Source organism: Oryzicola mucosus, assembly GCF_014534685.1.
Lineage (GTDB): Bacteria > Pseudomonadota > Alphaproteobacteria > Rhizobiales > Rhizobiaceae > Oryzicola > Oryzicola mucosus.
Map to the genome: position 1 here is coordinate 1 of NZ_JACVVX010000008.1, position 113198 is coordinate 113198.

Below are 113198 nucleotides of genomic sequence, written 5' to 3' on the forward strand. Positions count from 1 at the left end.
TCGCGAACCTTCTCGTAGCGCGCATCGAGGATGAGATAGGGAAAGGGCTCCTGAAGCGGTCGTTCGGCAAATGCCTTCAGGCTCTCGTCCAGGCGCTTGTTGATGGCCGAGATCGACGAGGCCAAGAAGGCGTGGCCGCACAGTTCTTCCGTGATCGCCTTGACCTTGCGGGTCGAGACGCCCTGAACATACATCTCCGCCAGTGTCGCGACCAAGGCCCTCTCTGATCGCTGGTAGCGCTCGAACAGCTCGGTCGAGAAGCGGCCCGCCCGGTCCTGAGGAACCCTGAGCTCCAGCTTGCCGACGCGGGTGACCAGCGTGCGGCCGTAATAGCCCGACCGATAGCCGAGCCGTTCCGGCGTGCGCTCACCCTTCGACGCACCCAGCGCCTCATCCATCTCGGCCTCCAGAACCTCCTGCATCACCGCGTGGATCACATCGCGAAGCCCATCCGGGTTCTGGAGCAGAATGTCTTTGACGGCGGTGCTGGCGGTCATACCTTCAGTCTTGGTCATGGTGGCGTTCCTTCGCGGGAATCAGGTGACGTTGAACATCACCAGCCTGCCATGACCGCCCCTCTCAGCGAATTTGCAGAACTCTCAACACACTACCATAGCAGCAACCTGCCTCTAGGATGGAACCTACTAATTCCGATTGAGATGTGAATCACGGCCTCATCAACAGAGACCGTGATTCACATCCCAATCCAAATTAATAGATTCTGAGCCTAGCGACATATTGCGGTCAATAGCTTTGAGCCTACGAGTTCAGTGGCGATGATCGGAACTCCGAAACCAGGCATACGGCGTTAACATAGCACTTCGCGGTACACAGTCGAATGTCCGCTTTTGAGCGACCGATACAACCGTCTGAACGGCAGGCATGGAGGCGCAAAGTTGACGTTGCGCATATCCGGATGTTCCTGTCGAAGATCAAAAATAGCAACGTTCGCGTGTACATGTCGATTTCCCGAATAGGAATACCGCCATCTTCCAACTTGTGGACTGCATTTCGCGCCGCAGTCCGCGTCATTCTGGTCACTTCATTACGCTGTTTTCCCTTTCACGAAGTCCGGCTCCAGCGTACGGTCTGTAAAAGTCCTATTCGATCAAGCGTCAACGCGAGGATGCTGATCTGCCGCTAGCACGCCATAATCGGAGATGAAATGTTTACCCATGTCATGATCGGGAGCAATGATTTGGACCGGTCGCGAAAGTTCTATGATGCCACGTTCAAAGCGTTGGGAGGAAATGCTGGTGAGGCCGACGCAAGGGGCAGATTGATCTATGTCCACGAGGGCAGTCGGCTCATGATCACGAAGCCCATCGATGGCAAGCCCGCGACTGCGGCCAACGGTGGGACAATCGGCATTCTTGCTACAAGTCCCGAAAAGGTCTCAGCGTGGCACGTCGCTGGTACTGAAAATGGCGGCACGCCTATTGAGACGCCACCCTCGCAGCGTCCGAATGGTTCGTTCGTCGCTTATCTTCGGGATCCCGATGGAAACAAGCTGTCTGCCAGAACTCGCCCCTCCCAGTAGCGAAGGGGCTATAAACTCCCTCTTCCAAAGATGCGATGCTCTCAGAAACAAAGCTGCAAACGGCAGACAAGCAATTTGTGTCCGTACGCATTGCGATGGCTGCAACATGAGCCATGCGTGCTAGGTTAGCGTCCTGGGAAGATACACCACGCACCACAGCAGGCTCCACGTTAGGAGGATCCAGATTGTATACGTGATACTGCTTTCCGAGGCACAGCCCCCTAAGCCATCAACGTCTGGGTAGAGAGCGATCGTGACGCCTGTGAAGAGAGCCGGAAGGAACGACGTGTTCTTCAACCTCCAATCACCACCATCTCTCTGGAACCCCGCGAGAGCCTGACAGGCTCCGGCCCGATTGCCGCCGGCGACACCGCAGAAAGCGAATGATCGAGGACGCCAGCGCGTATATTGGTCATTCGGCGGGTCCAGCAAGCGCGTTGCGCCCTGCCTGTCTACCTTTCCCGCCATCGCTCTCACCCGCATCGAATTCGGCCGCAACTCCAAGCCATTGCCACAGGAAAGCTGCATGTCCTCTGTCGACGTGGAGCCGTAGGGCATCTTCGAACCTGTACAGAATCGCATTCACACCCGCGAACACCAAAGCGGCGGAAGGGCTGCCACCATCGACGGGTAAGTCCGTACCTCGCTTTATAACTTCGTTCGCCGAAGTCCCTCGGATCTCGAACACTGCAAGTGCAGCGCTCATTTCAGTCAGCGCATAGCCGCCGTCACGCCAACCTTGTTCCGGCAGGACGCGATCCCCGGTTACAATCAACATCCTGTCCCGCGCGAGCCGTACGGAATATCGCCCACCGAACGCAAGCCCTCCCGTGCCCACGCCACGGGCATCCACGCCGAATTTCATCGTCGCCAATGCCAAATCACCGCTTATCATGGACTGGGAAAGGCCGATAATGCTGCGGATTGCGAGGCCGGGTGTAGCGAGACGAAGCTCACCTCCAGGCAATCGAGACCATTTCCGTTCCTCATCATGCATTGAGACGCTCTCCTTCCGGATCGAAAGCGCACGGCGGAGCGATACGGGCCTGCCTCATCTCGCCGAGATGTTGCACATCGATGACCTCGCCATGCCTCGCCGCCCCTCTTTCAATGAGGCCAAGGGCGATCGGCCTTCCGAGGGTCGGGCTATGGTAGCTGGACGTGACATAGCCGAGGCTTCGCTTGCCGCTCCCCGTCTTTAGCACGCCATGTGCGCCGGTCGGAAAGCGACCTCCGCCATCGATGACTTCGAGGCCGACCAACTGAGTTCGGTCCGGACGCTGGGCTTCTTCAGTGAACAGTGATCTCTTTCCCAGGTAGTCTACCTTTTTCTTGGACAATGGGGCTGACGAACCTAAATCCATGGGTAGGGTCATGCCATCGCTGTCCTTGCCGGTGACGATAAATCCTTTCTCCGCACGGAGGGTCATAAGCGCCTCGAGGCCCATCAGAACCGCGTTATGACTTTGACCAATATGCTTGAGACGTGACCACAGAGCTTCCGCCCGGTCTGCTCTGATCGACAGCTCGTAGGACCTGTCTCCCGTGAAGCTCACCCTGGTGACGCGGACCTGAGTCCCATCGAATGATCCCCAGCCAGTCGCCATGTGCGGTAGGGACGCGTCATCGAACGAAATACCAAGGCCAACCGCGTCGAGCAGAACCTTTGAGCGTGGCCCGGAAACGGTGAGAGTCGCCGTCTGCGCAGTGGCGTTGTGGATGTAGAGACGCCGGCGGTCGAAACGGTCCTGCCGCCACTCTTCGAGCATCGCATACACGCCGGGCACGTGAGAAGATGAACACGACACGATGAATCGGTTCTCTTCGAGGCGGACGAGTACGCCGTCGTCATAGACGATCCCCGACTCTCTCAAGATGAAGCCATATCGGCAGCGGCCCGGCTTGAGTGTGGACATCGTATTGTAGTAGATGAAGTCCATGAACTCTGCCGCCTGAGGACCCATCACTTCGATCTTCCCAAGCGGGGAGCCGTCGAAAAGAGCGACGGATTTGCGCGCCTGCATCGCCTCCCGTTGAACCGCCCTCTCCTCGGCTTCGTCGCCGTACCAGGCTGGACGAAGCCATCCGCCATATTCGCGCAAATGAGCACCATCGTCCCGGTGTAGGTTCTCCAGCACAAGGCGCCGAGGAGGATTAAGAAGAACGCCGCCGCGCGCGCCGGCAAACGAACCGAACGGCACCGGCGTGAACGGCGGGCGATAGGTTGTCGTTCCTACTTCCGGCACCGTCCTTCCCGTCAGTTCTGCCATCAACGCCAAGCCGGCCAAGTTGGAGGTCTTGCCCTGATCGGTGGCCATACCCAGGGTCGTATAGCGCTTTAGATGCTCCACGGACACGAAATTCTCCCGCGCCGCCAGCTCGATGTCCTTGGTCGTGACATCGTGCTGCAAGTCGATCCAGACCCGCCCCTCCATCTTCGGCTTGGGCCAAGTCTCGACAATTTCAAAGCTCGAAGAATGTCCTTCAAGCCGCGGCATCGCAGGAGCTTCGCAACCAATCTTTCTCAGCGCATTTCCGGCGCTCTCAAATACTTCGCCGAGCCCAAAGTTGGCATCTGCAGCACCGATGATCGAAACGTTCGGCACGTCTTCTCCCGCGCGGAAGACGAGCAATTTATCATCCCATTTTAGCTTTCCGCGTGCCTGACAAAAGAGATGGATGGTCGGCGTGAAGCCCCCTGACACAAGTACGGCGTCTGCCTGGATCACCGAGCCATTTGAAAGTTCTACGGCATCAACCCTGGACCCACCATGCGCCCCGACAATGCGGACACCTCTGCGGTAGTCCACCTCTCGAACGTCTGCGATCGGCGCAAAAGCTTCCGCTACCTCCTTTGTCATGCTGTTGTTCGTTGCCACGACGATGCGTTTTCCAGCCGCGGCCCCGAAGCGGCGCAGATAGGCCAGCCCGGCCTCTGCCGACATGATCCCCGGAAGATCGTTATTCGCAAAAGGAAGCGGTCTTTCGATGGCACCTGTCGCGAGGAAGACTGCCGAAGGACGCACGCGCCATAGGCGGTCAGCCCCGACGGGCCTTCGTTCATTAAGGCCGACCAGATTGTGGTCATAGATGCCAAAAGCGGTCGTGCGGGTCAGAACCTTTGCTCCGAGCGTGTGCAGCTCCTGTCTGCACCGTCGGACCCACTCGAATCCATCAACTCCATCGATCATGGCCCGGTGATGCAGCAAAGAGCCGCCAAGCTCTAGACCATCGTCACAGAGGACTACGGATCTGCCCGACCTGGCAGCGATCAGTGCCGATAAAAGGCCCGCCGGGCCTCCCCCCACGACCAGCAAATCGCATGTCTCGTTGATCTGATCAGCTGGCTGCGGATAGGTTGCAATGGGGTCAATCACACCCAGTCCGGCCATTTTGCGAATGTGCGGCTCAAACAGGTGCCAGTTCGGCCACATGAAAGTCTTATAGTAGAAGGCGGATGGAATGAAGCGTGCAAACCGATCGACGAAGGAATGGCGATCGCGGGCAGCTGACGGGCTGGCGTTCACGCTCCGAACGTCCATGCCGTCGACCAGCATCTCCGTCGTTGCCCGAGCGTTCACGAGGGAGCGGGTCCCGGAGACGTCAACAAAGGCGTTGGGCTCTTCTACGCCGACACCCCAAAGCCCTCTTGGACGGTGGTATTTGAAACTGCGGCCAACGATCGAAACGTCTGAGGCCAGCAGCGCAGAGGCGATCGTGTCGCCTTCAAGGCCTTCCAGACGCTGACCATCGAAGGTGAACCGGACGACCTTCTCAGTGAGTGAATTTGCGGGCTGCAGTGTACGGAAGGAGGTCAACGGTGGCCTCCTTCCGTGAGCGCCTTCGACCCGGCAACGGAATGCGTGAGCGTATCCCGGTCAAGTTGGAATAATTCTCCGCAGGTCATATGCATCCAGATACTAGGTGACATACCCTTCTGATTGTGACGCATGTAGAGATACGAGGACCACCGGTCCGCGCTCACCTCATCTTCGTCCGGGCGGACGTTTCCGGCATCTCCCCCGAAGTGGAATTCGGCTTCGCTCCGAGGGCCACAAAACGGACATGGGAAAAGTTGCATGGCCTTCACCTCAGTGTGTGATGCCGGAACCGGCGGCTTCATCGATTAGACGGCCACTTGAAAAGCGGTCCAGGCCAAACGGACGGCTGATGTCGTGATGCCTTCCGGTGGCCAGAAGATGGGCCAGCAGTGTTCCTCCGGCCGGAATCGCCTTGAAGCCGCCCGTTCCCCACCCGCAATTGATGAACAGGCCCGGAAGAGGCGTCTCGTCCAGGATCGGTGAGCTGTCAGGAACGACATCTACGATGCCGGACCACTGGCGCATGAGCTTAAGCTGCCGGAAGCTGGGGAACATCTCCAGAAGGCCTGCAATCGCCGTCTCTAGGACAGGCAAGTTTCCCCGCTGGCTGTATGATGGAATCCTGTCGAGACCTCCGCCGACGACCATCTCACCCTTGTCCGACTGGCTCACATAGGTTCCCGTCGCGGGGGAAAGGACAACGGTGTCGAGGGCCGGCTTGACAGGTTCGCTGACGCATGCCTGAAGCGCGTAGGAGACAACGGGTAGCCGGAATCCGGCCCTCTCCGCCATCTGTGAGGAGTGACCGGCCACCGCTACTCCGACCCGATCCGCCAGGATTTCTCCCTTGGTGGTCCGCACGCCGCAGCAGATACCGCCGTTCTGAATGAAATCCTGCACCTCGCAGTTCTGGATGATGTCGACGCCAAAGCGGTCAGCCGCCCGAGCGTATCCCCAGGCTACGGCATCGTGGCGAGCTGTTCCCGCACGGCGCTGGATCACCGCTCCGTGCACCGGATAACGTGACTCCTTAGAGAAGTTGTACAGCGGCAGGAGCTCCCGCACTTGATCCCGGGACAGAAGCTCCGCGTCGACGCCATTAATTTGCATCGCGTTAGCGCTACGGGCAGCCATCTCCATCTCAGGCATCGAGTGGGCGAGACTCAGCATGCCCCGCTGCGAAAGCATGATGTTGTAGTTGAGCTCACTCGAGAGCTTTTCAAAGAGTTTCAAGGAGAGGTCATAGAGCGCAACGCTTTGCGGGAAGAAGTAGTTCGAACGGACCACAGTGGTGTTGCGCCCGGTATTGCCGCCGCCGATCCATCCGCGTTCGATCACTGCGACGTTTCGGATGCCATGGTTCTTCGCGAGATAATATGCCGTTGCCAGTCCATGGCCGCCACCCCCGACGACAATTACGTCGTAGCGCTTCTTCGGCTCAGGGGATCGCCAGGCCTTCTGCCAACCCTTCTGGCTGTTCAGGCCTTCCTTGAACACGGACAGGGCCGAGTAATGTCTCGTCATCGTGGGCGGCCTTTGTTCTTAGGAGAACGGGATGGTTTTATGGCCGCTGGGCAAGTAGCGAGCGAGAACCACGAGCTCGTATCGGTCTCACCTATCAGTTTCAGCATCAGGCTGAGCCTGAGTGTCTTCTGGACCATGGGAGTCCTATCCGCTCCAAATTCCATCCGCACGTATGGAGCACGTTCGGCCGAGGATGCTCCTCCGACCCGCCCGCACTTCCTATGTGGTTGAGCAGCCGATTTGTCGGCGACCCATCCGTTCGAACTGCGACTTAGCCGCAGGTCAAGTACAGTAACAGGCTTAGCTTTTATGGACACATATGTCTACAGCGATATTCTAAGATGGTTCCGGCTACAAGATTCGTCAGACGGGGCGACAAGCCTGCTGAGGCCACCGGCGATGATGCGGCATCGGCCGTTGCTGGGCAGCAAGTTCGGTGAGGTGGGCAAACAGCGCAAGACCGTCGCGCGTTTCGGCTACCCCATTTCGTCCGTTATCAACGCTACTCGGTCCGCGTTGGGCCACGACCGAGAAATCCGGCGTTCGATAGGAAGCTCCAGCATCGCCAGAGTCCAAGAGGTCTCGATCTCGATAAGCCGCTACACGAGTGCCCAGCTCTCGCTACCGACAAGCCATGGTCGAACACCAACATCGTGGTCCGGCCATTGGTACCCTGGCAGAAAGCCGTTCGCACGAAGGCCCTTCCGCCTTCGACGGACGAATAACACAAACTGTTAGGATCGAACCGCGAGGGATCGACTGGTCACGCGGTCTCGCTAAGGTATGGCAGACAGCCAGTCGACTTGACGTTCGCGCCTGGAGTGTGGCGTTCTACACCCGTGTCTCATGGCGGCTTGACGACTCCTTCGCGATGGCCACCCGTCTCGGCAGCGAAAATGTGCTGAGGCAAGACAACCGCGCCCCGTGGATGTGGACAAAAATGTACAGGCCACTTAGGTATGAGAACAGTTGGCGGGAGATGTCGTGATGTCAGTAGACCGGGCAACGACTGGTACAGCGCTTGAGGAAACCGGACGCTCCACTAAGGAAGACTGGTTGAACCTGGCGGTGGAAACTCTCGTCGCGGAAGGCATAGATCAGGTCAAGGTTCAGGTAATGGCCAAGACGCTCGGCGTTTCCCGATCGAGCTTTTACTGGTTTTTCGAGAGCATTCCGGATCTTCAAAACCAGCTTCTGGACTTTTGGCTGCGGCGAAACACCGGGCCGATCATCGAAGGTGCGATGCGCCCGGCAAAAACGATCAACAAAGCAGTCTGCAACGTCTTCGAGTGCTGGGTCGACCGCACCCGATTTGATCCGGACCTGGATAACGCGGTACGATTTTGGGCCCGGCGTGAAGCACGCATCCGAAAGATCGTAGATGAAGCCGACAGCCAGCGCGTCGAAGCACTCACCCGCATGTTTCATCGTTTCGATTACCCACTCGAGGAGGCGAACACCAGGGCCAGGGTACTGTACTATACGCAGATCGGACACTTCACACTGCAGCCTAGGGAGACGGCCCGGGAGCGCTTTTCGCATGTTCCGTCCTATCTCGTCACGTTCACCGGCGTTCAGCCAGAACAGACTGACATGGAGGCCTTGAAGACCCTCATGACCCAGAATTGACCCTGACCGTCGACCTTCATCCTCCACTCCAAAGCGCTATTCCTAGGGCCCCAAGCCCGCGGAAGGTCCGCGTCACAGTTTCTGCCTGCGCCGCAGCCTGCAACGACTAAGCCTCCTCGTTCACGAGCCTTTTGCTAAACGAGAAGGTATTGTTGCACAATTGAAATCGCGCTTGCCTCGACTAGTCGTGTCAGTGCTCACGCCGATGGAAGACGCCGGCTTGCATTATCATCGGGATATTGCGCCCCCCTTGATTCATGATCCGTACGTTGGCGAGAGGGTCTCCATCGACCACGATCAAATCGGCGACCGCCCCCGGAGCTACGACACCCAACCGCCCATTCTGTCCGAGAATCTCCGCTGCGAGGCTTGTGGCCGAAACCAGGATCTCATGAGCCGACAATACGTCCGCCCTGAGTTCGAACTCGATAAGCTGCTGGTCTTCGAGGGGCCCCAGCAAATCCGTCCCATAGCCCATCTTCACGCCTGCGCGCTTCATGATCTCAAGACTTCCCATCGCTACGTCATGGACACCACCCAGCTTCTCTAGGCTTGCCTCTGGCAAACCGAGCGCCCGCCCCTGCCTGCTGAAGGCACTCGTAACAGCAAGCGTCGGAACGACGTAGGTGTCGGCAGAGCCAGCCACTGCTCGTGCTGTCTGGTCATCGATGAATATTCCGTGCTCGATCGTTCTGATGCCCATTTCAAGAGCCTTCTGGATCGAATTCAGAGGGATGCAGTGTGCGAAGCAGTACGTCCCACGGCGCGTGACTTCTTCAACCGCGACGCGGATCTCTTCATCTGAAAACTGCACTCGCTCCAGGGGATCGGTTGGAGAGGCGACGCCCCCTGACAGCATGAGCTTGATCTGCGTCGCACCGCGCCGAAGCTCCTCGCGGACCGCGTGACGCATGGCATCGGGACCATCGACCACCGCTGTGAAACGGGTCATGCCGTCATCCATCGCATTGCCTACACCGCGGTCGGCTTCATTCGCCTCACGCCAGTCAGTATGTCCACCGGTCTGCGACATCATTCGCCCGGACGGGAAAAGGCGCGGCGCGGGAATGAAACCCTTTTCAATCGCTAAAGCGAAACTCGGATCGGTGCCGCCAGCGTCTCGGATCGTCGTGAAGCCCCGGTCAAGCGCACGACGCATCCATCCCGCGGCATACACAGAGAGATATTCCGTCCGTTGGCGGCTTACTCGGCCCAGGTTGAGCTCGGAAATCCAAGGGTGCGTGTGGAGGTCGATGAGACCGGGCATAAGCGTACGACCCGCAAGATCGATGCGCTCTCCAGAGCCTCCTCTGCGTCGATCCGACACTTCTTTGATGGTGCCGCCCTCAATGACAACGGTAGCACCATCCAATGGTTCGGCCGCAACGCCGTCGAAGACACGTGCATTTTCGAAAGTGATCATCTCTTTCTCTCTCCCTGAACTTTCCGGCGATTTAACAGACGAACTGCGACAGTACTTACAGTTCTGTAGTGTACTGGTACGTACCGCCCGAACCCAAGCATCTGCGAAGCCAACTTCGAACTCAGCATGGAACGGTCCGGCTCAGGCTGAGCCATCATTGAGATGGCATGCGCTGAAGTGACTGGCAGCGATCTGCCTGATGGCCGGACGTTCGCTTCTGCATCGTGCGAACGCATGCGGGCAGCGGGGATGAAAATGGCATCCCGTGGGTGGACTGAACGGCGATGGTATCTCACCCTTCACGACCGCGAAGGAGGACTTTCGGTTCTCGATTCGGGGCACAGCTGCCAACAGGGACTGCGTATAGGGATGGTTGGCCATAGCGAAAATCTCTTCCGTCGGGGCCTCTTCGACGATTCTTCCCAGATACATGATTGCTACGCGGTCGCTCAGATGTTCGACTACGCCCAGATCGTGGCTGATGAAAAGATAAGTGAGATTCAGCTCGTCCCGCAGCTTCATGAACAGATTTATTACCTGCGCCTGGATCGACACGTCGAGCGCCGCGACCGATTCATCGCATACGAGGAATTCCGGTTGAACCGCCAACGCCCGAGCGATGCTGATGCGTTGGCGTTGGCCGCCAGAAAACTGATGCGGATAGCGTTTCTTGTAGGCCGGATCGAGGCCTGCCCGGACGAGTTGCTCGTCGACATAGGCATTGATATCTCGTCTCGGGACAAGACCGTGAACCAACGGCGCTTCGCCGACGATTTCGGCTACCCGCATGCGCGGGTTGAGCGACGACATCGGGTCCTGGAAGATCATCTGGATGCCAGGTTTCGCCCTGCGGACTTCTACTTGAGAAGGGCGGTTGGCATTGTCGCCGTGCCAGCGCACTACTCCCTCGGTAGGAGGTATGATACCCGCAACGATCCGGCCGAGCGTCGACTTTCCGCAGCCGGATTCACCCACGAGACCTAGAATCTGCCCTTTCGCGATCCCGAGGTCTACGCCGTCGATGGCATGGACCGTTTTCTGCGGCCTGTACCCGCCGAAACGTCTGGCGAGCCGGTCGCCGAAAGTCGGCGCCTTCCCGAAGCGCTTGGAAACGTTGAGGATTTCCACCATAGGAACATGGCTCATGTGAAATCCTCCGTCGGATGATAAGGACGATGGCAGCGTGCCGTATGATCATGCAGCCATTCTCGCGTGAGCGGAACCTGCTTGCAGATTTCGGCCTCACGTGGGCAGCGGGTGCGAAACGAGCAGCCTTCCGGCAGATCGGCCAGTGACGGCGTCATACCTTTGATTTGGTTGAGCGCCGCGCCGCGCCTGTTGCGGTTCGGCACACTGTCGATCAGGCCCTTCGTGTAAGGGTGCAATGGATGATCGAGGACCTCGCCCACCTTGCCCTGTTCCACCAGCCTTCCGGCGTACATGACCGCGATCTCATCCGCCAACGCCGCCACCACTGACAGGTCATGGCTGATCCAGATCAGGCTGGTTCCGAACTTGCTTGTGAGTTTCTGCACCTCAGCAAGGATCTGCCCCTGGATCGTCACGTCGAGAGCGGTGGTGGGCTCGTCCGCGATGATTAAATCCGGCTTATGCAGGAATGCGATGGCGATAGCCACTCGCTGACGCATGCCTCCGGAAAATTGATGAGGATAGGCTTTCAGCCTTTCCTCCGGACTGGGTATGCCGACCATACCCAAGGCATCGCGGGCGCGCCGGAGCGCCTCTTCGCGGCTGGTCTTCTCGTGGGCGCGGATGGTCTCCACCATCTGCGTGTCGATGCGGAGGACCGGGTTAAGCGTCATCATCGGATCTTGGAAGATCATCGCGATACGATTGCCTCGGAGGCGGCGCATCTCCTCCTCCGATATGCGCGCCAGGTCAGTGCCCTGGAACAGGATGTTTCCACCTGCAATGAAGCCAGGAGACTCGACCAGGCGCATGATGGAAAAGCCAGTCACGGTCTTGCCGGACCCGCTCTCGCCCACCAGTCCGAGAATCTGGCCGCGCCGCACAGAAAGGGACACGCCGTCGACGGCCTTTATCGTTCCGGCAGAGAGGCGGAAATGGGTGCTGAGGTCGCGCACCTCAATGGTCATTGGGGTCGCCACGGAGCTAGGTCTTCAGCCGAGGATTGAGGACATCTCTCAATTGATCGCCAACTAAATTGATCGCCACGATGGTGACGAGCAGCGCGACACCTGGATAGAAGCTGACCCAATAGTTGCCTGAGAGCATAAACTGATACCCGTTGGAAATGAGCAGGCCAAGCGATGGCTCCGTGACCGGAACGCCGAGACCAAGGAAGGAAAGCGTCGCCTCGAGCGCGATCGCGCTGGCGACCTGCATGGTTCCGATGACGATCAGAGGGGGGAGACAGTTCGGCAGTAGGTGTCTATACACGATCCTGCTTGTCGGCAACGCCAGGCACTGAGCCGCCTCGATATACTCGCGTCCACGCTCAACCAACGCCGCGGCCCGCGCGGTTCGCGCGTAGTACGCCCATTCCACAATCACCAGCGCGAGCATGACATTCAACACCCCTCGTCCGAGGAGCGACAGGATGAGCAGCGCCACCAATATTGCCGGGAAGGAGAGCTGGAGATCGACCCATCTCATGATAGCCGCGTCGACCTTACCACCGAAGTATGCAGCTGTCAGTCCCAGGGTAGCGCCGATCACGAACGCAAGGATTGCAGAGCCCAAGCCGACGAACAGGCTGATGCGCAAACCAAAGAAGATTGCTGACAGCATGTCGCGGCCTTGCTCGTCCGTTCCGAGCCAGTACGGGTAGCCCCCGCCGCCGACGGTGCCGGGTTGCAGCATGCCATCCAAGATGTCGAGTTGCGCGAGATCGTAGGGATTCTGGGGCGCCAACAGCGGGGCGAATATGGCTATCAGCACTACCAAGCCAAGCACGAAGAGCCCCAAAACCGCCAATCTACTGACGATGAAATCGGACACGAAACGACGGAAAGGCGTCTGTTCCCCGCGCTTGCGAATTTCAGGCTTTGGACTATGAACACTTGTGGCCATTACCTGCTTTCCAGACGCACTCGCGGATCAAGCACCATGTACGCCAGGTCGACGAGCAAGTTGATGACGACGAACATCAGCACCATGAGCATTAGATAGGCCACGATCACCGGACGATCGAGAACGTTGATGCTGTCGATGATTAGCTTCCCCATCCCAGGCCAAGAGAAGATGGTCTCGGTGACCACAGCAAATGCGATCACGGTGCCCAGGTTCAGGCCGACGACCGTGATAACGGGGATCAGGATGTTCTTCAGAACATGGACGAGTATTATACGCGTCTCCGTCAGACCCTTTGCCCGGGCGAATTTGACGTAGTCAGACAGGATAACTTCGCGCACTCCCGCTCTAGTCAACCTGATCACCATGCTGATTTGGAACAAGGCGAGGTTCAATACAGGCATGGCCATGTGGGCAAGACCGTCCGTAGTCAGGAATGACCAACGTGCGCCTAACCAGTACACGGTATCGCCGCGGCCACCTGACGGCAACCAGCCAAGATGGACGGAAAACAGCATGATCATCACGATACCGACCCAAAAGCTGGGCAGCGAGAAGCCGAGGATTGATCCTGCCATAATAGAGGTTGAGACCCGCGAATTCGGCGCAAGCCCGGCATACAGCCCAAATGGCATGCCGATCACGAGACCGAGAAGGGTCGACGCAAGTGCAAGTTCAAGCGTCGCGGGTAGACGCTCCATGATGAGATGCAGGGCCGACACGTTGAACACGAAAGACCGGCCGACGTCACCCTGAAACAGGTTAACCAGGAAGCTCCAGTATTGCTGCCAGATCGGTAGATCGAGGCCCAGTGCCCGGATCGCGTTGTCTCGTTCAGTAGCAGTTGCTTGCGGGCTAATTAGGATGTCGACGGGATTGCCAATTGCGAACACGCCTACGAACACGACCACTGACATCACGAGCATGGTCAGTGCGGCCTGCGGGAGCCTTCGTAGAAGATAGGAGACCATTTCTTACTCTCGCTGGAATGAGACTCGGCGTTGAACAGCAGCTACGGCACCCGTTTCGACATGCGTGCGCCCATGCCGTCGGAAACACGTCATCGCATTATCAAAACGGAGCAGGCGCGAGGCCGGAACCTCATTTGGATGCGGGTTTCGCACGCCAAGTCAGCGTCTCTTCCGTGGGGTCCGTCGTATATGTCAGGTCCGCTCGACTCGCTGTCAGCACTCTCTGAAAGTACAGCGGAAGCACCACCACCTCTTCCGCAGTGCGTTTGACGGCTTCGCGCATCAGTTGGTCACGCTGATCCCCGTCAAGGGTCACGACGGCATCAGCGATGTTCTTGTCCAGCGCAGGATTGACGTAGCCGCCGAAATTGTAGCCGCCGTAACCAGCATCGCGGTCGACGGAATGCACTATGTGCCCTAGCGTCTGCGGACGCGTTCCCTGCGCACCCATACCGAGCATGGCCAAGCCGAAGTCGCCTCCCTGCATTGCCTTCAGCAGGACGCTCATAGGCTGCGTCTCGACCTTTGGTTGCAACCCAGCCCGGGCTAGCATCTGCCCCACAGCCTGGCAGACGCGCGCATCATTCGGATAGCGGTTGTTTGAACAGGCGATGCTTATGCCGAATCCTTCCGGATAGCCGGCTTCCGCGAGCAACACCCTGGCACCGTTCGGATCCGCGGCCTCCATCGTGAGGTCGGAATCATAGCCCTCCATCCCAGGCATCGCGACCTGCGTTGCTACGTCTGCAGCCCCATTCATGATGCGCTCGACGATCGCCTTCCTGTCGACAGCCTTGGATATCGCCTGTCGGACACGCAAATCCTTAAGGGGATTCTGCTCTAGTGGGCGTCCACTCGCATCGGTCAGCGCGCCTACCTTTCCGTCGCGAAAGTTCAACTGCAGAACTATCATGCGTGTACTCGGCCCGTCGTGCACAGCGACGTCGGGAGTTTCGAGCAACCTTTTTACGTCGCTTGGTGGCACGAAGTCGATCAGATCGACATCCTTTGCAAGCAAGGCAGCGACGCGCGAGGCGTCGTTTGGCATGATGCGAAACGTAACACGCTTCCAATGGGGCTTCTCGCCCCAATAGTCCTCATTACGCTCGAGAACGAGGCGGTCGCCGGGGGAAAAGCTGCTGACCCGATATGGGCCGTACTCACCAATCCCAGCTTCCGACGTAAAGTCGCCGGTCGATTTTCCATCGGTGGCCTTCTGCGGTACGATGGCAACCTGGCTGAGGTTGTCCGGAACATACGGGTTAGGAGCGTCCGTCGTAATGCGAACGGTGGATGGCCCAACCGCCTCGAATTTTGTGATGGATTCGAGGCGGACCGTGTACGGGCTCGGGTTGCCAGGAAGCGACTTAACGCGGTTGAGTGAATACACAACGTCTTCGGCGGACAAAGTCGAGCCATCTTCGAACTTCACATCGTCTCGCAGCCGGAACTCCCAGGTATGATCGTCGACAAGCTTGTAGGATTCGGCCAGACTGGGCCCTATCCGCCCCTCTTCGTCGTGCATGGTCAGGCTGCCGTAGATGTGACGCCAGAAGGCAACGTTGGTGCCGATGTACATGTAATGCGGGTCGAGAGAGGGATCACCCTGGCTGCCAACGACGAGTTCTTGTGTCCGGGCGGATGCTGCTCCTGCCAGAAGAAGAGCCGCAGCGAGAATGGATAAGGTTTTCATTGCAATACCTTCCCCTTGGTGGGTGCAGTCCAGCACCTTGCGTACATTACTGTACTGGGCGCTTGTGTCAACAGGCTTTGGTTTCACTCAAGCACAGCAGCCTTTGCTCCATTGTTGGCCGACCCGGGGTGATCTTGACGCTGCACGCAGTAGATATGCCGCAGACAGGTGTGCCTAGATTGTCGCGGCGGGTTGTCAAGCCTTTGCACCTGACGGCTACCGCCGACGCTGAAAGTTTACCTGGGAACGCGTCGAAGCTGGGCACCATACGACATCCCGCAGTTTGACATTGTACTGCGTGTCGATCTGCCTCTTAGGATCCAGCCAAGTAAGAGACAATGAAGTTCGCCACCGCTGCCGGAGGCGGGATTTGATGGAGCGAGCCTGTGCCATCATTGGCTGGAACGGCCGCATTCTTACGATTAAGTGCCAAACGACACATGGACCGCACAACATTCGAGATATTCTGGCCACTCACATCCTGAAGCAGACCGGCTCATACGAACAGGCCAGCTATGCCATCCAGGACACGCCGGATGTCGTGCAGCAGCACTACGGGCGGTTCCTGCCTCAGGACAAAGCTGCCCTTGCGGCGAAAATCCTCAATCAGGTTTGGGAAGCGGCTTAGGAGTTACCGCTTGATCAATCGTCATGGCCACCAGCCGACGGCTAGTTCTAGGTCCCGACGTAGAAGTGATGCTTCCCCAGGTCTTGATAAGCCCGGCAAACCTGTTCGGAAACAGGCGGGGCTGTCGAACAGAGCAGGTTCGGCACATCCAGCGGGAGTTAGAGCGACCCGCTGTCGTAAGCCCCGTCATTGTCACAATCCAAATATCCGGAAGGAGGACCGGCCCGAAAGCTCACGCACGGCGCCAAAACTTTCCAGCCGCTCGAACAGCCGCGTGCTGGCCCAGCGCGAGAGGTTGGCACCGGACGCGGAAGCTGCAACGGCGTCCTCGTCGAGCAGTTTGCGGACAACAGCCTCGGCACCTTTGGTGCGGAGCTTTGGCGCTACTTCCAGAAGCCGGTCGGCCCGCCGTTGGATCTCTGCTGCGGAGAGCAAGCCAGCGTCGGCGCTGTCGACCAGAGCGAGGCAAACGGCGCGTGGAAAGCCTGGCTCGCCCGGCCGAACGCGTTCCCTGCCCCCACTTGCCTTGAAGGCCGGGCCGTAGCGCTCTGCCAGTAACAACGGCACGGATTTTTGCCATTTCAGCCGTGTCGCAATCAGCCAGTCGGCAAGACCCCAGGCCAGCGTTTCGACATCCGCACGCTCGGAACAGATCGCAGTAACCAGATCGGCTGCGGCAAACGGCACAGCGCGACCCGACTGCAGAGCTTCGTTGGTCCGGTCGATGACGGTGGCAGCAAGAGGTTCGTCCCATCGCAGCGAGAGCCGTTTGGCCAGCTCGGCCAGAAATGCTGGAGTGAGAGGTTCCCTTTTTGCCACCAGCCGCTCAATCGCCAGGAAGGTATTGCCGGCAGGCCCCGGATCGTCGCCAGCGGCGGTGAGCAAAGCCGCATCACGCAATGCGTGTTCGTCCTCCTTGCGACCGCTCAGCCGCACGGCTGTAGCGGCTGATTTCAGGGCCTGTCGCGAGCGCCAGCAGCCGATCCAAGGTGGGGCGGCGCGGACCAAATCATCGAGAGATTTCACGGCGATACCGGCGGCGAAGGCAGCGTCTGCTTCGTTGCGGTCGCCGCCGCGTGCCTGCGCCCAGACGGGCAGACGGGGCGACCACAATGAGGCGCGTTCTGTGACTGAGGTGATATCGTCCATGCAACTCAGTATTAACCATGCGAGCGGTTTGTGCCACATTTTATTAACCAAACCGCACAGCCTGTCGGCAAAACAAAACGCCCGATAATCTTGCATTATCGGACGTTTTATTCTTTGTATAAGAAATAGCTCAAACCGTCGAGCAGAAGCCAAAAAACACGTCGATCGACCCTCTGGACCATCCCACAGCACGGGGGCGCAGGATAGAGTTTTGGGCGCGCGCTCGTCGGCAAGCCCGGAGGCGAACGCCGCAGACGTTTGCCCGATATCATCGACCTCATCATTGAATGTGCCGCGTCTCGGAGCAAGCCGACCCGGAGACGCCTTCCCTTCCCCTGCTGTCGCAACGTCCGAAACCGAGCTGCTTCCGGAAATCTGGAGACACTTGCAGATCGGACGTGGCTATGTGGAAGTGGCGAGCTCGGCGAACACGCCACGTGCCTACGGATCGGACTGAGCCACTTTGCCAGCTGGTGCCGACGGCAGGGCGTCGAGATGCTTCCACCTGACCCGCTAATCGCCGGCTCTACATCACCGCCTGCGCTTCCGGCATGGCGACTGGCGAGAAGAAACCTAATTTAGACTCGACGGTCGAGAGGCGCCTCTCCTGCCTGACGGGGAATTTTGCACAGCACGGCCAGCCACTGGACCCGAAAGACCGGCGTATCGCGACCGTCATGGCCGGCATTGTAAAACGCAAGCCGCCTCCCCTCGACAACAGAAGGAGGCAGTGCTGCCGGAAGATCTGATCGCCATGTTGGAAACGCTCGATCGGGCAGCCTTCGCGACCACGTCATGCTGCTGGTTGGCTTTGCCGGTGGCCTGCGCCGTTCCGAAATCGTTGGTCTCGACGTCGGACGCGACCAGACCGAGGTTTGTAACGATCTCGACTGCATCGTCCCCGCCTGCTTCGAGCAGCAGGACACTTGTGTTTCCATTGTCTGCCAGCGGCGCGCGACAGCCGAGCCGCTGGACCCGGCGGCGCAGACGATGAAGTCGATAACATTGCCGATCTCTTGCTGCGGAGGAGCCATATTTCCGGGTGCGTTTTGGTCATGACTATTCAGCTTCACATCACTACCTCTATGAATGGATTGAGGAACATTGCAAAATTGCTAGGGGCGAAGACGCGCACGAATTCCCGCTCAAGGATCCTGTGGGCTTTACGTGCTCGCTTTACTGCTGACGCGCCTGGCTTAATGAACCTCGTTCGTGGTCATCGGGACAGTGCGGACCGTCCCGATGACGCGGGGGTCCATCACCGCTTCTTTGCCGAGACGGCCCTGGCGGCCTGATCAATGGTATCGGCGATGACCTTGGGCTGTGTCATGAAGAGGGCGTGGCTTGCGGAAACCTTGGTGATCTTCGCCTTGATGCGCTCTGCCATGTGGATCAGCATGGCCTGGTCGAATGCTTTGTCTTCGGTGGCGATGACGGCCCAGCTCGGCTTGGTGCGCCATGCAGCATTTTCCAGCTTCGTGCCGAACGCCGACATGTTGATCGGGACCTGTGCATCCCTCATCAACGCAACATCCGCATCGCCAACGTCATGAGCAAAGCCAGCCTTGAACTTTGCCGGGCTGACATATCCAAAACCATCCTTCGTCGTCTCGATGACGAATTCCGTGGCGGGAGCAAATCCTTCGTATTGTTGAGCTGTTGTTTCGCCGGCATCCGGGGAGAGAGCAGAGACATAGACGAGGCCTGCGACCTTTGTATCGACGCCAGCTTCCGTGATAACCGTGCCGCCCCAGGAATGTCCGACGAGAATGACCGGACCATCCTGTCGCTCCAGCGCCCGCTTGGTGGCGGCAACGTCGTCTGCCAGAGAGGTCAGCGGGTTCTGCACAATGGTGACGCGATAGCCGCGCCGTGAGAGATTTTCATAAACACCCCTCCAGCCCGAACCGTCCGCAAAGGCACCGTGGACGAGTACAACATTTCTGACGGACTGGTCTTGAGGAATGGTATCGGCAGAGTTCGCCGGCACCGCGGCGGCGGACATTGAGGCTGCAGCAGTAATTGCGACTACGGTGGTCGTGGTCTTGCGTGTCATGTACATCTCCTTTTCAATTGCGATAACTGTTATCGCAATATGTTTAGGGTGTCAGGCTTTTTAGCCTCCGTCAAGATAATTCTTATCGCGATATTTAATTTCGCCATTGCATAGGCTATATGGAGACCGACAGGAGCTCACAATGACCGAACGCCATAACGACCCGCCTCCACTGCACGACCAACTGTGCTACGCGATTTACACTGCCGCAATTGCAGTCCAGCGTGCTTACAAGCCCCTTCTCGACGAACTGGGCCTCACGTACCCTCAGTATCTCGTGCTCAACGTGCTGTGGAGCAAGGATGAGCAGACTGTAGGCGCCGTCGCCCACGCCCTTGCCCTGGAATCCAGCACCCTGACGCCGCTTCTAAAGCGCCTCGAAGTATCCGGCCTGCTGCGTCGGACGAGAAACCTGAGCAACGAGCGCCAAGTGTTGATTGCGTTGACCGACGAAGGCCGAGCCTTGCAGCATAGGGCAGGCTGTCTCAGTGACACCTTGCTCGCTGCCTCGACCCAGACACCGCAGGACTTGGCCGCTCTGAACCGCGACGTGCGTCATCTGCGCAACGCGATCTATTCGCAGATCGGCGGGTGGGACGCGCCGATCTGATTTTCCGCGCATGTCGGCGCCTAGGCTGTTGGCACTGTCCCTCCGTCGATCGTATATTCGACACCAGTGATCGAAGCAGCCCGGTCGGACGCGAGGAAGGCAATCAGGTTTGCGACCTCTTCCGGCTTTGCCGGACGCCCCAGCGGAATGCCGCCCAGCCCGTCCATGATGATCTTTTTGCCTCCCTCAAGGTCTGTTCCGGCCTGCTTGGCCAAGCGCTCTGCAAGGTGCACCGAAGCTTGCGTTTCGATCCAGCCTGGCGACACCCGAACGACACGAACACCTTTGGGCGAAACTTCCTTCGACATCGCCTTGCTGTAGGTCGAAAGCGCTGCCTTGGCCGCAGCATAGGCCGTCGTCGATTCCGGAAGCGGCAGGACTCTCTGGATAGATGTTACATGCACCACCACACCGTTTCCTTGAGCGACCATGTCCGGAACCAGTTGCCGATCCAGGCGAACGGCTGGAAAGAGGTTGAGCGACAGCTCCTTATGCCAGTCGTCTTCCGACAGTGCAGAAAATCCACCTCCGGCCGCCGAAGAGCCACCCAGCATGTGGACGATGACGTCTAAGCCGCCAAGGCGCCGCCGCGTGGCCTCTACGACGATTGCACATCCCTCTTCCGTGGTCAGGTCCGCCTCGACAAACAGCTCTTCCGACAGGCTTTCCGGACGGGCCCGAGCGGTTGTCAGCACCTCTGCGCCGAGCTCCCGAAACAGGCTGACGGTCGCAGCGCCGGCACCCTTGGTTCCAGCCGTAATGAGGGCCCGTTTGCCCCTCAGGGTGAGAAAGTCGGTCATGGACGGATCTCCAGCCTGACGATCCTGTCGTCCTTGATGGTGAAGGCGTGGGTGAGCATCACCGGGCTACCGGGAAACTGGCCGCTCACCCTTGCCCGGACGAGTACCTTGTGGCCGTCCAACGCGGATTCCACGGGTTCTATGCTGTAATGGGTAGCGTTCTTCGCAGCCAACCACCATTCACGGATTGCAACACCGCCTTGATGGCGCGCTTTTTCGTCCTCGACCGCCGCTTCGACCGCAAATGTTTTCAACAGCGCATCGGCATCATTGCGGCTGTCGGCGTCAAAGTACATGTTCACAATAGAGGGCACATTCATTGTATTTCTCCTTCTGAGTTGCGCCTAAGTTAGCGCTCGACCATTGCGTGGATAAGTGGGATAAATCGGCATGCGATGTTGAACAGATCGGGATAATGGAACACGCCAACCTCAAGGAGCTTGAATCGGTCATCGCGATTGCCCGGCGCGGGACATTCCGCGCAGCGGCCATTGATCTCGGCATGTCGACGACCGCGCTGAGCCACACGATAGGCAGGCTTGAAGCGGGGCTGGGTGTACGATTGTTCAACCGGACCACACGCAGTGTGTCGCTGACAGATGCCGGCAGGCTCTTTGTGCAGCAGGTCGCGCCATCGCTCCAGGATCTCCATGCCGCTCTGGAACTTGTGCGCTCGCAACGCGAGACACCGTCCGGAACGATAAGGATCAACGCCGCTCCGTTTGCGGCGCGCGCGATCACCTCACCGCTCGTGCTTGAGTTCCTGCGCCGCTATCCCGACATGAACATCGATATCGTTACCGAAGGAAAAATGGTCGATATCGTCAAGGACGGTTTCGATCTGGGCGTCAGGGTTGCAAGCCTCGTTCCCAGCGACATGATCGCCGTTTCACTCGGCCGGCCCCAACGGCACGCCGTGGTTGGTTCTCCAGTGTATTTCGAGCAGCATGGCAAGCCCATGGTTCCTCCTGACCTGCTCAATCACAGATGCATTCGCGTTCGGTTGCCGGACGGCTCCTTGTTTAGATGGCGGTTTGAGAAGGACGGCGAGCAGGTGCAGATTGATGTGCGGGGACCGATTGCGCTCGACGAAGCCAGCCTGACAAGGACTGCGGTGCTTGAAGGTGCCGGCGTCGGCTATATCTTTGAACAAGACATTCTTCCGGAGATCGAGGCGGGGCGCGTCATCCGTATCCTGGAAGATTGGACTCCCCCATATCCGGGGCTTTGTCTGTATTATCCCGGGCGCCGAAACCTATCGGCTGGAGTCAGAGCGTTCTTGGAACTAGCACGTGAGCTCGCGATCGGCAGTCGGGTGAACCGCTCACCAAGCGCCCGTTAAACCAACTGCCCCGCCTTGGTCGGAATCGAACTACAAACCCTGCGATTACTCGAGCTTTGCAGTTGAAAGGATCGAACCAACGTCCGGTCATTCTAAAAGCCCAACTGCGCGATATTAGGCAGCCACGCGAGAAGGTGGAACGAGCGGAGTGCACTTCAAAGGCAGACGCCCGTCTGGCCCATCAAGCCATATGCTTTGTCTCCCCGGTCCTCAGGATACGGTGGCCGCATAGCGCTGGGGCGCTGACTGAAACGATCGAACCACCTCTGGATTCTAACGCATTCTGATGGGATCGGTACGGCGTAGGAGTCTCTCGCATATTGCAGCGTCGCCATCGCGACATAGTCAGCCGGCGGACCTGCTTGCCGGTAATGAACAGCTCTTCGCCCATCAGCCTCCCGATGAGCCGCAGCTGACCAAAATACCGGTCTGCACAGATTTCGGCGGCCTCCTGGCTTAGGCGCACCACGCCGTCCAAGTTCACTGCCGTGGCGTGCCCATAGCCCGAAGAATGTCAGCGGCTCATCGAATATATGAATGAGTTACCGGACCTCCGCCCGCTCTGCCGGCGTGCGCGGCGCATATCGGTTCCGGAACCTCTCTTCAATATATTCATGTGGATTCTCATGTGGTCATGACCCAGCCGCGAAACGAAAGAGCGGCATAAAACAGCGCCGGCCGACGAAAGCCCGCCTCCTGAAAACAGTCCTCTTCCTGAGGCGGCGAAAGGAGCGGCAGCCGCTCTGCCATCGCCCTGGCCGATGTTGCGGCGTGGCCGGGATCCGATTTCAAACCCGCGGCAAATGCCGCGGACCTCGCCAGCCAGGTTTCTGCTTGCCCATCGACAGCCGTATGGTGGGCCGTGACAAGAACGCCGCCTGGCCTGAGACGTCTGCGAATCTCCTGGAGCGTCTCCAGCCGTTCGCTTCTCTCGAGGAAGTGCAGCGTCAGGAGACACACCGCGGCATCGAACGGACCGGCAGGTGCATCAACCGCCGTGCCGAGAACAAGGTCTGTTCGTTCCGCGTAGGTTGAGGTCGTCTGGCGAGCGATGTCCAGCATGGCTTGCGAGGGATCGACGCCGGTAAATCGCCAGTCCGGTCGCGCCTCCGCCATGGCCCGGATCTCCAAGCCACCACCAGCGCCAACCACCAGCATTTCTGCAACGCCGGGCGCCTGTTCAGCAAGAAGCAGCGTCGTCATCCTGTGAAGGTCTGCGAGACCCGGCACTTTACGAGGCGCTTCGTGAACATAGGCGATCACGGAAGCTGGATCCAGGAAGGGGGTGAGATTGCCGCTCATACTGCACCTTCTTATGTATCAGATGAAGGTTCATAACACAGTGGCACTCTTGTATCAATGTATGGTACATGATTGGCAGGAGAAGACGGAATGCGCCGAGGCAATGAATGAACAAGGATACGAGACTGTCCGACGTGCTGCATGTCCTCTTGCACATGGCGCAGGTCGAGGAGCCGCTGACGTCGGAAGTTCTTGCGAAAAGCATGCGCACTAACCCGGCGGTCTTGCGAAGGACCATGGCGGGTTTGCGCCGGGCGGGCCATGTCAAATCCGGCAGGGGACATGGCGGGGGCTGGCAACTGGCGCGGCCACTTGAAGAGATCACACTGCTGGCCGTTTATGAAGCGCTGGATCGGCCGACGCTTTTTGCCATCGGTTCTCGGAGCCGGCACTCGGATTGCAGCGTCGAAAAGACTGTTAACGCAACGCTCGCGGATACGATGCTGCGCGCGGAAAACCTGCTGCTGGAGCGGTTTGGGCAGGTGACGCTGGATCAGCTGATGCCGTCGCAGCTAAAGGCGATGTCGGAGGAATGTGGCAGCGCTACGCTTGCCGAACGGAGCCCAAAAGAGGCTTCCTAGAGGCGCATTCGCATGGCGTCGTAAGACCGGCGCTGCCCGGGAATTTTGCAATCAGACAGGCCGATGGTTCAGGCCATGTCAGGTACTTGCGGTCGGCCGAACGACGATGTCGAGCTCGGGCCTTCACAATACCTGAACACGAGCCCCTAGGCCTCGACGGAGCAGCTAATCCTCGTCGTCGATAAGAATGCGTTCGGCCGCACCGTCGAGATCGTCGAACTGACCGCTCGAGAGCGACCACAGGAAAGCCGCCAGGCCAAGTCCGCCGAGAAACAGCGCAACCGGCAGAAGATAGAGAAGCATGGTCATACCGGTGCTCCCAAGAGCGTTCCGTTTCCCGTCAAACTATCAGCTCCGTTTCCCGTCGGGCTATCGGATGCCTTCGCGATTCGAGCTGTGCCGCCTGCGCCCAGTCGCAGGCCGTTGGCGATGACGATGACCGACGACAGCGACATAGCAAGCGCAGCGACCAGCGGCGTGACATAGCCAAACAGAGCGATAGGCACGGCGATCAGGTTGTAAACGATGGCGAGTCCCAGATTCTGTCGGATCAGCCGATTTGACCGAATCGCGACGTCGCGGGCCAGCGGCACGGCCAGAAGGCTGTCGCGAAGGAAGACAAAGTCTGCTGCACTCCGCCCGATGTCGGCAGCGGTCGCCGGTGCCATCGAAACATGAGCGGCGGCCAGCGCTGGCGCATCGTTGAGCCCATCGCCGACCATCAACACACGATGTCCAGCGGCCTTTAGCGTCTGCAGCCGCGCGACCTTATCCTCGGGCAACATGCCCGGCGTCGCCAGACCGATATCGAGGCTCTTTGCAATGTTCTCCACCGCATCCGCCCTGTCGCCCGACACCATCTCCGTACCGACTCCGGCCGCCTGCAGCCGATGCACCGCCTCAAAAGCATCTATGCGCAGACTATCCTCGAATGAAAAAGCTGCAAGCAGTTTACCATTGCGTGAGAGGACCGTGCCGGTGGTTGCCGATCCCTCGGCTAAGGCCCACGCCGCCCGACCCAGCCGATAGTGATCTCCGTTGGCTTGTGATTCCATACCGAAACCTGGCAATTCAGTCACACCGTCGAAACGAGGCGCCGTCGCCATCCATCTTATGCCAGCACGATACAACGCCTGCGACAGCGGGTGCCTTGACCGTGCGCCGAGGGCCGCCGCAATGCCCAACTCCTCCGGGTTGACGTTGTCAGCCGTCAGAAGGAGCGGTTGTCCCATCGTCAAGGTGCCTGTCTTGTCGAAGGCGACGCGGTCTATTTCGGCAAGCCGCTCCAGGGCCGAGCCATCCTTCACCATGATGCCGTTTTCGAACAGCTTTCGTGCCGCCGCAACCTGCACGATCGGCACCGCCAGCCCAAGCGCGCAAGGACAGGTGATGATCAGCACTGCAATCGCGATGGTGATGGCATGGTGGAAATCGCCATCGATAAACAGCCAGGCCACGAAGGCCAGAAACGCGGTCAAATGCACGACCGGCGCGTAAAGCGTCGAAGCGCGGTCGGCAATGCGACGATAACCGCCCCTGCCGCTCTCCGCAGCCTCCATCAGCCGCACCATTTCTGCCAGAAACGAATCCGCAGCTGCGGCCGTGGCTTCGATCTCCAGTGCTCCGGTCAGGTTCAGCGTCCCGGCGCGGATCGTATCGCCCGGCGCGACCGCCTGCGGAGCGCTCTCGCCCGACACGATGGCGCAATCCAGTTCGGACCGACCTGCAACGACGACGGCGTCCACCGGCACGCGTTCACCGGCGGCAAGTTGCAGGCGTACGCCCGGCACGATCTCGCTCACCGGCCTGTAGTTGCGAGAACCATCTTCGTCGATCACCGTCGCGCCCCGCGCGGCCAGCCGCGCCAGCCCCTTGACGGCGACGCGGGCGCGTTCTCGCATCATGTGATCGAGCGTGCGGCCGATCAGCAGGAAGAACAGCAGCGAGGCTGCGGCGTCGAAATAGGCATGCGGCCCGCTGGTCGCGGTCTCGTAAAGGCTCAAGCCGAAGGCAAGCAGGATGCCGATCGAGATCGGCACATCCATGTTTGTGCGCCCGTTGCGCACTGCGCCCCAGGCCGAGCGGAAGAAGATGCGCCCTGCAAAGGCCAGTGCCGGCAGAGCGATCAGTGCCGACAGCCAGTGGAACATGTCGCGCGTGGCAGCATCCGCGCCAGACCAGACCGACACCGACAGCAGCATGATGTTACCGGCTGCAAATCCCGCCACCGCAAGCCCCCGTACCAGCTCGGCCATGGTATCGTCGCGTTCCTCATCCCCCGCCTCGAACAGGTGTGCCTCATAGCCCAGCTCGTTCAGCGTTTCCGTCAGCGCCGGCACCGCCGCATCTGCGCGCCAGTCCACGCCAACGCGCTTGGTTGACAGGTTGACGCGCGCGCGCTCCACGCCAGCCAAAGCGCCCAGCGCCCGCTCGACGTTCCTGATGCAGTCGCTGCAGTGGACGCCCGGCACCGAGAGGTCGACATGGCGCAGACCGGCCGGCGAAAGCCTACTCGTCAGGCCGATTTCTTCACGAGACGGCCCCGTAGCGCCGTGGACCGGTATGCCGAGCGCGACCTCAGCGTCGGGTGCGCAGCAAACGGTCATCTGACGCTTCCTTTCACAATCTCGACGCGATGGTTCTCACGGAAGGGACGGCTTGTGCCGCTATCGGCGAAGGCTTGGATATCGACTAGCCAAAGCCCGTCGCCGATTTGAGGTGTGATCGCAAAACTGCCGTCAGCCGCGCGCAACAATTCGAGCGTCATGTCCTCGGCCTCATAGGAGGGGCGGCGAAACATCACTGAAACACCCTCCAGCCGGATTGGGGCGCCCGACGCGTCCAGGAGACGGTAACGCGCAACCCCTCGTTCGAAACTGAAAACCCCTTTCCAGCCCAGCGCGTCCTGCTCGCGCGCCTCCGCGACTTTTTCATTGAACTCCTGGCCTGCAACATAGGAATTCTGCACAACCAACCCGGTCCAGCTTTTCCCGGCAAAGGTGGCCATGGTGACATTGACCCCGATAATGGTGCCGAAGAACAGCGCCATCACCCCAAGCATGTGCCACCCGGTGAAAGTTTTCGGGCGAAAGATATGGCCGATCATCGTGTGGCTCCTGGTGCTAGAAAGGTGGCGCTGTAGGATGCACTCTCGGCGCCTGCCTGGTCCTCGACAACGAACGCAAAGCCCTGCGTCTCACTTGTCACGGCGTCGGCAGCCAGGCGCACATAGACCTTCAGCGTTTTCAGCCGGTCCGGATCGATCAGCATCGTCACCGCGCGCGATTCGGCTTCGGCAACGCCGATAATGCTCATCGTGGCGCCCTCCAGCCCCTCCAGGCTCAACCGCACGGTGCGGGGCTCTGGAATCATGTTCAGCAGCTTGATCGTGTACCCATTGCGGATTCCGCCATCGGAGAGGCGGACGAATTGCGGGTTGCGGTCGTGCAAAACGTTAATCTCCAGTCGGTCGCGGCTGAACAGCGAGACCAGCAGCGCCACGCCGACCAGCGCCCACAAGCCGGCATAGATATAGGTGCGCGGACGGAAGATTTTGGCGAGTCGGAAATGCGCCAGCTTAGCGTTCAGTACGCCTGCCTCGTCGCGCACCCGGCGCGGGTCGATGACCTTCTTTGCGGGATCGGTGGCCACGGCCATATTGGCCTCGTAATCGGCAAGCGTCGCGTAGGAGATCAAGCCACGCTCACGGCCGAGCTTGTCCATCACTCCATCGCAGGCATCGATACACAGGGCGCAGGTGATGCACTCCAACTGCTGCCCATCGCGGATGTCGATACCCATCGGGCAGACGGCGACGCAGGCGTTGCAGTCGACGCAGTCGCCCACTGCGATGCCACCCGCCGCAGCCTTTTTTGCATGGCGCGACCGTGGCTCGCCGCGCCAGTCGTTGTAGGTGACCGTTAGCGAATTTTCGTCGAGCATCGCCGCCTGGATGCGCGGCCAAGGGCACATATACGTGCAGACCTGCTCGCGCATCAGTCCGCCGAACACATAAGTGGTGAAGGTCAGCACCACGACAGTCATATAGGCCACCATGGCCGCCTGCCCTGTCACAAGGTCGCGCAGAAGCACAGGTGCGTCCGCGAAATAGAAAATCCATGCTCCGCCGGTCAGCACGGCAATGACCAGCCAAATTGCATGCTTTGCAATCCGCTTCGATAGTTTGTTCACCGACCACGGTGCGGCATCCAGTTTTATCCGGGCGTTGCGGTCACCCTCCAGCCAGCGCTCCACCACCAGGAACAGGTCGACCCAAACCGTCTGCGGACAGGTGTAGCCGCACCAGGCCCGGCCGACGGTGGAAGTAACGAGAAACAGGCCGATCCCTGCCATGACCAGCATGCCGGCGACATAGAAGAACTCCTGCGGCCAGATCTCGATGGCGAAGGCGTAGAAGCGGCGGTTGGCGATATCGAGGAGCACCGCCTGATCCGGCGCAAATTCCCCCCGGTCCCAGCGCACCCAGGGCGTCAGATAATAGATGCCGAGCGTCACCGCCATAATCAACCATTTGAACTGGCGGAAACGACCGGAAGCCCGCTTCGGGAAAATCTTCTTCCGCTTCTCGTAGAGCGGCTTGCGCAGCTTGGCCGAATTCAGCGGCTCGACGTCGAGAAGCTCGACACCGGACGAATCCGTCATTGTTGCAGGGGTGGGGTTGGCAGTCATGAGGCGCACCATCTTTCGATGCTTCCATGCCCGGCTTGCCATTCCCCCGCCTTGACATAGGTCAACGATGGGTCGAAGCCTTTCGAAAAATGGAGACAGCCATGCCGACTACGACGGCGCGTATCGTCCACGCCAGCATCGAGCGCGACTGGCGCGACGTCTATAGCTTCGCCTCAAAGCCGGAAAACATGCCGCTTTGGGCATCTGGGCTCGCCTCCGGCCTGACCCGGGATGGCGATGACTGGATTGCCGATGGCGGCCCCATCGGCGCGGTTCGCGTGCGCTTCGCACCCGACAACACTTTTGGTGTTATCGATCATACTGTGACGCTTGAGACCGGGCTTGTTGTTGAAAATGCCCTGCGTGTCGTGCCTAATGGCGATGGCTGCGAAGTGATGTTCACTCTACTGCGTCAGCCCGATATGGGCGATGACGCCTTTGAAGCGGATGCCGCCCACATCGCAAAGGATCTGGCGACGCTGAAGTCGCTGATGGAACATAGGGGGTCCTAGTGGGTGACAAAAGTGCGGATCGCAAGATCGACTATATCGAGTTCAACGTCGCCGACATCGGCGCGTCGAAAGCGTTTTACGGCGAGGCCTTCGGCTGGACCTTCACCGACTACGGGCCCGATTATTGCGAGTTCCAGGACGGGCGGCTGACCGGCGGCTTCGCAAAATCAGACACCGTGTCCGCCAAGGGCGGACCGCTGGTCATCTTGTTCGCCACCGACATTGAGGATGCCGAAAGACGGGTCAAGGATGCCGGAGGCGCTATCGTTGCACCTGTCTTTTCCTTCCCCGGCGGCCGCCGCTTCCACTTCGCCGATCCCGACGGCTACGAACTGGCCGTATGGTCGGATAAGTAGCCTTACCTGAACAGGCTTCCGGCGCTGATTCGACATCCTATAACAGTGGTGGGGCCCGCTTGCGTCGCGCCTGCATCCGCCTCGCAGTCCCTATTCGCCACCGCCGAGAGAATGCACGTAGACGGCAAGCTCCTTGACCTTGACGTCGCCTAGCCTCTCACTCCAGGCCGGCATGACGCCATGGCGTGGATGGCGCACCTGCTGGGCGATAGCGGCCTCGCCGGAGCCATAGAGCCAGATCGCGTCCGTCAGGTTCGGCGCGCCGAGATCCTTGTTGCCGACGGCCTTTTCACCATGGCAAGCCGCGCAATTGTCGGCAAAGACCTGAGCCCCCGGCTCCACCAACGAGAGATCGGAGGGCTTGCCTCCCGACAGGCTGTAAACATACGCAGCCACCTCCCGGATCTGGCCAGGTTCGAGAATTTCTCCATAGGCCGGCATCTCGGACAGATGCGTGTCGTCGTCGCCGGCAAAGCGAATGCCATGACCGATGGTCGCGTAGATTTGCTCTGCCGAGCCGCCCCACATCCAGTCGTCGTCATTCAGGTTGGGATAGCCAGCGGAGCCTTCGGCACCCGAACCATGGCACTGCACGCAATTGACCTTGAACGCGGCCGACCCGGACGCGATGGCGAAGTCGCGCAGGCTGTCGTCGGCGAGAATCTCCTCCACGTTCTTGTCAGCGATTGCGGTCACGTAGTCACCGCGCGCCGCTTCCGCCGCATCGAGCTGGCCACGGACATTGCTGCGGCTTGAATAGCCCAAAATGCCTGAGGTAGTGGAATTGATCATCGGCCAGGCCGGGTAAAAGACTGTAAAGCCGATCGCCCAGATGATGGTGGCGTAGAATGTTAACAGCCACCAGCGTGGCATCGGATTGTCGAGTTCTTTGATGCCGTCCCATTCATGTCCGGTGGTCTGGACGCCGGACAACTCGTCTACGTTCTTCTCGTCGCTCACTGGTCAGTCCTCGTCCCTCAGGGGAATTTGCGCGGCGTCGTCAGCTGCCTTTCGTCCGCCAGGACGGAAGGCGAACAACGCGGCGCCGATAAAGAAGAGCAGCATTGCCAAAAGGCCCCAACTGTCGGCGAAGTGCCTCAATGCAGTGTATGTGTCCAAGGCGGCCTCCTATCGGCTTCCCGTGGCTTCGTTGTAGGTGGAAAAATCGACCAGCGTGCCGAGCATCTGCAGATAGGCTATCAGGGCATCCATCTCCGTCAGCGCCTGTGGATTGCCGTCGAAATCGCCAATTTTTGCTTTCGGATAGCGCGCCAGCAGATCGGTCGTATCCGCATCCGGATTGGCCTGCGCATGCATATCAGCATCGGCACTGGCGATCATCTCATCGCTGTAGGGTACTCCGACGCGGCGATTGGCTATCAGGTCGTAGTCTATCCGGCTTACCTTTAACGGGGTCGACTTCAGAAATGCATAGCTCGGCATCACCGATTCCGGCACGACCGAGCGCGGCTCGATGAGGTGCTGGACATGCCATTCGTTGGAATAGCGGTCGCCGACGCGCGCCAAGTCAGGTCCGGTGCGCTTCGAGCCCCATTGGAACGAATGGTCATACATGGATTCCGCTGCCAGGCTGTAATGACCGTAGCGCTCGACCTCGTCGCGAAACGGGCGGATCATTTGGCTGTGGCAGACATAACAGCCTTCGCGGACATAGATGTTGCGGCCGACCAGTTCGAGCGGTGAATAAGGACGCATCCCTTCCACCTTTTCGATAGTGTTCTGCAGGTAGAACAGCGGTGCGATTTCGACGATGCCGCCAATGGTTACGACCGCCAGCGAGCCGATCAGAAGAAGGGTCGCGTTCTTTTCCAGAATGCGGTGCTTATCGAGGATGGACATATCTGGAAACTCCTATTCGGCGGGCTGCAGCTGCGGAGCTGAGCCTGGAATCGGCTCCTCCTCCCGCTGGTGGCCGAGAATTGTCATGGTCACGTTCCAAGCCATGAGGAGCGCGCCGGCGAGGAACAGCAGGCCTCCAAACATGCGGGCAACGTAATAGGGGAACATGGCGGCGACGGTCTCGGCGAAGGAATAGACCAGAAAACCCTGCTCGTTATACTCGCGCCACATCAGTCCCTGCTGGATGCCCGCCACCCACATGGAGGCGGCGTAGACGACGATGCCGAGCGTAGCGAGCCAGAAATGCCAGGACACCATGCGGATCGAGTAGAGCCGCTCGCGCCCCCACAATTTCGGCACGAGGAAGTAGATCGCACCGAAGGTGATCAGTCCGTTCCAGCCAAGAGCGCCGGAATGCACGTGTCCGATGGTCCAGTCGGTATAGTGGCTTAGCGCATTGACCGAGCGGATTGACATCACAGGCCCCTCGAAGGTCGCCATGCCGTAAAAGGCCACAGCCATCACCATCATCCGGATGATCGGGTCGGTGCGGATTTTGTCCCAGGCGCCCGACAGTGTCATCAGTCCGTTGATCATGCCGCCCCACGAAGGCATCCACAGCATGATCGAGAACACCATACCCAGCGTCTGCGCCCAGTCGGGCAGCGCGGTAAAGTGCAGGTGGTGAGGACCAGCCCAGATATAGAGGAAAATCAGCGACCAGAAGTGAATGATTGAAAGCCGGTAGGAATAGATCGGCCGGTTGGCCTGCTTGGGAATGAAGTAGTACATCATGCCCAAAAAGCCTGCGGTCAAGAAGAAGCCAACGGCATTGTGGCCGTACCACCATTGCGTCAACGCATCCTGCACACCGGCGAACGCAGAGTAGCTCTTAGTGCCAAGGAAGGACACCGGCACTGCCAGGTTGTTGACCACATGAAGCATTGCAATGGTGACGATGAAAGACAGGAAGAACCAGTTCGCAACGTAGATATGCGGTTCCTTGCGCGTCAGGATCGTACCGAAGAAGACGATGAGATAAGCGACCCAGACAACGGTCAGGAAGATATCGACATACCATTCTGGCTCTGCGTATTCGCGGCTCTGGGTGATGCCCAGCAGGTAGCCTGTGGCCGCCATGACGATGAACAATTGGTAGCCCCAGAAAACGTACCAGGCGAGATTGCCGCCGAATAGCCGTACGCGCGAGGTGCGCTGCACGACATACATCGAGGTAGCTATCAGGGCATTCCCGCCGAAGGCGAAAATCACGGCCGAAGTGTGCAGCGGGCGCATCCGCCCGAAGTTGAACCAAGGCTCTATGTTGAGATCTGGAAAGGCGAGCTGGGCTGCCACCACCACGCCCACCAGAAGCCCGACTACGGCCCAGAACACGGTGGCTATGACGCCATATCGGATCGGCCCCTCCATATAGACGGAATTGTCGACGGGGCCGGCCGGCCGCATGTCGAAACTGGTGTTGCGCAGCAGCACGATGGCACCGGCGGCCAGCGCGAAAACCAGCACCCACATATGAGACGCGAAAAGGTCGTCATGAGCGAATGCAGCGCCCAGCATCGCCAGAAAGGCGCCCAGGCTAAGCAGGATGATTTCTGTTCCGAATTTCATGAACGACCCCTGGCAAATTGATGCGGGGCCTTGCGAACCCGTCGCGCCCACCCCACCGCTGCAGCAATCCTCCACATGAGCCTGTGCCGCCTTGATCTGAATCAAGGTGAAGGAACGTCATCGCGCCAATTGTGCCGCTACGGCTGCGATTGCGCGCCGGTGATGGACCAATCCATGGTGTCGACTATTTCCACTTCCGGCCCGGGCGGCAGTCGTTCAGAGGCAACCGAGCTACCCTTAGGGGCGCTCGCCGCCATGAAGGGTGCGCACGCCTCAAAGCTTGCCTTGTGCGAGATGCTGGAACAGATCGCCGATTCTCTCCCGAATCGACTGGACCGAGCGCAATGCGAGACGGCGGCAAAACTCTTGACCAGCGCCGTCGCCCGCTTTCACCGTTTCGAAGAGGATATAGTTTTTCCCGTCTACTCCGCCTGCGCAGTTGGAGATAACGGCGCATTGCAGACGGTGGAACGGCTTCGCTTCGAGCATCGCCAGGACGAGGATTTCGCCTTCGAACTCAGCGAGCAGTTGCTCGCCGCCGCGACCGCCAAGGCCTTCAACGCCGAAATGCTTGGTTTCATGCTACGCGGCTTCTTCACTTCCATGCGCCGCCACATCGCTTTCGAAAGCGAGCATGTCATCGCGCGACTGGAGGCAGTGGGCTGACGCCGTCAGAGGTTAGCGCGGTCTTCAAGCCGTTCTAGGCTGAACACAGTCACATGCCGATTGTTCTCCACAGCGATGACACCCTCGGTGCGAAGCTTGGTAATCTGCCGGCTTACCGTCTCGATGGTCAAGCCGAGGAAGTCGGCAATATCGGCCCTCGTTAACGGGAGGTCGAAGACGACTGTCCCTTTGGCCTCGATTTCAGGATCGACGTGACGGGCGATGAGGTGCAGGAAACTCGCGACCTTCTCAGCTGCGGTCTTGCGGCCGAGCGTAAGCATCCAATCGCGCGCTTCGTCCAACTCGTTCAACGCCTGCAAATGCAAGCGGTGACCGAGTTCCGGCGACTGCGCAATCATCCGATCCAGCGCGCGCTTTGGGAAGGCGCAGACGTGCACATCCGTCGCAGCCTCGGCGCGGATCATGTTTTCATCCCGGAATGGACGGCCAATGAAATCCGGCGCGAACTGCAGTCCGACGATCTGTTGGCGCCCATCGGCCATGGTCTTGGTCAGTTTCACGACACCGGACAGGATGTTGGCGTAGCTCTCTGCCGGCTCTGCCTCCGAGACCAGTTCAATCCCACTGTCCAGTGCCTTGCGGGTAGAGGTTTTCGCAAGTTCCTTGAGTTGCTGGGGGTTGAGCGCGCCGCAGACACCGCGATGCCGTGCTTCGCACGCCCGGCAGAGAACAGGAATATCCGAATTGTGTATGTCTAGGCGCGAGGTCATCGTGAAATCCGATCTGATAGCGTTGTTACACGTGCGCGCCTGAAAAAAACCGTGTCAAAGTGTCCAAGGGATATTCACACGTCGATTGTTGATCGAAATCAAGGAAAATATGTTCGCTTCCCATAGAACCCAATCACAATTCTTGGGGTTCGCCATGATCGACAAACGGCTTATTGAAAAATACTCGGTCGCGGTTCCGCGCTACACGAGCTATCCAACGGCACCGCACTTCCACACGGACATCGGTGCACTTGACTATAAGAAGTGGCTTAGCGAGTTGGCAACGCCAACCACCGCCTCCCTGTATATTCATATCCCCTACTGCGACCGGTTGTGCTGGTTTTGCGCCTGCCACACGAAACAGGTAAGGCAATATAGTCCAGTCGCACGCTATCTCGATGCGCTTTTTGCGGAAATCGCTACAGTCGGCTCCGCTGCCGCAGAGCGTCTCACCGTTACCGCCTTGCATCTCGGCGGCGGATCGCCCACCATGTTGGAGCCGACAGATATGTTACGGGTTGGTGAGGCTTTGCGCCGGCGCTTCACCTTCAGCGACGCGGCTGAAATCAGCGTCGAGATGGACCCCAATGACATGGACGAAGCACGCTATGACGCGCTCGCCAGGATGGGCATGACGCGCACCAGCATGGGCGTGCAGGATTTTGACGAGCGCGTGCAAAAGGCAATCAATAGAGAGCAGAGCTTTGAGCAGACCCAAGCGGCCGTCGATGCGGTGCGTGTGCGCGGTGTGCGTTCGGTCAATCTCGACATGCTTTACGGTCTGCCGTTTCAGACACTCGGCACCATAACTGAGACCACCGGAAAGGTTCTGTCGCTCCGTCCCGATCGCATCGCGCTATTCGGTTACGCGCATGTGCCGTGGATGAAGAAACATCAGACTATGATCGACGAGGCTGCTCTGCCGAACGTCTTTCAGCGCTTCGAACAGGCTACTCGCGCTGCCGAAATGATCATCGCCGATGGCTACATCCCGGTCGGCATCGATCATTTTGCTCTGCCGGGAGACACGCTTGCCCAGGCCGCGTGCAACGGCACAATGCGCCGCAATTTTCAGGGCTACACTGTAGAACTGGCGGAGGCGTTGATAGGTCTCGGCGCCTCCGCCATCGGGCTATTACCTCAAGGCTACGTCCAGAACATGCCCGCTACCGGCGAGTACGAGAAATTGGCCCTTTCGGGCAGTCTTGCTACAGTCCGCGGGTTCGCACTTACTGCCGCAGACCGTATGCGCGCTTGGATCATCGAAAGGCTTATGTGCGATTTTTCTTTTTCGCGCTGCGCTCTACTGGCGCAGTTTGGAGACGCTGCTCGTCCTCTCATCGTGGAGGCGGAGCAGCTGGTCGGCACCGACCGAGACGGTCTGATCGTCAAGGCGGGCAATCGCTACGTGGTCACGCCGCAAGGCCGCATCTTTATCCGCTCGATCGCCGCACACTTCGATGCCTATCTCGGACAAGGTAGCGGACGCCATTCTGTCGCTGTGTGATCGAGCGGTTTCATCGCCAATTTGTTGATCAAACCGCACAGCCTGTCGATGACCTAGAATGTCCGATAAACCTGGCATCGGGGAGCTTTTCCGGCCAAGGGCCTGACCCTATCGACTTATTTACCGCATTGCGCGGGCATTGCAAAGTCGCCGACGAGATATCGTGCCAACAGCTCGCAATAGAATTCCGATGACCCAAGACGCGTTATCGGACATCGCAGATGCGGATACCAATGGCTTGAGCCTTCTTTGGCAGCCTCAACGTCATGCGAATGTTAGATCATGGAGGATATCGTTTAGATTGGCGGAAAGTGTCCTACGGAACCCTTTCAGCGGTCTACGCCGACTGCGAAGCCCAGCCGCCGTTTGACTCGGCTGCCTACCATACTACGATAAACCTGCTTCCATCGTTGCTGCCTTGGACGCTTGATCTATTCCGCTAGCCCTTGCGTGAGCTTTGCATCGAGGCGTTATAGACAAGATACGCAAGGCAATCATCGCATGTTCGCGAGATCCGGCTGCGAGGTCAGGATTTCACCGTTGTTAATCTGTAGCGGCTGTCGCTAGGGCGACTAGATAGCTCGGAGTTCGAGATAGGCGCTAACGATTCGTTCAAAACAGCTTTACGAACGACGCCGTTCTATGGCTTATCAATACGCTGGTGGCTACAGACTCAGGCGCTTCACGGTCAGCTAGGATATCGAAGCCGTCGCGTCGACGTTGCCAGAGCACGCTATTCGCCGCGTTGTACTTAGGAAGGTTCGTGCGCGCGGACGGTGGCGTCGCTTACTCGCCATTCTCTGGCGCAGGGTTCCCATCAATAGTCGCGTCATGCCGGATTTCACTACGCGAAGGCTTGTCCCCCAGCCCACGACGGAAAAGGGCAGCCAAGGCACAAATCATCCGCTAGATATTCGGCCGCCTCGCCGCGCTTATGCAGACCGAACGAAACGTCGCCGACATCCGCACGGCTGGACCGCTTACCGAGGAGCTCGCCGCTCCCGTCGCGTGGTCGCAGACAAGGGCCAGGGCTACGACAGCTCCTGCACAACGACTACGGCGACGGAGATTACGACAATTACCCTTCGGCCCGCTCCGACAGTGAACAGCCTCTACGACAGTCGCTGCTGCGACAGCAGGCTGCTAGGACCATATCCTACTGTCTACGTGTCCGCCGCATGGCGACTTTTATAACAAGCTCGTAGCGGACTTTCACGCGCCCATCGCCCTAGCATCGGCGGTAAGGTTTTGACATGAGGCGGCAATGGCATTCTGCTCTCGTCGGCCGACACGATGCACACAAGCCCGTTAACAACGTCCGCTCATGATTCGAGACCGGGAACTTAAAGAAGAGTGACGGTGGTTGTCACGGGCTCTTTCCGCCATACGGCCGAAGGATGATCGAATCTAAAACCATGATATCCGCAGAGGTAGCGTCGAGCCCGTTGTTGGACTTGATAACAGCTGTTACTTCTCCCCAGACGGGTGATGATCTACGGTCTGCTGCCCCCTCTCCTTGCGCGCGTCGCAGGCGCGGCGCCTTATGCCCACGTCTAATCAAGACGTGGCGGCTGGAGGCGATACATATAACAGCTGTTATTCCACTAGCGAGCCTTTCCAGCGCAGGTCTGCGGCACCTACCAAACAGGCAAGCCACCTCCGAAACACTCTCCCTCAGAACCACAGGGAAGTGCCTGGTGTAATTACAGAACCCTACCTGCGCCGTCTGCATTCGGATCGATAGGCTCTCGCCCACTGACGAATTTGCCTTTCGCGAGGCCATACAAGGTTCGATGGAGCCTTAGACCACCTTCCCTTGCGCGCTCGGTCATCGCTCGAAAATAGCCGTCAGGTCTCGAAATTTGTTCAGGATCCCGCAATGTCTTTTCAAGCACCGTCGCTAGAATTACAGCGCTGCCAAAATGACCCAGTGTACCGACGGCTTGGTCCCAAGCGCCGTCCGTGACCCCAATCATTCGACGCATCGTCCCCGCGGACCCAGAAATTGCCGCGTTCCCGTTGAACTCTACACCAATAAACTGTTGCGTCTCACCGCAGGCAGCTTTTACAAGCGTAGTTGTTACCCCGTGTAAGACGTTTGTTGTCGCTGAGGTTGAGCGGCTGATGTCCGCTACGTGACTAGGATTGGCATCCACGTTTGGCTCACAGCTTTTTTCCGAAGCCGTCTGCAAGGCGGCGCCGTTACTGTTCTTATTGATTTCTTGGGTTGTAATTATATTAGGCCTGACATCGATGTCACCCTCGCCTGACAACTCATGACGTTCAGCTTCGTTCGGTTCTTCAATAGCACGTTCGTAAATGTCGGTTAGTAAGACGGCTTTCTGTGCAGGGTGCATTGATGCATTGATTGCTGCATGGAGCTCTGCACGTATTGCAGCGGCCTCTTCGCCTATGCTTTCACAAACGTCCAAAATCGCCCTGCTCAGCCGCGAGACATCTCGGCTTGCTGCCATATTCGCGTTAACCTCCCGCCGATAAATGTCTACAGCCGCCTTCAGTTCATCGACCCGTGCGCGGGCCGGGGTGAAGTCTAAGCCATACCCTTTATCGATCACTCCATCATCTGAACGATAGACAAACCGCCGGCCGGTAGGGCTGTCGCGATAGGCGAGGATACCGGCCTCGACAAGCCGCTTGATGCAGCGTGTCACCGTTCGCTCCGAACGCATTGTGTATTCCGCAAGCTTGGCATTCGAGATCGCGACAATCGGGCGTCGGCGGCCTTTCCAGTCTTCAGCTTGCGAGAGGCCAAGCAGAATATCCATGATATGATAGGTCGTGCCATCGATGCCGAGGATCGGCGCGGCCTTCTTTAAAAGCACGGCAACTTCTGCCTTGGAAGTATCGGGCAGGTTGTTTGCCATTGCCAACCGGGCGCTGGCTAAAATTCCAGGCGTCACACGGCGGAATGACGCAATGGTCATTTTTTGGGCCATAAATAACCGCTCTACGATCTTTGATCGCAGCTCCATCTTCCTAGTTGGATGAAAGCCAAAAAAATGGCGCAACAAAACGCCTCCTGCCGCAAGGCAAGGCTTGATTGTGCGAGCGGTCCATCATAGAATCAGATTGTTAGAGCTGATGTCGACGGGACCACAACATTCCGTTGGCTGGATTTGAAGGGTCTGTCGACTGCAATCGGCAGACCCTTATCTCTTTCGATAGTCAGCCCATGCTGTCCTTCTCCTCTTTTGTCACGTCGCGAAACTCTTGAACGAGTTGCGGCAATTTTCGCAGCAGCCAAGTGGCCAGGCCGGGTTCCTTGAATTCGGCAATAGAAAGCTGGGTTTGTCGTCCGGTGCGTTTGACGGAAATTGAAAGGCCGCCACCGAGGTCGATTTCTTCAACGCCCGTTGTCCCGACCGCCTTCCGCGTCAAAGCGTTGAATAGCAGCGCAAACTTTTCGTCGCTCGTGGCGGAATGCCATTCGCCCGTCGACGTTATTCTTTCGATGTTGACGCCAGACTCCGTGGCCAGCTTCTGGTCATGAAAATAGCTGCCCAGTTTCTCCCATTTCGGCCTGCCAACGGATGGAGCCGGTCCGATCTTTCGTACTAGATCATGGGGAAGGGCGGACGCCACAGATGTCAGCATCGAGATGTAAACGAGGTTTTGCCCCTCGGCGCGACCAAGCGCCGTAGCGATAGTCTCCCGATCAAAACCCTTCTCCCGCAGCGTAAGGGCGAAGAAGGCTTGTTCTATAAAGGACAGGTTGGCGCGCTCGGTATTCTCTACGCCTTGCGCAATAATCAACTCCTTGTCCGATAAGTCTCGGACGATCGCTTTTACCCGCCGCCCCAAAATCTGACAGGCCCTTAGTCGGCGATGTCCGTAGGCAACCTGATAGTAGCCAGGTTTGTTGGCCAGCGGGCGGACCAAGATGGGCAATTTCTGGCCGGCCTCTCGCAAAGCCTCGACAAAAACAGTGAATTGTGGGTCACCCTCCAGGTCGAGCCTATCCTTTACAAAGGATGGGACGACATGCGTCGCCTCCAATTCAACGACTGCCTCGGCGTTGACCAACTGCTCGCGCAACCGCTCATTGTCCTCCTCGATTGACACGAAGGCCCGGTCCATCGACTTCACGGCGCCCGACGACACCTTTCTCTCCTGCACGGCAGGGGAGGGGAGGTGCTTTGCCAGTTCGGTGGCATCGACATTCCCGAAGAGATGCCGCATCCGATCGTTACGTTGCTTTGGGCTGTTCATGTGCGCCCCCAGACCGATTTGATATGATTGAAGATTTCCGCGTTGACCGCATCAACCGATTCAAGTGCCCTGTTGAGGGTGTCGCGTCCGACGCTGCCCTTGGCCATCTCGTACAGGCTTTTCTTTTCGAGCCCGGCATTGGCGATGGCCGTGGTGTCGACAACGACGGGCGCGAGAACATCCTCGCCAAAGAGGGACCGGAGCAGCGCTACGACATTGACCTGCGGCACATCGTTCGGATTGTGCCGGGTGAGAACATAGCGGATAAAATCGTGTTCGAGCACGCCGCCACGCTCCTCGATGACATGCATGATGTCGCTCATCATGGCCAGGAACTGGTTCATGCTGGCAACATCGATCATGGCCGGGTGAATGGTGATCAGCAGGGACGTCGCTGCGCAAAGCGCGCCGAGGGTAAGATATCCCAATTGCGGCGGAGCATCGATGAGCACCACATCATAGTCGTCCGCAACATCAGAGATGACGGCCCCAAGCCTGCGGAAAAAGATCGCGTCTCCGCGGCCTACACCATCAGCGATGGCCTGAGGAGTTTCGTGTTCGTACTCCATAAGCTCGAGATTGCCGGGCACCACGTCGATCCCAGGAAAATAGCTCTTTCGGATCACGTCACGCAGAGGGCGCCGCTGGTCTTCGTCGTAGCGTATGGACGCATAGATTGTCTGGTTCTCCTCGACGTCGAACTCAGGCTGGTAGCCGAACATGGCAGACAATGACGCCTGGGGGTCAAGGTCGATCGCGAGTACGCGCAGTCCCTGGATTGCGAGATAATGCGCAAGATGGACCGTCGTCGTCGTCTTTGCCGACCCGCCCTTGAAGTTGGCAATCGTCAGAACCTGAAGCTTGTCGCCTCGCTGCCGCTGAGGATGGAAGGAGAAAGCCTCCGATGGACGCTTCTGCGCGAGATGCCTGCGGATTTCATTGATCTGCGCTAAGGTGTAGATGCGTCGGCCATTGTCTTGACGCTCGGGGATGGCGCTTTCGCCATCGAGGGACATTTGTCGCAGCGTTGACTCAGCTATACCCAGAAGCGACGATACCTCCCGCGAGGTGAAGGTCTTCAGCGATTTCATAGCTTCCGGAGGGTACATGCGCGTGCGGATCGACTGCAACTGCGCCGACAGCATCTGAGCTTGCCGCGTGATCTTGTCAGCGGACGACTCTATCGACCTTTTGTGTGCAACCAAGTTCATTCCCACCTCGCGACGGACTTTTGCCGATCATCATGCAATTTCCGTCGCATGACGGTTACGCGATTCTGAAGTTTGGTCAAACGCTCTTTGGTTAACGAGGCGTTAGCCAACTGGAGGTAGGAAATCAGATGGAGAAGAATATCTCAAACTATTCAGGGCCTTAAGGCGATTTTTCTCGTTTCCGGCATGCATCGCTGCCTTGGCGTGAAAATGCGACCTTCATCCTTGGCTCGACCTTTTCAGGGCTAGTGCCGTTTCGACATCGGCTCCACAGCTATAAGCCTTATGATAATAGAATCACGTGAACACATCTCAACGACCCCAGATATGGTCCGTGAGATAGTTGACTTTTTGACCGGAAAGCGGCCCATGCATGCAGCTGAGAGTGCTTAGGGGCGCCGCTAAGACGAGAAGTTACGCAACTAGTCCTTCTAAAGACCAGTACTCAGGCCGATATGGCGTGACATCATTGAGACAATAGCTTGGACATCCTTTTTTCCGACTGCACCGTCCGATTCGGTGCCCGCGTTGCCTTGCATCCGCTATCGCTACGGCTTGAGGGGCGGCGCGTTGGTGTCATCGGTTTGAACGGATCGGGCAAGACCACGTTCGCGCGATTGATCAACGGGCTGACTCTTCCGAACGAAGGACGTGTCACGGTCAACGGGGTCGACATCGCCGCCGAGCCCGAGCGGGCTAGGATGGAGGCGGGATTCGTTTTCCAGAACCCTCAGAACCAGCTGATCATGCCTATCGTATCGGAAGATATCCTGTTTGGGTTGAGGGCGCGGGGGGCAAAAGGCGCAGAGGCGGAAGCACGCATGGCGACGACGCTCAGCCGTTTCGGCATCGAGGCTCTGGAGAGACGCCGTGTACACGAGTTGTCCGGCGGAGAAATGCAGCTTGCTGCGATGGCAAGCGTTTGTGCGCTCCACCCGCGGATTCTTGTCCTTGATGAGCCGACTAACCAACTTGATCTGAGGAACCGCCGACTTGTCCTCAACGCCATCGAAACGATGGATGAGGATGCTGTCGTCATAACGCACGACCTGGATTTCGCTCTGCGTTTGCCGCGTCTTTTGCTTTTCCACGAAGGACAGCTCCTGGCGGACGGTGCACCTGAGGACACGATCGCACTCTACCGAAAGATTGCCGAATGTTGAGCAGCCTTTACGTCCAAGGGCAGGGGCCATTACGCCGGCTTAACGCTGGGTGCAAGCTCGGTTTACTCGCTGTAGCCGGTGCAACTCTATTTTTCATCCATTCACCATGGCTTCTTGGTTTGGCTTTTGTCTTGGCCGCCGCCGTGTATTTTACCGTTGGGCTTCCGCCCCGCGAGGCGTTGATGCGGATTCGCCTGACATTGTATTCGCTGCTCTTTCTCATGGTGCTCAACCTCATCTTTCTGCCTCTGGCAGAGGTGCAGATTCTCACATTGAGGTTTCTAGCCCTTGTTTTTGCCGCTGCTGCGGTCACGGCCACAACGCCGCTCGATGCCATGATGGATGTCGTGAACCGGATTATGCGCCCATTTGAAAAGCTGGGGTTCGTACGTCAGGGGGACGCCGGTCTGACGGTTGGGCTTTGCGTGCGTTTCGTCCCTGAGATATTGGCACGGCATCACGCGCTTGTCGAAGCGCACAAAGCAAGGGGTTTGAAGGTCCGGCCATTGACGCTGCTCGGCCCGTTGATCATCCTTACTTTGAAGCAGGCCGACGATGTGGCCGCAGCAATAGATGCGCGCGGTCTGCGCGGTGCTCAGGCAATTTCGATTTCGTCACAACCCAATGAAAGGCATACTCGTCCATGACCACCCGCGATCTGGCGCTTTCGGCGCTGTTTGCCGCCATCATCATCGTCCTGGGCCTGGTTCCGCCTGTCCCGTTAGGCTTTATCCCTGTGCCTATCACGCTGCAGTCGATGGGCGTTATGCTTGCCGGCTGCATCATCGGGGCCAAGCGTGGCGCGCTCGCTTATGCCATTTTCGTGCTGCTGGCAGCGGCCGGCCTGCCGGTCCTTTCGGGCGGACGTGGCGGTCTGGCGATCCTGATGGGCCCGACGGGCGGATATATCCTTGGCTGGATCGTAGCTGCATTCGTCACTGGACTCATCGCCGAGCGGTTGGTTCGCCAAGACCAGAGCGAATGGCGCCAACTCGGCGGCTTTTTCGCCGCTTCGGTCATCGGGGGCATCGTCGTACTCTATGCCATTGGCATGCCTTGGGTGACAGCGGTCGCAGGAACGCCCTTCTACGCAGTGGCATCCGGCTCGGTAGTGTTTGTGCCTGGCGATCTGCTCAAAGCAGCTATTACCGCTCTGGCGGCGCGCGCCGTTCTTGCCGGCTATCCTCTGTTGCATCGCGCCTGAGACGTCTCGCAACGACGGGCGGCGGTCATCCGCCGCCTCCCATCGTGACGGACATAAACGCTCTGAATGCGGCGGCGGCCGGATCAATGGGTCTTTGGCGTGACCAGGCGAGCCCGACATCCATGCTAGGGATCGGCTCGACCACGCCACGAACTTCGATACGCTGGCCTTCAAGAGACCAAGGCCGGTACACCATATCCGATAAGATTGTCACTCCAATCCCGGAAGCAACGAGAGATCGCACCGCTTCGACGGAGCTTGTTATCAGGACTGGTTTCGGAGCAAGTCCAGCGGCATCCCAATAGCGCGCAGCTGTCGTTCTGGCTTCGTCCACGGTCAGCATAACGTAATCTTCCGCGGCAACGTCGGCCAGGCTGATTTCGGGCTTTCCCAGAAGATGATGGTCGGCCGAAAGCCAAAGCCTTCGGCTCGACCGCATCAAAACTTCCTGGGCAAGCTCGTCGCTATGTTCAAGGTTGGAAACCAGCATCACCGCCATGTCGATGTCGCCGACCATCAGCCCGGTTTCGAGCGCATCGCGCGGCAGTTCGAGAATCTCGACGTCGATCTGCGGATAGGTTTTTCGAAACCGCGCATAATAACGCGACATGTAATAACCTACGACCGTGTAGGTCATACCAAGTTTGAACTTGCCCGCCGGTCCTGCATGCTCACGCAAAGGGCTCCGCACCGCAGCCGCTACCGCGCCGGTTATCACCCGCGCATGGTCGAGAAACCGCGAGCCCTCCATCGTCAACCGTACACCGGCGTGGGTGCGTTCGAAAAGCTTTACGCCCAGATTGGCCTCAAGCATCTTGATCGCCGCTGTGACGGCGGATTGTGAGATATTGAGTTCCACAGCGGCATGGCTAACCTGGCCGCTTTCCGCAGTGGCAATAAAATAATCGAGTTGTTTCAAAGTGATGGTCATTGATGGAACCGGCCGCTCGCGGGTATCTGTTTTTTTGATATCATATTCAATAAACTACTATTTCCCATATGCCTAAAGCTAGGGCAAGTATGTTGCAACGCCGCAAAAGACGGCAATGCACGGGGAATACATGAATGAACGTCACGCTGAACTGTGACATGGGCGAAAGCTTCGGCCTCTATAAGGTTGGTGATGATGCCGGCATGATGCCGATCATCGACGTAGCGAATGTTGCCTGTGGGTTTCACGCATCCGATCCAGATCACATGTTGGCTGCAGTTCGAAGCGCCAAGACCCATGGCGTGAAAGTCGGCGCCCATCCCGGTCTGCCCGACCTTCAGGGCTTTGGTCGGCGCGAAATGCGCATGACGCGCGACGAGGTCCGGAACACCATCATCTATCAGGTTGGCGCGCTCTCCGGGTTCTTAAAAGCCGAGGGTGTGGAACTCCACCACATCAAGCCGCATGGCAGCCTGTATTTCATGGCCATGCAGCAGGAAGCCGTCGCTCATGGCGTGTGCGATGCGGCGGAGATATATGGCGTGCCGCTTTTCGGAATGACGGGCACGATGCACGAGAAAATCTACCAGGAGCGGGGCATTCCGTTCATAGCAGAATTTTATGCCGATCTCGACTACGACAGTTCCGGCAAATTGATTCTGACCCGTGTCCACGATGCCAAGGACCCTGCAGAGATGGCCGAGCGTTGCGTACGCGCTATTAGCAAAGGCGAGGGCACGGCGGAGGACGGCAGTTTCTTCCCAGTTCGTTGCGAGACCATTTGCGTCCATTCCGACACGCCCAACGCTATCGAAATCGCCAAGGCTGTTAGAACCTCCATCGCGCCCTGGCACTGAAGTCGACTGAACCTTACGCCCGCGTTTTTTAGTCCCTCCACAGTTTTCCGGAGCTTATCATGGCCCAGATTCTTTCACCTCTTCCCGGTACATTCTATCGAAGCGCTTCGCCGGACCAGCCGCCGTACAAGGCAGACGGCGATGCCGTCTCGGCAGGAGATGTCATCGGTCTCATCGAGGTGATGAAGTCGTTCCACGAAGTGAAGGCCGAGTCGGCAGGCACCAATATCCGTTTTCTCGCCGACAACGAAGATCCAGTCATGGCCGGCGCACCACTCGCGGATCTCGACTGATGTTGAAAAAGCTTCTGGTCGCCAATCGAGGAGAGATAGCGGTCAGGATCATCCGGGCCGCGCAGGATCTTGGCATCGCCACGGTGGCGGTTTTTTCCGCAGCGGATGCGGAATCGTTGCATGTCCAGATTGCCGATGAGGCGGTAAACATTGGCCCGCCCGCGGCAAAGAAGTCCTATTTGAACATCGATGCCATCCTGCAAGCGGCCAAAGACACCGGCTGCGACAGTGTTCACCCCGGCTACGGCTTCCTTGCGGAAAATGCCGCCTTTTCCGATGCGGTCACAACTGCCGGCTTGGTCTTTGTCGGACCATCCGGCGACGCCATCCGACTCATGGGCGACAAGGTTTCAGCGCGTACGGCCGCAGCTTCTGCGGGTGTTCCGGTGGTGCCTGGCTCGGCCGGAAGGGTTGAAGGCATCGAGGCTGGACGTGATGTGCTGACCGAAACCGGTTTTCCGGTGATGATCAAGGCCGCGGCCGGCGGCGGCGGGCGCGGCATCCGCATCGCCAACTCGCTCGCCGAATTCGAGCAAGCTTTCCCACAAGCCCAGGCCGAAGCGCTCGCCGCATTCGGCGATGGTGGGCTATACATGGAAAAGGTGATTGGCAAGGCTCGCCACATCGAGGTTCAAGTCTTGGCGGACGGCAGCGATGCCATCCATTGTTACGAACGCGAGTGCTCCTTGCAGCGGCGACGCCAGAAAGTATGGGAAGAAGCGCCATCGCGGGCGCTTTCCGATGCACTGCGCGAGGAACTCTGCGCTTCGGCGGTGGCCTTGGCCAAAGCGGTCAATTATTCGGGTGCCGGCACCGTGGAATATCTCTATGACGACGAGGCCGACCGCTTTTATTTCATCGAGATGAACACCCGCATCCAGGTCGAGCATCCCGTCACAGAGGCGGTCACGGGTATCGATCTGGTCGCCGAGATGCTGCGGATCGCGGGCGGCGAGAAGCTGAGGCTTGAGCAAAGCGATATTTCGGTCAAGGGGCATGCGATCGAGGTGCGTCTCAACGCAGAGGACCCTGCACGGGATTTCGCGCCATTCCCCGGGAAAGTTGAGGATCTTCGCATACCCGGAGGCCCCGGCGTGCGGTTCGATTCCATGCTTTATCCCGGCTATCAGGTGCCGCCGTTTTACGACTCGCTGCTGGCGAAGCTGATCGTTCATGCAGAGACGCGCGAGGCTGCGATCCTGCGCCTTACCCGGGCACTCAACGAGCTCACGATCGGCGGGCTCAAGACCACAAAGCCGCTCTTTCTCGGGCTTGCCGCCGATGCGTCGGTCCAGGCCGGGGATGTGCACACACGCTGGCTGGAAGGCTGGCTTACTGAAAACGCTGCTGCGCTGGCAGACTGAAAGGAGACCGATGTCGATACGTTTCAACTTCGGCGGTGACGAACATATCTTCGGCGAAGTGTCCGAAGACATGTCGCTCGCCTCATTCTTCACTGGTCTTTCCATGACCAACGCGGTTCGCTCCGCCGGGATCAAGGGCGTCACGGAAATCTGCCCTGCGAATGCCAGTTTCCAGATCCGCTTCAACCCAGACTTGATCAAGCCGCAGGATTTGCTCGCTGAGCTGAAATCGATGGAGGCGGCCGCGTCCACGTCAGATTCCGTCCTGAAAACCCGGATCATCGAACTCCCGGTTTATTTCCAGGATCCGTGGACGCACGAAACCTGCCTCCGGTTTCGTGAGCGCCACCAGGACCCATCGTCGACCGATCTCGAATATTCTGCCCGTATCAACGGCTATGCCACGGTTGAAGACTTCATCGCCGCCTATTCCGGCCAGCCCTGGTTCGTCTCCATGGTCGGCTTCGTGGCCGGGTTGCCCTTCCTTTATCAGATGGTCGAGCGCCAAAAGCAGATTCAGGCACCGAAATATCTTCGTCCGCGCACCGATACACCGAAGCTGACGATCGGCCATGGCGGCTGCTTTGCGGCGATCTATTCCGTGCGTGGGGCAGGCGGCTATCAGATGTACGGCGTCACTCCGGCACCGATCTATGATCCTGCCATGAAAGTTCGCTATCTCTCCGATGACATGTGCCTGTTCAAGCCAGGAGACATCGTCAAGTTCAAGGCTATCGGGCGCGACGACTACGACGCGACGCTGGAGGAGATCGATGCCAACCGGTGGCAGCCGACGGTCCGCGAGTGCACCTTCAGCCTGACCGACTTCAACCGCGATATTTACGGCACCAATGCAAAGCTGATGGAGCTTATCGATGGCCGTTAAGGTAATCTCTCCCGGCCTCTCAACCTCTGTGCAGGATCTCGGCAGGCCGGGCCACTACCATGTTGGCATCCCTGAGGGCGGTGGCATGGACCGCTTCGCCACGCGCATTGCCAACCTTCTGGTCGGCAACGAGCCTGGCGCAGCACTGCTCGAAGCCACATTCATGGGGCCGGAACTGGAATTTACCCAGGACGTAACCGTTGCCATCACTGGCGGCGAGTTGCCGCCGAAGCTCAATGGCGAGGAACGCCCAACCTGGGAGAGCTTTCCGGTCAAGGCCGGTGACCGGCTTTCCTTTGGCTTCCTCAAGGGTGGTGCGCGCGCCTATATCGCCATCTCTGGCGGTATCGACGTGCCGGTCGTGCTCGGCTCGCGTTCGACCTATATTCTCGGTGCGCTGGGCGGGTATCAGGGCCGTACCTTGAAAGCCGGCGACGAGCTTCCAATCGGAGAAGCTTCCGGGAAATCCGGCCTCTCGCTGCCTGTGAACCTGCGTCGTGCCCAGACAGTTCCGTCGGAACTCAGGATGCTTCCGGGCCTTTACTGGCACCGCATCACCGAGGCGTCCGGCAAGCGGTTTTTCGATGAAACCTGGAAAGTCGCGCCCGAAGCCGACCGCATCGGCTACCGCTTCAAAGGTGGCACACCGCTGGAATTCGTCGAGCGCGAACAGCCCTTCGGCGCGGGCTCCGACCCGTCGAACATCGTCGACGCCTGTTATCCCTACGGATCGGTCCAGGTGCCCAGCGGCACCGAACCCATCGTTTTGCATCGAGACGCGGTTTCAGGGGGCGGCTATATGATGGTGGGTGTGGTAATATCGGCCGATATGGACCTGATAGCCCAGCTCCAGCCGCATACGCCCGCCCGCTTCGTTCCCGTGAGGCTGGAAGAAGCGCTGGCTGCCCGAGCTGATGGCAACGCTGCGCTGGCGCGTGCGGAGGAATACCTGGCCGGTTGATCGAGGCCAGGGGGACTGCCGGCGGAGGAGCCGGAAGGGGAGGGGATCGGTCGGCCAATACCGGCCCTCCGCGCGCTGGAAGACAAAATCGAGCGCGCGAAACGACAAGACTTAAGCCGGTAAACGGCGTGAATTTGGCTAATCGAGCGATCCGCTAGAGATCGCCGGAACCGAAGGGGAATACTCGCAACAAGTCCGGCCGAAAGGCCTGATGCTGTGCGCCTTCCCTCGGCAACAAGAAGGAATGGCGCATGAGTCATCTGAGCGCGGAGAACGTCTCAGTGGCGTTTGCAGGGCTGAAGGCCCTGTCGGCTGTCGACCTGCAGATCACGCCCGGCCGTATCAGCGGCCTCATCGGCCCGAACGGCGCTGGCAAAACCACGCTCGTCAATGTGCTGACGGGCTTCCAGTCGCCTTCGGAAGGGGCAGTCAAGCTCGACGGCGAAGCTTTGGTAGGGCTCAAGCCGCATCAGGTTCGGCGGCGTGGCATCGCCCGTACCTTTCAGGGGGGGCGGCTGTTCCGCGATCTGCCCGTAGTCGACAATCTCGAGGTGACCGGCGTAGGGCTCGGTATGAGCCGGCGCGCGGCAATCGCCGAGGCGGAAGCCATGCTCGACTGGATCGGCATCGCATCGCTGGGCTCACGCATCGCCGGCACCTTGCCCTATACCGACGAGCGGCGGGTAGCCATCGGCCGTGCCCTCATGGGAAGGCCCTCCTACGTCCTGCTGGACGAACCGGCCGCAGGCATGAGCGGGCCGGAATCGAAGGAACTGTCGGCGCTCATCCGCCGCATCGCCACCGACCTTGGCTGCGGTGTTCTGCTCATTGAGCACAATGTCGGGCTCGTGCTCGGACTTTGCGAGCATATCGTCGTTCTCGATTCCGGAGCCATTATCGAGGAAGGCCCCCCGGCATCGATCCGCGACAGCGAAAAGGTGCGCCACGCCTATATGGGCACGGCCGCCAATACCGACCTGCCGGTGCTGGAGGTGATGGAATGAGCCTGCTTGCCCTTTCCGACATCACCATTCGCTATAGCCGGCTCACCGCCGTTCGCGAGGTGTCTTTCTCCATGACCGAGGGAGAAATTCTGTTCATCACTGGGCCGAATGGGGCGGGCAAGTCGTCGCTTCTACGTGCCATCGCAGGGGTTACGCCGGTAGCCGGCGGGAAAATCCAGCTTGCCGGCCAGGACATCACTGGCCAAGCTCCCGAGAACATAGCCCGGCTTGGCCTTTCCATGGTGCCCGAAGGGCGCGAGGTCTTCGGCTCGCTGACGATCGAGGAAAACCTCCTGGTTGGCACTGGCATGCAAACCCGCGACCGAAATTCGCGCGCCCGGACTGCAAGCGACCTGGAAGCTGTCTACACGATCTTTCCGATCCTGAAAGACCGACGCAATGGGCAGGCGGGTCTGCTTTCGGGTGGTCAGCAGCAGATGCTGGTCATAGGCCGCGCGCTGATGACCAATCCAAGGCTCATCGCCATCGACGAACCCTCGCTCGGCCTTGCGCCCAACATCACCGACCAGGTCTACGAGCGGCTGATCGCCTTGCAGGCCCAACGCCAGCTTACACTGCTCATTGTCGAGCAGAGTTCGGCCCGCGCGATGATGGTCGGGGGACGGATGATCCTGATGCGTGGCGGACAGATTGTGCTGGACGGCGACGCGCGAACGCTTGGCAGCGGCGAGGCCATCCAAGCCGCCTATTTCGGCTACGAGGACCACTGAGATGCTCCAGACCCTGTTCGACGCACTCTCGCTCGGCTCGCTTTATGCACTCGGCGCACTCGGCATCGCGTTGATCTTCGGGGTCATGCGGCTGGTGAACTTCGCGCATGGCGATGTCATCGCTTTTTGCGTCTTCGCTCTTCTGTGGCCGTCAACAGATGCCATGGCCATTGTCTTTGCGGGTCAATTGCCCTGGTATCTGCTGGTACCGTTCGTACTCCTGTGCGGGGCGGGGCTGTCCGTGCTGTGTGAGATCGTGGTTTTCCGCCGCTTCCGCAACGCAAATCCGGCAACCATGATGATTGCCTCTTTCGCGCTGGGCTTCGTCATCCGCTACTTCCTCCTGATGCTCTACAGCAGCCGGCCGAAATCCATCTCGCTGCTGCCTGCTCTGTCGCAACCTGTTGAAATCTTCGGCGCGCGGCTGCCCCTGCTGCAACTCATCACCATCGTCGCCACCATGGCCATACTGATCGGCCTGACCTTGTTCCTGCGTCAGACCCGCTTCGGGCTGGAAATGCGGGCGGCGGCGGAAAACTTCTCGATGGCCCGCATGCTCGGTGTCCGCGCCAACCGGGTTATCATGGGCGCCTTCGCTCTGTCTGGCGCACTGGCCGGAGCCATTGCGCTGATCTTCGGCAGCCAGACCGGCACGGTCGATATCCAGATGGGCGCATCGATCATGCTGATGGCCTTTATTGCCACTGTCATCGGCGGTCTGGGCAGCCTTGGAGGCGCTGTTCTGGCCGGCTTCCTTCTGGGCGCGGCGTCGGTCGTCATGCAGGTAGCGCTTCCTGTCGATGCCCGCCCGTTCCGCGATGCTTTCGTCTATGGGGCGGTGATACTCGTGCTCCTCTTCCGTCCTCAAGGACTCATTGCCGCGCGCGGCACGAAGGAAAGGGTCTGACCCATGTCTGCAGTCTCTTCCGCCCCCGAAACTCAGCTGACCGGCGATGTCATCGCCGCCAGGAAGCCGGCGCGATTCACGCTGGCACGCAAGACCATCGTCACGCCTGTCCTGCTTTCCTTGCTGCTGATCGCGATTACACTCATCACCGTGATGACGGGGTCGCGGCCCTTCAACCAGACCGTGATTGACGTTCTCGTCCGCGTGATCTTCGTCGTTGGGCTCTACATATTCATCGGCAATTCAGGCGTGCTGAGCTTCGGGCATATCGGCTTCACTTGCCTCGGCGCCTATGCCGCTGCCTGGCTAACGATCAACCCGATCATGAAAAGCAGCGCCTTGCCCGGCCTGCCTGATTGGCTGCTTCAGACGCGACTCATCTACTGGCAGGCGGCGATACTGGCAGCGCTTTTTGCCGGCGTGGCGGCGCTCATCTTTGGGAAGGTGCTGATGCGGCTTTCGGGGATCGCCGCCTCTATCGCCACCTTCGCCGTGCTTGCGATGATCAATACGATCTATTCCAACTGGGACAGCGTCACCGGCGGGACCTCGTCGGTCGTTGGCATTCCCATCATCCGGACGATCTGGCCTTACCTGATCGGGGCCGTCGCAGCCATCTTCATCGCCTGGGCGCATGCGATTTCGCGGTCCGGCCTTGCACTGCGCGCCGCGCGCGACGAGCCCACGGCCGCCGCTGCCTCCGGTGTCGATATTCCCAAGGAACGGCTTGTGGCCTTCGTCGTCTCCGGTGCGGTCATGGGGCTGGGCGGTGCCCTGATGGCTCATTCCATCGGCGTGGTCACCCCCGACACTTTCTATCTCAGCCTCACATTCATCACCCTGTCCATGCTCGTTGTCGGCGGCATGGGAAGTCTCTCGGGTGGTGTTATCGGGGTGGTGCTCCTATCCGCCCTCATCCAGGCACTTCGCTGGATGGAAGGCGGCGTATCGCTCGGTGACGCCACCTTCGCTCTTCCGAAGGGAATTCAGGAAATCGCACTCGGCGTCATCATGATCGTCATTCTCGCGCTTCGTCCATCAGGCCTTATGGGAAACCGCGAGATCACCTTAACCCGCAGCAAACGCAACATGTGACTGGCGGCACAAGCCGACCGGAAGCAAAAAGGAGATGTGCATGGCATACAAAATTAGAATTGTCGCGACGGCGCTGGCCTCGGTTTCCTTGGCATTCCCGGCTCTGGCCGATGACGAGAAGGTCGTCGTCGGATTCGCCACGGCCGAGTCGGGCTTCATGGAAGCCTACGATAAGCCCGCCCAGGAAGCGGCCATGATCCGTATTGAGGAAATCAATGCGGCCGGCGGTTTGCTTGGCAAGCAGATTGAGGTGGTCAAGGCCGATACCAAGTCTGACCGTGCCGAAGGTGCCAAGGCCGGTCTCTCCGTGCTCGATCAGGGCGCGGATCTCGTCGTCGTTTCGTGCGACTACGATTTCGGCTCGCCCGCAGCTCTCGCGGCCGAGGACGCAGGCCAGGTGTCGTTCTTCCTGTGCGCGGAATCGGTCAAGGCCGGTATCCAGGGCGTAGGCCCGCACAGCTTCTCTGCTTCGGTTCTCGCTCCGGTTCAAGGCGCGACCATGGCGGAATGGGCTTTCAAGGAAAAGGGCGCGAAGGATTTCTACCGGCTGCTTGACACCTGGACGGTCTACAACAAGGGCATCTGCGACGGCTTCGACTGGATGATGCCGAAGCTTGAGGCCCAGGGTGCGAAGCTCGTTGGCGAAGACACCTTCAAGAACGAAGACGCCTCCATCGCAGCCCAGATCACCCGCATCAAGTCCCTGCCGAAGGAGCCCGATGCGATCATGCTCTGCACCATGATGCCAGGCGCCGTATCGGCGATCAAACAGCTGCGCGCTGCCGGCATCAACTCGATGATCCTGAACGGCTCGGGCGTCGATGGCAGCTATTGGCTCTCGGCGGTGCCCGATCTCACGAACTTCTACGTGCCGGTTCAGGGGTCGATCTATGGCGACGACCCCAGCGCCGACGTTAACAAGTTCAACACCGTCTACAAGGAAAAGACCGGTGCCGAACCGTCAAGCCAGTATGTCTATCCCGGCTATGTCATGATCGACGTATGGGCAAAGGCGGTCGAACGTGCCGGTACCACGGACGCGGACGCCGTTGTTGCAGAACTGGAAAAAATGAAGGACGAGCCGACGCTGTTTGGCACCCGCACCTTTACGCCCGAACTGCATCACCAGAACCGGGCGCGGTACTTGATCGTCGAAACCAAGGCCGGAAAGCCAGGCGTCGTCGGCGAATGGACGATTTCCGAACCCGTTCCGATGGAAGCGATCCTGAAGTAGCGAAAAAGGGCCGGAGCAAACCGGGCCTGAATAGAAAAAGGCCGGCTTTCGCCGGCCTTTTTGCGTAAAGTTCAACGCCTATAGCGGGCGCGCTCTTCTTCGATTTCGCTGGGACCATATGGATCGAGAGTATCGTCGAAACGAGTCCAGCCTTCCTCGGCATAGACGGCGCGGCGCTCGGTCGGATCGACCCAGTTGGAGTCGCGAAGAATGGCTTCGGCCGTCGGATAGACACTATCGTCAACCTTGGCCGTGACCAGCGTGCCGCCGCGGCGGACGCCTTCTGCATAAACATGCGCGTCCTCTTCAGGGACACCCGATTCCGTCATTGCACCGATCAAACCGCCGGCGGCGCCGCCCGCAAGAGCGCCGGCCGCAGCACCGGCGGCCGTTGCTACAAGCCAACCTGCTGCCACGACAGGTCCGACTCCCGGGATGGCCATTACGCCAAGTCCGGTAAGAAGACCGCCGACACCACCAACTGCCGCTCCGATACCGGCACCTGTGCCGGCGCCCTCGGCCGCATTGGATTCGTTTCCGTGGCGCTCATCAGCGTTGTTGGAAACGATGCTGATGTCGCTTGACGGCACGCCTTGCGCTTCAAGAGCGCTGACGGCAGCACTCGCATCTGAATAATCGTCAAAAAGACCTGTCACAGTTCTCATAAAAACTCTCCTAAATCTGAAAATTAATTGGCGGTGATATTGCCCTGGTAGTCCAGCGCAACATTCACGGACTTGCCGTCCTTCATCGCCGTACCGCGCCAAACACCCTTGTCGTCCAGGGTGAGGCCAGCGACATCGGCATATCCGCCTTCAACCAAGCGATCTCTTGCCTGTGCTTCAGTAAAACTGTTGGCACCTTCGACCGGCGCGGTGGGGTTAGTCGTCTCGGGCGTCGTAACAGCCGGCGTATTGCCATCTGTGGCGGGAGGTGTGGTCTGCGCAGCTGCGGCGAAGGTCGACGCCCCGACAAGTGCGGCGGCCATAAATAGCTTCTTCATTTTGGTATCCTCGTTTCGGCCCGTTGAGAGGCTCCTAGAGAACCCGCGCCACGATGTTTGGTTCCCTGCGGATGATTTGAAAGGATCATCTCAGCGCAGTGAAAACGATGTCGATTAGCCGGATAAGGACAAGACAAGCACTCGAAGGAGGTGCAAATCGGCGCGCTATAAGCCGAATATGAGCGGTCTTGGTCTCCGCGCCGGACCTTTAGCTCAAGCCTTGTTGATGTCGAATTTTGCACCTAGCACGAGGGGACAGCAACCGAGGTTCGCCATGCATCTCTCGTCTTCGTTTTGGGCCCTTACAATAGCGGTCGCGTTCGTGCCGGGCCTGACCGGCTGCACATCGGCGAAGGTTGCCAATTCAGCGCTTGCAGAACCGAATGTCATTATGGTGGCCAATCCACAGCCGCCGTACACTTACTGGGCGCCGGAAAATTCCACCATCCGCAACCATCCGCGTGAACGAGGTATCTGGATTGCCGAAACCAAAGACGGCTCGCGCAAATATTATTTCGGCGACCAGTGCCGTGCATCGGACTATCAGCGCTTTGTTGGCCAACCCATGGATGCGTTGCCAAAGAAACCAGCGAATGCGACATGGCGTCTGGGGTGCTCAACCTGTGCTCACACCTCGGACCTGGTTAGGACCAGGATGAATGTCACCCATAGCGAGAAAACCGGGGCGATTAACGAAATCTATTGCGGTTAGGGCCCCCTGCCCGAACGATCTCGCTCTTTCAAATATTACCCCGGTCCTTGCTGAAGCACCTCCTTCAAAATTCCTGCGAAGGTCTGTGCGGCAAGGGATAGGGGTCGGCGCTTGGGGATGATCATGCCGACCGAGACAGGGATGCGAGGCTCGAACTGGCGGACCGCTATATGATCGAACTCGTTGGCGTCCCAGACGGAGAAATGATCAACAAGGGCGACGCCGCGGCCGCGTTCGACCAGCCGCCGGATAAGCTGGCTCTGGTTGGAGATCAGCGTGTTGGAAGGTTTCACGCCTTCGTCCGATAGGGACCGGAAAATCGCCGCGCCGAACGGTACGGAGCGCGGATAGGTGACGAAGGGCTGGTCGGCGATGTCGCTGGCCAGGATGATGCGATGCTTCGCCAGCTTATGATCCGTCGGCATGATGCAGACCATGGACGCCGTCTTCAGCGTCTGCGTCATCAGGTCGGACTCGTGCTCGGGATGATGAACAAGGCCGAAATCGTAGTTGCCGCGGCTGACATAAGTGTGGATTTTGTCGGAGTCGAGTAGGTCGGCCTGCACCTGGATTCCCGGATAGAGATTGTTGAATCGCTCTACCGCCATGGGAATGAGGGCAGTGCTGAAGGCGGAGAGTATGCCGATATTCACATAGCCCTGGGCCATGGACGTAAGGTCCAGCGATAGGTTCTCGAACAGCATGAGTTCGTCCATCAACCGGGTAGCGTGAGCGAAAAGTATTTCCGCTTCCGGCGTCGGCCGCAACCGCCCCGCGCTGCGCTCGAACAGTTTGACCCCGGCAAAATCCTCAAGCTGTTTCAGCGACTTGCTGGCGTTGGGCTGGGTTGTGTGAAGCACCTGCGCGGCCTCTGTAACGGACCCCGTTTTCATGAAAGCGGCGAGGGTATCGAGGTGGCGGAGTTTTATCCGGCGCATGATGATGTCTCCGATTGACATTCCATTTTGGAATGGAAAGCTTGATTAAATGAATTTTACATCCGCCGATAGCCGTCCCACACTTGCCCTCATCACAGGACAGGCGGGAGCTGAGGCGACCGCCCAAAGCACGAAGACTACATCATCATGGGCAACATCAGGGTTGGCATCGATGTCGGCGGAACCTTCACGGATTTCACCGTACTCGACGACGAAACGGGCGGGATGCGCCACTTCAAAGTGTCTTCGACACCGCATGATCCATCCGAGGCCATCGAGATCGGTATTGCCAGCTTCGAGGAGCGCGGCCTGAACGCGTCAGACGTTGTCCATTTCGGCCATGGCACCACGGTCGCGACCAACATGGTCATCGAGCGCCGCGGCGGCAAGACCGGTCTGTTGACCACCGAAGGTTTCCGCGACGTGCTGGAGATCGGCCGGCAGACCCGCCCCGACCTTTTCGACATGAGCGTGCGCAAGCCAGACCCGCTGGTTGTGCGCTCGCTGCGCCTGGAAGTTGCCGAGCGCCTCGGCCCCGATGGCGAGGTCATCCGGCCACTCGACGAAGCTGGCGTCGAACAGGCCGCCATTCGCTTCAAGCAAGATGGCGTCGAGGCCATTGCCATTGGCTTCTTGCACTCATACCGCAACGCGGCTCACGAACGGCGCGCCGCTGAAATCATCCGCAAGCACCTGCCGGACGTCTTCATCAGCCTGTCGAGCGACGTTCTGCCGGAGTTCCGCGAATATGAGCGCATTTCCACGACGGTGATGAACGCTTATCTGATGCCCCGCATGGACGGCTATCTCGACCGCTTCATGAAGCGGTCGCGCGCGGCAGGCGTGGATGCCAAGCCGTACACTATCCATTCCAACGGCGGCTTGATGTCGACCGAGACGGCGCGCGACTATCCGGTGCGCACCTGCCTTTCGGGTCCGGCTGCAGGTGTGGTTGGCGCTGCCCTCGTCGGCAAGGCGGCATCCTTTCCAAACATCATCACTTACGACGTCGGCGGCACGTCCACGGACGTAGCCCTCATCGCCGACGGGAAGCCCGCCTATTCGGCTGACCGCGACGTGGCGGGCTACTCCATTCGCTGCCCCATGGTCGATGTCAGCGTCATCGGCGCCGGCGGCGGCTCCATCGCTTGGCTGGACGATGCAGGCGGCCTGAAGGTCGGCCCGCAGAGTGCCGCTGCGGTTCCCGGCCCAGCCGCCTATGGCAAGGGTGGTGCCGACGCCACCATTACGGACGCCAATATAGTGCTGCAGCGGCTCAACCCGGTGGCGCTTTTGGACGGCGCCATGCCGGTCGACCGCGAGGCCGCGCTGATCGCAATCGGCGCCGTAGCTGAAAAGATCGGTCGCAGCGTCGAGGACACCGCTTGGGGCATCATCCGCATCGCGGTCGCTAATATGGCGCGCGCCATCCGCGCCGTCTCCATGGACAAGGGCCACGACCTCAAGCAGTTCGCCCTGATGGCCTTCGGCGGGGCAGGCCCGCTGCATGCCTCCCTGGTGGCTGCTGAAACCGGCCTTGGCACCGTCATCATTCCGGAATCCCCTGGCACCATGTGCGCCCGAGGTGTTCTTCTATCCGATGTTACTCGCGACTTCGTGTCCACTCAGATCAAGCGGGCGCACGGCGAAAGCTGGGCTGAAATTACGACTGCGCTGGCAGGTCTTGAAACGCAGGGCCGGGATTGGCTCGAAGCTGAGACAATCCCTGACGAAAAGCGTGCGTTACAGCACATCGCCGAAGCCCGCTATGCCGGCCAGAACCACGAAATCCGCGTCGAAGGTATCCTGTTGAGCGCCGAGGATTTCGCCACCCGTTTCGGCGAGGCGCATCGCGTGGTCTACGGCTATGCGCTGGAAAACCATCCGGTCGAGATCGTCAACCTGCGCGTCCAGGCCATTGGCCATGCCGGACGGCCGCTGCGGACTGTCGAGAGTGCGACCGGCACCATGGCCAATGCCATGGTCGGCGAGCGCGAGGTCTATGTGGGCCCAGAAGGCGGTTGGCAGACCATGCCCGTCTATAAGCGGTCGCTGATGCCGCAGAACGAAAAATTCACCGGCCCGGCAATCATCGAGGAACTGACCTCGACCGCTTATTTGCTTCCCGACCAGACGGGCGTCGTCGATGCCTATGGCAACATCATCCTCAGCTTTGTGAAGGACCGTGCGTGATGCAGCAGCACGTCAAGCCACCGCGCGAGTTCGACGCTATCGAGATGGAGGTCTACTCCAACCGGTTCATGTCGATCACCGACGAAATGGGGCTCAGCCTCGTCCGCTCGTCCTTTTCCACCAATATCAAGGAACGTAAGGACTGCTCCGTCGGCCTGTTCGATGGCAAGGGGCGGCTGATCGTCCAGGCCTCGCACATCCCGGTACATCTGGGCTCGCTGCAAGGCGGTGTGGCGGCCGTTCTCGAGAACTACAAGCTCGAAGATATCAAGCCGGGCGATGCCTTTATCTGCAACGACCCCTATCTGGCGGGTGGCTCGCACACTCCCGACATCTCGATCCTGACGCCCGTCTTCTATGACGGCCGGCTTTGCTTCTTCGCCGCCAATCTCGGCCACCATTCTGATGTCGGCGGTGGCGTACCAGGCTCGTGCGATCCCAGCCAGACCAGCATCTTCGCCGAGGGCTTGCGCATTCCGGTGCTGAAGATCGTTCGCGAGGGTGTGCTCGACGAGCAGATCGTCAAGCTGATCAGCACGAACAGTCGCGACCCGCTGGAACGCATCCTCGACCTCAAGGTCCAGGTAGCCACCAACGAAATCGGCCAGCGCAAGCTTGTCGGGCTTGCCGACCAGTTCGGCATCGCCACCGTTGAGAAGGCGATAGAAGACCTGATCGCCTATTCGGAGAGCCGTCTGCGCAAACGCATCAGGGAGATGCCGGACGGCGTCTACAAGGGCGAGGCCTTCATCGACGGCGACGGTGTCGGCTACGAGCCCTGCCGCATTCAGGTTGCAATCCAGGTGGAAGGCGAGGGTATCACCTTCGACTTTACCGGCACCGATCCGCAGGCGCGGGGCGCGGTCAACATCCCCAAGACTGCGCTCGACGCTACCTGCTACTACACCATCAAGGCGCTGCTCGACCCGTCGCTGCCGCCCAACGAAGGCATGGCGCTTCCGGTGACCATCGTTGCCGAGGAGGGCACCTTGGTGCGGCCGAAGTTCCCCGCTGCCGTGGGTATCCGCTCGACAAGCTGCCAGCGCGTGGTGCGCGCGATTTTCCAGGCTTTCGCAGACGTGCTGCCGAAAGAGAAGGTGTTCGCCTCTTCCGCCGATATGAACGCGACGATGATCTTCTTTGGGCCGCACAAGACCCGCGAGGGAAACTTTGTCTATCTCGAAACGGTCGGCGGCGGCGCGGGCGCGAGCCACGACCATGACGGCATGAACGGAGTTCAGGTGCACATCACCAACACCTCGAACCTGCCGGCCGAGGCCCTTGAGATCGAATATCCACTGATGGTCCGTCGTTACGCGCTGGCCGACGGTTCTGGCGGCGAAGGCTACACCACGGGCGGCATGGGCATCGTTCGCGAAGTCGTCGCCATGACCGATGGCGTCCGGGCCAATGCTTCCTGCGAAGGCTTGCGCACCCCGGCTGACGGCGTCTTCGGCGGCGGGCAGGGCGAGGTGGCGCGGCTGAAGTTCGGCACTGCCGATGGCACTGTCACGGATTACGACATCTCGATCACCAACATCCTTATGAACCGTGGGGACAGCCTGTTCCTGCAAACACCGGGCGGCGGTGGCTTCGGTCGCGCGTCCGAACTGACTGGAGAATAAGCAGTATGGCTCTCGAAAACCTGACGCCGAGCGAAGAAGAGATCAAGTCCGCTCCCAATCCGAATTATCTGGAAGGGGACTATCTGAAGGGCGTCCTGGAGATGACCTTCCGCGATGGTAACCCGCTGGCAGAAAAGCTTGTCGAAGATGTCTTCTCGTCGCGCGACATCCAGTCCGTCTATCTTGTCGGCGCCGGTGGTTCCAATTCCTACATCGAGCCGATCAAATACATCCTCGATAAATATTGCGACCTGCGCATCGAGCGCATCAACTCGACCGAGTTCGAGACGCGCCGCCCTAAGGCTGTTAACGAAAAGGCCGTGGTGCTGCTCACCTCGCACAATGGTGAGACCGAGGACACCGTGGTCGCCGCCCGTTGGGCTAAGACCACGGGTGCCGTGACAGTGGCGCTGACCTCGGGTCATGACAGCGGCCTTGCCAAGATTTGCGACTACCTGCTGCCCTACAGCAAGGAGCTGCCGGGCATGCCGAAGACGATGGTCGCCTATCTGTTCGCCGCCTATCTGCTCAAGCGTCTTGGCAATCCGGTCGGCGCGCAGCTGATCAGCGACCTCGAGGCGATGCCGGCCAAGCTGCACGAGATCAAGAATGCCGAGCGTGAGCGCGGTATGGAACTTGCCCGCCGCTACAAGGACGAGAACATCTACTATGTGCTCTCCAGCGGCATCCTGTCTGGGCTGAACTACCAGTACTCGATTTGCATCTTCAACGAGATGCTGTGGCTCGACGCTTCCGACATCCATTCCGGCGAATTCCGCCACGGACCGTTCGAGGTCGCCGATCCCGAGATGGCCTATGTCTTCCTCATGGACAATGGCGAGAACCGGAAGATCGACCAGCGCGCGCTGAAGTTCACCCGGCGCGTCACCGACAAGATCATCACCTTCGACGCAGGCCGCTACGAGGACGTCTCGCCGCTCCTGTCCCCGTTCGTGATCGGCGTCACCTGGTATTGGTTCGCCCACACACTTTCGGTTCTGCGCGAGCATCCGCTCTCGGTTCGCCGCTACATGTGGAAGGTCGACTACTGATGAGCGCGCGCCTGCCCGCATGGTTGTTCCAGCCCCGCACGAGCGCTTCGCGCCGCGTGGTGGCGCAGCGCCTGCGGGCGGGCACCTGCCCGGTCACGGCCCGCGTTTCGAAGACAGAGAAGGCGGCTGAGAAATGATGAAAGCCGACAACGACTTCCGTGGCTTGAAGGTGCTCGGTCTGGGCGACAACGTCGTTGATCGCTATCTCAATACGGGCAAGATGTATCCCGGCGGCAACGCCTTGAACTTTGCCGTCTACGCCAAAATGCTCGGGGCCGAAGCGGCATTCCTGGGCACGTTCGGCTCAGATGCGGCGGGACGCCATGTTCGGGCCACACTTGAAGCGCTTTCGGTGCCCACCGCGCTGTGCCGCATCGTCGAAGGCGAGAACGGCCACGCGGATGTGCGTGTCGTCGATGGGAACCGGGAGTTCGTGTTCTCCAACAAGGGTGGCGTCGCGCGGGAACATCCTTTCATGCCTGCACAAGCCGACCTCGACTACATTGCCAGCTTCGCGCTGGTGCACACCAGTTGCTACAGCCACCTCAACGTGCATCTCGCGACGTTCAAAGCGGCGAGCCGGTTGATATCCTACGATTTCTCCTATCGCTGGCAGGTCGACGATCTGATCGGACCGGTCGCACCGCATCTCGACTTCGCGGCGCTGTCCGCAGGCGATGTCGGCCGCGAACGCGCCGTCTCCGTGCTGCGTGAAACCATCGCGCAGGGCTGCGGTTTGGCACTGGCGACGTTGGGGCCGGAGGGTGCAGTCGCTTACAATGGTATTGATTTCATCTCTGTGCCGCCAAAACCGACACAGGTTGTCGACACGCTCGGTGCGGGCGATGCCTTCATCACAGCGACGCTTCTGTCTCTCACGGCCAGCGGCTGGAAGCGTGGAAGCCGCCTGCCAGCCGCCACAATTCGCACCGCAATGGAAAAAGGCGCGGATTTCGCCGCCGACATCTGCCGGATTGAGGGCGCATTCGGCCATTCCGCAGCCATTCCCGCTGAAACCCCGGTCTGAGGCGCGATGCTCGAAGTCAGGAACCTTTCGATAGCCTTCAAGACCAGCGCAGGGTTAAAGCCCGCCGTGCGCGGCATCGACTTTACCATCAATCCGGGCGAAATCCTTGGGCTGGTCGGCGAAAGCGGCAGCGGCAAGACGATCACTTCGCTCGGTGTCATGGGCCTGTTGCCGCCCAATGCCGTTGTGACCGCCGGCGAAGTTCTGGTCGACGGGGTTGACATGCTCAAGCTGTCGCCAGCCGAACTGCGCAAGCTTCGCGGTCGTCACGTGGCGATGATTTTCCAGGACCCGATGGCGTCGTTGGACCCGATCTTTACGTGCGGCGACCAGATCGTCGAGGCGATCCTGTTGCACGAGAATATCAGTAAGACACAAGCCCGCAGGAAAGCGCTCGAACTCCTCGAAAAGGTTCATATTCCCGATCCGGCGCGGACGATGCGTTCCTATCCGCACGAGTTATCGGGCGGGCAGTGCCAGCGCGTGATGATCGCCATGGCGGTATCCTGCAAGCCGCGCATCATCATTGCAGACGAACCCACCACGGCGCTCGATGTGACCGTGCAGAAACAGGTTCTCGACCTGCTGCGCGGGCTGAACCAGGAGGTCGGCGCCGCGATCCTGCTCATTACGCACGATCTCGGCGTCATCTATGAGGTCGCCGACCGTGTCGTGGTGATGTATGCCGGCGAAAAAATGGAAGAGGCAACCACGCAGGACCTCTTCACCAACCCCAAAAGCGACTACGCCAAGGCGCTGATCGACTCCATGCCGGCGCTCGGCAGCAAGCATGGCCGCCTGCCGGTGATCGAGCGCGACGATGCCGGCAATGTTCGCAGCGTACGGCCCGAGCCACGAATCCGTCCCGCCCAAGCCGGTCCTGTGCCGGACAGTGCCGGCAGGGTACCGCTGCTCGAACTCAGGGAACTGTGCAAGTCCTACTGGGTGAAACCTTCGCCGCTTTCCACACCGGTGGAGATGCGGGCGGTCGACAAGGTCAGTTTCGCCATCGCTCCGCGCACCACGCTCGGCCTGGTCGGCGAATCCGGCTGCGGCAAGACCACGCTGTCGCGCGCGGTGATAAGGCTGTCAAATCCGGATTCCGGCCAGATCCTGTTCAAAGGCAAGGACATCGCCAAACTGTCCGAAAGCGAGATGCTGCCGTTCCGGCGCGAAATCGCGATGGTGTTTCAGAATCCCTACGGCTCGCTTAATCCGCGCCAGACCGTGTCCGATCTTGTCGCCGCACCCATGATAATCGTCGGCGAGGGCGATTCCGGCGAGCGCGGCAGGCGCGTTGCCCATCTGCTCGACGCTGTGGGACTGCCAAGGTCCGCTGCGAGCAAGTATCCGCACGAATTTTCCGGGGGACAGCGTCAGCGTATCGCGGTCGCCCGCGCTCTGGCGCTGAAGCCCTCGCTTGTCATTTGCGACGAGGCCGTCTCGGCACTCGACGTGTCCGTCCAGGCGCAAGTGCTCAACCTGCTTAAGGACCTCCAGGTGGAGTTCGACCTGACCTATCTCTTCATTTCGCACGACCTCTCTGTGGTCGAGCATGTCAGCGACACTGTCGCCGTCATGCAGAAGGGCCGCATCGTCGAATACGGCCCCGCAGACGGCATCTTCGCCGCGCCGAAGGACCCTTATACGCGCATGCTGCTCGATGCGGTGCCGACCATCGGCGTTGAGCGCGCGGAAAGGGGGGCTTTGTGAACCCCTCCATCGCCGGCGCGCTTCTTCTCGTCTGCCGCAAGCTCTTGACCGCCTTTGTCCAGCTTCTGGTTGTCGCCACCTTGATCTTCTCGGTCATGTACATCATGCCCGGCGATCCGGTGCTGCTGCTTCTGGGTGCAGAAAGCAACCCGTCGCCGGAGGCGGTCGCCTCCATGCGCAGCCAGCTCGGTCTGGACCAGCCGGTGCTCACCCAGTATTTCACCTGGCTCTGGAATGCGCTGCACCTGGATTTCGGCAACTCGCTGACCAACGGTTATCCTGTCTCGAGCTATGTACTCGCCAACCTGCCGCGCACACTGGAGCTGGCTTTCGCGGCCATAATCGTCGCCACTTTGATCGGCGTCCCGCTGGGCATCGCGGCCGCGTTGAAGCGTGGGTCGATGCGCGACACCGTGCTGACCTCCATCGCGACCGTCGGCATCTCGGTGCCGGTCTATATCCTCGGCACGCTGATGGTGCTGTTCTTCTCGATCAAGCTCGGCTGGCTGCCGGCGAGCGGCTACACCGACATATCGCGCAACGTGGTTGAGCACTTCCGCAAGCTCGCACTGCCTGCTCTGGCGCTCGGCTTCGGCCTTGCTGCCTCCATCGCCCGCATGACGCGGTCTTCGATGCTGGAGATCCTGGGCCGTGATTTCGTCCGCGCGCTGCGAGCCAAGGGCATGCCAGAGAGGCGCATCATATGGCAGCATGTGCTGCGCAATGCGGCAATTCCCATCGTCACCATCATCGGCCTGCAACTCGGCAACCTGATGGGTGGCACGGTTCTGGTCGAGGCGATGTTCAACTGGCCGGGCCTAAGCACGCTTCTCGTCGGCGCAGTGTCGGCCCGCAACTATCCGCTGGTGCAAGGTGCGATGCTCGCCATCGCCGCACTCTTCATTGTCATCAACCTCGCGGTTGAGCTGTTCTACAGCCTGCTCGACCCGCGCATCCGGAGGAAGCGCTCGTGACCGCTAGAGTCCTCCGCATCGCGCGTAGCCAACCTGCCTTCATGGTGAGCCTGACGGTGCTTGCTGCCGTCATCTTCATGGCGATATTCGGCGCCTGGCTGGCACCCCAAGACCCATTCGCCATCAACCCCTCCGCCGTCAACCAGGGCAGCTCGGCCCAGCATTGGCTCGGCACCGACGAGTTCGGCCGTGACCTTCTGAGCCGCCTCCTGATCGGCATTCAACCCACTATGCTGGTTGCTATCGGAGCGACCGCAATAGCCGGCGTCTTCGGCTCGCTTCTCGGCATTGCCGGCGCCTATGGGCGGCCGTGGCTGTCCTTCCTCATTATGCGCAGCGTGGACATCATGTTGAGCTTCCCTCCGATCCTGTTGGCGCTGCTCGCTGTCGGCTTCTGGGAAAGCGGGGTTCTCAGCCTCGCGGTGGTGATCGGCGTGCTCTATATCCCGCATTTCGCCCGCGTTGCGCATTCCGCCACATTGCAGGTGACGCGCCAGGAATTCATGGAAGCGGAGCGAGCAATGGGCGCATCGGTGCGCCGCGTCGTCTTCACCGCGATACTGCCCAACATCCTGTCGCCGTTGGTGGTTCAGGCAACATTGACGGTGGCTGCCGCCATCCTTCTGGAATCCGGCCTGAGCTTTCTCGGTCTGGGCATTGTTCCGCCGGAGCCGTCATGGGGCCAGATGATCGGAACCGCGCGTGGCTATCTCGCGCAGAACCCGATGTACGTCATCTGGCCCTCACTTCTTCTCGCGCTGACGGTCCTTGCCATCAATGTGGTGGGCGATCGGCTGCGCGACATTCTCGATCCACGTCTCAGGGAGGAATAGCCAGCATGGATACGATACACGTCACAATCAAAGCAATAAGGGGTAACATCGTGAAAAAAAGGGTTCTCGGGGCGCTCTTCGCCCTCGCATCGGGCTTCGTCGCGCAGCAGGCCCTCGCGGCCGAAGGCGGTACGGTCTATTTCGGTCTGTCTGGCGAACCGTCGACGCTCGACAGCACCATCAATGCCGGTACGCCCGCTCGCACCATTCGCCTTGCGATTCATCGCGGCCTGGTCAATTACGGTCCTGACGGCAAGCTATCGCAGGAGCTGGCGGAATCTTACGACGTTTCCGCGGATGCGCTCACCTACACCTTCAAGCTGCGCGACGCGAAATTCCACGACGGCTCGCCGGTCACTGCCGAAGACGTCAAAGCCTCGATCGAGCGCGTCACCGCTGAAGGAAGCAAGGCGACCTATCGCAACGAGCTAGGCGTGATCAAGTCGATCGAGACGCCCGATGCCAAAACCGTCACGCTAACGCTGGCAAAGCCGTTTGTTCCACTGATCCATTATCTGGCCTTGCCGGAATCGGCGATAGTGCCCGCCGCTTGGATCAAGGAACATGGCACCGACCCGAATGCCACGCCGGTTGGCGCAGGCCCCTTCAAATTCTCGAACTGGGAACGCGGCCGCGAGCTAACCGTCGAGAAGTTCGATGAATACTACAAGCAGGACAAGCCGCATCTCGATGACGTGCACTACGTCTTCTACGCGGATGAAAACACCCGGGTGAACGCGCTCAAGTCGGGCGATGTCGATATCATCGACTACGTCCCATGGAAGGACGCAGCGTCCATAGAAGCCGATCCGGAGCTGAAGCTTGAAAGCACGACCGGCCCGTTCATGATGCTGCAATTCAACACCCAATTCGAACCTTTCTCGAAGCCGGAAGTGCGTCAGGCGATTTCCTATGCCATCGATCGCGCAGCAATCATCAACACAGCCTTCAATGGCCGTGGCACGCCGCTGTTTGGTCTTGCCATACCGGAGGGCTATATGGGCTACTCGAAGGACAAGGCGAATTACTTCAGCCATGACGTCGAGAAAGCCAAGGACATGCTCGCCAAGGCGGGCTATCCCAACGGCTTCGAAGCGCGCTTGCTCGCAACCTCGCAATATGGCTTCCACAACAACACGGCCATCGCCGTGCAGGCCGAACTGGCTAAGATCGGCATCAAGCTCAATCTCGACCTGCCGGACTGGTCGGGCCGCATCGCTAAAAACAATGCCGGCGACTACGACCTTCTGGTCGCGGGAACCGCGGGCGATATCGCCGATCCGGATTGGCTGAGCAATTTCTTCTATGGCGGCTCGCAACTCGTTCGACTCAACAACTCGGCTCACTTCAATGATGCGGTCATCAACGACCTGCTCGACAAGGGCCGCGTGACGCTCGACGCCACCGAGCGGGAGAAGATTTACAGCCAGTTCGTCGACCGCGCGCTGGAGGAGTCGCCCTTCGTTTATCTGATGTGGCGCGACCAGAGCTTTGGACTGCGCAAGAACGTCAAGGGCTTTACCAATATTCCAGGCTTCCTGACCTTCCAGTCGGGCATCACCATCGAAAACACAGAGCTGGAATAACGGCGTCAGATCAACTCAGTCGCAATACCAGCGGACAATGCCCCGGTTCTTGGAACCGGGGCATTTCTATTTTACGAACGCCTTTCCTAGGCCCATTGCTCGCTCTACGATCATGATGACGCCGAGCGTGAGCAGGATCAGCAGTGCTGACGCTGCAGCAACCAGCGGGTCCGCCTGGTTATAGACGTAGTTATAAAGCTCGACAGGCAGCGTGCTGATGCGCGGTCCGGTCAGGAACAGCGTGATCACCACTTCGTCGAAGGAGACGAGGAAGCACAGTGCTGCCGCGGCCACGATGCCGGGCACCAGCATCGGCACCGTAATGCGGAAGAATACGGTAAGCGGCTTGGCGCCGAGCGTACGGGCCGCCTCTTCGCAGGCCTTGTCCTGAGTGCTCAATGACACCGCCAGCACCCGCAGCGCATAGGGCAGCGTCACCACCAGATGAGCGAAGACCAGCCCTTGCATCGTCGCCAGCAGGCCGAAAGAGGCGAACACGATGAGAATGGCAAGTCCGAGCACGATGGTGGGCAGAAGCAGAGGCGCCGTAAAGAGATTGAACAGCAGGTCGCGTCCGGCAAATCGGAGCCGCGTCATCACCCAGGCGGCAGGCACCGCGATGACGATCGACAACACGGTGACGATTGCGGCCAACGACAGGCTCGTCCAGAACGCTTTCAACATCTGGTTGTTGGCAAACAGCGCCGAATACCAGCGAGTCGACCAAAAGGTTGGCGGGAAGCGCAACACCTGATCGCCCGAAAATGACAGCGGGAAAACCAGGATTACAGGTGCAAGAAGGTATATGAACAGCACGAAGACGAGAATGCGCATCGGCCAGGAAGTCTTGTGGATTTCCATGGTTCCCTCCTAATCCAGACGCCGCAACACGACCGAATAGGCCCAGAGCGCAGCACCGAAGACGATGAGCACCAGCATCGACAGCGTTGAAGCGAGCGGCCAGTTGAGCGTGACGATGGCTTGGTCGTAAATCTCGGTCGCCAGCAGGAAGACCCGTCCACCGCCCATTAGCTTTGGCGTGATGAAGGATGAAACAGCCAGTACGAAACAGAGCAGGCAGCCGAGCGCAATGCCGGGGAGCGTCAGAGGCAGGATAACCTTGGTAAAGGTGCGCGCCGGCGTTGCCCCAAGCGTGCGTGCGGCTTCTTCCACCCGCGGATCGAGCCGCCCGAAGCCCGCCATCAGCGCCAGGATCATATAGGGCATCAGGATTTCTGTCAGGCCGATGAAGACGCCCTTGATATTGAACATCAGGCTCGGTGCGGGCAGGCCGACGGCCTTGATGGCGCTGACCACCGGGCCGTCATCGATAAGAATGGCAATCCACCCATAGGTGCGTACGACGGCGGAGGTCAACAGCGGCGAGATGACGAGCACGGTGAGAAAGGTGCGCCAAGCTCCCGACGCCCTATGGAGGTATAGCGCGATTGGATACGAGGCGATGAGTGTCGTCAGCGTGATCGCCAGGCTGATCCAAACGGAGTTGAAGACCAGTTCGAGATAGAACCGATCGCTGAGCAGACCGGCCCAATTCTCCCAGGTAAAGACAGTCTCTATGCCGCCACCGATGCGTGACCTGTTGAAGGAATAGCGAGCAAGGTTCAGAACGGGCAGGATAAAACCGATCGCATTGATAAGGGCAATGGGCAGCAGCAGCAGGATGGCGAGTTCGCCGTCGCGCCATTGGCGGGGAGGAGCGGAGGCTGAAACGGCGCTCATTTTTCGCCCGCCGGATAAACGAGGGTGTCTTCCGCAGACCAGCCAAGCGTTACCTTGTCGCTGACAGCGAGCGGACGGCGGTCGCGTCGCGTTGCCTCTTCCACGACGACCTCTTCGTCGTCGACCCGCACCCCGTATTGCACGAGGTCGCCGATGAAGGTGATGCTCGATACTGTGCCCTGGACTTCGTTTGCGGCGTCGGCAGTCTCCTGCAAGCGAATGCGGTGCGGCCGAACAAGCACATCCACTGCACCCGGCGCGAGCGTCGTGGCGGAGCGCAATTGCTGTCCCGCTGCCGTCAGCACGCCTTCGGACGTGATCCTGCCCTTGAGGCGGTTGGTGCGGCCGACGAAATTGGCGACGAAGGCGGTTGCCGGCCGTTCATAAACTTCGGTCGGCGTGCCGAACTGCTCGACGTTGCCGCCGCGCATAACCACGACACGATCGCACATGGAGAGCGCCTCAACCTGATCGTGGGTGACGAAGACAGCGGTGATGCCGCTTTGCTGCTGCAAGGCGCGGATCTGTACCCGCATCTCGTCGCGCAGCTTGGCATCGAGATTCGATAACGGCTCGTCGAGCAGCAGGATCGACGGCTCGATGACAAGAGCGCGGGCAAGTGCGACACGTTGTTGTTGTCCGCCGGACAGTTCCTTTGGCTTGCGATGGGAGAGATGGCCCAGCTGTACCATCTCCAGCGCCTGGGCAGCCCGGGCTTCGGCGTCGCGGCCCGACACTTTGCGCATCTGAAGGCCAAAGGCGACGTTGCGCGACACATTCATATGCGGAAACAGCGCATAGCTCTGGAACACCATTCCCATGTCTCGATCATGGATTGGAAGGTGGGTGATGTCCCGCCCTCCCACGATGATCCGGCCTTGCGAGGGTTTGTTAAGGCCGGCGATAACGCGCAAGGTCGTGGTCTTGCCGCATCCCGATGGGCCTAGAAAGGCGACCATCTCGCCTTTGCGCACTGACAGATCGAGTGAGGGGATCACATTGACGTTGCCGAAGCTGACGCCAATTTCTTGCAGTCTGAGATGTTCTTCGGGGGCGGACGACATAGCAGGCTACCTCCTAGAGGCAATTCCAGGACGGATGGACAGCGGTTAGCCGCAAGGAATCGCATAAAATATTAGATGGAGCATTTCCGTTGGAAATGCTCCATCGTGATATCAACGGCTGAGTGGAATGACGCGGCGGCGCCACTGCTCGGTGATGGAGTCGCGGATTTTGGCGACCTCGAGCCAGTTGATATCAATCATCTTGTCCATAGCGCCCGCAGCGGTGCGTTTCAGTGCTGCCTCCGAGATTAGCGCTGCCGCCTTGGAATTGGTTGGCGCGTAGAACATCTGCTCGGTAAAAGCGGCCTGTGTTTCCGGGCTCAGCGCGTAGTCTATGAATTTCTTGGCGCTATCTGTGGCCGGGCCGTCCTTGACGAGACCGATCACGTTGATCTGAAATCCGCTGCCTTCCTCCGGCAGCACGACGCCGAGCTTTCCGTTGGACAGGTCCGAATAGACCTGCGCGCGAGCGTTCCAGCCGATGCCAATGGCGGCTGTGCCGCTAGAGATAGGCTGATAGACATCTGGCCGCGGTTCCCAAGTCTGCACGAGAGGGGCAAGCTCTTCCAGCCGTTTGATGCCGGCATCGACGCTTTTGACGTAGTCCGTGCCGCCTGCCATCTTGTCGGTGATGATGGTGAGCGTCGTGCCTTGGATGTCAGGCACTGCGGGAATGGAGACCTGCTTGGCATATTGCGGATCCCAGAGCGCATTCCAGGAGGACGGCGCCTCCTTCACCTTGTCGGTATTGTAGAGCAGCACAAGATTGTCGAAGGTGACGCCGACGGCGTTGACGCCTTCGGCCCGCGCCTGCGGATAGAGATCGGCAAGGTGCTTGGTGACGCTCTCGTCCATTGGAGCGAAGATGCCTTCATCGGTCGCCGCCTTGGCCACCGACACGTCCATGATCGCGATGTCGATTTGCGGTGCGCTGGCTTGTGCCCGCAGCGTACCCAGCATCTGGGCGGAGTTGGGCATGCCGTAGAACTCAACCGTGATGTCGGGATTGGCCTTCATGAAAGGCTCGACGACTGCCTTCATGTAATTTTCCTGGAAAATACCCGAATAGGCGGTGAGCACCACCGTCTCGGCCGCCGCAACCGATGTTGCGAGGGCCAGTGCTAGCGCGGTAAGGCCGGCACGTGTTGCGTTTTTCAGTGTGGTCATGAGTAGGCCTCCATTTTCAACCGAATTGTTCCCGTATGTTTTATATTTGGACCGCGTCAGGCGGCCGAGGCTTCCACGATTTTCGTGGCGCCGGAGATATCGGGCAGCTTTTCGCCTTTGCGCAGCCGTTCGAGCAGGACAAGTTCGCTTTCCTGCATGCCTAGTGCCTTGTCTACGGCCCATTCCGCTTTCGACGGATCGAGTACCAGCACGCCGCTTTCGTCTGCAATCACGGCGTCTCCTGGGTTGACCATCTGGCCGCCCACCGAGACCGGCACGTTGATTGCGCCTTCAAGGCCAAGGATTTTGGTGGTGATCGGCGATGGGCCACGGCACCACATGGGCAGATCGACCCGGCGGATTTCGGAAAAGTCCGTAGCCGGGCCATCGATCACAGCGCCGACTATCCCGCCAAGCTTCATCGAATGGGTGACGACGCCCCCCCAGCATGCGTGCTTGTCGTCGCCGCAACGGTCGACGACGATGAAATCGCCAGGCCGCACCAACTTGGTGAGATAGTGCAGGATGGTCGAGTCCGCATGTGGCAGACGCACCGTGACAGCAGTGCCGGCGATGCGCTTTTCCGGAAGCACGGCACGCAGTTCCCGGTCCAGAAAGCCCGAATGCAGGAAGTGTCCGACGGTCGCGGTCTCGACTTTTTCCATCTTCGCGATAAGAGCCGGTGCGATCTGCTGCGGCATGGGATTGACGATGAACATGGTAGTTCCCTTCAAAGCAATTCCAGCAAAGTGCGATGCGATTGCGTCTGGAATTGCAAAAAAACAAAGACCTAAAGAACGTGATGCTGGGCGACAGGCACGTCCCGGCGTACGGTGCTGACACGATCGAGGTCGATATGAGCGGAGGCTGCGCCGACGCCGTCAGAGCACTGAGCGACCATGTGTCCCCAAGGGTCGATGACCATGGAATGACCCCAGCACCATTTCTTGCCGTCCGCATGTGCGCCCGTCTGGCCCACCGCGACGAAATAGGTCTGGGTCTCGATGGCACGCGCCCTGGCAAGCACCTCCCAATGGTCCTTGCCGGTCATCAGGGTAAAGGCGGCTGGAAGCACGATGACATCGGCGCCCTTATCGCGCAGGGCGCGGAAAAGCTCGGGAAAGCGGATGTCGTAGCAGATGGCGCAGCCAACGGTGGTGTCGCCGACCTTGTAGGTCACGACGTCTTCGCCACGGCCGATCGTGTCGGATTCGCGGTAGGAAACGCCACCGGGGGTGTCGACGTCAAACAGGTGGATCTTGCGATATTTTGCAATCTCTTTGCCTTCGGGTCCGAAAACCACGGTGGCGTTGTAGTGGTTGTTACCGGCCTTCTCGACCATCGAGCCGCAATGCAATGTCACGCCGAGGTCTTCGGCGAGCGCGCTGAAGCGTTGATAGCTTGGCCCGTCCGGGAAACTTTCACCGCTGCCGTGCACGGCATCGCGACCTTCGCCAAGAAAGGCGAAATATTCCGGAAGCACCACGAGATCGGGTTTTTCGCTGGTCACCACGTCGCGCACCAACTGTTCGGCATCGTCAAGGTTCTTTGCTTTGTCAGAGCCGGAATTCATTTGCACAATACTGATCTTCATCGAAGTCCTCCAAATCTGTTGACGTATCGTCAGGCTTTGGATGCGGGATGACAAACGACAAAGAATTGTCGGGTGCGATAGGAAAAACTTGCGTGGTCGTTTTCAGGCCGTGATGCCTGTCGTGTAGAGCGAGGCTTCCCGGGCAATGACGGAAAGTATGGAAGGTATGAGGTTTTCGGGATCGTCTGCGTAGACCGCATGGAGTTTCAGGGCCGGAAACTGCGGGGTGATCGTCAATCGTTCCAGCACGCCTTCGGCGATCATCGGCGCCACCATCGGCACCGGAAGTAGAGCGACGCCGATCCCGTCCCGGGCAAGCCGCAGCATGGCCGATAGAGAGTTGGAGTTTGAAATGACCGGCGGCTGGACGCCCAATTCTTCGAACTGCCGCAGCAACCAGATATGCGGCACACTGTTGCGCGAGAAGGTAAGCACGGGATGGCTGGAAAGGTCCTGCAGCCTGAGTTGACGACCCCCGAGATCGAAGGTTGGGGCGGCCACCCAGGCGCATTCCATCGTACCGAGGTCGATGTTCTTGAGCCCGGGGGTGAGCACCGGGCCCATCAGCAGCGCAAGGTCGAGCCGCCTGTCGCTGATCTCCTTGCCGATCCCCAGCGACGTGTCGACATTGAGGTCCAGCGCAAGTGCGGGAAAGCGTTCTTTCACACGCTCGATGAAGTTCGGCAGCCAGGCATGCACGATGGAATCGATGGTGCCGATCGAAACGGTCGAGCGCAAATGCTGCGGACTGCCGATCGCCACCTTGAAGCTGGTTGCGGCCCTCAGCAGTTCCTCAGCCGGTTGCATGGCGCGCTGGCCGACTAATGAAAGCCGCACCCCGCCCGGCATGCGCTCGAACAGCTCGCAGCCCATCTCTGCTTCCAGGCTGGCTATCCGATTGGAGACGGCCGCTTGCGTGGCGTTCAATCGCTCCGCCGCGGCACGGAAGCTACCCAGACGCGCCACCCAGACAAAGGTTTCGACGAAACGAAGGTTCATGTCGTCTCCTTGTCCAAGACTGGCAGGCCTGGCCCAAACCTTCTGCGATTCAGATCGACTATCCCATGATAGTCAGTTTATCAGGTCGTTCATCTATCCGACAATGACGCGAGGGGTACCAGCCTCAAGCTTGGCGAGGACCGGCGATTGCCGAGCCTTCGGGTCGACAATGATGAAATCCGGTTCCGTCGATGTGCAAAACGACACGCGGCTCGCGACACCGAGCTTGGAATGGTCTGCCAAGATCACGCGCTGCCTTGCATTTGCAAACATGGCGCGCGCGATTTCCGCCTCATCCGGATTGTAGCTCGTGGCGCCGGAAACGACATCCAGGCCAAACGGTGAAACGATTGCGAAGTCCGCGCGATAGCGAGCAATCTCATTGATGGTGATGGCACCATAGGTCGCGGAAGGGTTGTCCGCGAATTCGCCTCCGAGGAAGACGACGCGGTTCTTCCGTTGCGCCATGTCTTTGTTTGAGGTCATGCATTTGGCGACATCGAACGAATTGGTTACGACTGTCAGGCCGTTTAGCTGCGCCAGTCGCTCGGCGAGCATTGTCGTCGTGCTCCCGGCATCCAGGAAAATTGTCTGTCCTGCTTCGACCAGTGCCGCCGCTGCCTTGGCGATGATCAATTTCTCCCGACGCCGCACGGCGGCGCGTTCGAGATAAGGCGCCTCGGCGTCCTGAGCGGCGAGGACCACTCCGCCACGCACACGGCGAAGCTCGCCAGCCTCTTCCATATCCATGAAGTCACGGCGGATGGTCTCGCGGGAAACACCGAAATCCTCCGTCACTTGGTCGATGCTCAGCCGACCAAATGTTGCGAGCATCGACCGGATTCGACGCTGCCGCTCCTCATGCCACATGTCGATCCCCTACCGAGACAGCAATAGCAGCGCTTCCTCGTGCAGCGCGGCGTTGCTGGCAGCGATGACCCGCTTGCCGGATGCCAGAGTGAGCCTCTTTCCCTCCCAGTCGGTGATGACCCCTCCAGCCTCTTCGATGACAGGCACCAGCGCCATGAAATCATAGGGCTCCAGTTTGGATTCAATCACAAGATCGACATGGCCAGAGGCGAGCAGTCCATAATTGTAGCAATCGCCGCCAAACCGGCACATCGCGGTGGACTGAGAGATTTCAAGAATCGGCTCGCGCTCGTCATCCGAGAAGTAGAACGGGGATGTCGTGTAGAAAATCGCTTCCGAAAGCTTGCTGCGATCGCTGGTTCTGCAAGGTGCCCGAGTGCCATCGGAGGCATTGAACCAGCTGCCCGCCGCCGCCGCTGCTGTCCAGCTCTCTTTCAGGGCCGGCATTTCGATCACGCCCAGCTGCGAGGACTGGTTGTCGCTCAGGGCTATAAGCGTTCCCCATAGCGGCGACCCCGATATGAAGCTGCGCGTGCCGTCAATTGGGTCGATCACCCAGGTAGGCGCATCGAAGCTGCCCTTGATGCCATATTCTTCGCCGAAGATGGAATGTTCCGGGAAGCGCCCCGCTATACGCGCCCTTATTGCTTCTTCGACCTGCCTGTCGGCTTCCGTAACAGGGCTTTCATCGGCCTTGACGCTGACGTCGATCGGCCGGCGGAACCATTGAAGTGCCTGGCTCCCAGCATCCTGCGCGACCTCGTGAGCGAAGGCGGCGATCTCCGAGAAAGAGCCTATAGTGCCGTTCATAAAGTGCCTCCCCAAGCATCGGCATTTTTGACAACTTAAAACACAAAAACACATATTGCCATATCGCTTTTCTCGCGATAGCGTTCATGAAAATGGTAGCCCGCAAGTGTGTGGCTGCCCAAAAAAATAAGAAATTTGTCGGTCCAGACGTCATCAAAGGGGAACGAGATGAGCATGAATAGGCGTGACTTTCTTAGTCGAACCGCTGCCTTGGGCGTGGGTGCAGGGTTGCTGCAGCTCAATCCGAGCGCCATCGTATCGCCGGCTTTCGCACAGTCGAAGCCATTGGTGTTTCTGTCGGCGGAAAACATAACGGGTAACTGGGACCCTACGGCCCACACGACGCTTTCACAGAAGAACGTCGAAGGCTTCGTTATGGGATTCCTGGTCCGCAACCCGATGACCGTCGAAAACCCGGATGAGGTCGTCTATGAGCTTGCCGAGAGCTTGACGCTGGTCGACGCCAACACCATCGAAATCAAGCTGCGCCAGGGCGTCAAATTCCACGACGGCAAGGATTTCAAGGCAGAAGACGTCAAGGCGACGTTCGAGTATGGATCGCAGCCCGATCGTCCCGCCCAGTGGTATCCCGGCCCGACCGAAACGCTCACCATCACCACGCCGGACGACTACACCGTCGTCGTCGATACCTCCAAGGGCGGCTATCCGGCGCATTTGTTCATGTTCCTGGCCGGGTTCCTGCCGATCATGTCGTCCGCCGACATTGCCCAGGGGCCCAAGGGTCCGCTCTCGCAGCGCCTTAACGGCACGGGCCCGTTCAAGTTCGTCGAGCAACGCGGCAACGACACCGTACTCGAGGCATATGAGGGCTATTTCAAAGGCAAGCCCGTTATTCCCGGCATCAACTTCAGCTTCGTAGGCGACTCCACGACCAGGATGCTGTCGCTCATGAACGGACAGGCGTCCATCGTCGAGCGTCTCGAGCCGGAGCAGGTCGGCACGCTCGAGGGTAACGACAAGGTCGCCATCAGCCGCGTGACGTCGGTGGAGAACAAATATCTCTGGTTCCGGTGCTCGAAGGCGCCATTCGACAATCCGTTGGTCAGGCGCGCGGCCTGCCACGCTATTGATCGCAGCGTGCTGCTCGAAGTCCTGGGTGATGCTGGAGCCGCCTCGGCGAATTTCGTTTCGCCGGTCAAGTTCGGCTATATCGATCTGCCCAACTATCCTGAATTCGATGCCGAAAAGTGCCAGGCTCTGCTGGCGGAAGCAGGGTTTCCAAAAGGTGAGGGTCTGCCGCCGCTGGAATACATCACATCGGTCGGCTTCTATCCGAAGACCAAGGAATATGGGGAAGTCATTACCGCCATGCTTCAGGAACAGGGCTTCCAGGTCGAGTTGTCCGTCCTTGAAATCGCTGCCTGGAACGAGCGCCTGTACGACCGTCCCGGCGGCGGCCCCGGCCATATGATCGATTGCGGCTGGTCGACCGGCTCGCCCGAGCCTGACCTTATCCTTCGTACCCATTTCCACTCTTCGTCGAAGAGGATCACGGGCATCGAGGACAAGGAACTCGATGCATCGCTCGACAAGGAGCGGAGCGCCCCGACGCTGGAGGAGCGCAAGACGATCCTGCAGACCGAGACGATGCCGATGATCGCCGACAAGGTTCCCGCTCTGTCGCTGTTCACCTCGGTTATGATCCACGCTCACGACAAGTCGCTGACGGGACTGTTCATTTATCCGGACGGCTCTATGGACGCGTCGAAGGCAACCCTAGGCTAATCCTGAAAGCCCTTCGCCATGCGTGGCGAAGGGCTTTTGGTTTGGCTGGACCGCTCCTTCAACGCGGTCGGAAGGATTGGGGCATGGCACTGCTTAGCTTCCTTGCGCGGCGTATCTCGCAAGGCGTCGTGATCATATTTCTTGTCACGCTTCTGATATTCACGTTGCTGCGTGTGGTTCCTGGCGACCCAGTCCGCCTGATGGCCGGAGGCATGGCTCCGGAAGCGCTGATCGAAGAGATCGCCAAGGAAATGGGGCTGCGCGATCCCATTCTGGTCCAGTTCGGCCGGTACATGACCGGCGTTGTGCAAGGCGATTTCGGCCAATCCTTCACGCGGCCGGCCAGCGGCGCCTCAACGGGCGGAACAGGCTTTGGCGATAGTTCGCGAGGAGATCGGGCAGATGTGCTGACGCTGATCGGCGACACTTTGCCGATGACGCTGCAGCTTGCAGCCCTTGCCGTCGTCTTCGCTCTGATCATCACCTTCCTGATCGGAACGCCTGCCGGGCTTGCGCCGAACCGATGGCCGGACCGATTGGCTTTCTATGTGTCGTCTATCTTCGTTTCCCTTCCAAATTTCTGGCTCGGGATCGTGCTCGCTCTTCTGTTCTCCGTCAAACTCGGCTGGTTGCCTGCGATCGGCTACAAGGGTTTCGCCTACACCATTCTGCCGGCGATCGTCCTGGCCATAGAACTCTCTCCGGTCCTTATAAGAAACCTGTCCGGCTCGCTGTCCGCGGTCATGCAGAGCCCGTTTATCTCATTCGGCAGGGTGCGCGGCCTTGGGCGACGCCGTATCGTTTACGGTCATGCGCTTCGAAACGCCTCCGTTCCGCTGCTCAACCTGCTTGGCATCCAGATCAGCGGGCTGCTTGGCGGCGTTCTCGTAGTGGAGTTCATCTTCGATTATCCGGGACTTGGGTTGCTGACGATCAATGCCGTCCTCCAGCGCGACTTTCCGCTGATTCAGGGCATCGCGATCATCACCAGCGCTATCTTCGTCCTGATCAACATCGTGGTCGATCTCATTGCGTCCACGATCGACCCAAGGCTTGAGTATTGAGATGGCTGTAGTAGACCTCAACGAGATCACGGTCGCACAGCCGCTTGCAGCGGAGCGCAGAGGCGTTTCAATCACGCGGCGAATTTGGCGTGCTGCGTTCGCTTCCTACGAGTTCCGCATCGGCCTGGCAATTTTCGTTATTCTGGTCGCCGCGGCTCTTTTCTATCCCTGGCTGAGCGGCATCGATCCGACAAAGCTGAACGTATCGGCAAAGCTCAATGCTCCGTGGTTCATCGGCGACAAGTGGATGTGGTCCGCGCCGTTGGGCACGGACCAACTCGGCCGTGACATGCTCGTGCGCAGTCTGGTTGGCCTCCGATATTCGCTGCTCATCGGCTTCTCGACCGTCGCGCTGATGCTGGTTGTGGGGTGCACCATCGGAATGCTGTCGGGATATTACGGCGGAAAGGTCGATCTTATCCTGATGCGCCTTACCGACGCGCAACTGTCCATTCCCATGATCATTCTGGCGATTACGGTGCTCGGCGTTTCCCGTCCGACCATCCCCGCAATCATCCTTGTACTCGGATTGTCGAGCTGGCCGGTCTACGCGCGCGTGACGCGCAGCGTTGTCATGACGGAGCGCAAGCAGGAATATGTTCGCGCAGCGCAGGTGAGTGGTGCGTCCAACCTTAGGATCATGCTTTTTCTCTTGGCTCCTCTGATCATGCCTCCGGTCATTTTCATTTCGGTTCTCGACGTGGCCCGGATGATGATCTTTGAATCGATCCTGGGCTTCATCGGCTTGGGTGTCCAACCTCCGACGCCCACCTTTGGCAACATCATTGCCGACGGCCGCAAATATCTGCTGAACGCCTGGTGGATCGCTACCATGCCCGGCGTTTTCCTCTGCTTCACCTTGACAAGCGTCAATCTGATGGGCGCGACGCTCGAGCGGGCTCGCAATCGCATCTACGGAGGCGCCCTGTGACAAGCCTACCCATTCTCTCCGTACGCGATCTGACTGTTCGTCTCAGGACCGAGGAAGGCGGCCGAAACATCGTGTCCGATGTCAGCTTCGATCTCGCCCCACGAGAAATCGTGGGGATCATCGGTGCGAGCGGTTCCGGCAAGTCGGTCCTGTCACGCGCACTGGTCAACTGGATCGACCCTCCGCTTGAGATCGCATCCGGCTCGGTGACCTATAAAAACGAGAATATTTTCACAATACCACCGCGCCGGATGCGCGCGCTGCGCAAGGAGATTGCCTATGTCGGCGCGAACCCGCAGGGCGCGCTAGACCCGACACTGCCGGTAGGCCGCCAGATCGTCGAAAAGATACAGGCCTTGGTGCCGGAACTCAGTCGTGCGGAGGCCGAACGTCGCGTGATCGAGCTGCTCGCCGCGGTCCGTATTCCGTCCCCCGCCTCGCGCTTTCACGAATACCCCTCGCAGTTCAGCGGCGGGATGATGCAGCGCGCGCTGATCGTCGATGCGTTGGCAACAAATCCTGCATTTCTGGTGGCAGACAATGTCACGCAACCACTCGATGTGACGATTGCCGCACAGGTCATGCGTCTGATGCGGGAACTCACCGAGCGTTTCGATACCGCCGTGGTGTTCGTGTCTTCATCGCTGCCGATCCTGAACGATTCCGCAGACCAGATTCTGGTTCTCGCAGACGGTCGAATCGTGGAACGGCAAGTGCCCGAACGTCTGTTGCATTCACCCCAGCATCCCTACACCACGCAGCTCATTTCCGAGATTCCGCAGATTTGGACTGACACCGCACCCGTCGTGCCGAAGATACCGCGTCAAGGTACGCCGCTGATCAGCATCAAGAATGCCTCCCGAAGTTACCACGTGCGCAAGCGCGGAACATTTGCAAGCTACAGCGAGGTGCGCGCAGTCAGGGACGTCAGCTTCGACGTCTTCCCCGGGGAAAACTTCGGCATTGTAGGCGAGTCCGGCTGCGGAAAGTCGACGCTGATGCGGCTTCTCAGCCGGCTCGAGATGCCTGACAGCGGTTCCGTCATTTGCGGTGGCCAGGACATCTCGCGACTGTGGCGAGCCGATCTCCTGAAATTCCGCAAGGATTTCCAACTCGTCCTGCAGGACCCGTTCAACTCTTTGCCGCCACGAACGCCCATCGGCGAAATTATCGGCGGCCCGCTCAGGGTCCATGGCATCCGGAGCGCAGACCAACGCCGTAAACAGGTACTTGCCGTCATGGAGGAGGTAGGCCTTGCTTCATCGCTGTTCGACGAATTGCCGCTCGGCCTGAGCGCGGGGCAGCGGCAACGGGTCAATGTCGCGCGAGCGCTGGTCCTGGACCCTAAAGTCCTGATCATGGACGAGACGCTCTCCGCGCTCGATCAAACCGAACAGTTCAAGCTGCTCAAGCTTTTCTCCGACCTTCAGGCGAAGCACGGTCTCACCTACATTTTCATTTCCCACGACATGGCGATGGTCCGGCGTGTCTGCAACCGGATCGCCGTGATGTATCTCGGCGAGGTCGTTGAGATCGCCGACAACACAAAGCTCTTCTTCGAGCCGGGGCACCCCTACACAAAGGCTTTGCTGAGCGCGATTCCGACGCTGGAAACCCGGCGCTACGATCCCGAGGAATGCTTGTTGGACGGGGAGCCTCCAAGCCCGATAGACCTGCCGCCTGGATGTGGCTTCGCCAGCCGCTGCCCAAAGGCGTTCGGCAGGTGCCGCGTCGAAACGCCTGTGCTCATGCCGGACGGGCCCGATGGCGAAGCGGCCTGCTTCCTGGTTCCATCCTATCCGCCGCAGCCTGTTACGGCCGCCGCAGCCTGACCCCAATTTCAAGCGGACTACAACGATGCCCAACTCGACTTCAGACCTGAACGCACCTCCTTCCGTCGATATCGACGGGCATCACCGGCTCATGGAAGAGGTTTCCGCATTCGGCGGAGGCGCGGGCGGCGCTCTGACCCGCCTCACCTTGTCGGAAGAGGACCGCCAGGCGCGCGACTGGCTTGCCGCCTGGATGAAGAATGCGGGTCTGCGCGTGGAGATCGACGCCATCGGCAACATGTTCGGTTTTCTGGATTGGGCAGGGCCTGATGCGCCCAGGATCATGACCGGATCGCACATCGACAGTCAGCCGAACGGCGGACGATTTGATGGAAGCTATGGCGTTGTTGCGGCCTGCAGTGCTATCGAAGCCATCCAGCGCAAGGTCGCCGAGACCGGCATCACTCCGAAATCAAACTTCATTCTCGTCAACTGGACGAATGAGGAAGGCGCGCGTTTCCAACCCAGCCTGCTTGGAAGCGGGGTGAATTCCGGAGAACACACTCTGGAGTTCGCCCTAGGCCGCAAGGACGGCAAGGGCATCAGCGTGGGTGAAGCGCTGGCGACTATCGGTTATGCCGGATCAGCGGAGCGCGTCATTCCTGATGCGCTCATCGAATTGCATATCGAAGGCGGCCCCTTCCTTGAGAAGGCGGGAAAACGGTTTGCCGCGGTCGACCGCTTCTGGGGCGCGACCAAGTACCGGGTGGCGTTCATCGGGCGGCAAGCGCATACCGGCCCTACACCGATGGCCGAAAGGCGGGATGCCTTGCTAGCTGCGGCTTATCTGATTGCAGACATCCGCGCGATTGCTGACGAAGCTGGTCTCGACCTGCATACGTCGGTGGGGCCTAGAAGTGTCTCCGAACTCACCGAACGTCGTGCCGGGCGAGGCCGTCCTTTTCATAGAGCTCCGCTCCCCGGATCCCGATCTGCTCGCGTCCGCCGAAGAGAAGCTGAAGGCCGCGATGCGGAAAGCCGCCGAGCGTGCGGAAGCGGAGGTCGAAGTCCGAAGCATAGACCGGCGCAAGGCGGGTCGGCTCGATGCCGATCTTTACAAGCTCGCGGAGGCAACTGCGGCAGAACTCGGCGTTGAAACGATGCGTCTGGATTCCATCGCCGGTCATGATTCCATCGCGATGGCTCCCGTAACCAAGGCTCTGGTCATCAACGTCCCTAGTGTCGGTGGTGTCATTCATCATCCAACCGAATTCACGACGCTGGAAGACCGAGCCTTCGGTGTGCAGGTTTTGACCGGAATGCTGTGGCGCTTCTGCGTCGATGGCAACGTTCTGGTTGCCTAGTGGCTAAAAACGGAATGAACGAGATCTGGCAGATGAGTGCTACGGCGCTCCTGGATGGGTTTGCGGAGGGATCGTTCTCGCCGGTGGACGCGATGAAAGCCGTGCTCGACCGTGTGGATGCCGTCAATCCGGCCTTGAACGCGATTTTCGTGCTTCGCGCCGATGAGGCAATGGCTGCGGCGCGAGCATCCGAAGCCCGGTGGCGTGCAAAGGCGCCTTCAGGGGCGCTCGATGGGATACCTGTCACGGTCAAGGACAGCATCGCGCTGGCGGGCTGGCCCTACTGGCGCGGCACGCGCGGCCGGATGGGCACACTCTCCAAAGACGACTCGCCGCCCGCAGCCAGGCTGAAGGAAGCCGGTGCAATCATCTTCGGCAAGACGACGATGCCGGACTATGGTCTGCTGCCTTCCGGTGTAAGCTCCGCGCATGGGACGACCAGAAACCCTTGGAACCTTTCGATGAACACGGGCGGGTCTTCGAGCGGAGCAGCGGCCGCTGTGGCTTCTGGAATGGGACCTGCGTCGATCGGATCGGATCTGGCCGGCTCCGTGCGGTTGCCGGCAGCGCATTGCGGCATCTTCGGCATGAAACCGTCCAGTGGCACGGTCCCGCACAGTCCTCCGAGCTCTACGCGAGTCGCGGGGCCGCTAACCCGCACGGTTGCTGATGCGGTCCTGATGCTCTCGGTCCTGAGCAAGCCCGACGCGGACACTGGTGCGTCGGGCGGTTCGTTGCCTGGCATCATCCCGGCCGCCGATGTTCGAGGCATGCGGATTGGTCTGCTGATGGGCAGAGGGTTCGGCGAGGAGGTGGAAGTCGGGGTTGCAGACCTCATCCTTAGCGCCGCCAACCTTCTCCGGGGTGCCGGCGCCGTCGTGGTCGAGACGTCCGATCCGGTTAAAACCGAGCTTCGTGGGCATTTCGAGACAGTGTTCGCGGTGAAGGCAGCGATGGAACGGGATGAATTGCCCCAGCCGGCCCGCTCAGAAACGTTGGAATACATTTCCAGTGTCTGCGACGGGGGCGATGCCGTCTCAGCGAAACGCTATGTCGAAGCCGTGGAAGGCATCGAGCGTGCGAAGGCGCTATACCGGGAGACACTGGCAGGCTTCGATCTCGTCATATCGCCGGTGATGCCGGTTGCCGGCTTCCCGGCGGAAGCGCTGGGAGCAAGGCAGGATTCGCCATTGCATCACCTTTCTTACACCGCGATTACCAATCAACTCGGCTGGCCGGCAGCCTCGATCTTCTGCGGATTTGCACCGGACGGTCTGCCGGTCGGCATGCAGATTACGGGAAGCAACGGAAAGGATGTCGACATTCTGGCGCTTGCCGCATGGTACGAACGCGCGCGGGCCTTTGCTGCGGGTTTTCCGGTTCTCCCATGATCGATCTCGACCGACAAACTGGATGTTAGACTCATCTCCAAAGCACGAAGAAGCAAAGAGGGATCGACCGATGGGCAACGGCATGGTGGACGAACTTGTAGCTGCGCACACCCCGCAAGAGCGTATCGTTCATGCGCTGGCCGCCATGCCGGAATTCCACGGAGTTCAGGCCTCGATCGGTGCCGTGGTGCCGTCGATCGCAATGCCGATGCACCTCGGCCTGGATTCGGTCTCGGCGCCGGTCTCCTTTTCAGACGGCAGGCCGGGTGTTTTCGCCAAGGCATTTCGGGCCGGCGCACTCGCCCCCTACAGCGTTCCAGACGCAGCTGCCGCCGCACGAGTGGCCGGGGAAGCGCAGATCGCGCCAAGGTTGATGGCAGCCGATGCCAGCAGTGATGTGCTGGTCTTCGACCTGCTTGGATCGGACTGGCGCATGGCTTTGGCAAGCGATATGCGCAAGCCGGATGTCAAATCCGCTGTCTTGGCGGCCAAAAAAGCATGGCACCAGCAGGCAAAGCTCTCGAAGACGGTTTCGCCGTTCGAGGTTCTGCGGGACTACGCCGCTCGGCTTGAGCCACATCTGGATCCCAAAGGCCGTCGCCCGATCCCCTTCAAGGGCGCCATTCCGTTCAACGCGGCGATGCAATGGATTTCGCGCATCGAGGGTGCGCTCTCGGCCTCCGGAACCGATCTGGGTCCGATCCATGGCGAAAATGCCGTTTCCAACATCATGATCGGCCCGGAAGCCAGTATACGCCTTGTCGATTTCGACAGGGCGGTGAATGCCGATCCGATCTTCGATCTCGGCTCCTTGTGCCTTGAGTTTTGCCGTACCGACAAGCAGCGAATGGAAGCGGTCGAGATTTATGCGGGTCGACCCAATCAAGCCATGCTCGCCAGAGTGAAGCTCTACGGCATCGTCGACGATTTCCTGTGGGCCTGCTGGGCGCTGCTGGCTGAAACCAGCCATGACATGGTCGGCCCGGAGTGGCTCAAATATGCCAGCAACAGGCTGATCCGGATGAACTACCACCTTCAGACATTCGACATGCGTCACCTTCTGGCGACCGCATGATCGACCGCAGTTGCCAAGTCATGTCGATCACGGGGCGCAAGCGATGATCACTATAGAACAAGCCATCGAGAAGACGGGGATGTGGACGGGCCGCCCGGCGCGTCCCGAACGTATTGCTTCCGGCATCACCAATGTGAACTGGCGCATATGCCTGGATGACACCCATGAAACCTTCTTCCTGAAGATACACGGTCCAGGCACGGAAAACCTGATCGATCGGGAACTGGCCCATGAGGCGACAATCAAGGCCGCAGCGACTGGCTACGCGCCTCAATTGCTGTTTTACGATGAGGCAGACGGCATCGAAGTCTACGAATTCCTGCATGGTTTCAGGAGTTGCAACGTCATAGACCTGCAGCATCCGACGATCCGCGCAAATATTTTGAAGGCTTATAAGGCGATCCACAGCAGCCAGTTCATGTCGAGAACCAAGACTGGCTTCGACCAGTTGAACGACCACCTTAGCCGGCTCAAGGAAATCGATGCAGAACTGCCAGAGGACATGGACCACATCCTCTGGCAGGTATCGCGAGCCCGCGATGCCATCCAAGCGGCGGGCATGGAAACATGCGCTTGCTTCAACGATGCCTACGTCTACAATTACATGGTCAACGACGCGCTCGACGTTAAGATCATCGATTGGGAATATGCGTCTGGCAACGATCCTTATTGGGACATTGCCATGTTCTCCTTCGAGTCTGTCTTTATCGGCGAAAACGAGATCGAGCAGACGCTCGCGCTCTACAACGGCGCGTCGGATGCCGCCACGGCCGCGCGCGTATATCTCTATATCGGCGTTGCCTGTATTGTCTGGGGTTGCTGGGCAACCTATCAGAGCCGGACGTCGAGCATTCCGTTCGACTTTGGCAAATATGCCGATATTCTCTTCCTGCGCGGCCGCGCCGTGATGACAGTGCCCGAATGGGATAGAGCGTTGGCTACGGTCTAGCCGCTGCGATAGAATGCGCCGAACACCGCCCATGTCGGCGATACGCTTGATGACGGACGCCTCCGATTGAAGCGTCGGTGGTTGTGTGGTTCGATGAACCGTCGATAAGGAGATGGAAGCTCTATATCGCAACACAGTCCGCAATGTGCGGCGTGGTCAATCGAGCGAGGATCGAGATGGTTGAAGTTCAAAGACCACCGGTAGCCACAAGCAATTCCCACCCCGAAGAAATGAAGGCCGTTTATGACCTGCGCATCGGCAAGCACGTCGCTTTGCAAGGCAGTGCAAGAATAACCCCCGCAGGCGTCATCTGCACGGGGATAGCGGTCAGCGCCATGATCCTGGCTTTTGGCTTCCTTGCTTCGGCCGTCAGCCGCCGCGCTTACTCCGAAGATTGACGCTACCGCGTTGACGCATGTTGGTGCCGCTGCGATCGCTTTGGGCTGGGCGCCTTGGAGCCGGATTTCATTGACACACGATAGGCGGTTGCCCAAGCTGCACTCAGATCCAAGGGAGGAAACCGATGATCCGTCTGTTTTTAACGATTGTCCTTGCGGTAGTGGCACTCGCCGTCCCGATGACCGCAATGGCCGAACAGAAGTCGGCGACAGCCGACCTCACGATCAAAAACGACCTCAACTACCTGCTCTATACGCCTGACGACTATGCCAGTTCGGACAAGTCCTATCCGCTCGTCGTCTGGCTTCACGGCGGCGATCAAGGCGGCAGTGATATCGAGAAGGTCAAAAGCAGCGGGCTGCCCAAGCTCATCGAAGACGGTAAAAAGTTTCCGTTTCTCGTGCTGTCTCCACAAAATCCCAGCGAGGAACTTCTTTATCCTATCGAGAAGGTGGAAAACCTCCTGCGGAATATCGTCGCGAAACACCGTGTCGATCCAAGCCGCATCTATGTGGTCGGTTACAGTCGCGGTGGTTTTGGCGCTTGGGCGATGGCCGAGCAATTCCCCGAAAGCTTTGCAGCAGTGGTGCCGATCGCCGGTGGCGGAAATCGCCATTATCTGAACAGGACCAACGAGAAAGCGGCGTTCTGGGTGTTTCATGGCGCCAATGATGACGTCATTCCACTTTCCGACTCTGTCGTGCTCTATGAGCGCCTGAGGACCCTGAAGCGCAATGCAAGACTGAGCGTGCTCGAGGACGTCGACCACACCGGTATCGAAGCGGCTGCGCTGAACGACCAGGCGATGTGGGACTGGTTGCTCGAACAAAAGCTTCCTGTCGAGGCGAAATAAAGCGCGGGATAGGCTCAACGTCGCGGTAACGGGTGGTCGACAATAGAAATTCGGTATGGTTCCGGAACTGAATTGCACCTTCATGACTTTTCCCAGTCCATGAAGGAGGCAATGCAATGGACCACAGCAAACATCCGCGGCTCCTGTCTGACGAACTGACACCATCGAATTTGGAAGGTGCTACAATTTACGGCGCCGACGACCATAAGGTCGGTACTGTGTCGCACATGCATGGTATCGGGCCGTCCAGCCAGGTCATCATCGATGTAGGCGGCTTCCTCGGCATCGGCGCCAAGCCGGTCGCTGTCCCGATGAGCCAGCTCGAGTTTATGCGTGACGAAAGCGGCGACGTTCACGCCGTTACCACATGGACAAAAGATCAACTGAAGAAAATGCCGGAGCACACGGATTGATCTCTCGACCGCAGCCCAGGATGTTCTTTGCTCCAATGTTACGACGCGCAAGTTCTATTCCGAAAAAGCTGATCTTTCCGTGTGCGGCATTCTTCGTGCTCACAGGATGCCGGTCTGTAGCCACGAGCTCTGACGAGCGGCCAATGGACGAGGTCCCGGCTCGCCTGGCTCTGGCCAACGGCGACAGGCAATACGGTTTTAAAAATGGATGCGTCATCGTCCTGGAGCCGCGCAGAGCGGTGGTGAAATCGGAGAACGGAGACTGCGCGCTTCACCACCGCGATATAGCTCTGCTCTATGCATCCGCAGACTAAACCTCGGCCCTGACGAGCAGTAATGCTACAGCACAGTTATCGAAGTTGAACATCCTATGAAACAAAGTTCTCGTTGGCCACGGCAGCTCTGGATCGTCCGTCACGGCGAAAGCGCCGGCAACGTCGCGCGCGATGTGGCGCATTCCGCCGGCTTGAGCCGCATCGACATCAGCGAGCGTGACGTCGACGTTCCTCTCAGCCAACGAGGCGAGGAGCAGTCCGCAGCACTCGCTTGTTGGTTTGCAGATATGCCGGCGAAGGATCGTCCAGAGGTTTTGTTGACCTCGCCCTATCGGAGAGCCGTGCAAACAGGTGATTTCATCGCGCGCAATGGCGGGCTGAGAGAAAAGGCCATCAAGCCGATTTTAGACGAGCGACTGCGGGAAAAAGAATTCGGTGTTCTGGATCGTCTTACCACCAGCGGTATTCGCGAAATCCATCCTGAACAGTCAGAGTTCAGGCGAATCCTGGGTAAATTCTATCATCGACCGCCCGCAGGCGAGAGCTGGTGCGATGTCATTCTTCGTCTACGCAGTGCTTTGGACACGATCAGCCTGCACCACAGCGGGAAAAGCGTTCTGATCGTCGCACATCAGGTGGTGGTCATGTGCATGCGTTACCTGATCGAAAACCTTACGGAAGAAGAAATCCTGGCAATTGATCGCGAAAGCGAAGTCGCCAACTGCGCCGTAACGGAATATCTCTTCGACAGTTCCATCCCGCCCGATGGGGGAATGGTCCTCAAACGGTACAATTTCATCGCCCCGCTTCGACAAGGTGGCGCGCCGGTAACAGCTGAACCCGATGCCAATGTGGCTGCCAGATGAAGCCCGCGACAGCTATCGATGCATTGCTTCTCAAACGTCATCCGCTTCCTTGGCCGGATGGCGGTAGTAAGGAAAATCGGGGCCGTGTCGCCATCATAGGCGGGAGCCGCGATTTGTCGGGCGCGGTGCTGCTTGCATGCGTCGCTGCGCTTCGCGCCGGCGCGGGGAAGCTGCAGATGGCGACGGTGGAAAGCCGGGCAGGGTATTTTGCGACAGCCCTGCCTGAAGCTCTCGTCACGGGGCTCCGGGAAACCGAAACGGGGGCGATGTGCCGTAGCAACGGCGCTCTCTTGACGTCAAAGGTTAAGGGCTCTGATACAATCCTGATAGGGCCGGGAATGTTGGAGACCGAGGACACTCGGATATTGGTGAAGCAACTTGCGGCGGACATGGAAGATACTGCTTTTGTGTTTGATGCGGGCGCACTTGACGGGATTGCCGCCAGCCATTTCCTCAATGGAAAGCATCTACCTGTGCTCACGCCCCATGCGGGTGAGATGGCAAATTTGCTTGGGATAGATCGGGAGACAGTGGAGAGCAAACCTGCGGAGATCGCAGAAACCGTAGCACGTGATTTAAATGCCGTGGTCATTCTGAAAGGAGCGGAGACCTTTATTGCCGACCCTGGCGGAAATATGTGGTTTTATAGGGGTGGCGGTGTGGGCCTCGGTACTTCGGGGTCTGGCGATGTGTTGGCCGGTGTCGTTGCAGGACTGCTTGCCCGCGGAGCAACTCCGGTAGAAGCAAGCTGTTGGGCGGTCTATCTGCATGGAGAGGCCGGCGCCGGACTGGCAAAAACGATAGGCCCGCTTGGATTTCTGGCTCGTGAGATCGCGGACGAAATACCAAGGTTGATGGGGCAATTTCCGCGTTCGTAAAATTCTCAAGCGCTGCATTCGCTCCAGGCTAAGGTTCGTGACCTGGCGTTGGAACTATGCAGTGCACAGAAGGTTGATGCTCCAGGAGCACCACTGAACCACGAGCCGGATGACCGTATCGCGATGTTCAGAGTTGCAAGCTTGACCCTCAAAACAAAGGCATTTGCCAATGAAAGCTCTATGCTGGCACGGAAAGGGAGATATCCGTTGCGATACGGTCGATGATCCCACGATAGAACACGATAGCGACATCATCATCAAAGTGACATCCTGCGCGATCTGCGGCTCTGATCTTCATCTGATGAACGGCTATATGCCGACAATGGAGTCCGGCGATGTTCTCGGCCATGAGAGCATGGGCGAAGTTGTCGAGGTCGGAAAGGGACATTCGAAATTCAAAGTGGGTGACCGGGTTGTCGTCCCCTTCAATCTCGCCTGCGGCGAATGTTACTTCTGCAAGAAACAGCTGTTCTCGCTCTGCGACCGCTCAAATCGCAACGCCTCGAAGGCCATCGAGGTGATGGGACATTCGCCATCCGGTTTGCTTGGCTACTCCCATATGCTTGGCGGCTATGCCGGTGGACAGGCCGAATTTCTGCGTGTGCCTTATGCCGACTTTGGACCGATCAAAGTGCCTGACGGCATGGCCGACGATCAGGTGCTGTTTCTGTCCGACATCTTTCCGACGGGCTGGATGGCCGCCGAAAATGCTGAAATCGAAGACGGCGATACGGTGGCGATCTGGGGCTGCGGCCCTGTCGGCCAGTTTGCAATCCAGAGTGCCTGGATGATGGGTGCGGGCCGCGTCATTGCAATCGATAGGGTTCCTGAACGGCTCGAGATGGCGCGAACGCATGGACGGGCTGAAACGCTCGATTTCAGCGATGTGAAAGTCTATGACGCTCTGATGGAAATGACCGGCGGTCGCGGGCCTGACCGCTGCATCGACTGTGTCGGCACGGAGTCGGACGCCGGCGCCAGCGCGGACGCCATACTGGACAAGGCCAAGGCAGCATTGCATATCGGCACCGATCGCCCTCATGTGTTGAGGGAGGCCATCTTTTCCTGCCGGAAGGGCGGAACGATCTCTGTTCCCGGTGTTTATATCGGCATGCTGGACCACATTCCGTTCGGCGCGGCAATGAACAAGGGCCTGACCTTCAAAATGGGACAGACCCACACCCACCGTTACCTTGAGCCGCTGCTCCAAAAAGTCGTCGATGGAGATATCGACCCTTCTTTTGTCATAACGCATCACGCTTCGCTCGAGGACGGACCAGATCTCTACAAGTCTTTCCGTGACAAAGAAGATGGGTGCATAAAGGTGGTGATGAAGCCATGAAATCGAAATCGGATGCTGACAAGATTCACGACGATGCCAAGCCGCAATATGTTAAAAGCCATGAAGGGGCCGATAACAGCGGTGTATCCAGCGCCGAGCCTCGGGTGATTACAGGCGACGAGGATGCGACTTTCGAGACACATCCCGATGAGAAGAAGTCTCGCCGCGAAAAAAGCAAGTAGGTCGGCGAGGGGTGGCTGACACGGCTCAGCGCAGCAGCCCCTCGTCATCGAACGCATCCCAGCCGTCCAAGTCTTGCTGCCGGGGTAATTTCTCTTTGCTTTGAGCTTTCGACGCGCGGGTTCTCGCGGCCTTCCCCGCCGCACGTCGTCTATTTTCAGCGGCGTCCAAAGCGTCCTGTTCTCTCCAGACGGAGGGGAAATCACTATCCAATATATCCTCGATATGCCGAGGATCGAAGACGTGAAAGGTGACGGCCTTGGATCGCCCGCGCAACTTTACGGTGCGGGTTCCGATGCTTCGCAGGCGGCCATCCTTGATCCATTTGTGCCGCTCGCGAGAAGAAATCGTCAGAATGTCTTCTACCTCGCGCGGAATTACAGGCAATTCATCGATCCCTTCCAGAGACTTGAAGATTGTCAGCGAAGCCGTTTCGAATGCATCGGATTCGGTTTCGGGCATCAGTAATACGAGGTTTCCAGCCTCCACCGTGACGCACTTTCTCGCCGCCAAAGGCAGCTTGGCGCGAATTTCGCGTTCGATACCTTTTCCTCGCACCGAAGAGCCGAGCGTTGCAGACGGGCTAAGCGGCCACGTCGCCGTCAACGGCTCCGAAGTTTTGAGATTTTCCCGTGCATCCAATCCGATCCTCCTATCCAGCCGCCGACACAGGTCTCAGCACCTACGCATCCAACGCTTCTGTGCCAGGAGCGGCAGCAGGCAGCAGCGACCCGGCTGTTCGATCGGCGAGCAGACGGCGCATCGTCAGAGCGTTTTTGGGCGCAAAGCCCTCGTAGTCGTTGTTGAAATAAACCCAAGCCCTTTTTGCACCGCTGCTTCGGATTTTATCGGCCCATTGAGCGAGTTCGTTCTCGGAATAATCGTGCCGGTACCAGCGCTCCGGGCCGTGCAAGCGCAGATAGATATCGTCGGACGTGCGCACCAGAACATCCGGGAGGCGAGGGCCACTGCAGGAGCAAAAGATGGTGCCTGTCTTTTGAAAAGCCGCATAGACCGTGTCGTTCCACCAACTGGCATGGCGAAATTCGACGACGTTGCGCCGCGCCGGGTCGAGTTGGCTTAGAATTGCAGTCAGCCTTTCTTCAGAAAAACGGTAACTCGGCGGCAGCTGAAACAGAAAGCATCCCATACGCTCACCAAGGATATCGGCAATCATGCCAAAATCCTTGACCAACGTTTCTGTGTCTTCAAATTTCTTAATGTGGGTGATCAGCTCGCAGACCTTAATAGTGTAGACAAATTGACGGTCTCCGGGTTGCCGAAGCCAGCTTTTCACATTGGCCACTGTCGGCCATGAGTAGAACGAAGCGTTGATCTCGACAGTGTCGAATTGATCGGCGTAGTGGCGAAACCACTCACCTGTGGCCATTTGCTCGGGATAAAATTTCCCTCGCCATTTCCAATAAAACCAGCCTGAGCAGCCGACATAAGCAGATTGCTCCGGCCGGGACGATGTATGTTGAGGGTCGGAATCTGGTGCCGCCAAGCGAGCGATATGCATCTTCTCGGCGCGGGCGTAATTGTCCGCACGCTGCTTTTCCCTTCGCAGCCTGCGTCGTTCGCGGCGCTCCTCGGGTCCAAGTGGTTTTCGCTCGGTAGTCTCATCGGTCATGGGTATGCCTGTGCTGCGCTGCGGCCTTTTCTACGCGCTTTGCGGCTCTGGTACCCAAAGGTCGATCAGCGGCCCATTTGCTCCGTAGACCGGATCCGTTGCCGGCTTTTTGGCCTGTTGTATCGACCTCACCGCACGGGCGTGATCCTCACGGCTGGTGCATTCGTCGTAGGCTCCCTCCGGCGGATAGGCGCCGACGACCAGAAAGTCATTGCTGGCCTCCAGGCGCTGGTGCCCGGTGCCTGCGGGCAAGATGGCGACGTCTCCAGCCTCAAAAGTTAGTATTCGGCCCTGTCTGCCTCCCAGTTGCACTACGCCCGAGCCACGTGCGATCCCCAGAACCTCGTGAATGCCGGAATGATAATGTACATAGTCGTATATGCCGTTTCGCCATGAACCGCCCCACCCATTCCGGGCGAACAGTTCCTCGAAAATGGTCGCCGGGTCGAGGCCCGCGGATAGCCTCACAGGGCTGCGGTAGATGATAAGCGGCCAATGCGGATGATTGGGGGTCACTCCATCATCCTTGAAATGGAAGGTCTCGGCGTTGCGAAGGTGGCTTGAGCCGATGGCATCGCTGCTTGCGGTTCGTTTTACTCTGTCGCGCTTTTCCACCATCGTTTTTCTACTCCTTAAGGTCTCAATCGCGGCATCCGAGGAGCATGGCGATCACTAATCGTCTGCGCGCGTGAGGTCCGAAACCCGAACCACGCCATGCTGGCCGACGAAGGTGAGAGTTGAATCCGTGCTTTGGCTTTGGGAAACACCGGAGATCGCGTGCTTACCGGTATCGTAAATTTTCGTCCGGCCGTGATCGTCGATGACGAGGCGGCGTTTTTCTGGAAAAACGGCGTAGCGCATATCGTTCTGGGATCCGACCGAGGAAGGACTGCCGAGTTCCTGCGGCCACCATGAGCCGGAATGGGACGCGGTGGACGAACGATAGCTGACGGTGGTGTCATCGGCATGCGCCGCGACCGGCTGGTCGCGCAGATAGCGTGACAATTCTTCGGCTATTGCGTTCAGCCTTGCTTTGAGGCTGTCGTTGAACATATCGCCGACCATCGTCATGCCGGCCGACCATTGTGACATCCCGCCGAAGTCAGCATGGCTGAACTGCGCCATGGTTCCGCCACTGCTGCGCAAAGCCTCCAGAACTGTCGTCACGGCTTCTTTAGAAACGCCATTTTCAAGGGCAAGCCGGGCGATCATCTCAGCTCCATGTGGTGCGGTTGCCATAAATGTAGTCCTTCGGTTCATTCTACACAGAACTGTGCGCAGGCGACGAGGTTCCACTGGTCGGCGGACCACGCTGAAGGATTGAAAATGCAAATGGGCTGGGCTTTGGAGGCGTCCCTGAACGAAGATGCGTAACAACATCTGAGCAAGGAACTTAAGGCATAATTCAGCATTGAACGTGATCTCACGTTTGGCTTCTCACAAGATGTTCGCGCACGGCGAGAAAGATGAGGACGTCGTCGCAAGTCCGAGACAACTCGCGATCAACAACAGTCTTGCGCTCCAAAAGTAAGTTCGAGCAGACCAAGGAAAAGTTCTCATGCAGATTGTGCGAACCGATATCTCGCGGGTAACGGCGGCGACGGGAGAGCCCGTTCTCCGGGTATTGTTTTGCGGAGAAGGTGGCAATTGCGTTACCGTCGACATGGCCGACCCCCAAACCGGGGGCGAGGAGGCCGCGGTCGAACGGGCACGGGAAATACTGCTGAAAACGGCCACTTTCGCCCTTGCCGTCAACGACTATGACGCCCGAAGCAACGGCAATTTCGACGAGGTTGCCGTCACCAACGCAAGTACCGACGGCGGCGGGGTCTATATTTTCGAATACCGTGACGGCGACGGCAGTCGTCAGATTCCGCCGTCCAACATGCCGAGTTTCGAGGCCGCGCGGTCCGAGGCCATTCGCTGTGCAGTCGATCTGCTTGTCGACCTTGAGCCGGGCACGGATGATTTGACCGGCTGGCTCGTGCGTGTGCTCGATGAAAGCGGCGAACTGCTCTGCACCATTGACGTGCAGCAGGCGGAGGCTGCCCGGCAGTTCAACCAGGTGCGGGGTTGAGCCGTTGGAGTTCTGAGATCTGGGAAGCATGGGCTGCCCAGAAAACGTAAGTGGTGACCTTAGTTGGAGCGAAGCTTGGTGGCTTGACCATGCGAATCGAAAAAATGCAGGTCCCTCGCATCGGCTTTAAGGCCGATCTCAGCGCCGACTTCGGGCATTTCTTGTTTGTCGTAGATGGCTAGGCAAGTGTGTCCGTCTGCCAGTGCGACATGCAGCAGCGTTACAGCGCCAGTATATTCGGCTAACGTTACCTTACCACGTAAAATACCCTCGCCCGGTTTCACCACCATCAGATGCTCTGGCCGGACACCGACGCTCTCGGCCGGCGAAAGAGTTGCCGGCAGTGCGGCAAGCAGTGGCGCGGCATCGGCCGGCAGCACGTTCATCTTCGGGCTGCCGATGAACTGGGCGACGAAGATGTTGGCCGGATTTTCGTAGAGAGTGCGCGGCGACCCCACCTGCTCGACGCGGCCGTCGCGAAGAACGACGATCTTGTCGGCGAGTGTCATGGCCTCGATTTGGTCGTGTGTGACATAAATCATTGTGGTCGCCAGCCGCTTGTGCAGGGCCGCAATTTCCGAGCGCATGTGTACGCGCAATTCGGCATCGAGATTGGACAGGGGTTCGTCGAACAGGAAGACATCGGGATGGCCGACAATGGCGCGGCCGATAGCGACACGCTGGCGCTGGCCACCCGAAAGCTCGCGAGGATAGCGGTCGAGCAACGTATCAAGCTTCAGTGTTGCGGCGGCTTCTGCAACGCGCTTCTGACGCTCGTCGGCGGGCATTTTGCGCACTTTCAGGCCGAAGCCCATATTATCCCGGACCGTCAGATGGGGATACAATGCGTAGGACTGAAACACCATCGCCACGCCGCGTTGGGCGGGCTGGACCTCGTTGACAAGGCGGTCGCCGATTAGGATGTCGCCGGCGCTTATGTGTTCGAGACCCGAGATCAACCGCAGGAGGGTAGATTTTCCGCAGCCGGAAGGACCGACGAAGACAACGAACTCGCCGTCGTCAATCTGGAGGTCCACGCCGCGAATGACTTCAACGCTGCCGAAACGCTTCTCGATTCCCTTGAGGAGAACATTGGTCATGTCAGATGCTTTCTCACCCTTTCACGCCGGAGAGCGCGAAACTTTCGATGATCTGCCGCTGGGCGATCAGATAGACGATCAGGATCGGCACCACCGCCAGTGTCGTTGCGGCAAGCTGCAGGTTCCAAAGCGGCAATCCATAGCTGTCGTTGAAGTTAGACAGCGCCAGCGGCAGCGTGAACATTTCCAGAGAGCTGAGGAAGATCAACGGCTCAAGGAACAAGTTCCACGACGACAGGAAGGTGATGATGGCGACCGCCGCAAGCGCGGGCCGCGACATCGGCAAGGCAATGCGCCACCACACCCCGAAGCGGGAAAGGCCGTCCATCTTGCCTGCGTCCTCAAGCTCCTTGGGTAGGGCGAGGAAATATTGCCGCATCAGAAAGGTGGCCATCACGCCTTGCGGCCCGAAGGTCGGCAGCAGGATCAGCGGCCAATGTGTATCGACCAGCCCCATCGAGCGGATGAGGAAAAAGTTCGGGATGATGGTCACCTCCTCCGGCACCATCAGCGCCGAGATCAGGAATAGCATCAGCAGGCCCGCGCCGGCAAAGCGCATCCGCGCCAGCGCATATCCTGCAAGCGACGAGATGATCAACGTCAGAACCGTGACCAGGATGGCGATGTAGAGCGAGTTGAAATATTGCCGCGCGAATGGCTGGTAGGTGAAAACCTCGATGAAATTCTGCCACCGCCAGACCCGCGGAATGAGCGTCGGGGCCCCAAAGATTTCAGTTGTGCTTTTGAAGCCGGCCGAAACCATCCAGACAAACGGAAACATGAACGGAATGGCCACGATCAGAAGGGCGATGGTCCAGCAGGTGCGGTAAAGGATTTGTGTCTGGCGCTGGGTCACTCCGCCCCCTTTCGCCGCAGCATGACTTGAACGATGGTCAGCATCATCACGATGACGAACATGATCATCGCCAGCGCCGAGGCATAGCCAATGTTGAAGAACTTGAAGCCCTGCTGATAAATATAGAATGCGAGCACCAAGGTGCCGTTTTCGGGGCCGCCTCCTGTCATCTGGTAGATGTGGTCGAACACCTTGAACGAGCCGATGGTGGTGATGACCATGATGATGAGTGTGGTCGGCGCCAAAAGCGGCCAGATGATCATACGGAAGATCTGCCAGCGCGAAGCGCCTTCAAGCCGCGCGGCAGCCTCATAGTCGCGCGGAATCGCCTGCAAAGCGGCAATGTAGAGGATCATGTTCAACCCCACCATCTTGATGACGCGTGTGACGATGACGGCGGCCATGGCCCAGTTCGGTTCACGCAGCCAGTTCGGCCCGCTGATGCCGACTATGGCTAGCATCTGGTTGATGAATCCGCCCTCGCCCTGCAGCAGGAACTTCCAGACGATGGCCCAGGCAATCGCCGACGTGACGACTGGGGCGAAGAACACCGTGCGGAAGAACACCACACCGAAGAAAGGCCGCGACAGGGCAAGGGCAAGCGTCAGCGCAAGCGCCATGTTCAAGGGGACGAGGCCTAGAGCGAAAATCACCGAATTGCGGACCACATGCCAGAAGTCTGGATTTTCCAGCAACGCGTCCTCGAAATTGGCCAAACCAACGAATGCCGCCTGCTGGGTCAGCAGGTTCCATTCGGTCATGGAAAAATAGACGACCGCGCACAGAGGCCCGAGGAAGAAGATGAGAAAGCCGACGGCGGACGGGCTGACGAACAGCCACGCTTCCATCATTTCCCTCGTCTTCAGGGTCAGCCACGGCGCGGTTTTTTCGCGCGCCGTGTTTGTATGTCGAACAGCGTCGGTCATCGTTTGCCGGACTTAGAGCTGGGGCTGGATTGCTGCGCAGATGCTCTTGATCGCAGCATCAACATCGGCATCGGCCTTCCACAGCGCATCGACGCGTGGCGCCATGGCGGCGAGGATCTGTGGCGCTTTCTCATGTGCGGGATGCACGCGACCGTTGGCGATGGCATCCGCAACGCCCTTCATCATTTCGGCTGGAACCAGTTTGTTGCCGTTGATGAAGGCATCGCTTTCCAGAACGCTCTTGCGTGCCGGCGGGAAGAATTGCGCCATGGTGGCGACGTTTTCCTTGTCGGTCATGTGGGCGATGAACTCGGCGGCAATCTCCTTGTTCTTTCCGGCGTCGAAGACGACGAGCCCAGCCTGGCCGATCACCGGCGCTTCGCCGCCAGGGCCTGATGGGAGCGGAGCGATACCCCATTTGAAACCGGCTTCCGCCATTTTCGAAGCGCGTGAGATCTGGTTGACCGTCATGGCTGAGTTGCCGGAGAAGTAGTCTCCCTGTTCTCCGGGCGGCACGATCGACTTATCCTTGAACACCATGTCATGGAGCTGTTTGATCGCTTTTACAGCTTCCGGCTTGTCGAAGCCGCATTCGCCATTCGACCAGATGTCGCCACCATAAGCGCGGATCGGCGGCAGGAAGGCATGCGTCATGCGCGAGGCGTAACCTTCGCCATCTTTGAACTCGAAGCCCCACTTGCCGGGATTTGCTTCTTTAAGTTCCTTGGAGACCTCCTGGAATTTGTCCATCGTCCATTCGCCTTTAGCGGCCAGAGCCAATGGGTCTTCCAGACCAGCCTTATCGAACATGTCCTTGTTGTAGTAGATCATGAAAGGCGACGTGGAAAATGGCACGCCATAGACCGTCTCACCTTTCTGCCAGAGCGCCATGGCTGGCTGCGAAAAATCAGCGAAGTCATATCCTTGGGCTGCCTTCAGCGTTGGCCCGATATCCATCAGCAACCCCGCATTCTCGAACGCCGGCGCTGCGTCCTCCATCATCCAGGCTATATCCGGCGCGTTACCGCCGGCTACCTGGAAGGTGAGTTTCTGGGTATAGTCATTGACAGGTACGGTCTCGAATTTGACCGTTACATCGGGATGCTTTGTCTTAAAGCTCTCGGCAATGCCGTTGAGCATTTTCAGATGCGCTTCACTGCCGGTCCATACGGTCATGCGAAGCTCCTGGCTGAGCGCCTGTGAAGACAGGGCGCACAATGCCAATGCGGATACTGCAATACCTGCTAATGCGGCCTTCATGGTTTCCTCCCGTTTTGGTCGCTGGGGTTTCCGGCCCCGATTCATTCAATGAATATTCACTCTTCCCTAGCGGCGGCGGCGACCGCTCTATCCGTTCTCTCCAGGTAAGGCGCCAGGCGCATCACCAATCGACCAACCTCCGTCGACCGGGATATTCGCGCCTGTGATGTAGCTGGCGGCATTGCTGCATAAGAACACGAAGGCTCCGACGAGATCGTCCGGTTGCCCCTGTCTTCCGACCGGAATTTTCGCTGCAACGGCGCGTCGGAACGCCGGATCCTTATAGCGCTCGGCCGTTGCCTCGGTTTCGATAGCGCCCGGTGAGACGATGTTCAGTGTGACGCCACAGTGACCAACTTCCCTCGCTATGGCGCGGATCGCCGTTGCCTGCGCCGCTTTTAACGAGGCGTAGACCACATTCTCGGCGCGTGGCCGCGCTGCCATGATGCTACCCGTAGCGATGACACGGCCCCAGCCACGCTCGGCCATGGGCGGAACAAGCGTTCGAACGAGTGTCATCAGTGACGTGAAATTTGCTGCTACATGGGCTTCGATATGGGCTGGGTCGGCATTCTCCCAAGCATGGCGGCGCTCAATGCCAGCATTGGCGATGACGATGTCGATCGGACCGTGGCGCGTCAGAACCGTTTCGGCAAACGCAGTCGCCGCATCCGTGCTGGTGAAATCCGCCTCCAGAACCGGTGTTTCGGAGCCGATTTCCAGTGCCGTCTTAGCCGCGCCTTCCGCGTCCCCGAAATGATGCAGCACAACGGATGCCCCCTGTTCGGCTAGGCTTATGGCGACGGCCCGGCCGATGCCGGAGCTCGCACCGGTAACCACGGCGCGCTTGCCCTCCAGGGAGAACTTCCGGGGGGTCATGCCTCTCCGCCCGCCAGCTTGTCGGCCACTTCGAGCGAGGCGATATCGGCGGCATCGAAGTGGGCTCTGATCCGATCTTCGGCAAGGTCTGTATCGCCTGCCATAATCGCATCGTAGATTGACCGGTGCCGCTCGATGGTCGCGCGCCAGTCTGCATCGGTCCGGTTGGCGCGGCGTGAAAACAGTTCGGAAACCTCACGCTGGACAGAGCGCATGCCTTCCATCTGCACGCGGATCATCGCATTGCCGGTCGCCATGGCGAGCCCCAGGTGGAACAGGATATCGGCTTCCGTGAAGCCGGACGGGTCGCGCAGGGAAGTATGCATATCCTCAAGCCCTTGCTTCATGGCTTTCAGGCCCTCGGGGGCACGACGTTCCGCCGCCAGCCGGGCAATGCCCGCCTCGATCACCCGGCGCATTTCATTGGCTTCCTGCAGACGCTTCAGGCTCGACCGGACGGCGTAGCCATAGATCCGCTCCATGGGTTCGCCGCTGAGCGCCTTGGCGCGAGCAACCTTGCCCTGCTGGGTGAAGATCAGGCCTGCGGCCGTAAGCTGGCGCAACGCTTCGCGGGCGATGGGTTTGGAAACGCCGAACTCCCGTGCAATCACGCCTTCGGGAGGAAGGGGTTCGCCGGGAGAGATGCGCCCGTCAAAAAGGGCTGCCGCTATCGCGTCGGACACGCCGTCGGCCAGTCGGGACGGGCTCGCCAGCTTGGCATCGAAAATCGATTTCATTGGGGTCTTCTCGGTCATTCCCATCCTCGCTGACACTAACGCTAGCACAGCGAATTCCAACTTAGCAACTAAGTTTGTCAGTTGCCAAGAAGATTGTTGCTCGCTAGAACTGCTTTCTCTAACGACGGCAAAAGGGAGGAACCTTCAAGCCAATGGATGCTGAGAATCCTCAAGTCTCCGATGCAATTCGCATTGTTGATGTCCTTGCCCATCCGCTCAGCCAGACGTTGCCAAAGCCCACCGTCACGTCCTGGGGCGTCTACAGCCAGGTGTCGATCGTGCTGGTCGAAATCCGGACGGATGCGGGCATCATCGGCGTCGGGGAAACGCTCGCGCGATTCTCGCCCAGGGCCTATGTCGAGCTGATCGAGACATCGCTAAAGCCGAGGCTCGTGGGCCAGGATGCGCGCAACATCGGCGGGTTATGGCAGTCGATGCGCAGGTCTCTTTCAGGCCGCGCGGGAGGCATGCTGATCGAGGCGATTGCCGGCGTCGATATTGCATTGTGGGATATTCTCGGCAAGGCCACCGGTCAGCCGATCGCCAAGCTGCTGGGAGGCACCGGTAGGGACAGGATCGATGTCTATGCCGCGGCCGTGAACTGGGTCGACGATGCCGAGGCGGACCGCGAGCTCGAACGCTACATCGGCGAAGGATTTCCCCGCATCAAAGTCAAGATGTCAAATCCAGTCAGAGACGCTTGCCGCCGCATCGAGCGGCTGCGCAAACGCGCCGGAGACGACATCGACCTCTGTGTCGATGCCAACTGGGCCTACACGCTGGACGAAGCGGTCGAGGTCGGACGGGCCCTTGCGGCCAACGGCTATTTCTGGTTCGAAGAACCGCTGCCGCCGGAGAACGAGCAGGGCTATGAAGAGCTTCGCAAGCGGTGCGACGTTCCGCTCGCTGCCGGCGAAAGCAATTTTACTACCGACCAAGCCCAGCGGCTGGTAGCGAACCGGACATTGTCCATTCTGCAACCCGATGTCGCCCGCGCCGGCGGTATTTCGGAGACAAGGCGGATGGCAGACTATGCGGGCGTCCACGGCGTCTCTTACGCGCCGCATATCGGCATGTCCGGCATCCTCTGCGAAACAGCGAGCGTTCATCTGGCTGCCGCCCTGCCGAATTTCCGGGTCATGGAGTGCGAATGCGACATGAGCCCGTTCAAGCGCGATCTCGCCGATCTGGCGCCGGGCTGCGTCCGTCAGAAAAACGGTACGCTGGACGTTCCTACCGGCCCAGGCCTTGGCATAGAAATTGACTGGGACGCCGTGCGGCGGCTCCGCATACAATGAGGTCAGACATTCCATGACGATATCGACAGCCCTTTCCTTCGCCGAGATGAGCGAGGCCATGCGCCTGGCTCAGTTACGGGCCGACCCTAGCCTCAGCCGTTTTGACCCGCTGCCGCGTATTGTGTCGTTCGACGATTTCTCGCGCGGTCACTGTGGTTGGTCGCAACTCGTCGGCAACTATGAAGATGACCTCGACACTATGCTGCCCGGCTACGCGCAGCACTCCAGCGCCATGTTGTCGACGCTGGGGCATTGGGACGCCGGCTCGCATGGCGGCCTGGATTCATCCTATGCGCTGAAGATTGCCACCCGTCCGAAGCCCGGTGCGCAGAACGTGGCGATCAAGCGCCACACGTTTCGTAAACGAGGGCCGATCCGGTTCGAACTGTTCTTCACCTTCAAGCCGGAGGCAAGCGAGCTGAAACTATCTGAGACCGACGTGCGCTCCATAGGTTTCCTGTTCGATCTGCAGGGCGGCGACCGCGATGGAGACACCGAACGCGTCATGCCGCATTTGCGGTTTCTCAACGCTCTGAATGGTCAGCACCTCCAGAAATGGCAATACAAGCGCGAGACCACGCATTTCACGCCTATTGGCAGTGAAGAAAAGACACTCAGCCATTATCATCTTGCCCCGGAAGGCTGGCTCGACCTGCCGGACGGCGAGCAACGGCTGTGCTACAATGAAATCCCGACCAAGGTGAACTGGAGCTATCTGCGTTTCGACTATGACCTTGAAACTATGACCGCGTTGGGCCTGCAGTGCAACGACCGTAGCTTCGACGTTTCGGGTTTCGAGTCTATCCGCATCCCGGCGATGAAGAACCTGTGGTGCATGCTCAATTTTTGCCTGTTTGCCGAGACGGATGTGGCCAAGCGGGCCTTTCTCTATATCGACTCAATATGCATTTCGGGGGATTTCTGATGCTGCCCGAAAACATCACCGCCATCGTCGCGCGGAATGAACGTTGGAGCGGCGAGGCCGCGAGTGAACCCTATGAGGCCGGCTGGGCGCGTGAAGCCATTTTCTTCGTACGCGCCCTCAAGCAGCCTTTAGGCCGGGCGCCGACCGCTTGGGTCGAAATCTCTCCCGACGGCATGCGCTGGGTGCGGGAGGGCACGGAACTGGCCATGCCCGACAAGAAGGATGGGATTGCCGTCGCGCGGCTTTCCCACTTTGGCAACTGGCTGCGCGTCGCCACACATTTCGACAACGGTGCGGAATGCACCGTCCTGGTGACGTTGCATCTGAAGGCCTGAACGCTGTTCAGCGCTCAGGTTTCAATATCTCAGGACCGTTCGGTTTCGAACGATCATGAAAGATCGTCTCAGAACTACCGGAACATCGATCCGCCGTCCGTGTCGAGCGCTGCCCCGTAGACGAAGCTGGCCGCATCGGAACACAGGAACAGGATGGAGGCGGCCATGTCGTCGGGCCTGCCCATGCGGCGCATCGGCAGATTGCCGGCGATGCGGTCCTTCAGCGACTGTTCGATATGCGAGTGCATTGGCGAGTCGGTCGGGCCGGGATTGAGCGCATTGATACGCACTTTCCTGCCAGCCAGTTCGCGCGCTACCGATTTTACGATCGACAGCGTGCCGGCCTTGGATGCCGCATAAGCGGTATCGGCGATCAGCCCGCCACCGCCATGCACGCCTGCATCCGATGCCACGCAGACGATGTTGCCGCCTGAGGAATTCTCGACCATGCGCTTGGCAGCGCCCTGAACCGTGAAGAAGGTGCCCAGCAGGTTGACGCCATGGACACGCTGCCAATGCGCCCAATCCTGCTCAAAAATGCGCTTTGCCGTAATGATGGCCGCGCATGTTACGAGATTGTCGAGATGACGAAGGTTGGCATCGCAATAGGAGAACATCGCGTCGATGCTTTCCGGGTTGCTGACGTCGACAGCGACCGTGTGCACTTTTGCGCCACTTTCCCGCAACTCGCCGCCGTAGCGGTCCAATCCCGTTTCGTCCCGATCGGCCATCACCACCTCGGCACCCTTTGAGGCGAAGGCCCTCGCGGTTTCCAGCCCCATGCCGCTTGCGGCGCCGGTTATCAGCACCGTACGGCCAGCAAAGCAGTCGGCGGCAAAAGTTTTATAGGTGTCGAGCATGTAAGGTCTCCGAGGGAATGCGCGTACAATTTCAGGTCTCCCACTTGGAAGTTGCCTATCCGCGGAAGCCGAGTCGCTCAGAAACTTAGATGCTAAGTTTGATAGTTGTAAAGACCGATATGTATGTTCCTGCTTTTTGATCCTGAAATCCACGCCTCCGAGCAGACACGAAAGCGCACTTCAGCACTGGCCTCCAATTTGAAATCGGTGCGCGAAAGTGGTGATCAGGACGTGGAGGTGCGCATGGCGCTGCGCGCTTCAGTCCAATCTCCCTCTGCGAATAATGGACTTGGGAAGCTCAATGGTCGCCATCCGCAATGGCTCAAGAGAATCACCAGATAACTTCGCTTCATCAAATCAATAATCGAATATTACATCTTGGCATCTAACGATTGCTATTTGGCAGCTATCGAATGTACTCATTACGTATGGGGGTAACAGTGCTGGAGCAGACCGGAGGCGAACCATTGTCAACGGCGCCCTATATGCGTGGGTTTATGCTACGGGCTCCGAGAATGGCGCTGGCGGCTGTTGTTCTCGGCATGGCTGTTGTTGTTGGATATGTTCTGGGATGGGAGCGCTTGTGGCGCCCTTTTCCGGGTGGCCCGGCAACGCACCCTTTAACCGCGGTGTGCTTCATTTTGTTGGGGCTTTCCGCGCTTTTGACCCGTCCCACTCAGGCAAGTAATCCAAGCGCGGCATTGGCGTTTCTGGCAGGGACTCTCGCCGCGGTCCGGATGTTGACGATGGCGACCGGGCAAGACGACGCCTTCCAAGCCTGGTCGCCGTTTGGCGATACCTTGGCAATGGGAGCCGCCGCTGGTCAACCCATATCGATGGGGTTGGGGGCATCGATTATGATCGTTTTGCTCGCTGTTGGCCTCTGTCTTGTGCGCTGTCGGCTTCCGGTTCTATCTCAGGTCATGGCGGTGGCCGCCGCCTATCCGCCGTTGTTCGCTATAGTCGGATATGTATATGGAGTGGATGATTTCCGTGGCCTTTTTTCGGGGATGACGCTCGGCATGGGTACGCTCTGTGTCGGTGCGGTCCTCGGCCGCACTGCGCACCGAGGCCCCCTTCGCAGTCTGCTTGCGGCAGGATCGGGAGGTCGAGAAGCTCGTCGCCAGGTTTTGCTTTTGGTGGGGGTGTGCTTCGCCTTGGGATTTATTGCTACGAGATCGGGTTTCGACCAGGAGGCGAGGATACTGGCTGTAGAGACCAGCGTCGCCGTGCTCGCGATCGTTTTGGTGTTGCTGAATGCCACTCACCGACTGGACAGAGCGGTACTTCGCCGTAAGGATGACGCATTCGTAAAGCCCCCCCTAGTCGCCGATCTCAAAAAAGCTAGGAGCCGGGGCGAGATTTTTCTCGTCTATCAGCCGCAAGTCAATCTCGCGGACGAAGAGGTTGTTGGTGTGGAAGCCCTCGTACGGTGGTCGCATCCAATTCGTGGGCTGGTATCTCCGAACGAGTTTATTCCGCTCGCCGAAGCGCATGGCTTGATCAACTCCCTTGGGTCCTGGGTGCTCGAAGAAGCCTGCAGGCAGGCGGCGAGTTGGGATGAGGACGTGCTGAAAGGAGTGGCGATCTCCGTAAATGTCTCCCCGTTGCAATTGGCGGCCCCTGGATTCGCGGACATGGTGCAGCAGATCGAACATAAGACGGGCCTTGCAACGGAACGGCTGATCCTTGAAATTACCGAAAGCTCGATGGTGCGGGATAACGAGCGCGGATTTCGGCTTCTGGATGAGTTACGCAGGCGCGGCGTACACATTGCGATCGATGATTTTGGGACTGGCTATTCCAGTCTTTCCTATCTCAGAGATCTTCCCAGCGACTATCTCAAAATCGATCGATCCTTCGTGCGGGACGTTCCGGGCAAACCGGAAGCCGAGGCGATCGCGCGTGCTGTTGTTGCCGTCGGGAAAAGTCTTGGCTATCAGATCGTTGCCGAGGGGATCGAAACAAGGCAGCAGGCGGATTTTCTACAGAGTATTTGGTGCGACAAGGGCCAAGGCTATCTTTATGCTCACCCGATGCGAGCCGGGGAACTTGCCGATTGGGCGCGAAAGCGAACACGACGTGTGGCCGAGACGTCGCCGCAGCACATGGAGGTGTAATGGTCGAGCCTGTTGGTACTGGAACTTACGACAGAAAGCTTAGGACGGGCATAGATGGCTTCGACTGCATGTCGGAAGGAGGCCTGCCGGTTGGAAAAGTCTCAGCGGTGGTAGGAACCGCTGGCGCCGGCAAGACGGTGTTTGCCATGCAGAGCATGATCCATTGTCTCCGCTCCAATCCCGGCGTAGGCGTTGTGGTGTCATTCGAGCAGTCGACCGCGAGCCTGACGGCAGACCTCGCTTCCTTCGACTGGAACGCGGCAGAACTTATCGAGCAGGGTCGTTTGATCGTGATCGACGGGCGACCGCGAGCGGATGTCCTGTTCAGCGGCGCCTTCGACATCTCCGGATTGCTTGCAATGGTCGAGGGCGCAGCGGCGCCTGATCGCCCGGCTTGCGTGGTCTTCGACGGGATCGACACACTCATGACTCTGTTGAGTTCATCTTCATCCCAACGCTTGGAGTTGTTGCGCCTTCAAAACCATATTCAGTGCCTTGGCACCACGGCGATTCTAACTCTCAAGGCCAACCCCGCTACAAGCGGTGGGTTTGAAGAGATTGCGCTGTATATGGCCGATTGCGTGGTGGAGATGAGACGTGAAGGACAGGATAGCGTTTCCCGACGCAGCATATGGATTCAGAAATACCGTGGTTCAGGACATTCTTTGGCGCGAGTGCCGTTTATTGTAACATTCAAGGGGGTGGAGGTCGAAGGCGTCGACTCCAGGCCGAATACTGCGCAGGTCTCGAACGATCGCCTGTCCATGGGCGTTACGCAGTTGGACGAAATGCTCGGCGGTGGACTTTTCCGCGGCACGAGCACGCTGATATCGGGCGCACCAGGTACAGCGAAAACGACACTAGGCTTGGCTTTTTTAAACGCTATGTGCCAGCGTGGGGAGCGTGCACTTGGCATTTGTTTCGACGAGCGGCCTAACGAGATCGTCCGAAACGTCTCCTCTGTCGGGATTGACCTCACGCCGCACATTGCATCAGGATTGCTCCATCTGCACGGCATCGCCAACCAAACAGCAGGCCCGGATGAGTTTGCTTATGAGATAGCGACAGCGATCCGGCAGCACCGTGCTCGCCATCTCCTCATCGATCCGATATCCGTTTTCACCCAGGAAGCTCCCGCACAGAATGCCGTACGCCGCATTATTCAGCTGTGCAAGCGCGAAGGTATTACGGTCATCCTGACCAGTCTTCTGGATCGCAACGCGCTCGAGGCGGAAGCCTCGCGTTCCTACGTCTCAACGATTTGCGACACCTGGGTTCACTTGACTTATGTGATCCACGGTGGGGAGCGGAATCGTGCCTTGACCATTATCAAGTCCCGCGGAACTGCCCATTCAAATCAGGTTGGAGAGCTTTTGCTCGACGATAACGGTCTTACGATAGCGCGTACCTATACGGAGGAAGGCGAAGTTCTCATGGGTTCGCTGAGATGGCAGAAGGAAAGAGCCAACGAGCAGGCCATCCGCGATGCGGAAGAGGAGGCGGCCCGCCATTACAGGGAGGCTGAACAATCTGTCGAGGAACTTTCAGGACGTGTCACATCCCTTAGCAACGAGTTGGAGGCAAAGCGCGAAGAGTTGAAGCGACTGTCCCAAAAAGCGGCCATGATCACCCAACTGGAACGTGAAAGACGGTCTCAACTGTCGCGCCTGCGGAGTGCTGGCGAACCAATCCAGCAGGCCGTGCAGGAGGTGCCATAATGGGGGAGGCCTGGAATGATCGGCAGGATACGTCCGACGACAAATCTACGCTGGAACTCTATGTCGCAGGTGATAATCTCAATTCGCGCCGCGCCGTCGCCAATCTTGATGAAGTAGTCAGGCGCCTCGACGTAAAAACAAAGGTGCTCATCGTCGACGTGTTGAAAGAGCCTAAAACCGCCTTCACCCGCCGTATATTCGTGACACCATCGTTGATTTACACTGTCGGGGGACGTCAAAATCTTGTCGTTGGCGATCTTTCTGATGTCAATGGCGTGCTTGAAAAGCTGAGGACTTAATTCGGGTCCGCCGTGTCATTGTCCGGCTGCGGTCGTCATAGTAGCAGTGCCGGGGCCTTCGGGCGTGAGAAACAGTGATGCCTCGACCCGGTTTCTTCCATCGTGCTTTGCCTGGTTTGGTCGCTCGAAATGGCGGTGGAAGAGCGAAGATTGAAGCCGGCCTGTGGGTCGGGCGTTTCTCGGGGATCGAATTGCTGGCTACAGATTCCGAACACAGCATCGGCATCAGTTCGCAATCTCAATGAAGGGCACGCTCCGTCGTCAACATGGCGTTCATGACCTCACGTAGACTGATGGTGCCTATGGGCATGTTTGCGTCATCGACTACAGTCAGCTTGTCGACATCGTTCTGCCTGAAGACATAAGCGGCTGCTTCCAGTGTCGCTTCCCCGGCAATGGAAACGGTCGAGCGGCTATCGCCGTCTCCAAGTGGCGCCATCGCCGATGCGACGCGAACGACACGGCCGCGGTTCACCTCCTTCACGAAGGAGGCGATGTAGTCATCTGCGGGTCTTAGGACGATATCCTGACTGTTTCCCTGCTGAACGATCTCGCCGTCCCTCAAGATAGCGATACCGTCCCCCAGTCGAAGGGCTTCATCCAGGTCATGCGTGATGAAAACGATAGTTTTGCGGATTTCCTTCTGAAGGTCGAGCAATACGGATTGCATGTCGGCTCTGATCAACGGGTCGAGCGCGGAAAAGGCCTCGTCCATGAGCAGGATCGGGGCATCGTTGGCCAACGCTCGTGCCAACCCGACCCGTTGCTGCATGCCGCCCGACAACTGGTTCGGGTAGCGGTTCTCGAAACCTGTCAAGCCGACGCGGTCGAGCCATGTCATGGCGGCTTCGACCTGTTTGCCACGGGGCAGGCCCTGTACTTCGAGGCCGTATACGGTGTTCTCCAGAACGGTTCGATGCGGCAGCAATCCAAATTTCTGAAAAACCATCGCCGTCTTGTGACGCCGAAACTCACGCAGATCGAGTGGAGTAAATTTGACCACATCCGTCCCTTCCACCAGGACTTGACCGGCCGTGGGATCGATAAGGCGATTTATATGCCGGATCAAAGTCGACTTGCCCGAGCCCGACAATCCCATGATCACCTGAATCGAGCCGGCCGGCATGTCGATGTTGATGTCCTTCAGGCCCAGCACATGTCCGTGCTTTTCGAGCAACTCGGTCTTGGACATCCCGCGTTGAACCTTGTCGACATATTCAAGTCCCGACCGACCGAAGATTTTGAAAAGGTTGCGTATTTGAATGCCGGTGCTGTTTCCGCCGGTGTTAACCATGAGCCACCTCCATGTGCCTCTGCAGCCGACGGCCGTAGGCCTGGCTGACCCGATCGAAGATGATGGCTATGCCGACAATCGCTAAGCCGTTGAACATGCCGAGCGTGAAGTACTGGTTCGAAATGGCTTTCAAAACCGGCTGTCCAAGTCCTTGCACCCCGATCATCGCAGCGATTACCACCATGGCCAGCGCCATCATGATGGTCTGGTTGATGCCTGCCATGATGGTTGGCAGTGCCAAAGGCAATTGGACCTTGAACAGCCGTTGCCACCCCGAGGAGCCATAGGCGTCGGCGGCTTCGAGCACATCCTTGTCGACAAGGCGGATACCCAGATTGGTCAACCTGATCATTGGCGGAACCGCGTAGATGACAACGGCGATAAGTCCGGGGACGCGACCGATGCCAAGCAGCATGACGACGGGGATCAGGTAGACGAAACTTGGCATCGTCTGCATCACATCCAAAATTGGATTGACCGTGTTTTGCAGCCTGTCGGAGCGCGACATGGCGATCCCGAGAGGAAGGCCGACGGCAATGGCCAGCACCGTGCAGACGAAGATCATCGAAATGGTCTTCATGGTGTCGTCCCACATGTCGAAAAAGCCGATCAAGAGGAGCATCACCACACATCCAAGCGCCAGCTTTACACTGCGGCTGGCGAGCCATGCCAAGCCGGCGATGACGAGAATGACGATTGGCCAGGGAGTGCGCGTCATGATGCGTTCGCACTGGATGAGGAAGAACTGGAGCGGTTGAAAGAAGGTTTCTATCCCCCCGCCATAAGTGCGGGTGAACGTCCGAAAACCTTCGTCGATGGATTTCTTCAGCGCGGTCAGTGACGCATCATCGAGATGCGGGAATGTGCTTAGCCATTCCATTGCTTACACCCCTCTTTTTTTATGATTTTGGTTTCGGACTTGATTGGCCCGTCACAGTATTGGGACGGGCGGCAGTGTCTGCCGCCCGTCCAGCTTGTCAGAGGCTAGCCTTGATCTTTTCAGCGGCTTCGGGAGACACCCACTTGGTCCAAAGGTCCTGATTCTCCTGCAGGAAATGCTTTGCGGCTGCTTCGCCCGTCGCCTGGTTGTCCGTCATCCACGCCATAAGCTTGTTGACCGTATCATTGCTCCATGAGCGCTTGTTCAGGTAATCCATGACTTCCGGGCCGGCGCGATCGGCGAATGATTTTGCGACCAGAGTGTAGACCGGATCCTTAGCCCACGCATTTTTCTTGGGATCGGGGCAGTCGGCCACCGTTATGCAGCGCTTCCATTCGGCGGCATCGACGGGAACGCCGGGGTCCAACTGCACCATTTCGTATTTTCCGAGCATAGCGGTCGGCGCCCAATAGTAGCCGAGCCAGCCCTGTTTGCGCTCGTAGGCCTTGGCCATCGAGCCGTCCAGACCTGCCGCGGAACCCGTATCCACAAGCGTGAAATTCGCTTTCTCGGCGTCGAAGGCCTTGTAGAGTTGAGCGGTTACGACCGTTCCGCCCCATCCCTGCGGACCATTGTAGATAGCGCCTTTGCTGGGATCTTCCGGGTCAGGAAAGAGCTCGGGATGCTTCAACGCATCTTCGATGGTCTTGATGTCAGGGTTTGCGTCTGCGAGGTACTTGGGGATCCACCATCCCTGCACGCCTCCGTCCGGCAGCGCCTGCGCGGCCTTGACGATGGTGCCTTCCTTCAGACCGCGCTCGACGACCTCAGGCTGCAGGTCGATCCATGCTTCCGGTGCAATGTCGGGCTGACCCTTTTCCGACATCGAGGTCAAGGTCGGTACCGTATCGCCGACCGTAATCTCGGCGCTGCAGCCATAACCTACATTGAGGATGTACTTGTCCAGGCTGGACAGCACTTCCGCGCTTTGCCAGTTCATGCTTGCAATGGACACTTCACCACAATCGGCCGCCGACGCGGCGGATGCGAGACCGAAGCTGGCGAAGGCCAGGCAGGTTGCGAGTAAGATTCGTTTCATTCTCTATGTTCCCATTTTATTCGCGTCAGTCGTTTGAAGGCCGCGGCGACGCTTCCGCAGCTTCTGTTCCCTACCGACTATCCCGCAGGCTTGTCGGCAGATGCTGTCATATCTGCGACGGATAATGCCGCAGCTCGCAATCCGGCGTGGACCGCATCTGAAAATCCGGCTCGGATCATTTCATGCAAAGCTGCTGCCGTAGTTCCTCGATAGTTCAGAAAACTCTCCACAGTGGAATTGGGCATGAACTCATCGCTGTCGATCAATCTGCTTGCCCCGCAAACCACGCCACGAACCGCTTTTTCTGCAACATGCGACGGTATCCCGGCGGTCTCGGCGTGAGACAGCATAGAGCTTGCAAGCAAAGCTGGGAATGCCGGGCCGGATCCGCTGAGCCCGGTCAGATAGTCGAGGTGCGCTTCCATTCCCACTTCGTCTTCTTCGCCGCACGCGGCCATGAGCGAACTGACGAAGAGACGATCTGATGCGGTTACGTTGCCGGTTGCGACCCATGGGCTGTAAGAGCGGCCTATCTCGGCGGCGGCGTTCGGCATTGCACGGACGATGCGATCAGCGTTCAGTCGCCGCTTGAGCGTCTCCAGGGAAATCCCGGCCATGACGGAGATGACCAAACGGCCTTCCAAGTTGAGGGAAATGTCTCGGAACTGGTGCGGTCTGACAGACAGAACGACTATGTCTGCGCGACGGGAAAGTTCTTCATTGTCCGCCGTCCACACGATTTCCGGCCAGTTTGCGAACCGGTTACCTCGTGGCGACCGAGAGGAGATGATGAGCAAGGACTTTGAACTAAGCACCCCCGCCGACAATCCCCGCGTCGCAATGGCGCTCCCCAGCCAACCGGCGCCGCCAACGATGCCCACAACGGCCGAACCGTCCATCAAACGAATTCCTCGGCACCTTGTTTAGCATTGAGCGTGAATTTGTGACGCGATGCAAATCTCTCCATTTCGCGGCGTTGCGGAGCCTGACCGGTATAGATTTCCACATAGGAGGGTATGCGCTTCATCCGCACTGCGAGGTCCTCCTTGGTGTTCATGGAAATATAGCCGATCTGGACAAGATAGATCGTCCGCGCACGGACCTCGGCTGCCAGTTGCGGAAAGCCGAAACGCACGAACATTGCCGTCAGCGCGGAAATCCTTGCTTCGTCGGCTCCCTTTATTTCGGCGGCGACTGCAGGCGACTGGAGAGCCCAACTCCGCACTGCGAACTCGAACTGGGAGTCGAACAGGGATTGATCGAGCCAGCAGTCGAAAACGTTCAGCATGGCTTCGGCTATCGTTTCGGCGTAGGCGTCGCAGCGTTGCTGAATGCTCGCGGTATTCCGCGCCTTCCAACT

General features: G+C 59.0%; 110 protein-coding genes and 4 pseudogenes (1 of these 114 running past the window's edge). 56 read left to right on the forward strand and 58 right to left on the reverse strand.

Going from position 1 to position 113198, the window contains the following annotated elements:
* Positions 1-515, reverse strand: a 515-nt coding sequence (locus ICI42_RS19720; RefSeq protein ID WP_188166330.1) for a transposase, incomplete at its 3' end; no start/stop codon positions are given.
* Positions 516-1165: 650 nt separating this feature from the next.
* On the opposite strand from ICI42_RS19720, the gene ICI42_RS19725 reads away from it, so the two are divergent.
* Positions 1166-1540 carry a VOC family protein gene (locus ICI42_RS19725; RefSeq protein ID WP_188166331.1) on the forward strand — a complete coding sequence of 125 codons (375 nt, stop codon included), beginning with the start codon at positions 1166-1168 and terminating at the stop codon, positions 1538-1540.
* 412 nt (positions 1541-1952) lie between these two features.
* Here ICI42_RS19725 and ICI42_RS19730 read toward each other — a convergent pair whose 3' ends face one another.
* From ICI42_RS19730 to ICI42_RS19745, 4 genes are read right to left on the reverse strand one after another with little or no spacing between them, the layout of a single operon-like run.
* Complete coding sequence (locus ICI42_RS19730; RefSeq protein WP_188166332.1) at positions 1953-2537, reverse strand: hypothetical protein; 585 nt, start codon at positions 2535-2537, stop codon at positions 1953-1955.
* A complete protein-coding gene (locus tag ICI42_RS19735; protein WP_188166333.1) occupies positions 2530-5358 on the reverse strand; it encodes a 2Fe-2S iron-sulfur cluster-binding protein in 2829 nt (942 codons plus the stop codon). Before ICI42_RS19735 ends, ICI42_RS19730 begins: the two co-directional genes overlap by 8 nt.
* Entirely contained in the window at positions 5355-5663 is a 309-nt protein-coding gene (locus tag ICI42_RS19740; RefSeq protein ID WP_330999206.1) for a sarcosine oxidase subunit delta, read from the reverse strand. The genes ICI42_RS19735 and ICI42_RS19740 overlap by 4 nt, the downstream gene beginning before the upstream one ends.
* Positions 5632-6885 (reverse strand): sarcosine oxidase subunit beta family protein, encoded by a 1254-nt coding sequence (locus ICI42_RS19745; protein ID WP_188166335.1) that lies wholly within the window; start codon positions 6883-6885, stop codon positions 5632-5634. The genes ICI42_RS19740 and ICI42_RS19745 overlap by 32 nt, the downstream gene beginning before the upstream one ends.
* A gap of 987 nt (positions 6886-7872) precedes the next feature.
* Here ICI42_RS19745 and ICI42_RS19750 point away from each other — a divergent pair.
* Positions 7873-8514: a TetR/AcrR family transcriptional regulator gene (locus ICI42_RS19750; RefSeq protein WP_188166336.1), complete on the forward strand. Its 642-nt coding sequence runs from the start codon at positions 7873-7875 to the stop codon at positions 8512-8514.
* Positions 8515-8704: 190 nt separating this feature from the next.
* Here ICI42_RS19750 and ICI42_RS19755 read toward each other — a convergent pair whose 3' ends face one another.
* From ICI42_RS19755 to ICI42_RS19780, 6 genes are all read right to left on the reverse strand, one after another.
* Positions 8705-9937 carry a metal-dependent hydrolase family protein gene (locus ICI42_RS19755; protein ID WP_188166337.1) on the reverse strand — a complete coding sequence of 411 codons (1233 nt, stop codon included), beginning with the start codon at positions 9935-9937 and terminating at the stop codon, positions 8705-8707.
* A 141-nt stretch (positions 9938-10078) separates the two neighbouring features.
* On the reverse strand, positions 10079-11068 hold the full coding sequence (locus ICI42_RS19760) for an ABC transporter ATP-binding protein (protein WP_407945191.1): 990 nt from the start codon (positions 11066-11068) through the stop codon (positions 10079-10081).
* Between the two features lie 11 nt (positions 11069-11079).
* Complete coding sequence (locus ICI42_RS19765; protein ID WP_188166339.1) at positions 11080-12054, reverse strand: ABC transporter ATP-binding protein; 975 nt, start codon at positions 12052-12054, stop codon at positions 11080-11082.
* 16 nt (positions 12055-12070) lie between these two features.
* Positions 12071-12991 (reverse strand): ABC transporter permease, encoded by a 921-nt coding sequence (locus tag ICI42_RS19770; RefSeq protein WP_188166340.1) that lies wholly within the window; start codon positions 12989-12991, stop codon positions 12071-12073.
* On the reverse strand, positions 12991-13962 hold the full coding sequence (locus ICI42_RS19775; protein WP_188166341.1) for an ABC transporter permease: 972 nt from the start codon (positions 13960-13962) through the stop codon (positions 12991-12993). Before ICI42_RS19775 ends, ICI42_RS19770 begins: the two co-directional genes overlap by 1 nt.
* A 130-nt stretch (positions 13963-14092) precedes the next feature.
* Complete coding sequence (locus ICI42_RS19780; RefSeq protein WP_188166342.1) at positions 14093-15655, reverse strand: ABC transporter substrate-binding protein; 1563 nt, start codon at positions 15653-15655, stop codon at positions 14093-14095.
* Between the two features lie 421 nt (positions 15656-16076).
* On the opposite strand from ICI42_RS19780, the pseudogene ICI42_RS19785 reads away from it, so the two are divergent.
* A pseudogene (locus ICI42_RS19785) lies at positions 16077-16283 on the forward strand (hypothetical protein); the annotation flags it as partial.
* A 192-nt stretch (positions 16284-16475) separates the two neighbouring features.
* On the opposite strand, the gene ICI42_RS19790 reads toward ICI42_RS19785, so the two are convergent.
* Positions 16476-17432, reverse strand: a complete 957-nt coding sequence (locus ICI42_RS19790; protein WP_230980456.1) for a DUF1403 family protein — start codon at positions 17430-17432, stop codon at positions 16476-16478.
* Positions 17433-17807: 375 nt separating this feature from the next.
* Between ICI42_RS19790 and ICI42_RS19795 the strand changes: the two are divergent.
* A pseudogene (locus ICI42_RS19795) lies at positions 17808-18305 on the forward strand (integrase); the annotation flags it as partial.
* On the opposite strand, the pseudogene ICI42_RS24180 reads toward ICI42_RS19795, so the two are convergent.
* Together ICI42_RS24180 and ICI42_RS19800 are read right to left on the reverse strand one after the other, a co-directional pair.
* Positions 18306-18505 (reverse strand): annotated as a pseudogene (locus ICI42_RS24180) (GMC family oxidoreductase); the annotation flags it as partial.
* Positions 18506-18690: 185 nt separating this feature from the next.
* Positions 18691-19488, reverse strand: coding sequence for an alpha/beta fold hydrolase (locus tag ICI42_RS19800; protein WP_188166343.1), 798 nt, complete (start codon positions 19486-19488; stop codon positions 18691-18693).
* Positions 19489-19630: 142 nt separating this feature from the next.
* On the opposite strand from ICI42_RS19800, the gene ICI42_RS19805 reads away from it, so the two are divergent.
* Complete coding sequence (locus ICI42_RS19805; protein WP_188166344.1) at positions 19631-20098, forward strand: MarR family winged helix-turn-helix transcriptional regulator; 468 nt, start codon at positions 19631-19633, stop codon at positions 20096-20098.
* A gap of 20 nt (positions 20099-20118) precedes the next feature.
* On the opposite strand, the gene ICI42_RS19810 is transcribed toward ICI42_RS19805, so the two are convergent.
* Entirely contained in the window at positions 20119-20898 is a 780-nt protein-coding gene (locus ICI42_RS19810; RefSeq protein WP_188166345.1) for an SDR family oxidoreductase, read from the reverse strand.
* Positions 20895-21218 (reverse strand): nuclear transport factor 2 family protein, encoded by a 324-nt coding sequence (locus ICI42_RS19815; RefSeq protein ID WP_188166346.1) that lies wholly within the window; start codon positions 21216-21218, stop codon positions 20895-20897. The genes ICI42_RS19810 and ICI42_RS19815 overlap by 4 nt, the downstream gene beginning before the upstream one ends.
* A gap of 95 nt (positions 21219-21313) precedes the next feature.
* Here ICI42_RS19815 and ICI42_RS19820 point away from each other — a divergent pair, with 95 nt between their 5' ends.
* Positions 21314-22240, forward strand: a complete 927-nt coding sequence (locus ICI42_RS19820) for a LysR family transcriptional regulator (RefSeq protein WP_188166472.1) — start codon at positions 21314-21316, stop codon at positions 22238-22240.
* 624 nt (positions 22241-22864) lie between these two features.
* Here ICI42_RS19820 and ICI42_RS19825 read toward each other — a convergent pair.
* A complete protein-coding gene (locus ICI42_RS19825) occupies positions 22865-23542 on the reverse strand; it encodes a class I SAM-dependent methyltransferase (protein WP_188166347.1) in 678 nt (225 codons plus the stop codon).
* Positions 23543-23649: 107 nt separating this feature from the next.
* Between ICI42_RS19825 and ICI42_RS19830 the strand changes: the two genes are divergently transcribed.
* The gene (locus ICI42_RS19830; protein WP_188166348.1) at positions 23650-24123 is read left to right on the forward strand and encodes an Rrf2 family transcriptional regulator; all 474 of its coding nucleotides are present in this window, start codon (positions 23650-23652) and stop codon (positions 24121-24123) included.
* 165 nt (positions 24124-24288) lie between these two features.
* Here the strand turns inward: ICI42_RS19830 and ccoS are convergent, their stop codons facing one another.
* Genes ccoS through ccoG form a run of 4 tightly spaced genes read right to left on the reverse strand, consistent with a single transcriptional unit; the run spans position 24289 to position 28785 of the window.
* Entirely contained in the window at positions 24289-24432 is a 144-nt protein-coding gene (gene ccoS, locus ICI42_RS19835; protein ID WP_188166349.1) for a cbb3-type cytochrome oxidase assembly protein CcoS, read from the reverse strand.
* Complete coding sequence (locus ICI42_RS19840; protein WP_188166350.1) at positions 24429-26729, reverse strand: cation-translocating P-type ATPase; 2301 nt, start codon at positions 26727-26729, stop codon at positions 24429-24431. The genes ccoS and ICI42_RS19840 overlap by 4 nt, the downstream gene beginning before the upstream one ends.
* Positions 26726-27229 carry a FixH family protein gene (locus ICI42_RS19845; protein ID WP_188166351.1) on the reverse strand — a complete coding sequence of 168 codons (504 nt, stop codon included), beginning with the start codon at positions 27227-27229 and terminating at the stop codon, positions 26726-26728. The genes ICI42_RS19840 and ICI42_RS19845 overlap by 4 nt, the downstream gene beginning before the upstream one ends.
* The gene (gene ccoG / locus ICI42_RS19850; protein WP_188166473.1) at positions 27226-28785 is read right to left on the reverse strand and encodes a cytochrome c oxidase accessory protein CcoG; all 1560 of its coding nucleotides are present in this window, start codon (positions 28783-28785) and stop codon (positions 27226-27228) included. The genes ICI42_RS19845 and ccoG overlap by 4 nt, the downstream gene beginning before the upstream one ends.
* Before the next feature lie 128 nt (positions 28786-28913).
* On the opposite strand from ccoG, the gene ICI42_RS19855 reads away from it, so the two are divergent.
* Together ICI42_RS19855 and ICI42_RS19860 are read left to right on the forward strand one after the other, a co-directional pair.
* Positions 28914-29324: an SRPBCC family protein gene (locus ICI42_RS19855; protein ID WP_188166352.1), complete on the forward strand. Its 411-nt coding sequence runs from the start codon at positions 28914-28916 to the stop codon at positions 29322-29324.
* On the forward strand, positions 29324-29680 hold the full coding sequence (locus ICI42_RS19860) for a VOC family protein (RefSeq protein ID WP_188166353.1): 357 nt from the start codon (positions 29324-29326) through the stop codon (positions 29678-29680). Before ICI42_RS19855 ends, ICI42_RS19860 begins: the two co-directional genes overlap by 1 nt.
* 90 nt (positions 29681-29770) lie before the next feature.
* On the opposite strand, the gene ccoP is transcribed toward ICI42_RS19860, so the two are convergent.
* Genes ccoP through ccoN form a run of 4 tightly spaced genes read right to left on the reverse strand, consistent with a single transcriptional unit; the run spans position 29771 to position 33169 of the window.
* On the reverse strand, positions 29771-30640 hold the full coding sequence (gene ccoP / locus ICI42_RS19865) for a cytochrome-c oxidase, cbb3-type subunit III (protein ID WP_188166354.1): 870 nt from the start codon (positions 30638-30640) through the stop codon (positions 29771-29773).
* 3 nt (positions 30641-30643) lie between these two features.
* Positions 30644-30799, reverse strand: coding sequence for a cbb3-type cytochrome c oxidase subunit 3 (locus tag ICI42_RS19870; protein WP_188166355.1), 156 nt, complete (start codon positions 30797-30799; stop codon positions 30644-30646).
* A 9-nt stretch (positions 30800-30808) separates the two neighbouring features.
* Positions 30809-31540 (reverse strand): cytochrome-c oxidase, cbb3-type subunit II, encoded by a 732-nt coding sequence (ccoO, locus tag ICI42_RS19875; protein ID WP_188166356.1) that lies wholly within the window; start codon positions 31538-31540, stop codon positions 30809-30811.
* A gap of 12 nt (positions 31541-31552) precedes the next feature.
* Positions 31553-33169: a cytochrome-c oxidase, cbb3-type subunit I gene (ccoN, locus tag ICI42_RS19880; protein ID WP_188166357.1), complete on the reverse strand. Its 1617-nt coding sequence runs from the start codon at positions 33167-33169 to the stop codon at positions 31553-31555.
* Between the two features lie 75 nt (positions 33170-33244).
* On the opposite strand from ccoN, the gene ICI42_RS19885 reads away from it, so the two are divergent.
* Positions 33245-33835: a hemerythrin domain-containing protein gene (locus ICI42_RS19885; protein WP_230980457.1), complete on the forward strand. Its 591-nt coding sequence runs from the start codon at positions 33245-33247 to the stop codon at positions 33833-33835.
* Between the two features lie 5 nt (positions 33836-33840).
* Here the strand turns inward: ICI42_RS19885 and ICI42_RS19890 are convergent, their stop codons facing one another.
* Positions 33841-34566, reverse strand: coding sequence for a Crp/Fnr family transcriptional regulator (locus ICI42_RS19890; RefSeq protein WP_188166358.1), 726 nt, complete (start codon positions 34564-34566; stop codon positions 33841-33843).
* 157 nt (positions 34567-34723) lie between these two features.
* Between ICI42_RS19890 and hemN the strand changes: the two genes are divergently transcribed.
* Positions 34724-36073, forward strand: a complete 1350-nt coding sequence (hemN, locus tag ICI42_RS19895; RefSeq protein WP_188166475.1) for an oxygen-independent coproporphyrinogen III oxidase — start codon at positions 34724-34726, stop codon at positions 36071-36073.
* 1703 nt (positions 36074-37776) lie between these two features.
* Here the strand turns inward: hemN and repC are convergent.
* From repC to repA, 3 genes are all read right to left on the reverse strand, one after another.
* Positions 37777-39102, reverse strand: a complete 1326-nt coding sequence (gene repC / locus ICI42_RS19900; RefSeq protein WP_230980458.1) for a plasmid replication protein RepC — start codon at positions 39100-39102, stop codon at positions 37777-37779.
* Between the two features lie 157 nt (positions 39103-39259).
* Positions 39260-40303 carry a plasmid partitioning protein RepB gene (gene repB, locus ICI42_RS19905; protein ID WP_230980459.1) on the reverse strand — a complete coding sequence of 348 codons (1044 nt, stop codon included), beginning with the start codon at positions 40301-40303 and terminating at the stop codon, positions 39260-39262.
* Positions 40300-41514 (reverse strand): plasmid partitioning protein RepA, encoded by a 1215-nt coding sequence (gene repA / locus ICI42_RS19910; RefSeq protein ID WP_188166359.1) that lies wholly within the window; start codon positions 41512-41514, stop codon positions 40300-40302. The genes repB and repA overlap by 4 nt, the downstream gene beginning before the upstream one ends.
* Before the next feature lie 482 nt (positions 41515-41996).
* Between repA and ICI42_RS19915 the strand changes: the two genes are divergently transcribed.
* From ICI42_RS19915 to ICI42_RS19925, 3 genes are read left to right on the forward strand one after another with little or no spacing between them, the layout of a single operon-like run.
* Positions 41997-42677, forward strand: coding sequence for an energy-coupling factor ABC transporter ATP-binding protein (locus ICI42_RS19915; RefSeq protein WP_188166360.1), 681 nt, complete (start codon positions 41997-41999; stop codon positions 42675-42677).
* Positions 42671-43324, forward strand: a complete 654-nt coding sequence (locus tag ICI42_RS19920) for an energy-coupling factor transporter transmembrane component T family protein (protein ID WP_188166361.1) — start codon at positions 42671-42673, stop codon at positions 43322-43324. Before ICI42_RS19915 ends, ICI42_RS19920 begins: the two co-directional genes overlap by 7 nt.
* Positions 43321-43881 (forward strand): biotin transporter BioY, encoded by a 561-nt coding sequence (locus tag ICI42_RS19925; RefSeq protein WP_188166362.1) that lies wholly within the window; start codon positions 43321-43323, stop codon positions 43879-43881. The genes ICI42_RS19920 and ICI42_RS19925 overlap by 4 nt, the downstream gene beginning before the upstream one ends.
* A gap of 25 nt (positions 43882-43906) precedes the next feature.
* Here ICI42_RS19925 and ICI42_RS19930 read toward each other — a convergent pair whose 3' ends face one another.
* Positions 43907-44812 (reverse strand): LysR family transcriptional regulator, encoded by a 906-nt coding sequence (locus tag ICI42_RS19930; RefSeq protein WP_188166363.1) that lies wholly within the window; start codon positions 44810-44812, stop codon positions 43907-43909.
* Between the two features lie 134 nt (positions 44813-44946).
* On the opposite strand from ICI42_RS19930, the gene ICI42_RS19935 reads away from it, so the two are divergent.
* From ICI42_RS19935 to ICI42_RS19980, 10 genes are all read left to right on the forward strand, one after another.
* The gene (locus ICI42_RS19935) at positions 44947-45669 is read left to right on the forward strand and encodes a LamB/YcsF family protein (RefSeq protein ID WP_188166364.1); all 723 of its coding nucleotides are present in this window, start codon (positions 44947-44949) and stop codon (positions 45667-45669) included.
* Positions 45670-45728: 59 nt separating this feature from the next.
* On the forward strand, positions 45729-45962 hold the full coding sequence (locus ICI42_RS19940) for an acetyl-CoA carboxylase (protein ID WP_188166365.1): 234 nt from the start codon (positions 45729-45731) through the stop codon (positions 45960-45962).
* Entirely contained in the window at positions 45962-47326 is a 1365-nt protein-coding gene (locus ICI42_RS19945; protein WP_188166366.1) for an acetyl-CoA carboxylase biotin carboxylase subunit, read from the forward strand. The genes ICI42_RS19940 and ICI42_RS19945 overlap by 1 nt, the downstream gene beginning before the upstream one ends.
* A 10-nt stretch (positions 47327-47336) precedes the next feature.
* Complete coding sequence (locus tag ICI42_RS19950; RefSeq protein WP_188166367.1) at positions 47337-48212, forward strand: 5-oxoprolinase subunit B family protein; 876 nt, start codon at positions 47337-47339, stop codon at positions 48210-48212.
* A complete protein-coding gene (locus tag ICI42_RS19955; protein WP_188166368.1) occupies positions 48202-49173 on the forward strand; it encodes a 5-oxoprolinase subunit C family protein in 972 nt (323 codons plus the stop codon). Before ICI42_RS19950 ends, ICI42_RS19955 begins: the two co-directional genes overlap by 11 nt.
* A gap of 251 nt (positions 49174-49424) precedes the next feature.
* Positions 49425-50177, forward strand: a complete 753-nt coding sequence (locus ICI42_RS19960) for an ABC transporter ATP-binding protein (protein WP_188166369.1) — start codon at positions 49425-49427, stop codon at positions 50175-50177.
* Positions 50174-50908: an ABC transporter ATP-binding protein gene (locus tag ICI42_RS19965; RefSeq protein ID WP_188166370.1), complete on the forward strand. Its 735-nt coding sequence runs from the start codon at positions 50174-50176 to the stop codon at positions 50906-50908. Before ICI42_RS19960 ends, ICI42_RS19965 begins: the two co-directional genes overlap by 4 nt.
* A 1-nt stretch (position 50909) precedes the next feature.
* Positions 50910-51815, forward strand: a complete 906-nt coding sequence (locus ICI42_RS19970; protein ID WP_188166371.1) for a branched-chain amino acid ABC transporter permease — start codon at positions 50910-50912, stop codon at positions 51813-51815.
* A gap of 3 nt (positions 51816-51818) precedes the next feature.
* Positions 51819-52910, forward strand: coding sequence for a branched-chain amino acid ABC transporter permease (locus ICI42_RS19975; RefSeq protein WP_188166372.1), 1092 nt, complete (start codon positions 51819-51821; stop codon positions 52908-52910).
* A gap of 40 nt (positions 52911-52950) precedes the next feature.
* A complete protein-coding gene (locus tag ICI42_RS19980; protein WP_188166373.1) occupies positions 52951-54144 on the forward strand; it encodes an ABC transporter substrate-binding protein in 1194 nt (397 codons plus the stop codon).
* A 71-nt stretch (positions 54145-54215) separates the two neighbouring features.
* On the opposite strand, the gene ICI42_RS19985 is transcribed toward ICI42_RS19980, so the two are convergent.
* Positions 54216-54809: a general stress protein gene (locus ICI42_RS19985; protein ID WP_188166374.1), complete on the reverse strand. Its 594-nt coding sequence runs from the start codon at positions 54807-54809 to the stop codon at positions 54216-54218.
* 23 nt (positions 54810-54832) lie between these two features.
* Positions 54833-55147: a PepSY domain-containing protein gene (locus ICI42_RS19990; RefSeq protein WP_188166375.1), complete on the reverse strand. Its 315-nt coding sequence runs from the start codon at positions 55145-55147 to the stop codon at positions 54833-54835.
* A gap of 322 nt (positions 55148-55469) precedes the next feature.
* Here ICI42_RS19990 and ICI42_RS19995 point away from each other — a divergent pair, with 322 nt between their 5' ends.
* Positions 55470-55859 (forward strand): hypothetical protein, encoded by a 390-nt coding sequence (locus ICI42_RS19995; RefSeq protein ID WP_330999207.1) that lies wholly within the window; start codon positions 55470-55472, stop codon positions 55857-55859.
* Between the two features lie 35 nt (positions 55860-55894).
* Here ICI42_RS19995 and ICI42_RS20000 read toward each other — a convergent pair whose 3' ends face one another.
* Positions 55895-56797, reverse strand: coding sequence for a LysR family transcriptional regulator (locus ICI42_RS20000; protein ID WP_188166377.1), 903 nt, complete (start codon positions 56795-56797; stop codon positions 55895-55897).
* 147 nt (positions 56798-56944) lie between these two features.
* On the opposite strand from ICI42_RS20000, the gene ICI42_RS20005 reads away from it, so the two are divergent.
* The 8 genes from ICI42_RS20005 (at position 56945) to ICI42_RS20040 (ending at position 67800) form a co-directional block, all read left to right on the forward strand.
* Positions 56945-58990 (forward strand): hydantoinase/oxoprolinase family protein, encoded by a 2046-nt coding sequence (locus tag ICI42_RS20005; RefSeq protein WP_188166378.1) that lies wholly within the window; start codon positions 56945-56947, stop codon positions 58988-58990.
* Positions 58990-60615 carry a hydantoinase B/oxoprolinase family protein gene (locus ICI42_RS20010; RefSeq protein WP_188166379.1) on the forward strand — a complete coding sequence of 542 codons (1626 nt, stop codon included), beginning with the start codon at positions 58990-58992 and terminating at the stop codon, positions 60613-60615. The genes ICI42_RS20005 and ICI42_RS20010 overlap by 1 nt, the downstream gene beginning before the upstream one ends.
* A gap of 5 nt (positions 60616-60620) precedes the next feature.
* Positions 60621-61667 (forward strand): SIS domain-containing protein, encoded by a 1047-nt coding sequence (locus ICI42_RS20015; protein WP_188166380.1) that lies wholly within the window; start codon positions 60621-60623, stop codon positions 61665-61667.
* A gap of 133 nt (positions 61668-61800) precedes the next feature.
* On the forward strand, positions 61801-62694 hold the full coding sequence (locus tag ICI42_RS20020; RefSeq protein WP_188166381.1) for a fructoselysine 6-kinase: 894 nt from the start codon (positions 61801-61803) through the stop codon (positions 62692-62694).
* A gap of 6 nt (positions 62695-62700) precedes the next feature.
* Positions 62701-64407, forward strand: coding sequence for an ABC transporter ATP-binding protein (locus ICI42_RS20025; RefSeq protein ID WP_188166382.1), 1707 nt, complete (start codon positions 62701-62703; stop codon positions 64405-64407).
* Positions 64404-65381, forward strand: a complete 978-nt coding sequence (locus tag ICI42_RS24185) for an ABC transporter permease (protein ID WP_188166383.1) — start codon at positions 64404-64406, stop codon at positions 65379-65381. Before ICI42_RS20025 ends, ICI42_RS24185 begins: the two co-directional genes overlap by 4 nt.
* The gene (locus ICI42_RS20035; RefSeq protein ID WP_330999208.1) at positions 65378-66214 is read left to right on the forward strand and encodes an ABC transporter permease; all 837 of its coding nucleotides are present in this window, start codon (positions 65378-65380) and stop codon (positions 66212-66214) included. Before ICI42_RS24185 ends, ICI42_RS20035 begins: the two co-directional genes overlap by 4 nt.
* 50 nt (positions 66215-66264) lie before the next feature.
* Complete coding sequence (locus ICI42_RS20040) at positions 66265-67800, forward strand: ABC transporter substrate-binding protein (protein WP_330999209.1); 1536 nt, start codon at positions 66265-66267, stop codon at positions 67798-67800.
* 66 nt (positions 67801-67866) lie between these two features.
* Here ICI42_RS20040 and ICI42_RS20045 read toward each other — a convergent pair whose 3' ends face one another.
* The 9 genes from ICI42_RS20045 to hisN form a co-directional block, all read right to left on the reverse strand.
* Positions 67867-68661 (reverse strand): ABC transporter permease, encoded by a 795-nt coding sequence (locus ICI42_RS20045; RefSeq protein ID WP_188166385.1) that lies wholly within the window; start codon positions 68659-68661, stop codon positions 67867-67869.
* 9 nt (positions 68662-68670) lie between these two features.
* Complete coding sequence (locus tag ICI42_RS20050) at positions 68671-69540, reverse strand: ABC transporter permease (RefSeq protein WP_188166386.1); 870 nt, start codon at positions 69538-69540, stop codon at positions 68671-68673.
* On the reverse strand, positions 69537-70604 hold the full coding sequence (locus tag ICI42_RS20055) for an ABC transporter ATP-binding protein (RefSeq protein WP_188166387.1): 1068 nt from the start codon (positions 70602-70604) through the stop codon (positions 69537-69539). The genes ICI42_RS20050 and ICI42_RS20055 overlap by 4 nt, the downstream gene beginning before the upstream one ends.
* A 111-nt stretch (positions 70605-70715) precedes the next feature.
* Positions 70716-71771, reverse strand: coding sequence for an ABC transporter substrate-binding protein (locus ICI42_RS20060; protein WP_188166388.1), 1056 nt, complete (start codon positions 71769-71771; stop codon positions 70716-70718).
* A 56-nt stretch (positions 71772-71827) separates the two neighbouring features.
* Positions 71828-72490 carry an RraA family protein gene (locus ICI42_RS20065; protein WP_188166479.1) on the reverse strand — a complete coding sequence of 221 codons (663 nt, stop codon included), beginning with the start codon at positions 72488-72490 and terminating at the stop codon, positions 71828-71830.
* A 71-nt stretch (positions 72491-72561) separates the two neighbouring features.
* Positions 72562-73365 carry a carbon-nitrogen hydrolase family protein gene (locus ICI42_RS20070; protein WP_188166389.1) on the reverse strand — a complete coding sequence of 268 codons (804 nt, stop codon included), beginning with the start codon at positions 73363-73365 and terminating at the stop codon, positions 72562-72564.
* 102 nt (positions 73366-73467) lie between these two features.
* Complete coding sequence (locus tag ICI42_RS20075) at positions 73468-74364, reverse strand: LysR family transcriptional regulator (protein ID WP_188166390.1); 897 nt, start codon at positions 74362-74364, stop codon at positions 73468-73470.
* A gap of 93 nt (positions 74365-74457) precedes the next feature.
* Positions 74458-75234: a DeoR/GlpR family DNA-binding transcription regulator gene (locus ICI42_RS20080; RefSeq protein ID WP_188166391.1), complete on the reverse strand. Its 777-nt coding sequence runs from the start codon at positions 75232-75234 to the stop codon at positions 74458-74460.
* Positions 75235-75243: 9 nt separating this feature from the next.
* Positions 75244-76044 carry a histidinol-phosphatase gene (gene hisN / locus ICI42_RS20085; RefSeq protein ID WP_188166392.1) on the reverse strand — a complete coding sequence of 267 codons (801 nt, stop codon included), beginning with the start codon at positions 76042-76044 and terminating at the stop codon, positions 75244-75246.
* Positions 76045-76212: 168 nt separating this feature from the next.
* Here hisN and ICI42_RS20090 point away from each other — a divergent pair, with 168 nt between their 5' ends.
* The 15 genes and pseudogenes from ICI42_RS20090 to ICI42_RS20160 all read left to right on the forward strand — a co-directional run bounded on the left by ICI42_RS20090 (position 76213) and on the right by ICI42_RS20160 (position 91544).
* Positions 76213-77790 (forward strand): ABC transporter substrate-binding protein, encoded by a 1578-nt coding sequence (locus tag ICI42_RS20090; protein ID WP_188166393.1) that lies wholly within the window; start codon positions 76213-76215, stop codon positions 77788-77790.
* Positions 77791-77873: 83 nt separating this feature from the next.
* On the forward strand, positions 77874-78854 hold the full coding sequence (locus ICI42_RS20095) for an ABC transporter permease (RefSeq protein WP_188166394.1): 981 nt from the start codon (positions 77874-77876) through the stop codon (positions 78852-78854).
* A gap of 1 nt (position 78855) precedes the next feature.
* Positions 78856-79785 (forward strand): ABC transporter permease, encoded by a 930-nt coding sequence (locus ICI42_RS20100; protein WP_188166395.1) that lies wholly within the window; start codon positions 78856-78858, stop codon positions 79783-79785.
* Complete coding sequence (locus tag ICI42_RS20105; protein WP_188166396.1) at positions 79782-81617, forward strand: dipeptide ABC transporter ATP-binding protein; 1836 nt, start codon at positions 79782-79784, stop codon at positions 81615-81617. Before ICI42_RS20100 ends, ICI42_RS20105 begins: the two co-directional genes overlap by 4 nt.
* Positions 81618-81642: 25 nt before the next feature.
* Positions 81643-82921 (forward strand): annotated as a pseudogene (locus ICI42_RS20110) (allantoate amidohydrolase).
* Between the two features lie 14 nt (positions 82922-82935).
* Positions 82936-84312 (forward strand): amidase, encoded by a 1377-nt coding sequence (locus ICI42_RS20115; RefSeq protein ID WP_188166397.1) that lies wholly within the window; start codon positions 82936-82938, stop codon positions 84310-84312.
* A gap of 70 nt (positions 84313-84382) precedes the next feature.
* Positions 84383-85387, forward strand: a complete 1005-nt coding sequence (locus ICI42_RS20120; protein ID WP_188166398.1) for a phosphotransferase family protein — start codon at positions 84383-84385, stop codon at positions 85385-85387.
* Between the two features lie 43 nt (positions 85388-85430).
* The gene (locus ICI42_RS20125; RefSeq protein ID WP_188166399.1) at positions 85431-86336 is read left to right on the forward strand and encodes a choline/ethanolamine kinase family protein; all 906 of its coding nucleotides are present in this window, start codon (positions 85431-85433) and stop codon (positions 86334-86336) included.
* Positions 86337-86512: 176 nt separating this feature from the next.
* Entirely contained in the window at positions 86513-86734 is a 222-nt protein-coding gene (locus ICI42_RS20130; RefSeq protein WP_188166488.1) for a hypothetical protein, read from the forward strand.
* Positions 86735-86859: 125 nt separating this feature from the next.
* Positions 86860-87588, forward strand: coding sequence for a carboxylesterase family protein (locus tag ICI42_RS20135; RefSeq protein WP_188166400.1), 729 nt, complete (start codon positions 86860-86862; stop codon positions 87586-87588).
* Positions 87589-87704: 116 nt separating this feature from the next.
* A complete protein-coding gene (locus ICI42_RS20140; RefSeq protein ID WP_188166401.1) occupies positions 87705-88001 on the forward strand; it encodes a PRC-barrel domain-containing protein in 297 nt (98 codons plus the stop codon).
* A 370-nt stretch (positions 88002-88371) separates the two neighbouring features.
* Positions 88372-89142, forward strand: a complete 771-nt coding sequence (locus tag ICI42_RS20145; protein WP_188166402.1) for a histidine phosphatase family protein — start codon at positions 88372-88374, stop codon at positions 89140-89142.
* Positions 89139-90020, forward strand: a complete 882-nt coding sequence (locus ICI42_RS20150) for an NAD(P)H-hydrate dehydratase (RefSeq protein WP_188166403.1) — start codon at positions 89139-89141, stop codon at positions 90018-90020. Before ICI42_RS20145 ends, ICI42_RS20150 begins: the two co-directional genes overlap by 4 nt.
* Positions 90021-90189: 169 nt before the next feature.
* On the forward strand, positions 90190-91362 hold the full coding sequence (locus tag ICI42_RS20155; protein ID WP_188166404.1) for a zinc-dependent alcohol dehydrogenase: 1173 nt from the start codon (positions 90190-90192) through the stop codon (positions 91360-91362).
* Positions 91359-91544, forward strand: coding sequence for a hypothetical protein (locus ICI42_RS20160; protein ID WP_188166405.1), 186 nt, complete (start codon positions 91359-91361; stop codon positions 91542-91544). Before ICI42_RS20155 ends, ICI42_RS20160 begins: the two co-directional genes overlap by 4 nt.
* A 25-nt stretch (positions 91545-91569) precedes the next feature.
* Here ICI42_RS20160 and ICI42_RS20165 read toward each other — a convergent pair whose 3' ends face one another.
* From ICI42_RS20165 to ICI42_RS20180, 4 genes are read right to left on the reverse strand one after another with little or no spacing between them, the layout of a single operon-like run.
* Positions 91570-92184, reverse strand: coding sequence for a hypothetical protein (locus tag ICI42_RS20165; protein ID WP_230980462.1), 615 nt, complete (start codon positions 92182-92184; stop codon positions 91570-91572).
* A 40-nt stretch (positions 92185-92224) separates the two neighbouring features.
* Entirely contained in the window at positions 92225-93175 is a 951-nt protein-coding gene (locus tag ICI42_RS20170) for a DUF72 domain-containing protein (RefSeq protein WP_188166406.1), read from the reverse strand.
* Between the two features lie 30 nt (positions 93176-93205).
* Positions 93206-93793 carry a cupin gene (locus tag ICI42_RS20175; protein ID WP_210317398.1) on the reverse strand — a complete coding sequence of 196 codons (588 nt, stop codon included), beginning with the start codon at positions 93791-93793 and terminating at the stop codon, positions 93206-93208.
* 54 nt (positions 93794-93847) lie between these two features.
* Positions 93848-94387, reverse strand: coding sequence for a hypothetical protein (locus tag ICI42_RS20180; protein WP_230980463.1), 540 nt, complete (start codon positions 94385-94387; stop codon positions 93848-93850).
* A gap of 346 nt (positions 94388-94733) precedes the next feature.
* Between ICI42_RS20180 and ICI42_RS20185 the strand changes: the two genes are divergently transcribed.
* Positions 94734-95252 carry a DUF6894 family protein gene (locus ICI42_RS20185; RefSeq protein ID WP_188166408.1) on the forward strand — a complete coding sequence of 173 codons (519 nt, stop codon included), beginning with the start codon at positions 94734-94736 and terminating at the stop codon, positions 95250-95252.
* Positions 95253-95311: 59 nt separating this feature from the next.
* On the opposite strand, the gene ICI42_RS20190 is transcribed toward ICI42_RS20185, so the two are convergent.
* From ICI42_RS20190 to ICI42_RS20215, 6 genes are all read right to left on the reverse strand, one after another.
* Positions 95312-96352: an ABC transporter ATP-binding protein gene (locus ICI42_RS20190; RefSeq protein ID WP_188166409.1), complete on the reverse strand. Its 1041-nt coding sequence runs from the start codon at positions 96350-96352 to the stop codon at positions 95312-95314.
* A gap of 13 nt (positions 96353-96365) precedes the next feature.
* Positions 96366-97208, reverse strand: coding sequence for a carbohydrate ABC transporter permease (locus ICI42_RS20195; RefSeq protein WP_188166410.1), 843 nt, complete (start codon positions 97206-97208; stop codon positions 96366-96368).
* On the reverse strand, positions 97205-98134 hold the full coding sequence (locus tag ICI42_RS20200) for a carbohydrate ABC transporter permease (RefSeq protein WP_188166411.1): 930 nt from the start codon (positions 98132-98134) through the stop codon (positions 97205-97207). Before ICI42_RS20200 ends, ICI42_RS20195 begins: the two co-directional genes overlap by 4 nt.
* Before the next feature lie 12 nt (positions 98135-98146).
* Complete coding sequence (locus tag ICI42_RS20205; protein WP_188166412.1) at positions 98147-99394, reverse strand: ABC transporter substrate-binding protein; 1248 nt, start codon at positions 99392-99394, stop codon at positions 98147-98149.
* An 87-nt stretch (positions 99395-99481) separates the two neighbouring features.
* The gene (locus tag ICI42_RS20210) at positions 99482-100273 is read right to left on the reverse strand and encodes an SDR family NAD(P)-dependent oxidoreductase (protein ID WP_188166413.1); all 792 of its coding nucleotides are present in this window, start codon (positions 100271-100273) and stop codon (positions 99482-99484) included.
* Positions 100270-101010: a FadR/GntR family transcriptional regulator gene (locus ICI42_RS20215; RefSeq protein ID WP_230980465.1), complete on the reverse strand. Its 741-nt coding sequence runs from the start codon at positions 101008-101010 to the stop codon at positions 100270-100272. The genes ICI42_RS20210 and ICI42_RS20215 overlap by 4 nt, the downstream gene beginning before the upstream one ends.
* Before the next feature lie 152 nt (positions 101011-101162).
* Here ICI42_RS20215 and ICI42_RS20220 point away from each other — a divergent pair, with 152 nt between their 5' ends.
* Genes ICI42_RS20220 through ICI42_RS20230 form a run of 3 tightly spaced genes read left to right on the forward strand, consistent with a single transcriptional unit; the run spans position 101163 to position 103568 of the window.
* The gene (locus ICI42_RS20220; RefSeq protein WP_188166415.1) at positions 101163-102308 is read left to right on the forward strand and encodes a mandelate racemase/muconate lactonizing enzyme family protein; all 1146 of its coding nucleotides are present in this window, start codon (positions 101163-101165) and stop codon (positions 102306-102308) included.
* Positions 102309-102366: 58 nt separating this feature from the next.
* On the forward strand, positions 102367-103233 hold the full coding sequence (locus tag ICI42_RS20225; RefSeq protein WP_188166482.1) for a DUF6772 family protein: 867 nt from the start codon (positions 102367-102369) through the stop codon (positions 103231-103233).
* Positions 103233-103568, forward strand: coding sequence for a hypothetical protein (locus ICI42_RS20230; RefSeq protein WP_188166416.1), 336 nt, complete (start codon positions 103233-103235; stop codon positions 103566-103568). Before ICI42_RS20225 ends, ICI42_RS20230 begins: the two co-directional genes overlap by 1 nt.
* 74 nt (positions 103569-103642) lie before the next feature.
* Here ICI42_RS20230 and ICI42_RS20235 read toward each other — a convergent pair whose 3' ends face one another.
* The gene (locus ICI42_RS20235; protein WP_188166417.1) at positions 103643-104428 is read right to left on the reverse strand and encodes an SDR family NAD(P)-dependent oxidoreductase; all 786 of its coding nucleotides are present in this window, start codon (positions 104426-104428) and stop codon (positions 103643-103645) included.
* A 123-nt stretch (positions 104429-104551) separates the two neighbouring features.
* Here ICI42_RS20235 and ICI42_RS20240 point away from each other — a divergent pair, with 123 nt between their 5' ends.
* The 4 genes from ICI42_RS20240 (at position 104552) to ICI42_RS20255 (ending at position 108565) form a co-directional block, all read left to right on the forward strand.
* A complete protein-coding gene (locus tag ICI42_RS20240; protein WP_188166418.1) occupies positions 104552-104770 on the forward strand; it encodes a hypothetical protein in 219 nt (72 codons plus the stop codon).
* Positions 104771-104943: 173 nt separating this feature from the next.
* Complete coding sequence (locus ICI42_RS20245; RefSeq protein WP_188166419.1) at positions 104944-106548, forward strand: putative bifunctional diguanylate cyclase/phosphodiesterase; 1605 nt, start codon at positions 104944-104946, stop codon at positions 106546-106548.
* Complete coding sequence (kaiC, locus tag ICI42_RS20250) at positions 106548-108266, forward strand: circadian clock protein KaiC (protein WP_188166420.1); 1719 nt, start codon at positions 106548-106550, stop codon at positions 108264-108266. Before ICI42_RS20245 ends, kaiC begins: the two co-directional genes overlap by 1 nt.
* The gene (locus ICI42_RS20255) at positions 108266-108565 is read left to right on the forward strand and encodes a circadian clock KaiB family protein (RefSeq protein WP_188166421.1); all 300 of its coding nucleotides are present in this window, start codon (positions 108266-108268) and stop codon (positions 108563-108565) included. The genes kaiC and ICI42_RS20255 overlap by 1 nt, the downstream gene beginning before the upstream one ends.
* Positions 108566-108803: 238 nt before the next feature.
* On the opposite strand, the gene ICI42_RS20260 is transcribed toward ICI42_RS20255, so the two are convergent.
* From ICI42_RS20260 to ICI42_RS20280, 5 genes are all read right to left on the reverse strand, one after another.
* Complete coding sequence (locus tag ICI42_RS20260) at positions 108804-109859, reverse strand: quaternary amine ABC transporter ATP-binding protein (protein ID WP_188166422.1); 1056 nt, start codon at positions 109857-109859, stop codon at positions 108804-108806.
* A complete protein-coding gene (locus tag ICI42_RS20265) occupies positions 109852-110739 on the reverse strand; it encodes an ABC transporter permease (RefSeq protein ID WP_188166423.1) in 888 nt (295 codons plus the stop codon). Before ICI42_RS20265 ends, ICI42_RS20260 begins: the two co-directional genes overlap by 8 nt.
* A gap of 97 nt (positions 110740-110836) precedes the next feature.
* A complete protein-coding gene (locus ICI42_RS20270) occupies positions 110837-111838 on the reverse strand; it encodes an ABC transporter substrate-binding protein (protein WP_188166424.1) in 1002 nt (333 codons plus the stop codon).
* Between the two features lie 77 nt (positions 111839-111915).
* A complete protein-coding gene (locus tag ICI42_RS20275; RefSeq protein WP_188166425.1) occupies positions 111916-112737 on the reverse strand; it encodes a pyrroline-5-carboxylate reductase family protein in 822 nt (273 codons plus the stop codon).
* Positions 112737-113198, reverse strand: partial view of a TetR/AcrR family transcriptional regulator gene (locus ICI42_RS20280; protein ID WP_188166426.1) — the 3' portion only. The gene runs 237 nt beyond the window's last position; only the last 462 of its 699 coding nucleotides appear in the window; its start codon lies off the right edge, out of view; it ends in the stop codon at positions 112737-112739. Before ICI42_RS20280 ends, ICI42_RS20275 begins: the two co-directional genes overlap by 1 nt.

What these genes read in the sequence shown, in the direction of transcription:
- ccoS (WP_188166349.1), bottom strand. Translation starts at nt 24,432, where the DNA reads ATGACCATGCTTCTCTATCTTCTGCCGGTTGCGCTGTTTCTCGGCGGA.
- ICI42_RS20055 (WP_188166387.1), bottom strand. Translation starts at nt 70,604, where the DNA reads ATGTCGTCCGCCCCCGAAGAACATCTCAGACTGCAAGAAATTGGCGTC.
- kaiC (WP_188166420.1), top strand. Translation starts at nt 106,548, where the DNA reads ATGGTCGAGCCTGTTGGTACTGGAACTTACGACAGAAAGCTTAGGACG.
- ICI42_RS19920 (WP_188166361.1), top strand. Translation starts at nt 42,671, where the DNA reads ATGTTGAGCAGCCTTTACGTCCAAGGGCAGGGGCCATTACGCCGGCTT.
- ICI42_RS20150 (WP_188166403.1), top strand. Translation starts at nt 89,139, where the DNA reads ATGAAGCCCGCGACAGCTATCGATGCATTGCTTCTCAAACGTCATCCG.
- ICI42_RS20190 (WP_188166409.1), bottom strand. Translation starts at nt 96,352, where the DNA reads ATGACCAATGTTCTCCTCAAGGGAATCGAGAAGCGTTTCGGCAGCGTT.
- hisN (WP_188166392.1), bottom strand. Translation starts at nt 76,044, where the DNA reads ATGAACGGCACTATAGGCTCTTTCTCGGAGATCGCCGCCTTCGCTCAC.
- ccoO (WP_188166356.1), bottom strand. Translation starts at nt 31,540, where the DNA reads ATGTCCATCCTCGATAAGCACCGCATTCTGGAAAAGAACGCGACCCTT.
- ICI42_RS19770 (WP_188166340.1), bottom strand. Translation starts at nt 12,991, where the DNA reads ATGGCCACAAGTGTTCATAGTCCAAAGCCTGAAATTCGCAAGCGCGGG.
- ICI42_RS20050 (WP_188166386.1), bottom strand. Translation starts at nt 69,540, where the DNA reads ATGAGCGCCGTTTCAGCCTCCGCTCCTCCCCGCCAATGGCGCGACGGC.
- ICI42_RS20245 (WP_188166419.1), top strand. Translation starts at nt 104,944, where the DNA reads ATGGCGCTGGCGGCTGTTGTTCTCGGCATGGCTGTTGTTGTTGGATAT.
- ICI42_RS19855 (WP_188166352.1), top strand. Translation starts at nt 28,914, where the DNA reads ATGCCGACTACGACGGCGCGTATCGTCCACGCCAGCATCGAGCGCGAC.
- ICI42_RS19775 (WP_188166341.1), bottom strand. Translation starts at nt 13,962, where the DNA reads ATGGTCTCCTATCTTCTACGAAGGCTCCCGCAGGCCGCACTGACCATG.
- ICI42_RS19820 (WP_188166472.1), top strand. Translation starts at nt 21,314, where the DNA reads ATGGAACACGCCAACCTCAAGGAGCTTGAATCGGTCATCGCGATTGCC.
- ICI42_RS20010 (WP_188166379.1), top strand. Translation starts at nt 58,990, where the DNA reads ATGCAGCAGCACGTCAAGCCACCGCGCGAGTTCGACGCTATCGAGATG.
- ICI42_RS20120 (WP_188166398.1), top strand. Translation starts at nt 84,383, where the DNA reads ATGGGCAACGGCATGGTGGACGAACTTGTAGCTGCGCACACCCCGCAA.
- ICI42_RS19845 (WP_188166351.1), bottom strand. Translation starts at nt 27,229, where the DNA reads ATGATCGGCCATATCTTTCGCCCGAAAACTTTCACCGGGTGGCACATG.
- repB (WP_230980459.1), bottom strand. Translation starts at nt 40,303, where the DNA reads ATGAACAGCCCAAAGCAACGTAACGATCGGATGCGGCATCTCTTCGGG.
- ICI42_RS20000 (WP_188166377.1), bottom strand. Translation starts at nt 56,797, where the DNA reads ATGCGCCGGATAAAACTCCGCCACCTCGATACCCTCGCCGCTTTCATG.
- ICI42_RS19765 (WP_188166339.1), bottom strand. Translation starts at nt 12,054, where the DNA reads ATGACCATTGAGGTGCGCGACCTCAGCACCCATTTCCGCCTCTCTGCC.
- ICI42_RS20235 (WP_188166417.1), bottom strand. Translation starts at nt 104,428, where the DNA reads ATGCTCGACACCTATAAAACTTTTGCCGCCGACTGCTTTGCTGGCCGT.
- ICI42_RS19945 (WP_188166366.1), top strand. Translation starts at nt 45,962, where the DNA reads ATGTTGAAAAAGCTTCTGGTCGCCAATCGAGGAGAGATAGCGGTCAGG.
- ICI42_RS19955 (WP_188166368.1), top strand. Translation starts at nt 48,202, where the DNA reads ATGGCCGTTAAGGTAATCTCTCCCGGCCTCTCAACCTCTGTGCAGGAT.
- ICI42_RS19815 (WP_188166346.1), bottom strand. Translation starts at nt 21,218, where the DNA reads ATGAATGTGCCCTCTATTGTGAACATGTACTTTGACGCCGACAGCCGC.
- ICI42_RS19830 (WP_188166348.1), top strand. Translation starts at nt 23,650, where the DNA reads ATGAACAAGGATACGAGACTGTCCGACGTGCTGCATGTCCTCTTGCAC.
- ICI42_RS19975 (WP_188166372.1), top strand. Translation starts at nt 51,819, where the DNA reads ATGTCTGCAGTCTCTTCCGCCCCCGAAACTCAGCTGACCGGCGATGTC.
- ICI42_RS20135 (WP_188166400.1), top strand. Translation starts at nt 86,860, where the DNA reads ATGATCCGTCTGTTTTTAACGATTGTCCTTGCGGTAGTGGCACTCGCC.
- ICI42_RS20045 (WP_188166385.1), bottom strand. Translation starts at nt 68,661, where the DNA reads ATGGAAATCCACAAGACTTCCTGGCCGATGCGCATTCTCGTCTTCGTG.
- ICI42_RS19725 (WP_188166331.1), top strand. Translation starts at nt 1,166, where the DNA reads ATGTTTACCCATGTCATGATCGGGAGCAATGATTTGGACCGGTCGCGA.
- ICI42_RS20115 (WP_188166397.1), top strand. Translation starts at nt 82,936, where the DNA reads ATGAACGAGATCTGGCAGATGAGTGCTACGGCGCTCCTGGATGGGTTT.
- ICI42_RS20060 (WP_188166388.1), bottom strand. Translation starts at nt 71,771, where the DNA reads ATGACCACACTGAAAAACGCAACACGTGCCGGCCTTACCGCGCTAGCA.
- ICI42_RS20140 (WP_188166401.1), top strand. Translation starts at nt 87,705, where the DNA reads ATGGACCACAGCAAACATCCGCGGCTCCTGTCTGACGAACTGACACCA.
- ICI42_RS19940 (WP_188166365.1), top strand. Translation starts at nt 45,729, where the DNA reads ATGGCCCAGATTCTTTCACCTCTTCCCGGTACATTCTATCGAAGCGCT.
- ICI42_RS20090 (WP_188166393.1), top strand. Translation starts at nt 76,213, where the DNA reads ATGAGCATGAATAGGCGTGACTTTCTTAGTCGAACCGCTGCCTTGGGC.
- ICI42_RS19890 (WP_188166358.1), bottom strand. Translation starts at nt 34,566, where the DNA reads ATGACCTCGCGCCTAGACATACACAATTCGGATATTCCTGTTCTCTGC.
- ICI42_RS20005 (WP_188166378.1), top strand. Translation starts at nt 56,945, where the DNA reads ATGGGCAACATCAGGGTTGGCATCGATGTCGGCGGAACCTTCACGGAT.
- ICI42_RS19750 (WP_188166336.1), top strand. Translation starts at nt 7,873, where the DNA reads ATGTCAGTAGACCGGGCAACGACTGGTACAGCGCTTGAGGAAACCGGA.
- ICI42_RS19760 (WP_407945191.1), bottom strand. Translation starts at nt 11,068, where the DNA reads ATGGTGGAAATCCTCAACGTTTCCAAGCGCTTCGGGAAGGCGCCGACT.
- ICI42_RS20200 (WP_188166411.1), bottom strand. Translation starts at nt 98,134, where the DNA reads ATGACCGACGCTGTTCGACATACAAACACGGCGCGCGAAAAAACCGCG.
- ICI42_RS19740 (WP_330999206.1), bottom strand. Translation starts at nt 5,663, where the DNA reads ATGAAGCCGCCGGTTCCGGCATCACACACTGAGGTGAAGGCCATGCAA.
- ICI42_RS20215 (WP_230980465.1), bottom strand. Translation starts at nt 101,010, where the DNA reads ATGAAATCGATTTTCGATGCCAAGCTGGCGAGCCCGTCCCGACTGGCC.
- ICI42_RS20095 (WP_188166394.1), top strand. Translation starts at nt 77,874, where the DNA reads ATGGCACTGCTTAGCTTCCTTGCGCGGCGTATCTCGCAAGGCGTCGTG.
- ICI42_RS19780 (WP_188166342.1), bottom strand. Translation starts at nt 15,655, where the DNA reads ATGAAAACCTTATCCATTCTCGCTGCGGCTCTTCTTCTGGCAGGAGCA.
- repA (WP_188166359.1), bottom strand. Translation starts at nt 41,514, where the DNA reads ATGAACTTGGTTGCACACAAAAGGTCGATAGAGTCGTCCGCTGACAAG.
- ICI42_RS19745 (WP_188166335.1), bottom strand. Translation starts at nt 6,885, where the DNA reads ATGACGAGACATTACTCGGCCCTGTCCGTGTTCAAGGAAGGCCTGAAC.
- ICI42_RS20020 (WP_188166381.1), top strand. Translation starts at nt 61,801, where the DNA reads ATGATGAAAGCCGACAACGACTTCCGTGGCTTGAAGGTGCTCGGTCTG.
- ccoG (WP_188166473.1), bottom strand. Translation starts at nt 28,785, where the DNA reads ATGACGGATTCGTCCGGTGTCGAGCTTCTCGACGTCGAGCCGCTGAAT.
- ICI42_RS20185 (WP_188166408.1), top strand. Translation starts at nt 94,734, where the DNA reads ATGCAGATTGTGCGAACCGATATCTCGCGGGTAACGGCGGCGACGGGA.
- ICI42_RS19755 (WP_188166337.1), bottom strand. Translation starts at nt 9,937, where the DNA reads ATGATCACTTTCGAAAATGCACGTGTCTTCGACGGCGTTGCGGCCGAA.
- ICI42_RS20070 (WP_188166389.1), bottom strand. Translation starts at nt 73,365, where the DNA reads ATGAAGATCAGTATTGTGCAAATGAATTCCGGCTCTGACAAAGCAAAG.
- ICI42_RS20225 (WP_188166482.1), top strand. Translation starts at nt 102,367, where the DNA reads ATGCGCCTGGCTCAGTTACGGGCCGACCCTAGCCTCAGCCGTTTTGAC.
- ICI42_RS20075 (WP_188166390.1), bottom strand. Translation starts at nt 74,364, where the DNA reads ATGAACCTTCGTTTCGTCGAAACCTTTGTCTGGGTGGCGCGTCTGGGT.
- ICI42_RS20230 (WP_188166416.1), top strand. Translation starts at nt 103,233, where the DNA reads ATGCTGCCCGAAAACATCACCGCCATCGTCGCGCGGAATGAACGTTGG.
- ICI42_RS19730 (WP_188166332.1), bottom strand. Translation starts at nt 2,537, where the DNA reads ATGCATGATGAGGAACGGAAATGGTCTCGATTGCCTGGAGGTGAGCTT.
- ICI42_RS19960 (WP_188166369.1), top strand. Translation starts at nt 49,425, where the DNA reads ATGAGTCATCTGAGCGCGGAGAACGTCTCAGTGGCGTTTGCAGGGCTG.
- ICI42_RS20220 (WP_188166415.1), top strand. Translation starts at nt 101,163, where the DNA reads ATGGATGCTGAGAATCCTCAAGTCTCCGATGCAATTCGCATTGTTGAT.
- ICI42_RS20015 (WP_188166380.1), top strand. Translation starts at nt 60,621, where the DNA reads ATGGCTCTCGAAAACCTGACGCCGAGCGAAGAAGAGATCAAGTCCGCT.
- ICI42_RS20100 (WP_188166395.1), top strand. Translation starts at nt 78,856, where the DNA reads ATGGCTGTAGTAGACCTCAACGAGATCACGGTCGCACAGCCGCTTGCA.
- ICI42_RS19925 (WP_188166362.1), top strand. Translation starts at nt 43,321, where the DNA reads ATGACCACCCGCGATCTGGCGCTTTCGGCGCTGTTTGCCGCCATCATC.
- ICI42_RS20080 (WP_188166391.1), bottom strand. Translation starts at nt 75,234, where the DNA reads ATGTGGCATGAGGAGCGGCAGCGTCGAATCCGGTCGATGCTCGCAACA.
- ICI42_RS19935 (WP_188166364.1), top strand. Translation starts at nt 44,947, where the DNA reads ATGAACGTCACGCTGAACTGTGACATGGGCGAAAGCTTCGGCCTCTAT.
- ICI42_RS20260 (WP_188166422.1), bottom strand. Translation starts at nt 109,859, where the DNA reads ATGGTTAACACCGGCGGAAACAGCACCGGCATTCAAATACGCAACCTT.
- ICI42_RS19790 (WP_230980456.1), bottom strand. Translation starts at nt 17,432, where the DNA reads ATGGACGATATCACCTCAGTCACAGAACGCGCCTCATTGTGGTCGCCC.
- ICI42_RS20205 (WP_188166412.1), bottom strand. Translation starts at nt 99,394, where the DNA reads ATGAAGGCCGCATTAGCAGGTATTGCAGTATCCGCATTGGCATTGTGC.
- ICI42_RS19985 (WP_188166374.1), bottom strand. Translation starts at nt 54,809, where the DNA reads ATGAGAACTGTGACAGGTCTTTTTGACGATTATTCAGATGCGAGTGCT.
- ICI42_RS19965 (WP_188166370.1), top strand. Translation starts at nt 50,174, where the DNA reads ATGAGCCTGCTTGCCCTTTCCGACATCACCATTCGCTATAGCCGGCTC.
- ICI42_RS20255 (WP_188166421.1), top strand. Translation starts at nt 108,266, where the DNA reads ATGGGGGAGGCCTGGAATGATCGGCAGGATACGTCCGACGACAAATCT.
- ICI42_RS19950 (WP_188166367.1), top strand. Translation starts at nt 47,337, where the DNA reads ATGTCGATACGTTTCAACTTCGGCGGTGACGAACATATCTTCGGCGAA.
- ICI42_RS20025 (WP_188166382.1), top strand. Translation starts at nt 62,701, where the DNA reads ATGCTCGAAGTCAGGAACCTTTCGATAGCCTTCAAGACCAGCGCAGGG.
- ICI42_RS19980 (WP_188166373.1), top strand. Translation starts at nt 52,951, where the DNA reads ATGGCATACAAAATTAGAATTGTCGCGACGGCGCTGGCCTCGGTTTCC.
- ICI42_RS19970 (WP_188166371.1), top strand. Translation starts at nt 50,910, where the DNA reads ATGCTCCAGACCCTGTTCGACGCACTCTCGCTCGGCTCGCTTTATGCA.
- ccoN (WP_188166357.1), bottom strand. Translation starts at nt 33,169, where the DNA reads ATGAAATTCGGAACAGAAATCATCCTGCTTAGCCTGGGCGCCTTTCTG.
- ICI42_RS19800 (WP_188166343.1), bottom strand. Translation starts at nt 19,488, where the DNA reads ATGACACGCAAGACCACGACCACCGTAGTCGCAATTACTGCTGCAGCC.
- ICI42_RS19805 (WP_188166344.1), top strand. Translation starts at nt 19,631, where the DNA reads ATGACCGAACGCCATAACGACCCGCCTCCACTGCACGACCAACTGTGC.
- ICI42_RS20180 (WP_230980463.1), bottom strand. Translation starts at nt 94,387, where the DNA reads ATGATCGCCCGGCTTGCCCTTGAAAATGGCGTTTCTAAAGAAGCCGTG.
- ICI42_RS20145 (WP_188166402.1), top strand. Translation starts at nt 88,372, where the DNA reads ATGAAACAAAGTTCTCGTTGGCCACGGCAGCTCTGGATCGTCCGTCAC.
- ICI42_RS19810 (WP_188166345.1), bottom strand. Translation starts at nt 20,898, where the DNA reads ATGACCGACTTTCTCACCCTGAGGGGCAAACGGGCCCTCATTACGGCT.
- ICI42_RS20275 (WP_188166425.1), bottom strand. Translation starts at nt 112,737, where the DNA reads ATGGACGGTTCGGCCGTTGTGGGCATCGTTGGCGGCGCCGGTTGGCTG.
- ICI42_RS20170 (WP_188166406.1), bottom strand. Translation starts at nt 93,175, where the DNA reads ATGACCGATGAGACTACCGAGCGAAAACCACTTGGACCCGAGGAGCGC.
- ICI42_RS19885 (WP_230980457.1), top strand. Translation starts at nt 33,245, where the DNA reads ATGAGCCTGTGCCGCCTTGATCTGAATCAAGGTGAAGGAACGTCATCG.
- ICI42_RS19990 (WP_188166375.1), bottom strand. Translation starts at nt 55,147, where the DNA reads ATGAAGAAGCTATTTATGGCCGCCGCACTTGTCGGGGCGTCGACCTTC.
- ICI42_RS19825 (WP_188166347.1), bottom strand. Translation starts at nt 23,542, where the DNA reads ATGAGCGGCAATCTCACCCCCTTCCTGGATCCAGCTTCCGTGATCGCC.
- ICI42_RS20130 (WP_188166488.1), top strand. Translation starts at nt 86,513, where the DNA reads ATGGTTGAAGTTCAAAGACCACCGGTAGCCACAAGCAATTCCCACCCC.
- ICI42_RS20160 (WP_188166405.1), top strand. Translation starts at nt 91,359, where the DNA reads ATGAAATCGAAATCGGATGCTGACAAGATTCACGACGATGCCAAGCCG.
- ICI42_RS20240 (WP_188166418.1), top strand. Translation starts at nt 104,552, where the DNA reads ATGTTCCTGCTTTTTGATCCTGAAATCCACGCCTCCGAGCAGACACGA.
- ICI42_RS20210 (WP_188166413.1), bottom strand. Translation starts at nt 100,273, where the DNA reads ATGACCCCCCGGAAGTTCTCCCTGGAGGGCAAGCGCGCCGTGGTTACC.
- ICI42_RS19840 (WP_188166350.1), bottom strand. Translation starts at nt 26,729, where the DNA reads ATGACCGTTTGCTGCGCACCCGACGCTGAGGTCGCGCTCGGCATACCG.
- ICI42_RS20270 (WP_188166424.1), bottom strand. Translation starts at nt 111,838, where the DNA reads ATGAAACGAATCTTACTCGCAACCTGCCTGGCCTTCGCCAGCTTCGGT.
- ICI42_RS20125 (WP_188166399.1), top strand. Translation starts at nt 85,431, where the DNA reads ATGATCACTATAGAACAAGCCATCGAGAAGACGGGGATGTGGACGGGC.
- ICI42_RS20065 (WP_188166479.1), bottom strand. Translation starts at nt 72,490, where the DNA reads ATGTTCATCGTCAATCCCATGCCGCAGCAGATCGCACCGGCTCTTATC.
- ICI42_RS19930 (WP_188166363.1), bottom strand. Translation starts at nt 44,812, where the DNA reads ATGACCATCACTTTGAAACAACTCGATTATTTTATTGCCACTGCGGAA.
- ICI42_RS20155 (WP_188166404.1), top strand. Translation starts at nt 90,190, where the DNA reads ATGAAAGCTCTATGCTGGCACGGAAAGGGAGATATCCGTTGCGATACG.
- ICI42_RS20265 (WP_188166423.1), bottom strand. Translation starts at nt 110,739, where the DNA reads ATGGAATGGCTAAGCACATTCCCGCATCTCGATGATGCGTCACTGACC.
- ICI42_RS20175 (WP_210317398.1), bottom strand. Translation starts at nt 93,793, where the DNA reads ATGGTGGAAAAGCGCGACAGAGTAAAACGAACCGCAAGCAGCGATGCC.